Origin of the sequence: Methylobacterium sp. WSM2598 (assembly GCF_000379105.1) — a bacterium.
GTDB lineage: Bacteria > Pseudomonadota > Alphaproteobacteria > Rhizobiales > Beijerinckiaceae > Methylobacterium.
This window is the reverse complement of the sequence record NZ_KB900609.1, coordinates 7,240,939-7,353,502: the sequence shown is the minus strand read 5'-3', so window position 1 is coordinate 7,353,502 and position 112,564 is coordinate 7,240,939. Positions and strand designations below refer to the sequence as shown.

The 112,564-nt window shown below is 73.3% G+C and carries 96 protein-coding genes and 1 pseudogene (1 of these 97 cut by a window edge); 47 read left to right on the top strand and 50 right to left on the bottom strand.

Translation table 11 applies throughout. The features are described from left to right. On the top strand, window positions 1-924 hold the final stretch of the coding sequence (locus MET2598_RS0134230) for an alkyl/aryl-sulfatase (protein WP_018263882.1). It extends 1,191 nt beyond the left edge of the window; only the last 924 of its 2,115 coding nucleotides appear in the window; the start codon falls outside the window, past its left edge; the stop codon is at window positions 922-924. Between the two features lie 114 nt (window positions 925-1,038). Here the strand turns inward: MET2598_RS0134230 and MET2598_RS0134225 are convergent, their stop codons facing one another. The 10 genes from MET2598_RS0134225 to MET2598_RS0134175 form a co-directional block, all read right to left on the bottom strand. Beyond that, window positions 1,039-1,353 (bottom strand): Rieske (2Fe-2S) protein, encoded by a 315-nt coding sequence (locus tag MET2598_RS0134225; RefSeq protein ID WP_018263881.1) that lies wholly within the window; start codon window positions 1,351-1,353, stop codon window positions 1,039-1,041. A gap of 174 nt (window positions 1,354-1,527) precedes the next feature. Further along, window positions 1,528-2,232, bottom strand: a complete 705-nt coding sequence (locus tag MET2598_RS0134215; protein WP_018263879.1) for an ABC transporter ATP-binding protein — start codon at window positions 2,230-2,232, stop codon at window positions 1,528-1,530. Next, a complete protein-coding gene (locus MET2598_RS0134210) occupies window positions 2,225-3,040 on the bottom strand; it encodes an ABC transporter ATP-binding protein (RefSeq protein WP_018263878.1) in 816 nt (271 codons plus the stop codon). The genes MET2598_RS0134215 and MET2598_RS0134210 overlap by 8 nt, the downstream gene beginning before the upstream one ends. Next, the gene (locus tag MET2598_RS0134205) at window positions 3,037-4,083 is read right to left on the bottom strand and encodes a branched-chain amino acid ABC transporter permease (protein WP_018263877.1); all 1,047 of its coding nucleotides are present in this window, start codon (window positions 4,081-4,083) and stop codon (window positions 3,037-3,039) included. The genes MET2598_RS0134210 and MET2598_RS0134205 overlap by 4 nt, the downstream gene beginning before the upstream one ends. Continuing rightward, window positions 4,080-4,952 carry a branched-chain amino acid ABC transporter permease gene (locus tag MET2598_RS0134200; protein WP_018263876.1) on the bottom strand — a complete coding sequence of 291 codons (873 nt, stop codon included), beginning with the start codon at window positions 4,950-4,952 and terminating at the stop codon, window positions 4,080-4,082. Before MET2598_RS0134200 ends, MET2598_RS0134205 begins: the two co-directional genes overlap by 4 nt. A gap of 66 nt (window positions 4,953-5,018) precedes the next feature. Next, window positions 5,019-6,167 carry an ABC transporter substrate-binding protein gene (locus MET2598_RS0134195; RefSeq protein WP_012335365.1) on the bottom strand — a complete coding sequence of 383 codons (1,149 nt, stop codon included), beginning with the start codon at window positions 6,165-6,167 and terminating at the stop codon, window positions 5,019-5,021. A 29-nt stretch (window positions 6,168-6,196) separates the two neighbouring features. Next, window positions 6,197-7,399 carry a xanthine dehydrogenase family Fe-S subunit gene (locus MET2598_RS0134190; protein WP_018263875.1) on the bottom strand — a complete coding sequence of 401 codons (1,203 nt, stop codon included), beginning with the start codon at window positions 7,397-7,399 and terminating at the stop codon, window positions 6,197-6,199. After that, window positions 7,396-8,262, bottom strand: a complete 867-nt coding sequence (locus MET2598_RS0134185) for an FAD binding domain-containing protein (protein ID WP_012335367.1) — start codon at window positions 8,260-8,262, stop codon at window positions 7,396-7,398. Before MET2598_RS0134185 ends, MET2598_RS0134190 begins: the two co-directional genes overlap by 4 nt. Then, on the bottom strand, window positions 8,259-10,559 hold the full coding sequence (locus MET2598_RS0134180) for a xanthine dehydrogenase family protein molybdopterin-binding subunit (protein ID WP_051086619.1): 2,301 nt from the start codon (window positions 10,557-10,559) through the stop codon (window positions 8,259-8,261). The genes MET2598_RS0134185 and MET2598_RS0134180 overlap by 4 nt, the downstream gene beginning before the upstream one ends. 119 nt (window positions 10,560-10,678) lie before the next feature. After that, entirely contained in the window at window positions 10,679-11,953 is a 1,275-nt protein-coding gene (locus MET2598_RS0134175) for an amidohydrolase/deacetylase family metallohydrolase (protein ID WP_018263873.1), read from the bottom strand. Window positions 11,954-12,089: 136 nt separating this feature from the next. Between MET2598_RS0134175 and MET2598_RS0134170 the strand changes: the two genes are divergently transcribed. After that, window positions 12,090-12,644: a MarR family winged helix-turn-helix transcriptional regulator gene (locus MET2598_RS0134170; protein ID WP_018263872.1), complete on the top strand. Its 555-nt coding sequence runs from the start codon at window positions 12,090-12,092 to the stop codon at window positions 12,642-12,644. Window positions 12,645-12,972: 328 nt separating this feature from the next. On the opposite strand, the gene MET2598_RS0134165 is transcribed toward MET2598_RS0134170, so the two are convergent. The 9 genes from MET2598_RS0134165 to MET2598_RS0134125 all read right to left on the bottom strand — a co-directional run bounded on the left by MET2598_RS0134165 (window position 12,973) and on the right by MET2598_RS0134125 (window position 23,876). Beyond that, a complete protein-coding gene (locus MET2598_RS0134165; protein WP_018263871.1) occupies window positions 12,973-14,001 on the bottom strand; it encodes an alpha/beta fold hydrolase in 1,029 nt (342 codons plus the stop codon). Between the two features lie 223 nt (window positions 14,002-14,224). After that, complete coding sequence (locus MET2598_RS0134160; protein ID WP_012331800.1) at window positions 14,225-15,580, bottom strand: MFS transporter; 1,356 nt, start codon at window positions 15,578-15,580, stop codon at window positions 14,225-14,227. A 42-nt stretch (window positions 15,581-15,622) separates the two neighbouring features. Beyond that, entirely contained in the window at window positions 15,623-15,997 is a 375-nt protein-coding gene (locus MET2598_RS43240; RefSeq protein WP_018263870.1) for a hypothetical protein, read from the bottom strand. 29 nt (window positions 15,998-16,026) lie between these two features. Continuing rightward, window positions 16,027-18,006 carry an aconitate hydratase gene (locus tag MET2598_RS0134150; protein WP_018263869.1) on the bottom strand — a complete coding sequence of 660 codons (1,980 nt, stop codon included), beginning with the start codon at window positions 18,004-18,006 and terminating at the stop codon, window positions 16,027-16,029. Window positions 18,007-18,531: 525 nt separating this feature from the next. Continuing rightward, window positions 18,532-19,836 carry an extracellular catalytic domain type 1 short-chain-length polyhydroxyalkanoate depolymerase gene (locus tag MET2598_RS0134145; protein ID WP_018263868.1) on the bottom strand — a complete coding sequence of 435 codons (1,305 nt, stop codon included), beginning with the start codon at window positions 19,834-19,836 and terminating at the stop codon, window positions 18,532-18,534. A 58-nt stretch (window positions 19,837-19,894) separates the two neighbouring features. Further along, window positions 19,895-20,314, bottom strand: a complete 420-nt coding sequence (locus tag MET2598_RS0134140) for a CopG family transcriptional regulator (protein WP_012335375.1) — start codon at window positions 20,312-20,314, stop codon at window positions 19,895-19,897. 778 nt (window positions 20,315-21,092) lie between these two features. Beyond that, on the bottom strand, window positions 21,093-22,007 hold the full coding sequence (locus tag MET2598_RS0134135; protein WP_018263867.1) for a hypothetical protein: 915 nt from the start codon (window positions 22,005-22,007) through the stop codon (window positions 21,093-21,095). Continuing rightward, on the bottom strand, window positions 22,004-23,149 hold the full coding sequence (locus MET2598_RS0134130; protein ID WP_084673981.1) for a TAXI family TRAP transporter solute-binding subunit: 1,146 nt from the start codon (window positions 23,147-23,149) through the stop codon (window positions 22,004-22,006). The genes MET2598_RS0134135 and MET2598_RS0134130 overlap by 4 nt, the downstream gene beginning before the upstream one ends. A gap of 349 nt (window positions 23,150-23,498) precedes the next feature. Continuing rightward, window positions 23,499-23,876, bottom strand: a complete 378-nt coding sequence (locus tag MET2598_RS0134125) for a hypothetical protein (RefSeq protein ID WP_012335378.1) — start codon at window positions 23,874-23,876, stop codon at window positions 23,499-23,501. A gap of 401 nt (window positions 23,877-24,277) precedes the next feature. Between MET2598_RS0134125 and MET2598_RS0134120 the strand changes: the two genes are divergently transcribed. From MET2598_RS0134120 to MET2598_RS0134105, 4 genes are all read left to right on the top strand, one after another. Continuing rightward, a complete protein-coding gene (locus tag MET2598_RS0134120; protein ID WP_012335379.1) occupies window positions 24,278-25,057 on the top strand; it encodes a hemerythrin domain-containing protein in 780 nt (259 codons plus the stop codon). Between the two features lie 162 nt (window positions 25,058-25,219). After that, window positions 25,220-25,468, top strand: a complete 249-nt coding sequence (locus MET2598_RS0134115; protein ID WP_018263865.1) for a cation:proton antiporter domain-containing protein — start codon at window positions 25,220-25,222, stop codon at window positions 25,466-25,468. Further along, the gene (locus MET2598_RS41820; RefSeq protein WP_018263864.1) at window positions 25,465-25,611 is read left to right on the top strand and encodes a hypothetical protein; all 147 of its coding nucleotides are present in this window, start codon (window positions 25,465-25,467) and stop codon (window positions 25,609-25,611) included. The genes MET2598_RS0134115 and MET2598_RS41820 overlap by 4 nt, the downstream gene beginning before the upstream one ends. Window positions 25,612-25,857: 246 nt before the next feature. After that, window positions 25,858-27,042 (top strand): sugar nucleotide-binding protein, encoded by a 1,185-nt coding sequence (locus MET2598_RS0134105; RefSeq protein ID WP_018263863.1) that lies wholly within the window; start codon window positions 25,858-25,860, stop codon window positions 27,040-27,042. Between the two features lie 110 nt (window positions 27,043-27,152). Here MET2598_RS0134105 and MET2598_RS0134100 read toward each other — a convergent pair whose 3' ends face one another. Together MET2598_RS0134100 and MET2598_RS41815 are read right to left on the bottom strand one after the other, a co-directional pair. Continuing rightward, window positions 27,153-27,503 carry a hypothetical protein gene (locus MET2598_RS0134100; RefSeq protein ID WP_012335382.1) on the bottom strand — a complete coding sequence of 117 codons (351 nt, stop codon included), beginning with the start codon at window positions 27,501-27,503 and terminating at the stop codon, window positions 27,153-27,155. Between the two features lie 180 nt (window positions 27,504-27,683). Beyond that, window positions 27,684-27,857, bottom strand: coding sequence for a hypothetical protein (locus MET2598_RS41815; protein ID WP_018263862.1), 174 nt, complete (start codon window positions 27,855-27,857; stop codon window positions 27,684-27,686). Between the two features lie 257 nt (window positions 27,858-28,114). Between MET2598_RS41815 and MET2598_RS0134090 the strand changes: the two genes are divergently transcribed. Together MET2598_RS0134090 and MET2598_RS0134085 are read left to right on the top strand one after the other, a co-directional pair. Next, complete coding sequence (locus MET2598_RS0134090; protein WP_018263861.1) at window positions 28,115-30,217, top strand: sensor histidine kinase; 2,103 nt, start codon at window positions 28,115-28,117, stop codon at window positions 30,215-30,217. Continuing rightward, window positions 30,199-30,858 carry a response regulator gene (locus MET2598_RS0134085; protein WP_018263860.1) on the top strand — a complete coding sequence of 220 codons (660 nt, stop codon included), beginning with the start codon at window positions 30,199-30,201 and terminating at the stop codon, window positions 30,856-30,858. Before MET2598_RS0134090 ends, MET2598_RS0134085 begins: the two co-directional genes overlap by 19 nt. Window positions 30,859-31,038: 180 nt before the next feature. Here the strand turns inward: MET2598_RS0134085 and MET2598_RS0134080 are convergent, their stop codons facing one another. Further along, window positions 31,039-31,764, bottom strand: coding sequence for a PRC-barrel domain-containing protein (locus MET2598_RS0134080; RefSeq protein WP_018263859.1), 726 nt, complete (start codon window positions 31,762-31,764; stop codon window positions 31,039-31,041). A 273-nt stretch (window positions 31,765-32,037) separates the two neighbouring features. On the opposite strand from MET2598_RS0134080, the gene MET2598_RS0134075 reads away from it, so the two are divergent. Continuing rightward, window positions 32,038-32,796: a ZIP family metal transporter gene (locus MET2598_RS0134075; protein WP_018263858.1), complete on the top strand. Its 759-nt coding sequence runs from the start codon at window positions 32,038-32,040 to the stop codon at window positions 32,794-32,796. A 49-nt stretch (window positions 32,797-32,845) separates the two neighbouring features. Here the strand turns inward: MET2598_RS0134075 and MET2598_RS0134070 are convergent, their stop codons facing one another. Continuing rightward, entirely contained in the window at window positions 32,846-33,601 is a 756-nt protein-coding gene (locus MET2598_RS0134070; protein WP_018263857.1) for a Crp/Fnr family transcriptional regulator, read from the bottom strand. A 403-nt stretch (window positions 33,602-34,004) separates the two neighbouring features. On the opposite strand from MET2598_RS0134070, the gene MET2598_RS0134065 reads away from it, so the two are divergent. Next, entirely contained in the window at window positions 34,005-34,709 is a 705-nt protein-coding gene (locus MET2598_RS0134065) for a haloacid dehalogenase type II (protein WP_012335388.1), read from the top strand. A gap of 581 nt (window positions 34,710-35,290) precedes the next feature. On the opposite strand, the gene MET2598_RS43495 is transcribed toward MET2598_RS0134065, so the two are convergent. Then, the gene (locus MET2598_RS43495) at window positions 35,291-39,082 is read right to left on the bottom strand and encodes a glycosyltransferase (RefSeq protein ID WP_018263856.1); all 3,792 of its coding nucleotides are present in this window, start codon (window positions 39,080-39,082) and stop codon (window positions 35,291-35,293) included. A gap of 379 nt (window positions 39,083-39,461) precedes the next feature. Here MET2598_RS43495 and MET2598_RS0134055 point away from each other — a divergent pair, with 379 nt between their 5' ends. Then, window positions 39,462-40,253, top strand: coding sequence for an FkbM family methyltransferase (locus MET2598_RS0134055; RefSeq protein WP_236728872.1), 792 nt, complete (start codon window positions 39,462-39,464; stop codon window positions 40,251-40,253). A gap of 582 nt (window positions 40,254-40,835) precedes the next feature. Continuing rightward, window positions 40,836-41,162, top strand: coding sequence for a phasin family protein (locus tag MET2598_RS0134050; RefSeq protein ID WP_018263854.1), 327 nt, complete (start codon window positions 40,836-40,838; stop codon window positions 41,160-41,162). A 216-nt stretch (window positions 41,163-41,378) separates the two neighbouring features. Here the strand turns inward: MET2598_RS0134050 and MET2598_RS0134045 are convergent, their stop codons facing one another. Then, window positions 41,379-42,683 carry a hemolysin family protein gene (locus MET2598_RS0134045; RefSeq protein WP_018263853.1) on the bottom strand — a complete coding sequence of 435 codons (1,305 nt, stop codon included), beginning with the start codon at window positions 42,681-42,683 and terminating at the stop codon, window positions 41,379-41,381. A gap of 243 nt (window positions 42,684-42,926) precedes the next feature. Here MET2598_RS0134045 and MET2598_RS0134040 point away from each other — a divergent pair, with 243 nt between their 5' ends. Continuing rightward, a complete protein-coding gene (locus MET2598_RS0134040) occupies window positions 42,927-44,006 on the top strand; it encodes an SPL family radical SAM protein (RefSeq protein WP_018263852.1) in 1,080 nt (359 codons plus the stop codon). 35 nt (window positions 44,007-44,041) lie between these two features. Here MET2598_RS0134040 and MET2598_RS0134035 read toward each other — a convergent pair whose 3' ends face one another. Next, a complete protein-coding gene (locus tag MET2598_RS0134035) occupies window positions 44,042-44,956 on the bottom strand; it encodes a manganese catalase family protein (RefSeq protein ID WP_012335394.1) in 915 nt (304 codons plus the stop codon). 245 nt (window positions 44,957-45,201) lie between these two features. Here MET2598_RS0134035 and MET2598_RS0134030 point away from each other — a divergent pair, with 245 nt between their 5' ends. The 3 genes from MET2598_RS0134030 (at window position 45,202) to MET2598_RS41805 (ending at window position 48,592) form a co-directional block, all read left to right on the top strand. Beyond that, window positions 45,202-46,674, top strand: coding sequence for an outer membrane protein (locus tag MET2598_RS0134030; RefSeq protein ID WP_018263851.1), 1,473 nt, complete (start codon window positions 45,202-45,204; stop codon window positions 46,672-46,674). Window positions 46,675-47,194: 520 nt separating this feature from the next. Then, window positions 47,195-47,716: a hypothetical protein gene (locus MET2598_RS41810; protein ID WP_012335396.1), complete on the top strand. Its 522-nt coding sequence runs from the start codon at window positions 47,195-47,197 to the stop codon at window positions 47,714-47,716. A gap of 138 nt (window positions 47,717-47,854) precedes the next feature. Next, a complete protein-coding gene (locus tag MET2598_RS41805; RefSeq protein ID WP_026191083.1) occupies window positions 47,855-48,592 on the top strand; it encodes a hypothetical protein in 738 nt (245 codons plus the stop codon). A gap of 200 nt (window positions 48,593-48,792) precedes the next feature. Here the strand turns inward: MET2598_RS41805 and MET2598_RS0134015 are convergent, their stop codons facing one another. The 6 genes from MET2598_RS0134015 to MET2598_RS0133990 all read right to left on the bottom strand — a co-directional run bounded on the left by MET2598_RS0134015 (window position 48,793) and on the right by MET2598_RS0133990 (window position 55,319). Continuing rightward, window positions 48,793-49,626, bottom strand: coding sequence for an SURF1 family protein (locus MET2598_RS0134015; RefSeq protein WP_236728871.1), 834 nt, complete (start codon window positions 49,624-49,626; stop codon window positions 48,793-48,795). Then, window positions 49,557-49,979: a cytochrome o ubiquinol oxidase subunit IV gene (cyoD, locus tag MET2598_RS0134010; RefSeq protein WP_012335399.1), complete on the bottom strand. Its 423-nt coding sequence runs from the start codon at window positions 49,977-49,979 to the stop codon at window positions 49,557-49,559. Before cyoD ends, MET2598_RS0134015 begins: the two co-directional genes overlap by 70 nt. Then, window positions 49,976-50,602 (bottom strand): cytochrome o ubiquinol oxidase subunit III, encoded by a 627-nt coding sequence (gene cyoC / locus MET2598_RS0134005; protein WP_012335400.1) that lies wholly within the window; start codon window positions 50,600-50,602, stop codon window positions 49,976-49,978. The genes cyoD and cyoC overlap by 4 nt, the downstream gene beginning before the upstream one ends. Before the next feature lie 2 nt (window positions 50,603-50,604). Continuing rightward, window positions 50,605-52,608, bottom strand: a complete 2,004-nt coding sequence (gene cyoB / locus MET2598_RS0134000) for a cytochrome o ubiquinol oxidase subunit I (protein WP_018263848.1) — start codon at window positions 52,606-52,608, stop codon at window positions 50,605-50,607. A 17-nt stretch (window positions 52,609-52,625) separates the two neighbouring features. Beyond that, entirely contained in the window at window positions 52,626-53,906 is a 1,281-nt protein-coding gene (cyoA, locus tag MET2598_RS0133995; protein WP_018263847.1) for a ubiquinol oxidase subunit II, read from the bottom strand. Window positions 53,907-53,975: 69 nt separating this feature from the next. Next, window positions 53,976-55,319, bottom strand: a complete 1,344-nt coding sequence (locus MET2598_RS0133990) for an MFS transporter (RefSeq protein WP_012335403.1) — start codon at window positions 55,317-55,319, stop codon at window positions 53,976-53,978. Between the two features lie 699 nt (window positions 55,320-56,018). Here MET2598_RS0133990 and MET2598_RS0133985 point away from each other — a divergent pair. Together MET2598_RS0133985 and MET2598_RS0133980 are read left to right on the top strand one after the other, a co-directional pair. Beyond that, window positions 56,019-56,432 (top strand): PaaI family thioesterase, encoded by a 414-nt coding sequence (locus MET2598_RS0133985; protein WP_018263846.1) that lies wholly within the window; start codon window positions 56,019-56,021, stop codon window positions 56,430-56,432. Window positions 56,433-56,576: 144 nt separating this feature from the next. Next, window positions 56,577-56,984 (top strand): hypothetical protein, encoded by a 408-nt coding sequence (locus tag MET2598_RS0133980; RefSeq protein ID WP_012335405.1) that lies wholly within the window; start codon window positions 56,577-56,579, stop codon window positions 56,982-56,984. Between the two features lie 10 nt (window positions 56,985-56,994). On the opposite strand, the gene MET2598_RS0133975 is transcribed toward MET2598_RS0133980, so the two are convergent. The 6 genes and pseudogenes from MET2598_RS0133975 to MET2598_RS0133945 form a co-directional block, all read right to left on the bottom strand. Then, a complete protein-coding gene (locus tag MET2598_RS0133975) occupies window positions 56,995-57,240 on the bottom strand; it encodes a hypothetical protein (RefSeq protein WP_012335406.1) in 246 nt (81 codons plus the stop codon). 150 nt (window positions 57,241-57,390) lie between these two features. After that, on the bottom strand, window positions 57,391-58,005 hold the full coding sequence (locus tag MET2598_RS0133970; protein ID WP_026191082.1) for a hypothetical protein: 615 nt from the start codon (window positions 58,003-58,005) through the stop codon (window positions 57,391-57,393). A 121-nt stretch (window positions 58,006-58,126) separates the two neighbouring features. Further along, window positions 58,127-58,477, bottom strand: a complete 351-nt coding sequence (locus MET2598_RS0133965) for a phasin (RefSeq protein WP_012335408.1) — start codon at window positions 58,475-58,477, stop codon at window positions 58,127-58,129. 179 nt (window positions 58,478-58,656) lie between these two features. Further along, window positions 58,657-59,791: pseudogene (locus tag MET2598_RS0133955) on the bottom strand (TIGR00366 family protein). 76 nt (window positions 59,792-59,867) lie between these two features. Further along, window positions 59,868-60,932, bottom strand: a complete 1,065-nt coding sequence (locus MET2598_RS0133950; protein ID WP_012335409.1) for a ketopantoate reductase family protein — start codon at window positions 60,930-60,932, stop codon at window positions 59,868-59,870. 544 nt (window positions 60,933-61,476) lie between these two features. After that, window positions 61,477-63,249 (bottom strand): ATP-binding protein, encoded by a 1,773-nt coding sequence (locus MET2598_RS0133945; protein ID WP_012335410.1) that lies wholly within the window; start codon window positions 63,247-63,249, stop codon window positions 61,477-61,479. A gap of 518 nt (window positions 63,250-63,767) precedes the next feature. Between MET2598_RS0133945 and MET2598_RS0133940 the strand changes: the two genes are divergently transcribed. Together MET2598_RS0133940 and MET2598_RS0133935 are read left to right on the top strand one after the other, a co-directional pair. Further along, a complete protein-coding gene (locus tag MET2598_RS0133940; RefSeq protein ID WP_012335411.1) occupies window positions 63,768-64,100 on the top strand; it encodes a hypothetical protein in 333 nt (110 codons plus the stop codon). A 95-nt stretch (window positions 64,101-64,195) separates the two neighbouring features. Continuing rightward, window positions 64,196-64,417 (top strand): hypothetical protein, encoded by a 222-nt coding sequence (locus MET2598_RS0133935; protein WP_018263844.1) that lies wholly within the window; start codon window positions 64,196-64,198, stop codon window positions 64,415-64,417. Window positions 64,418-64,508: 91 nt separating this feature from the next. Here MET2598_RS0133935 and MET2598_RS0133930 read toward each other — a convergent pair whose 3' ends face one another. Next, the gene (locus MET2598_RS0133930) at window positions 64,509-64,886 is read right to left on the bottom strand and encodes a 4a-hydroxytetrahydrobiopterin dehydratase (protein ID WP_012335413.1); all 378 of its coding nucleotides are present in this window, start codon (window positions 64,884-64,886) and stop codon (window positions 64,509-64,511) included. 198 nt (window positions 64,887-65,084) lie between these two features. Between MET2598_RS0133930 and MET2598_RS0133925 the strand changes: the two genes are divergently transcribed. The 8 genes from MET2598_RS0133925 to MET2598_RS0133890 all read left to right on the top strand — a co-directional run bounded on the left by MET2598_RS0133925 (window position 65,085) and on the right by MET2598_RS0133890 (window position 73,025). Further along, window positions 65,085-66,059 (top strand): ABC transporter substrate-binding protein, encoded by a 975-nt coding sequence (locus tag MET2598_RS0133925; protein WP_012335414.1) that lies wholly within the window; start codon window positions 65,085-65,087, stop codon window positions 66,057-66,059. A gap of 61 nt (window positions 66,060-66,120) precedes the next feature. Next, window positions 66,121-66,855 (top strand): ABC transporter permease, encoded by a 735-nt coding sequence (locus MET2598_RS0133920; RefSeq protein WP_012335415.1) that lies wholly within the window; start codon window positions 66,121-66,123, stop codon window positions 66,853-66,855. Between the two features lie 4 nt (window positions 66,856-66,859). Next, window positions 66,860-67,600: an ABC transporter ATP-binding protein gene (locus MET2598_RS0133915; RefSeq protein WP_012335416.1), complete on the top strand. Its 741-nt coding sequence runs from the start codon at window positions 66,860-66,862 to the stop codon at window positions 67,598-67,600. A 16-nt stretch (window positions 67,601-67,616) separates the two neighbouring features. Continuing rightward, window positions 67,617-68,582 (top strand): quinoprotein relay system zinc metallohydrolase 2, encoded by a 966-nt coding sequence (locus tag MET2598_RS0133910; RefSeq protein WP_018263843.1) that lies wholly within the window; start codon window positions 67,617-67,619, stop codon window positions 68,580-68,582. A gap of 452 nt (window positions 68,583-69,034) precedes the next feature. Next, on the top strand, window positions 69,035-70,834 hold the full coding sequence (xoxF5, locus tag MET2598_RS0133905) for a lanthanide-dependent methanol dehydrogenase XoxF5 (RefSeq protein ID WP_026191080.1): 1,800 nt from the start codon (window positions 69,035-69,037) through the stop codon (window positions 70,832-70,834). A gap of 138 nt (window positions 70,835-70,972) precedes the next feature. Then, entirely contained in the window at window positions 70,973-71,584 is a 612-nt protein-coding gene (locus MET2598_RS0133900) for a c-type cytochrome, methanol metabolism-related (protein WP_026191079.1), read from the top strand. Continuing rightward, complete coding sequence (locus MET2598_RS0133895) at window positions 71,584-72,495, top strand: substrate-binding domain-containing protein (RefSeq protein WP_018263840.1); 912 nt, start codon at window positions 71,584-71,586, stop codon at window positions 72,493-72,495. The genes MET2598_RS0133900 and MET2598_RS0133895 overlap by 1 nt, the downstream gene beginning before the upstream one ends. Further along, window positions 72,492-73,025, top strand: a complete 534-nt coding sequence (locus MET2598_RS0133890; RefSeq protein ID WP_018263839.1) for a PQQ-dependent catabolism-associated CXXCW motif protein — start codon at window positions 72,492-72,494, stop codon at window positions 73,023-73,025. Before MET2598_RS0133895 ends, MET2598_RS0133890 begins: the two co-directional genes overlap by 4 nt. A gap of 54 nt (window positions 73,026-73,079) precedes the next feature. Here the strand turns inward: MET2598_RS0133890 and folK are convergent, their stop codons facing one another. Genes folK through folP form a run of 3 tightly spaced genes read right to left on the bottom strand, consistent with a single transcriptional unit; the run spans window position 73,080 to window position 74,852 of the window. Next, window positions 73,080-73,556 carry a 2-amino-4-hydroxy-6-hydroxymethyldihydropteridine diphosphokinase gene (folK, locus tag MET2598_RS0133885; protein ID WP_012335422.1) on the bottom strand — a complete coding sequence of 159 codons (477 nt, stop codon included), beginning with the start codon at window positions 73,554-73,556 and terminating at the stop codon, window positions 73,080-73,082. Between the two features lie 28 nt (window positions 73,557-73,584). Next, on the bottom strand, window positions 73,585-73,965 hold the full coding sequence (gene folB / locus MET2598_RS0133880; RefSeq protein ID WP_018263838.1) for a dihydroneopterin aldolase: 381 nt from the start codon (window positions 73,963-73,965) through the stop codon (window positions 73,585-73,587). After that, complete coding sequence (folP, locus tag MET2598_RS0133875) at window positions 73,965-74,852, bottom strand: dihydropteroate synthase (protein WP_012335424.1); 888 nt, start codon at window positions 74,850-74,852, stop codon at window positions 73,965-73,967. The genes folB and folP overlap by 1 nt, the downstream gene beginning before the upstream one ends. A 2,248-nt stretch (window positions 74,853-77,100) precedes the next feature. Here folP and MET2598_RS0133870 point away from each other — a divergent pair. Next, a complete protein-coding gene (locus MET2598_RS0133870) occupies window positions 77,101-77,910 on the top strand; it encodes a quinoprotein dehydrogenase-associated SoxYZ-like carrier (RefSeq protein ID WP_018263837.1) in 810 nt (269 codons plus the stop codon). Window positions 77,911-77,916: 6 nt separating this feature from the next. On the opposite strand, the gene MET2598_RS0133865 is transcribed toward MET2598_RS0133870, so the two are convergent. Next, window positions 77,917-78,849, bottom strand: a complete 933-nt coding sequence (locus MET2598_RS0133865; protein WP_018263836.1) for a cyclase family protein — start codon at window positions 78,847-78,849, stop codon at window positions 77,917-77,919. Window positions 78,850-78,994: 145 nt separating this feature from the next. On the opposite strand from MET2598_RS0133865, the gene MET2598_RS0133860 reads away from it, so the two are divergent. From MET2598_RS0133860 to MET2598_RS0133815, 10 genes are all read left to right on the top strand, one after another. Continuing rightward, on the top strand, window positions 78,995-80,575 hold the full coding sequence (locus MET2598_RS0133860) for a sensor histidine kinase (protein ID WP_012335427.1): 1,581 nt from the start codon (window positions 78,995-78,997) through the stop codon (window positions 80,573-80,575). A 43-nt stretch (window positions 80,576-80,618) separates the two neighbouring features. Continuing rightward, window positions 80,619-81,323: a response regulator transcription factor gene (locus tag MET2598_RS0133855; protein WP_012335428.1), complete on the top strand. Its 705-nt coding sequence runs from the start codon at window positions 80,619-80,621 to the stop codon at window positions 81,321-81,323. 241 nt (window positions 81,324-81,564) lie between these two features. After that, window positions 81,565-81,654 (top strand): pyrroloquinoline quinone precursor peptide PqqA, encoded by a 90-nt coding sequence (pqqA, locus tag MET2598_RS37855; RefSeq protein WP_012335429.1) that lies wholly within the window; start codon window positions 81,565-81,567, stop codon window positions 81,652-81,654. 75 nt (window positions 81,655-81,729) lie between these two features. Further along, window positions 81,730-81,819, top strand: a complete 90-nt coding sequence (gene pqqA / locus MET2598_RS37850) for a pyrroloquinoline quinone precursor peptide PqqA (protein WP_012335430.1) — start codon at window positions 81,730-81,732, stop codon at window positions 81,817-81,819. A 48-nt stretch (window positions 81,820-81,867) separates the two neighbouring features. Then, entirely contained in the window at window positions 81,868-82,767 is a 900-nt protein-coding gene (pqqB, locus tag MET2598_RS0133840) for a pyrroloquinoline quinone biosynthesis protein PqqB (RefSeq protein WP_018263835.1), read from the top strand. 368 nt (window positions 82,768-83,135) lie between these two features. Then, on the top strand, window positions 83,136-83,936 hold the full coding sequence (gene pqqC / locus MET2598_RS0133835) for a pyrroloquinoline-quinone synthase PqqC (protein ID WP_051086552.1): 801 nt from the start codon (window positions 83,136-83,138) through the stop codon (window positions 83,934-83,936). Further along, the gene (pqqD, locus tag MET2598_RS0133830; RefSeq protein WP_012335433.1) at window positions 83,933-84,220 is read left to right on the top strand and encodes a pyrroloquinoline quinone biosynthesis peptide chaperone PqqD; all 288 of its coding nucleotides are present in this window, start codon (window positions 83,933-83,935) and stop codon (window positions 84,218-84,220) included. The genes pqqC and pqqD overlap by 4 nt, the downstream gene beginning before the upstream one ends. A gap of 113 nt (window positions 84,221-84,333) precedes the next feature. Next, window positions 84,334-85,473 carry a pyrroloquinoline quinone biosynthesis protein PqqE gene (gene pqqE, locus MET2598_RS0133825; protein ID WP_012335434.1) on the top strand — a complete coding sequence of 380 codons (1,140 nt, stop codon included), beginning with the start codon at window positions 84,334-84,336 and terminating at the stop codon, window positions 85,471-85,473. After that, on the top strand, window positions 85,470-86,171 hold the full coding sequence (locus tag MET2598_RS0133820; RefSeq protein ID WP_012335435.1) for a hypothetical protein: 702 nt from the start codon (window positions 85,470-85,472) through the stop codon (window positions 86,169-86,171). The genes pqqE and MET2598_RS0133820 overlap by 4 nt, the downstream gene beginning before the upstream one ends. Then, complete coding sequence (locus tag MET2598_RS0133815) at window positions 86,152-86,517, top strand: hypothetical protein (RefSeq protein ID WP_012335436.1); 366 nt, start codon at window positions 86,152-86,154, stop codon at window positions 86,515-86,517. The genes MET2598_RS0133820 and MET2598_RS0133815 overlap by 20 nt, the downstream gene beginning before the upstream one ends. 42 nt (window positions 86,518-86,559) lie before the next feature. On the opposite strand, the gene MET2598_RS37845 is transcribed toward MET2598_RS0133815, so the two are convergent. Beyond that, the gene (locus tag MET2598_RS37845) at window positions 86,560-87,576 is read right to left on the bottom strand and encodes an NAD-dependent epimerase/dehydratase family protein (protein ID WP_036271105.1); all 1,017 of its coding nucleotides are present in this window, start codon (window positions 87,574-87,576) and stop codon (window positions 86,560-86,562) included. Window positions 87,577-87,667: 91 nt separating this feature from the next. On the opposite strand from MET2598_RS37845, the gene MET2598_RS0133805 reads away from it, so the two are divergent. Continuing rightward, the gene (locus MET2598_RS0133805; RefSeq protein ID WP_018263833.1) at window positions 87,668-88,561 is read left to right on the top strand and encodes a LysR family transcriptional regulator; all 894 of its coding nucleotides are present in this window, start codon (window positions 87,668-87,670) and stop codon (window positions 88,559-88,561) included. A 20-nt stretch (window positions 88,562-88,581) separates the two neighbouring features. On the opposite strand, the gene MET2598_RS0133800 is transcribed toward MET2598_RS0133805, so the two are convergent. Genes MET2598_RS0133800 through MET2598_RS0133785 form a run of 4 tightly spaced genes read right to left on the bottom strand, consistent with a single transcriptional unit; the run spans window position 88,582 to window position 93,009 of the window. Next, entirely contained in the window at window positions 88,582-89,379 is a 798-nt protein-coding gene (locus MET2598_RS0133800) for a formylmethanofuran dehydrogenase subunit C (RefSeq protein WP_012335439.1), read from the bottom strand. Further along, window positions 89,376-90,308 carry a formylmethanofuran--tetrahydromethanopterin N-formyltransferase gene (gene fhcD / locus MET2598_RS0133795; RefSeq protein WP_012335440.1) on the bottom strand — a complete coding sequence of 311 codons (933 nt, stop codon included), beginning with the start codon at window positions 90,306-90,308 and terminating at the stop codon, window positions 89,376-89,378. Before fhcD ends, MET2598_RS0133800 begins: the two co-directional genes overlap by 4 nt. Before the next feature lie 2 nt (window positions 90,309-90,310). Further along, window positions 90,311-91,942, bottom strand: coding sequence for a formylmethanofuran dehydrogenase subunit A (locus MET2598_RS0133790; RefSeq protein WP_018263832.1), 1,632 nt, complete (start codon window positions 91,940-91,942; stop codon window positions 90,311-90,313). Beyond that, complete coding sequence (locus MET2598_RS0133785) at window positions 91,936-93,009, bottom strand: tungsten-containing formylmethanofuran dehydrogenase subunit B (RefSeq protein WP_018263831.1); 1,074 nt, start codon at window positions 93,007-93,009, stop codon at window positions 91,936-91,938. Before MET2598_RS0133785 ends, MET2598_RS0133790 begins: the two co-directional genes overlap by 7 nt. Window positions 93,010-93,371: 362 nt before the next feature. On the opposite strand from MET2598_RS0133785, the gene MET2598_RS0133775 reads away from it, so the two are divergent. The 7 genes from MET2598_RS0133775 to fae all read left to right on the top strand — a co-directional run bounded on the left by MET2598_RS0133775 (window position 93,372) and on the right by fae (window position 100,590). Then, on the top strand, window positions 93,372-94,343 hold the full coding sequence (locus MET2598_RS0133775; RefSeq protein ID WP_018263830.1) for a beta-ribofuranosylaminobenzene 5'-phosphate synthase family protein: 972 nt from the start codon (window positions 93,372-93,374) through the stop codon (window positions 94,341-94,343). Between the two features lie 197 nt (window positions 94,344-94,540). Further along, on the top strand, window positions 94,541-95,434 hold the full coding sequence (locus MET2598_RS0133770) for an NAD(P)-dependent methylenetetrahydromethanopterin dehydrogenase (protein WP_018263829.1): 894 nt from the start codon (window positions 94,541-94,543) through the stop codon (window positions 95,432-95,434). 216 nt (window positions 95,435-95,650) lie between these two features. Next, window positions 95,651-96,805, top strand: a complete 1,155-nt coding sequence (locus MET2598_RS0133765; protein ID WP_012335445.1) for an ATP-grasp domain-containing protein — start codon at window positions 95,651-95,653, stop codon at window positions 96,803-96,805. Further along, the gene (gene mch, locus MET2598_RS0133760; protein ID WP_012335446.1) at window positions 96,802-97,776 is read left to right on the top strand and encodes a methenyltetrahydromethanopterin cyclohydrolase; all 975 of its coding nucleotides are present in this window, start codon (window positions 96,802-96,804) and stop codon (window positions 97,774-97,776) included. The genes MET2598_RS0133765 and mch overlap by 4 nt, the downstream gene beginning before the upstream one ends. A gap of 273 nt (window positions 97,777-98,049) precedes the next feature. Next, window positions 98,050-98,967: an ATP-grasp domain-containing protein gene (locus MET2598_RS0133755; protein ID WP_018263828.1), complete on the top strand. Its 918-nt coding sequence runs from the start codon at window positions 98,050-98,052 to the stop codon at window positions 98,965-98,967. Next, window positions 98,967-99,827 carry a triphosphoribosyl-dephospho-CoA synthase gene (locus MET2598_RS0133750; protein ID WP_018263827.1) on the top strand — a complete coding sequence of 287 codons (861 nt, stop codon included), beginning with the start codon at window positions 98,967-98,969 and terminating at the stop codon, window positions 99,825-99,827. Before MET2598_RS0133755 ends, MET2598_RS0133750 begins: the two co-directional genes overlap by 1 nt. 247 nt (window positions 99,828-100,074) lie before the next feature. Continuing rightward, window positions 100,075-100,590, top strand: coding sequence for a formaldehyde-activating enzyme (fae, locus tag MET2598_RS0133745; RefSeq protein WP_012335449.1), 516 nt, complete (start codon window positions 100,075-100,077; stop codon window positions 100,588-100,590). Window positions 100,591-100,921: 331 nt separating this feature from the next. On the opposite strand, the gene MET2598_RS0133740 is transcribed toward fae, so the two are convergent. Both MET2598_RS0133740 and MET2598_RS0133735 read right to left on the bottom strand, forming a co-directional pair. Next, complete coding sequence (locus MET2598_RS0133740; RefSeq protein WP_018263826.1) at window positions 100,922-101,539, bottom strand: invasion associated locus B family protein; 618 nt, start codon at window positions 101,537-101,539, stop codon at window positions 100,922-100,924. 213 nt (window positions 101,540-101,752) lie between these two features. Further along, window positions 101,753-112,513: a YDG domain-containing protein gene (locus MET2598_RS0133735; protein WP_157182314.1), complete on the bottom strand. Its 10,761-nt coding sequence runs from the start codon at window positions 112,511-112,513 to the stop codon at window positions 101,753-101,755. Window positions 112,514-112,564: the final 51 nt, after the last annotated feature.

Sequence of the window (112,564 nt, the reverse complement as noted above, 5' to 3'; positions counted from 1 at the left end):
AACCAGGTGCTTCACCTCGCCAACCAGGGCGTGACGATCAACGAGATCCACACCGTCTACGAGGTGCCGCGGAACCTGCAGCAGAAGTGGCATTGCCGCGGCTATCACGGCTCTCCGGAGCACAACAGCCGGGGCGTCGTCCAGCGCTACCTCGGCTTCTGGGACTGCAACCCGGCGACGCTGATCCCGCTCGCCCCCTCCGAGAGCGCGCCCCTCTACGTCGAGATGATGGGCGGCGCGGAGGCGATCCTCGCCCGCGGCCGCCGCCTGCACGACGAGGGGAAGTACCTGCTGGCCCAGGAGATCGTGAACAAGCTCGTCCAGGCGGAGCCGCGCAACCGGGCCGCCAAGGAGCTCTTGGCCGACATTTTCGAGCAGATCGGCTACCAGCAGGAGAATCCCGGCCTGCGCAACAGCTTCCTGGCCGGGGCGTACGAGCTTCGGACCGGCATTCCGGAGGGCGAGACGGCGAGTTCGAGCAGCCCCGACGTGGTGCGGGCGATGACGACCGAGCTGTTCCTGAACTTCCTCGCCATCCGCATGGACAGCCGCAAGGCGGAGGGGATGCGCTTCACCATCAACCTGGTCACGCCGGACAATGGCGAGCGGTTCGTCATCGAGCTGGAGAACGCGACGCTGACCAACATCGCGGGGTTCCAGGCCGAGAAGCCGGACCTGACCCTGACCATCAACCGCTCGGATCTCGAGCGGACGATGATCGGAGCCAAGACCCTGGAGGCGCAGATCGCCGACGGAACCGCGACGGTTCAGGGCGACGCGGGCGTTCTGGCCCAGCTGGCCGCGACGATGGTGGATTTCGACCCGCGCTTCGAGATCATGCCGGGCACCAAAGGGACGGCCGCCCCGGAGCAGGTCCATGCCGAGGCGTATCGGGCCGAGCCCAGCCGGACGATCGCCGAGTAGCCGGGGCCGGTCCTCCGGCAGGCTCGGCATCATTCGCCGAAATGGTCACCGGTTCGGCGGCCAAAAATGATGCGGCACCAGGAGACCAAGCAGAACTGCCCGATGCCGTTCTGCTCAGCCCTGGACGAGGTCCGAAGCGTCGACGAAGACTTCGGCATGCCGGATCTCGACCGGGTAGAGGCGGAGCGGCCGCGTCGGCCATCCGGCGGAGACTTGCCCGTCGCGCAGGTCGAACGACGCCCGGTGGTGCGGGCAGAGCAGCCGCCCGTTCGCGCACCGGCCGCGCGCGAGGTCCGCGCCCTCGTGCGGGCAGGCGCGCTCGGCCGCGACGATCGTCGCGCCGTCGCGCACGAGGACGAGGTGACGTCCGCCCACGAGGACCGGGACGATGCGCCCCGCCTCCGCCTCGTCGAGGCGGCACGCGCGCACCCAACGCTGCGCCCCCGCTCCAGCCTCACCGGGTCTCGAGGGCATCGCGCGTCTCGTCCGCCGTCCGGACGATCACGTCCGGACGGCGGACGACCAGCCGGCGCGGCGCTTGAGCGAAGCCGACATCCGCATGGCCGAAAGGGGAGATGGCGAAGCAATCCATCGGATTTCGTCTCAGCCGCCCAGATAGGCTTCGCGGATGTGCGCATCCGCGATCAGGGCGGAGCCCGTTCCCGAGCGGACGATGCGGCCCGTCTCGAGGAGGTAGGCGTGGTCGCAGAGTTCGAGGGCCGCGAAGGCGTTCTGCTCGACGAGCAGCACCGTGGTGCCGGCGGTGCAGATCGCCCGGATGACCGCGAACATGCGCTCGACGATGTTGGGGGCGAGCCCCAGCGAGGGCTCATCGAAGAGCACGAGCTTGGGGCGCGCCATCAGGGCGCGCCCGATCGCCAGCATCTGCTGCTCGCCGCCCGACAGGGTGCCGGCCGCCTGATGCCGCCGCTCCGCGAGCCGCGGGAACTCGCCGTAGATGCGGTCGAGGTCGGCGGCGACGCCCGCGCGGTCGCGGCGGAGATACGCGCCCATCGCGAGGTTCTCGGCCACGCTCATCTGCGGGAAGACGCGCCGCCCCTCCGGGCAATGGGCGATGCCGTGGGCGAGGATGCGGCGCGGCTCGGAGCCGGTAATGTCGCGCCCGTTGAACGAGATCGCGCCGGAGCGCGGCGGCACGAGCCCGGAGATCGCCCGCAGCGTCGTCGACTTGCCGGCGCCGTTCGCCCCGACGAGGGCGACGAGCTGCCCCTCCCTCACGGCGATGCTCAGTCCCTTGAGGGCCGTGACGTGGCCGTAGCCGCAGACGAGGTCGCGGATCTCAAGCATGGGCGGCCTCCCGCGCCTCCGCGGCGGCCCGGCGCGCGGCACTGCCCTGGCCCAGATAGGCCTCGATCACGGCCGGGTCGGCGCGGATCGCCTCGGGCGGTCCCTCGGCGATCAGGCGGCCGTAGTTCAGGACGACGATGCGGTCGGAGACCTCCATCACCATCGGCATGTCGTGCTCGACCAGCAGGATGGTGACGCCGCGCGCGCGGATCTGGCGGATCAGCCGCACGAAGACCCGGGTCTCCGAAGCGTTCATGCCGGAGACCGGCTCGTCGAGGAGGAGCATCGCGGGCTCGGTCGCGAGCGCGAGCGCCACGCCGACGAGGCGCTGCTCGCCGTAGGCCAGCGCCCCGGCCTTCTCCCGCGCGCGCGCCGCGAGGCCGACCCAGTCGAGGAGCGCCTCGGCGCGCTCGCGCAGCGCCCGCTCTCTCGCGCGGCTCCGGCCCGGCAGCGCGTCGAGGAGGGGCGCCCGGCGCGCGCCGCCGTGCCCGTGCAGGCCGATCATCACGTTCTCGAGCACCGTGTCGTCCGGGAACACGCTGGTGCGCTGGAAGGTGCGGGCGAGGCCGAGCCGGGTGATCTCGTGCGGCTGGAGGCCCGTCAGGCGCGTGCCGCGGAAGCGCACCTCGCCCTGGCTGGGCTTGAGGAAGCCCGTCATCACGTTGAAGGCGGTGGTCTTGCCGGCGCCGTTGGGGCCGATCAGGCTGACGATCTCGCCCTGCGCCACCTCGAAGTGCAGGTCGGCGATGGCGACGAGGCCGCCGAAGCGCACGCCGACGTGCTCGACCGAGAGGATCGCCGCGCTCATCGCTGCACCGCCGGGTTGGACTTCAGGATCGGCGCGGACGCGTCCGCGGCCGTTCCGCGGCCGCGCGCCAGGAGCCCGGCGGCCCCCGGGACGATGCCGCGGGGCATCAGGAACAGGATCAGGATCAGCACGATCCCGTAGACGATCCACTGCGCCTCCGGGGCCATGACGGGGCGCAGGGCCACCGGCAGCAGGCCGAAGATCAGGCCTCCGGCCACCGGGCCCATCAGCGTGCCCTTGCCGCCGCCCACCACCATGATGACCATCGTCACCGTGGTGGCGAACAAGAACACGTCGGGGTCGATGATCCGCAGGTAATGGGCGTAGAGGCTGCCCGCGGCCCCCGCCATGGCGGCCGAGACGACGGCCGCAACGGTCAAGGTGCGGGTGGCATTGATGCCGACCGAGAGCGCGAGCGGCTCGTTCTCCTTGAGCCCGCGCATGGCGCGGCCGAAGCGCGCGCGCACCATCCGGGCGATGATCGCGTAGCAGAGCGCGCCGACGCCGAGGACGAGGTAGTAGTTCTGGAGCTTGGTCCGCAGCGTCCAGGCGCCGAGGCCCGGCACCCCGAGGGTGAAGGCCGGGATGCCGGTGAGCGCCAGCGGCCCCTGCGTCAGCTCCACCCAGTTGAGCGCCACGAGCCTCACCACCTCGGCGAAGGAGATGGTCACGATCACGAAGTAGGCGCCGCGCACCCGGAACGAGAGCCGCCCGATCAGGTAGCCGCAGGCCCCCGCCGCCGCGACCGCCACGAGGAAGCCGGCGGCGGCTGGCCAGGGCTCGTGCACCACCCGGTAGCCGAAGCCGACCTCGACGTCGAAGCCGAGGCTGGTCAGCGCGCTCACGTAGGCGCCGATGCCGAAGAAGGCGATGTGGCCGAGGCTCAGCTGCCCGGTGTAGCCGAGGAGCAGGTTCAGGCTCATCGCCCCGATGGTCAGGATGCCCGTCGTGATCAGCGCGTTGAGGAGGTAGGGGTCGGCGCCGAGCGCGAGCGGCAGCGCGGCAAGCGCCGCCAGGAGAGCCAAGGGGAGGAGGCGGGTCATCCGATGCGCTCCGCTTTCGCGAACAGCCCGGTCGGCCGCCAGAGCAGGACCGCGATGATGATCAGGAAGCCCATCGCGTCGCGGTAGCCCGACGAGACGTAGCCGGCCCCGAGCTCCTCCGCGAGCGCCAGGATGACGCCGCCGATCGCCGCCCCCGTGACGTTGCCGAGCCCGCCCAGGATCACGATCGCGAAGGCCTTCAGCTCGGCGAGCTGCCCCATCTGCGGGAACACCACGTAGACCGGGCCGAGCAGCGCCCCGGCGGCGGCGGCGAGCGAGGAGCCGAGCGCGAAGGTCGCGGTGTAGATCCCCCGCACGTCGACGCCCATCAGCGCCGCCGTGTCGGAATCCTGGAAGGCGGCGCGCATGGCGAGGCCGAGCCTCGTGCGGTTGATCAGCGCGTAGGTGAGCCCGATCAGGAGCAGCGCGCCGCCGAGCACGAACAGGCTCAGCCACGAGACCGAGACCGGCCCGAGCCGCAGCGGCGCCTCGGGGAAGGGCGAGGGCACCGCCTTGGCGACGCCGCCGAAGGTCCAGAGGGTGCCCGATTGCAGCACGATGCCGGCCCCGATCATCACCAGCATGGTCGTGTCGATGTCCTGGCCCCGCAGCGGCCGGAGCAGCAGGAGCTCGATCACGGCGCCGAGCGCGAGGCCGCCGAGGATGGCCGCCGGCAGCGCCAGGAAGAAGTTGAGCCCGAGCGCCGCGACCGCGAGGTACATCAGGTACGCGCCGACGGTGTAGAGCGCGCCGTGCGTGAAGTTCACGACGTTCATGATCCCGAAGATCAGCGTGAGCCCGACGCCGAGCAGCGCGTAGGTCCCGCCCAGGATCAGGGTGTTGACGAGGTGCTGGAGCAGCTGGTCCATGCGGGTCCCGTGGGGCTCCCTCGGCGGGCGGCGTGCCCGGCCGGCCCGGGGGCCGGCCGGACCGCGTCAGAGGGTCGGCTGGACGACGCGGCCGTCCTTGATCTCGATGATGTAGACGTCGGGCTTGCTCTGGCCGCTCTCCTTGCCGGCAGGACCCGATTTCGCGAAGCGGATCGGGCCGTTCAGGCCGGTGAGGTCGACCGACCAGAACGCCTTGGTGATCGCGGCCGGCTCGGCCGAGCCGGCCTTCTCGATGGCCTGCGCGATGGCGCGGATGCCGTCGTACCCGCGGAAGCTCTCGGTGACGCCCGCGAACGCGAAGCCGCGCTTCTTCCACTCGCCGATGAAGTACGCGGTCGCCTTGGGATTCGGGGTCTTCTCCGGCAGCCAGGGCAGGAACGTCGTCAGGTGCATGGTGCCGTCGGCGGCGGCCCCGGCCTGAGCGATGATCTGGTCGGGGTTCTGCGAGCCGCCCGTGGTGATGACGCGCTTCTTGAGGCCGAGCGCCGCCATCTGCTTGAACAGCAGCACGAGCTGGTCGACGGCGCTCGTGATCATGATCGTGTCGCTGTCGGAGGCCTTCAGCTTGGCGAGCTGGGCGCTCATGTCCTGCGCGGCCTGGTCCATGGTCTCGACGAGGCCGATCTGGACGCCCTTCTCCTTCAGCATCTTGCCGAAATCGGTCGCCGCGCCGCGGCCGAAATCGTTGTTGATGACCAGGAAGTCGACCTTCTTGATGCCGAGGCGCGACACCATGGGCGCGAAGTTCTCGGCCTCCAGCGCCGAGGGCGGCGAGATGCGGAAAACGAACGGGTTGCCGGAGGTGGTGATCTTCCCCGAGGAGGAGGTCTCGACCAGCATCGGGACCTCGTAGTCGATGAGCTTCGGCATCACCGCGAGCGTCAGGCTCGACCCCCAGGCCCCCATCATCACCGGCGTCTTGTCGCTGGTGATGAGCTTCTCGGCCACGGCGGCGGCCTCGGTCGGGTTGCTCTTGTTGTCCTCGATCACGAGTTCGAGCGTCTTGCCGAGCACGCCGCCCTTGGCGTTGATCTCGTCGGCGGCGATCTTGGCGCCGTTCACCACGTAGGTGCCCGAGGCCGCGAAGGCCCCCGTGAGCGGCTCGTTGACGCCGATGCGGATCGAGTCCGCGAGGGCGCCGGTCGCCGCGAGGGCCATCAGCATCGCCGTGGTGAGGGTGAACCTGCTCGACATGGAGGTCTCCGGTGGGGGCGGGAACGGGGTCAGGCGCGGGCGAGCCACGCCGCGAGGCGCGCGCGGATCAGGCCGAGGAGCAGGCGGACGGGGTTGAGGGCGGCGGGGGCGGGGGGCGCGGCCCCGGAGAGCTGCGCGTCGAGGTTGCGGGCGAACGCGGCCGCGATGCGGCCGGCGAGGTCGCGCACGAGGCCGGGCCGGCCGAACTGCGCCAGCGGCCCGGTCAGGCTGTAGCCGACCTCGAGGGCGACCCGCGCGGTGCCGGGCTCCGCGCCGGGCTCGACCCGGTAGCGGATCTCGCCCTCGGTGGCGGAGCGCCCGCCCGCGTCGCTGCCCGCGCCGCGCACGCGGCCGGTGCGGGCGGCCACGTCCCGCTCGATGAGGGCGCGGCCCCGGAACGTGGCGGCGATCGGCCCGATCCGCACCTGGAGGCCGCCCTCCACCGCGTCGGGGGCCGGCCGGCCGGTGAGCACGGCGCCGGGCAGGCAGGCGGCGACCGCCGCGATGTCGCCGAGGAGCGCGAAGACCGCCTCCGGCGGATGGGCGAGGTCGATCGTCTGCGTGAAGCGATGCGCCGGACGGAAGGTCCCGGCGAGCGTCGGCGCGGCGCCCGGGGCGGCCGCGGCCGCGGTCGCCGGGGGGCGCGGGGCCGCTGCGAGGCCCTCGCCGGCCCGCGCGCCGACCGGACCGAGCGGGCGCGGCGCGGGCCCGCTCGGTCCGATGCCGCGGGCGCGGCGGTCGGCGATGACGCTCGCCACCGCCCGCACGATGCCGGCGTAGCCGGTGCAGCGGCAGAGATTGCCCGAGAGGCCGACCCGGATGCGCTGCGCGTCCGCCTCCGGCAGCCGCAGCACGAGGTCGCGCGCGCTGACCAGCATGCCGGGCGTGCAGTAGCCGCACTGGAGCGCGTGCTCGCGGTTGAAGGCTGCGCGCAATTCCGCCGCGACCGGATCGTCGTCGAGGCCCTCGATGGTGGTGACCTCGGCGCCCGCGCAGGCTCCCGCGAAGGTGAGGCAGGCGCGCGCCGGCTCGCCGTCGATCAGCACCGTGCAGGCGCCGCAGACGCCGTGCTCGCAGCCGAGATGCGTGCCCGTGAGGGTCAGGTCCTCGCGCAGCACGTCGCCGAGGTGGCTGCGCGGCTCGGCCTCCACCCGGACGGGCCGGCCGTTCACCGTCAGCCCCAGCGCCACGCGCCCCGCTGCCGCGGGCGCCTCCGCCAGTCCGGCGCTCATGCGACCTCCGTGAGGGGCATCGGGGTGGGCCGCGCGGCCTGCGCCACCGCGCGGGCGAGCACCGTGACGTGGACGTGTCGCTCGACCGCGTCCGACATGCCGGCGGCGGCGAGGGCGCGCTCCGCGGCGGCGGCGTCGAAGTGCCGGGCGAAATCGGGGCCGATCCGGCCGCCGAAGAGCGGGCGCGCGTCGGCGAAGAGGAGGGGCGGCCCCTCGATGGCCCCGATCACCGCGCGGCCCCGGCCGGCGGCGGGATCGAGCCGCACGGCCCCGATGGCGTGCGCGAACTCGCCGATCTTGGCACAATGCTTGACGTAGCCCCAGGCCACGCTCTCGGGCCGGGCCGGCACCCGAACGGCGACCAGGACCTCGCCCGGTTCGAGCGCGGTCTCCAGCGCCCCGGTGACCAAGCGCTCCACCGGCAGCCGCCGACGCCGGCGGGGCCCGGCGATCTCGACCTCGGCGCCGAGCGCCGTCAGGGCCGTGACCCAGTCCGCCGCGGGATCGGCGTGGACGAGGCTGCCGCCCACCGTGCCGCGGTTGCGCACGGGCCGGTAGGCGATGGCCGCGGCCACCCGCCGGAGCGCGCCCCCGGTCACGTCGGGCACCCGCCCGTCCTCGATGTCGGCGTGGGTGACGCACGCGCCGAGGACGAGCGTGTCGCCCTCGACCGCCGCCCGCCGGAGTTCCTGCAGGCCGGTGATGTCGAGGATCAGGTCCGGCGCGACGAGGCGCAGGTTGAGCATCGGGCCGAGCGACTGGCCGCCCGCCATCAGCTTCACGGAGCCTCGCGCCTCGCCGAGCCGGGCCAGGAGGGCGGCGAGGTCGCGCGGCCGCTCGTAGGCGAAGGGCGCGGGCTTCATGCGGCGGCCCTCGCGCGCCGCGGCGCGCCGCGCGCGGCGAGGACCGCCTCGACGATCCGCCGCGGGGTGACGGGGGCGTGCAGCAGCTCGACCCCGAGCGGGCGCAGCGCGTCGTTGATCGCGTTCGCGAGCGCCGCGGGCGGCGCGATGGCCCCGCCCTCGCCGATGCCCTTCTGGCCGAAGCGCGTGTACGGGGAGGGGGTCTCCATGTGCGCGATGCGCGCGGCCGGCACCTCCGCCGGGCCAGGCAGGAGGTAGTCGGCGAAGGTCGAGGCGAGCGGCTGACCGCGGCCGTCGAAGCGCACCTCCTCGTAGAGCGCCGTGCCGATGCCCTGCGCGAGGCCGCCGTAGATCTGGCCGTCGACGACGAGCGGGTTCACCAGCGTGCCGCCATCCTCGACCACCACGTAGTCGAGGATCTCGACGGCGCCGAGGTCGGGATCGACCGCCACGACCGCCGCGTGCGCGGCGTAGGAGAACGTGCCGGAATCCCGCACCGGCTTGTAGCCGGCCGTGACTTCGAGACCGCCCGGATCGGTGGCGGGCGCGAGGTCCTGCGGGCGCCGGTACCACGTGCGGGCGATCGCCTCGACCGGCACGTCGCCCGATGGGCCGATCACCCGGCCGGCCTCGTAGCGGCAGGCTTCCGGCTCGGCCTGGAGCAGGTGCGCGCCGATCCGCACGGCCCGCTCGCGCAGGGCCTCGCAGGCCGCCGCGACCGCGCCGCCGACCATCACCATCATGCGCGAGCCCCAGGCGCCGGTGGAGTAGGGCGTGGCGGCGGTGTCCCCGTGCACCAGCCGCGTGCGCGCCACCGGCACGCCCAGGATCTCGTGCGCGACCTGCGCCAGGGTCGTCTCCAGTCCCTGGCCGTGCGAGTGGGCGCCGACGCGCAGCTCCAGCCCCCCGTCCGGGGTGAGCCGGGCGCTCGCCTGCTCGTGGCCCGGCACCATCGGGATGCCCCACCCCGCGTAGACGGAGGTGCCGTGCGCCGCCTGCTCGCAGTAGATCGCGAGCCCGAGCCCGATGCGCCGTCCGTCGGGCTCGCCCGCGCGCTGGCGCGCCCGCACCCCCTCGGCACCGATGGCGGTGAGCGCCCGGGCCAATGCCTGCGGGTAGTCGCCGCTGTCGAAGTGCTTGTTGGTGATGTTGTCGAACGGCATCTGCTCGGGCCGCACGAGGTTCCTCTCGCGCACGACCTCCGGGGCGAGGCCCGCTTCCGCCGCCACCGCGTCGAGGATCAGCTCCATCGCGAAGCACACGCCCGTGCGGGCGACGCCGCGGTAGGGCAGGATCGGGCACTTGTTGGTCGCCACCGACCAGGTGCGGCAGCGATAGGCCGGGAAGTCGTAGGGGCCGGGCAGGATGCTCGCCACCTGCGCGGCCTCCAGGCAGGCCGAGAACGGGTAGGCCGAGTAGGCGCCGGAATCGACGGTGGCCTCGCAGTCGATGCCGCGCAGGGTGCCGTCGGGCTCGGCATAGGCGGTGATGCGGTAATGGTGCTCGCGGCAATTCGCGTTCGCGGTGAGATGCTCGCGCCGGTCCTCCAGCCAGCGCACGGGATGGCCGCACCGGAGCGCCAGCCAGCCCAGGCAGATCTCCTCCGCGAGCAGGATCGCCTTGTAGCCGAAGCCCCCGCCCACGTCCGGCGAGACGACGCGGACGCGCTCCTGCTCGATCCGCAGACACTCGGCGAGGCCGTTGCGCACGATGTGCGGCATCTGGCTCGCGGTGTGGACGACGAGCTGATCCAGGCGGTGGTCGTAGTGGGCGACCACGCCGCGCCCCTCGATCGGCGCCATGCACTGGCGCGCCGTGGAGATGGTGCGGGAGACCTTGATCGGCGCGTCGAGGGCCGAGGCGATGTCCACGTCGACGAGCGTCTCCAGGAAGACGTTGTCGCCCCAGTGCTCGTGCACGAGGGCGGCGCCGGGCTCGCGGGCGGCGAGCATGTCGTGGACCGCCGGCAGCTCCTCGAGGTCGAGGACGACCGAGGCGGCGATGTCCTCCGCCTCCGCGCGGGTCGGCGCGACGCAGAAGGCGACGAGTTCCCCGACCTGCCGCACTTTGCCGACCGCGAGCGGCGGCTGCTCGGACACCTTGAACCCGGGCAGGCCCGACACGGCGCGGATCGGCGCGACGCCGTCGAGGTCGGCGGCCGTGAACACCCGGCCGCGAGACTCCTCCGGCACGTGGATCGCGCGGATGCGGGCATGGGCCAGGGGGCTGCGCACGAAGGCCACGTCCTGCATGCGCGGCAGCCGGACGTCGCCGACGTACTGGCCGCGCCCGCGCATCAGACGCTCGTCCTCCTTGCGGGGGAGCGGCGCGCCCACGCCCTCCCGGGCGCCCGCGGCGGAGGGGGAGGCGCCCGCGGCAGAGGGGGAGGCGCCCGCGGCAGAGGGGGAGGCGCCCATCAGGCCGCGATCGCCCGCGGCAGGATCGGCGAATCGGCGTCGAAGCGCTTGCCCGCCCGCAGGCAGAAGGCCGGGCGCAGCAGCCGGTCGACGACCACCCGCGTGTCCTCGTTGTCGCGCAGCAGGAAGGACCCACGGTCGTCGTGCAGCACGGACACGTCCGCCTCGAAGCCGGGGGTGAGCGCCCCGATCCTGTCGGAGAGGCCCAGCATCTGCGCCGGATGCGAGGTCACCATCGGCACCACCTCCTCGAGCGGGATGCCGAGCGCCATCATCGAGGACATCGCCTGGGTCAGGCTGAACCGTGCCTGGCCCAGGAAGGGGTGGTTCTCGTCATCGTGGTGGGCGTCGGGCGTGCCCGCGGGCCGCGGCACCTCCGTGTTGTAGCCGTGCATGTCGGCGCCGAGCGTGTAGGGCACCACGCCGGCGGGGATCGCCGCCCGGGCCACCCGGTAGGAGAAGTGACTGCCGTGGCCGACATCGACCTTGAGGCCGGCGTCGAGCGCGGCCTTGATGACGGAATGCACCTCGCCCTGCTCGTTGATGAACCCGCCGGGGTGGCGGGTGAAGGGATGGGCGAGCACGTCGCCGGGGCGCAGGAGCGGGATCACCCGCTCCATGATCGTGTCGGCGTCCTCGCCATTGGCGCCGGATTCCGGCAGGCCCCAGAGCTGGCCGAAATGGACGTAGAGCGGCAGGTCGGCGCGCCGGCTGATCTCGGCGGCCATCTCCATCACCTTGATGCCCCAGCGGGCGAAGCCGCCGATCTCGGCATGGCCCTTGATACCGCGCACGAGGTCGCGGTTCTCCACCGCGGCCTTGACGGTGGCGTCGATGTCGACGCCGTCCGGGCTGTAGAGGTTGGGATAGAAGTGCCCTTCGAGACCTCCGACGAGGTAGGCGGACAGGAAGGCGAGCACCCGCGTGTCGGAGGTTTCTGCAATATAATGCCGGAATCCCGGCAGGGTCATGCACGACGGACCGCCCTGGTCGACGACGGTGGTGACTCCCGAGCGCACGCCCACCATGTCGGGGTTGAGACCGAAGCGGCCGGTGACATACTGGTAGACGTGGGCATGCGTGTCGATCAGCCCCGGCAGCACCAGCTTTCCGGAGACGTCGATCACCTCCGCGGCGCTCGATGGCAGGATGGTCTCGGCGATGTTCGCGATGCGACCGCCGCGCACTGCGACGTCACGGATGCCGTCGATGCCGTTCTTTGGGCAGATCACGCGCCCGCCGCGCAGCAGCAGGTCGTACCGGGTGCCATCCATCGCTCTACCTTACCTGTTGGTTCGCCGCGCCCCAGTGAGCCCATGCAGGATAATGCGAAAAAAGAAGCATGCTTCGCAATTCGTTGGTAGCAGGATGCGTGCCAGGTTGGAGCGATGAGCAACGGAGGGCTCAGCGATGGAGGACGGTGCCGGAGATCTGGCCAAGGAGGCAGCACTGCCCGTTGCGCGCGCAGATTCGCGCGGGCCCGAGGCGGCGGGAGGGATCTGGCCGCTGATCGACCGTCCGGGCTTCCTCGTCCGGCGACTCTATCAGATCCACGTCAGCCTCTTCTCTGAGCGCTGCGCCGCTTTCCGCGTCACGCCGCTGCAGTACAGCCTGTTGTCGGAACTGATGGTGCGGGGCGAGGCCGATCAGACGACCCTGGCGCACGCCGTCGCGCTGGACAGGACCACGACGACGGGCGCGCTGCGGCGCCTCGAAGCGCGCGGGTTCGTCAGCCGGACGATCTCCCCCGTCGATCGCCGCTCGCAGCAGTGCCGCCTGACCGACGAGGGCCGGGAGATCCACGCCGCGATGGCGGACGCGGTTCGGCAGGCCCACGCGGACACGATCGCCACCCTCTCTCCGGCGGAGCGGAAGCTCTTCATCGACCTGATGAGGAAGATCGCCGCGGCGCACGGCCAAGCGGCGCACGGCCAAGCGCCCGGCATGGCCGAGTTGCAGACCTGATGCGGGATCCGCGTGATCGACGCGGATCCCGGATCACGAGCCCGCGCGGCGCCTGAGCGCCGCGCCTGAGCGAAGCCGACATCCGCATGGCCGAAATCGGAGATGGCGGAGCCATCAACCGGATGACGTATGACAAGCCCGCGCGGCGCCTGAGCGAAGACGACATCCGCATGGCCGAAATGGGAGATGGCGAAGCCATCAACCGGATGGCGGATGAGGCAGGTCTCGGGCGCCGGCAGCGATCGGCCCGGAGCATCCGCGGCCGCCCCGGTCACCGCCGTCGAGGCGGCCAGGCCCGATCCGGCGAGGCGCCCCGCGGGGGGCCTCGCTACGCCGACGCGACCTCGGTGACCGCGGCCCCGAAACCGTCGAGGGCCCGCGTGACGGTGGCGAGATCCTCGAAATGCGGGAAGGCGCCCGTCGGCAGCCGCATCACGGTCCAATTCCGCCGCCCGGCGAATCGAGGAAGGTCGCGGTAGTCGACGAAGTCGCCGCGCGTGCCGTGGATCACCAGGACGGGCAGGTCGAGCGCCTCGTAGAGCGCGGTGGCATCCGTCGGAAACAGGTGGCCGGCGATGAAGCAGAAGGGTGCATGCTGGGCTCCCGGCCGGTGCGCCGACGCGTACCCGTAGGCGAGCAGGCCCTCGTCGATATCCGGCGAGCCCCAGGTCTTCTCCAGGAAGAAGCGCATGCTCGGGCGGCTGACCAGGGCATCGAACAAGGCACGGCCCCAGGGGGGCGCGTCGAGGGTCGCGCGCAGCCGCTCCCTGCCGCGGTGGCCGCCGCGCGGAGAGCGGCCGGAGAGCCGGGCATCGAACCCGGTCGGGCTGATCAGGGCGAGTCCGCGGTAGTCTCGCGGGCGTTCGAGGGCCGCGCGGGCGAGATACTCGGCCGAGAGGGAGAGGGCGAGGGCGTTGAGGGCGGCCCCGTCGTGCCGCCGCCGGATCTCGCCGGCGGCCGCGTGGATCGCCTCGACCATCAGGTCGGGCGTGTAGCGGCGGCGGGCGCGCTCCGAGAGGCCGAACCCGGGCAGGTCCAGGGCGTAGACGGGGCACCGCCCGTCGTAGTGGAGGTAGAGCGGGCGGACCTCGTAGGCGCTCGCGGCCGCGTTGATCGAGTGGATGAGGAGCAGGGGAGGGCCGCTCCCGCCGGCGCTGCCGTACAGGGCGACGGCGCCGGCCCGCGTGTCCAGTGCGTCGAGACGGCCCGGAAGGGCTCTCGGCAGCGGCCGGCGGTGATCGACGGCGAACCGGCTGTAGGCGAGCCACGCGCCGCTGCCGCCGAGGGCCGCGAGGCCGAGGACCTTGGCGGCCTGCCGCGCCAGGAGCGGCAGGACGGAATGGGGCCGACGGGCCATGTGCACCTCGCGAGCGTCGTGCGAGCACAACGTCGTGCGCGGTTCACCGTTGCGGCGCCCACCGAAGCTCGCGCGCGTCGGCCCGCCGCGCCCGGGCGGAGCCTTTGGGAATCGAGCTCGCGCACGACGCAGGATCGCGCGGCGAGGCGTCGAGAACGGGACCGGCGGTCGTGGAACATGACCGCTGGCAGGAGGACCGGGCATCGGCGGTCCGCCCGCGCCTCTATTCCGGCAGCGGCCTGCCGGTGGTCTCGGGCATGAACCAGGGCACGATCAGCCCGAGCACGTAGACGCTGCTCATGATCAGCGCCGCCCGCGCCACGCCGCCGAACGAGGTGACGATCTGGCCGGCGATGATCGGGAAGATCCAGGCGATCAGGCGGGCGCCGTTGAACACGAAGCTCGCGGCGGTCGCCCGCACGGCCGGCGTGAACAGCTCCACGAGGTAGATCGCCATCCAGCTGAACGAGAAGCCGAGCGTGAAGACCCCGTTCAGGAAGGCGATGACCATGAAGGTGGTCAGACCGCCGGTCCACACATAGGCGAGCACCGAGGTCGCGAGGCAGCCCGCATAGGTCAGGATCAGGAATTTGCGCCGCCCGATCGCGTCGGCGAGGAAGCCCGAGACCAGGTAGGCGGCGATCGCCCCGATGTTGTAGATGATGCCCATGCGCGGGCCCCAGACGTTGGCGGGCTCGCCCGCCGCCTTGGCCAGCGCCTCGGTGTAGGCCGGCAGCCAGGACGACACCGCCCACCAGCCCACCGTCGTGGCGAAGGACATCACGGTGGCCAGCAGCACGCGCCGCCGGCTCTCCGGCTCGCGGAAGATCTCGGTGAGCGTGAAGGGGCGCTGCGCTGTCTTGTGCACGCGGCCGCTCTGCGCGTCCTCCGTCGTGGCGGCCCAGCGCTGCTCCTTGAGCGCCGTCATCCAGCGCTCGGATTCCTCCAGCGCGCGGCGCAGGTAGAGGCAGACGAAGGCCGGCAGCGCGCCGAGCGCGAACATGATGCGCCAGCTCTCGGAGCCGAGCGGGTTGGTCGCCGCCAGCACCGCCCAGACGATCGCCGCCAGCACCGCGCCGCCGCCGAAGCCCGATTGCAGGAAGCCGCAGCCCTTCGGCCGCGCCCGGTTCGGCCAGGTCTCGGCGACGAGCGCGATGCCGGTGCTCCATTCCGAGCCGATCGCCAGGCCGGTGATGAAGCGCAGGAGCGCGAGCTGCGCGAAGCTCCCGGCGAAGGCGGTCAGCCCCGTGAAGATGGCGTAGCCGAGGATGGAGAGCATCATCATGCGCTTGCGGCCGATGTAATCCGCCGCGATGCCGCCCAGCATGCCGCCGATCCCCCAGCCGAGCAGCGTGATGCCGATCGCCGCGCCGACGTAGAAGGCGGGCGCCTGCGCCTGCTCGGGCGTGAGAATGGAGTTCAGCGCCGGGCGGAGCGCGTAGACCAGCGCCACCGCCTCATAGCCGTCGAAGATCCAGCCGAGGTAGCTGCCCCAGAGGATGCGCCAATGTCGCGCCGTCAGGCCCGCGTACCAGGGAGCGGAGGCGTCCTCGCGCAGGACCGCATCGCCGGCTGCCATATGTTCCTCCCTCGTCTCGCTGCGCTGCGCCCCCGTCTCGCCTCAGGTGACAGCCTGCGCGAGGCAGGCCGTGCCGGCGCCGTAGGCGTCGCGCACCCGCCCGCCGGCGAGGCCGCCCGGCAGTGCCGCACCCTCTCGCGCGATCAACGCGCCGAGGTCGGTGCCGGCCGCGACGCGCATCCGCGCGGCCCTCCCGGCGAGATCCTCGGCCGCGACGGTGTCGGCGGCCCCGGGCGCGAAGGGGCGGCCGCCGAGGCCCGCGCAGGAGGCCTCGATCCCCCGCACGCCCCCGCCGGCAGGCCGCGCCGGGGCGGCGCGACGCCGCGCTTCGAACGGGGCGGCGACGCGGGGCCCGGGGCCGAGGACGCGCGGGCCCGTCAGGGGGCCGCTGGACGGGGCGGGAGCGGGTGTCGGCATCGCGGTCTCGGCCGGTTCGGAGCGGGAGGTCAGGCGACGTGCTGCGCGGATCCCCCGTCGCCCCGGGCCGCCAGCCGCTCGCGCAGCCAGTTGATGACCCCGCCCCCGAGCAGCAGCGCGATCTGGCGCGGCGAGAGGTCGTGGCGCAGGGTGATCCGCCTCCCGCCGACGCGGGCGACGATCTCGTGGCCCGCCTGCAGCGCGGCGGCGATCCCGTCGATCTCGATCAGGTCGCCGCATGCGAGGCCCTCGTAATCCGCCGGGTCCGCGAAGGTGAGCGGCAGCACGCCGAAATTCACCAGGTTCTGCCAGTGGATGCGCGCGAAGCTCTTGGCCAGCACGGTCTCCAGCCCGAGATAGCGCGGCGCGAGCGCGGCGTTCTCCCGGCTCGACCCCTGGCCGTAATTCGAGCCGGCCACGATGGCGTGGCCCGCCCGCTCCCGGCCGGCCTGCCGCGCGCGGTCCGGATAGGTCGCGTCGATCGGCCCGAAGGTGAACTCGCTCGTCTTCGGGATGTTCGACCAGTAGGGCATCACGCGCGCGCCCGCCGGCATGATGTCATCGGTCGAGATGTCATCCCCGACCTTGAGCAGCACCGGCACGCGGATGCTGTCCGACAGCCGGCCGAGTTCGGGCAGGGTGGTGATGTTCGGGGTCTTCTCCAGCCGCACCGCGCGCGCCGCCTCGGCGTCGAGCGGGGGCACGAGCATCGCGAGCGTGGCCGGATAGGTGTCGGGCGGCGCGATCCGCGGGCAGGGGAGGCCGAGGCCGCGCGGGTCGGTGATGACGCCGGTCAGCGCGGAGGCCGCGGCGGTCTCCGGGCTGCACAGGTACACGCTGTCCTCGCGCGTGCCGGATCGGCCGGGGAAGTTGCGCGGCACCGTGCGCAGCGAGTTGCGCCCCGAGGCCGGCGCCTGCCCCATGCCGATGCAGCCGTTGCAGCCGGCCTGGTGCACGCGCCCCCCCGCCCGGACGAGGTCGGCGAGTTCGCCGGTCGCGATCAGCGTCTCCAGCACCTGCCGCGAACTCGGATTGACGTCGAAGGAAACGCGGTCGTGGACCTGGCGCCCCCTCACCATCGCGGCCGCGACCGCGAAGTCCCGGTAGCCCGGATTGGCCGAGGAGCCGATGTAGGCTTGGTAGATCTCCTCGCCCGCCACCTCGCGCACCGGCACGACGTTGCCGGGGCTGGAGGGCTTGGCGATCAGCGGCTCGAGGGCGGAGAGGTCGATCTCCTCGTGCAGGTCGTAGGCCGCGCCCTCGTCGGCGGCGAGCGGGATCCAGTCCGCCTCGCGCCCCTGGCTGCGCAGGAAGCCGCGCGTCGCCTCGTCGGAGGGGAACACGCTCGTGGTGGCGCCGAGTTCGGCGCCCATGTTGGCGATGACGTGCCGGTCCATGGCCGAGAGCCCGTCGAGGCCCGGCCCGTAATACTCGACGATGCGGCCGAACCCGCCCTCGACGCCGTGGCGGCGCAGCATCTCCAGGATCACGTCCTTGGCGCTCACGAAATCCGGCAGGGTCCCGGCGAGGCGCACGCCCCAGATCTGCGGCATGCGCAGGTGAAGCGGCTCGCCCGCCATGGCGAGCGCGACCTCGACCCCGCCCGCCCCGAAGGCCAGCATGCCGAGGGAGCCGGCCGCGGGCGTGTGGCTGTCGGAGCCCACCAGCGTGCGCCCGGGCTTGCCGAAATGCTGCATGTGGACGGGATGGCTGATGCCGTTGCCCGGCCGGCTGTACCAGACGCCGAAGCGGCGGCAGGCGGAGCGCAGGAACAGGTGCTCGTCGGCGTTGAGGTGATCGTTCTGGACGAGGTTGTGATCGACGTACTGCGCGGCGAGCTCGACCTTGACCCGCTCGACGCCCATCGCCTCCAGTTCGAGCATGACGAGGCTGCCGAGGACGTCCTGCAGCAGCGCCTGGTCGATCCTGAGGGCGATCTCCTGCCCCGGCTCCGGGGTGCCCTCGACGAGGTGCGAGCGGACGAGCTTCTGCGTGAGGTTCAGTGGCATCGACGCACCTCCCTGATTCCGTGCCGATGCTCCCGCCCGCCAAGGACAGCCCGGGTGCGCGCGCGTCGGCACAGCTTGAGCCGCGGCTCAAGCGCTCGATTGCGACCAGAAAATCAGAGAAGAGGATGTATCACAAGTCAATTTAGGGCAATCCGTCACAATAAACGCTTGGCCGGATCCGCCCTCAATTGCGCAGCTTGAGCTGCATATCCGTGTTCCGTCGGGCGGTTTAGGCCGAAAATCTGCCCATGTTCGGAAATCCGAGCGTGGGGAGTCGGATCTTTGGACGGGTCCGTCCCTCTCCCGGCCGCGGCGCGCCGCCCATCTCCGAACCAGGCCGGCCGCGTCGACGGACCTCGCGGCGCCCGTCGCGCCGGCGGGAAGCCCCGCAAGCCGGAGCGTGCCGCCGCGACGGATCCCGTGCCCGCGCCGGGATGGGCCTCCCGGGGCGGCACGCGGGGGGCGCCCGGCACCGCCCCCGCGGCACGCGGGCGGTCCGGGCATCGGCTCTCGGTCCCGTCGCGCTCAGTGCCGGGATGGGCTCGGCGCGCGCGCGTGTGCCAGGAAGAAGCGCATCAGCTCCCGGCTGGCATCGGGGCCGCGCGGATCGGTGTAGGAGCCGTCCGCGCTGCCGCCCGACCAGGCATGGCCGGCGCCGTGCAGCAGCCACTGCTCCAGGACCGCCCGCCCGGTCTCGTCGGCGTGGACCGTGCGCGTGTAGGCGATCCCACCCGGGGACTCGCCGCGGGTCACGGCCGCGACCAGCGTCCCGGCGGGCTTGGCCTGCGCGATGACCTGATCCCCGTTGACGGGATTGACCGTCCGGTCGCCGTCGCCGTGGAAGACGATGGTCGGCACGGCCGGCCCGCCCCGCCTCGGCTGGACCGCCGCCCCTCCGTTCATGGCGGCGAAGGCCGACGGCATGTCCCGGGCGGCGCCGCAGGCCAGCCCCGAATGCACGCCCACGGCGGCGAACAGATCCGGATAGGTCGCCGCCATGATCGCCGCGGCCGCGCCGCCCGCGGACAGGCCGGCCACGTAGACCCGGGACGGATCGGCCGAGAACTCCTCCACGACGGCGGTCGCGATGCCGGCGATCAGGGCGGGCTCCCCGCCGTCGCGCGCCTGATCGGCGGCGTTGAACCAGTTCCAGCACTTCTGCATGTTCGCGGATTGGGGCTGGCGCGGGTAGGCGACCAGGAAGGTGTGTTCCTCGGCGAGGTCGTTCATCCGCGTGCCGAGGGCGAAATCATCCGGGTTCTGCGTGCAGCCGTGCAGCATCACCACCACGGGGAGCGGCTGACCGGAATAGCCGCTCGGGACGAAGACCTTGTAGGTCCGGCTGCCCGCCGCGTTCGCGAAGCTGCGCTCCTCGAACCGGGCGCCCTCCGGCACCGGGACCGCGCGTGGACGGACGGCCCCGAGCCCCTCTGCCGGGCCGAAGGCGCCGGGCTGGCCGAGCCGATCGCGAACCGCCCGCATCGCCTCGGACAGGTCCGGAAAGCGCGCCGGCCGGTCGCCGCCCGCGGGCGCGTCGGCATTGCGCTCCTCGGCCTCGCGCGGGGCCGTCCAGGCCCCCTCCGGTCCCGCCGGAGGCACCATGTCGATGGTCGGCCAAAGGGTCCGGGACGAGGTGCGGGAAGAGGTCGGGGACGAGGTCGGGGATGGGCGCTCGCTGCTCCAGGCCGGCCGCCCCGGCCCCTGCGCCGGGGCGTCGTTCGCGGTGCGCGGCACCGACCGGCCCTGGAGCATCGCCACGGCCTCCGCGAGCTTGCCGGCCCGGGTGAGGCGGGTCACCTCGGCCATGTCGATCGTGCTGAATTGGGTCATGTCATGGTCCTTCGATGCCCGGAGCGGGCGGGAGCGCCGGGCTGGTGGCGGGGGGCGGTCAGGTGGTCCGGTCGGCGAGTGCGGCCTTGACGGCGGCGCTCGCGTGGAAGGCGCCGAGCACCTGGACCGAGGCGATGGCCGCGCGGGCGAGGTCGGGCGTGACGTCGTCGGCGATGCTGGCGAGGCCGAGAACCTGGATGTGGAGGGGGCGCCCGCTGTCCCGCGCCGCCTCCAGGTCCCGCCGGGAGAAGTGCGCCAGGCCCAGGCTGAGCTGCCTGCGCGCCACGGAGGTGCGGATCGCCTCCTCCTGCCGGTCGAGCTGGTTGCGCACCGCCGTGCGGATGAAGTCGGCGCGGTTGGCGTAGAAGCCGTCGCGCACCATCAGGTCGACGCGCCCGAGATCCACGAAGCCGAGATTGACCGTGATCTTCTCGCTGTCGGGCGTCCTGGTCCGCGGGTCGTGCAGGTTGCCCGTCATGTGCGCCATCTCCTGACCATCCAACCGGATGGTCAGGAGATGGGGTTGCGCCGCCTGGGCGGCAAGGGGGGTGCCCTTCGCGGGTCCGCCCCTCCTCGCCCGCGGGATCCCTCTCCGGGCGATGACGCCGACGCTCCCGCGGCGGGCGTCGCTCGGCGCGCACAGCGGAGGCCGAGACACCGAGGCGGGGAAGAGCCGAACACCCTCGCGGCCGCCCGAGCACCGCGGGCCGGGCCGCCGCAACTCTCCGCGTCCGGTGCCGAGCGCCAGGGTCCGTCAGGAGCGTCCAGGCGCCCGTGACGGGCGCGAGGGATCGGCGTCCGCAGCGGTCCGCGGGTCCCGGGCTGGGCCGGGACGGATGGCGGCCCGGGAGGTCCGGCGGTGCTTCCCGCGGGCGAACCTGTGCGATGGCGCAGGCGATGCGGGCCCTGCCCCGGCAGGCCTCAGGCCGCCGCGCCGACGCGCCGCAGCGCGGGCGGAGTCCGGCGCCTTCCATCGCAGGAGGGCGTCCCCGCCCGGGTCGAGGCGCGGCGAGACCGCGCCGGCCCATCCACCGGACGGCGCGGGTTCGCGACCGGCGAACCCCCGTGCCTCCTGACAGGTGCGGCGACCGGAATGGGCGCGGAGGCCCGCGCATGCGAGCGGGGCGACGCGGCCGGGGCGCGGCCGCCCCGGTCATTCCATCGGCGGGCCGGGACTTCGCGGCCCGGCGGGCTCGCCGGACAGGCGGGTTCCTCCGGGAGGAGCCGGCCGGCACCCTGGCGGGCCGTCCACCGGATCAGCGCTGGGCCGCCCCGCCATCGGCCCGTTCGAGGCTCGTCAGCCGCGCGGCCGCGCTCGCGGAGCCGGCGCTGGCGGCGCTCCGGTACAGGGTCAGGGCCCGCGCCACGTCGGCCTTGACGCCCTTGACCCGCCACGCGGACAGCCGGGACGGGTCGTAGGTCTCGGCCAGCGCCTCGAGGACGAGCGGGTGGTTGTCCGCCGCCGCGTGTTCCAGGAGCCGGCGCGCCGCGGCGATGTCCCCCAGCTTGACCGCGCCGCGGGCCCGCGCCAGCAGCGCCGCGCCCTGCGGGGTCAACTCGCCGCCGGCGGCCCTGGGCGGGACCGGGGCCGCGGCGGGGATGAGCGCGGCGGGGACGATGTCCGCGGAGGCGACCTCGACGACCGGGCCCCGCGCCTCCGACGCGGCGCGGGCGGGATCGGCCGCGACGGCCGGCACCGCCGGGGGGATGGCCGCGACGGTCGCGACGGTCGGGACGGTCACGGCGGCCGAAGCGGGCGGGGATGCCGCTTGGCTCGGCTCGCCCCCCGTGCGCCGCAACTCGTCGCGCAGGACCTCCACCGCCGCGCGCAGGTCCGGGGCGGGCGGGGCCGAGGGCGTCGGCGCGCCGCGATGCGCGCGCGGCGCGGGGGCGTCCGGCCCGCTCGACGGCTCGCCCCGCACCGGCAGGCCGCCGCGCACCGCGATCAGCGCGGTGACGGACCCGACCGAGAGGAGGGCGAGGACGAGCACGCCGGCCGCCACGGCGAGGCTCCGGCGGACGCCGCGGCGCGGCCCCGCGCCGTGACCGGCCTCGGTCAGGCGGGGAAGAGGGTGGCAGAACTCGCCCGCCGGATCCTCGGCATCGGGGGCGGCCTCGTCGCCCTCGATCAGCCTGAGCACCGCGGGATCGGATCTCGGCACCGCACTCATCGCTCACGTCCCTCGTCCTTGGCGCCCTGCGCTCGCCGCTGCCACCGCACGAAGTCGCGGAACAGCGCCTCGCGGTCCTCCGCGGCGGCGTCCGCCCGGCCCCTCGCGTCGAGAAACCTGTTGAACGAGGCCCGGCTCTCGGCGTCGGGGCCGGCGGCCTCGCTCGGCCTGTTCCTGTCGAGCCATTGCTGGGCCGCCTTGAACCGCGTCCACCCGGGAATCTCCGCCGCGAGATTGACCTCGGCCCATTTGGGATGACGCGCCGGCTGCTGGAACGCCGCGATCTTGGAGAAGAACGCCTCGGTGAACCGCGCGATCTTCTGGTACCGGTCGCTCTTCTCCGGCCAGTTGTAGGCGGCGAGGATCGAGCTGACCGTGACCGTCTTGACCGGCCCGCCGGGAACGAGGTTCGGGTAATCCTCGTGCGTGAACTCGCCCGGGAGGTAGAGTTCCGCGATCTTCTGGTCGAACGGGACCTCCAGCAGGTGGAACCGGTTCGCGGCGTCGAGCTTCGCGACGGCCGGGATGGGCTTGCCGGACATCTGGAACGTCGCCGCGATCTCGCCGCTCTTCAGCATCTCGTAGGAGGTCAGCTGGTCGTAGTTGGTCGCCACCACCGGAATGCCGAGCAGCTCGAAGATCAGGCGGCCCGTATAGTTGGCGCCGCTGCCCTGAAGGTCGAAGTTCACCATCTTGCCGGCGAGCTGACGGATGTTGGTGATGTCCGGCCCGGCGATGAGGTGGGCCTCGTCGGTGAACAGGCGCGCGATGTAGGTCAGCGACTTGGCCGCGCCGCCGAGTTGCGCATCCCGGCGAAGGGCCTCCAGGCCGTCCGAGCGCACGATCCCGAGGTCGATCCCCCGGAGCATGAGGATGTCGCGAAGGTTCTGGTCCGCCCCCTTGCCGATGACCGGGAGGATGCGCAGCGCGTCGCCGTCGTCGAGGACGAACGAGAGGTCGTTCGCGATCTGGATGAAGGTCCCGGACACGGTGCCGGAGATGACCGTGACGACGCCGGAATTGGCGCGCTCGCTGCGGGCGGCGAAGCTCTCCGCCGGCCGCCCCTTCCGGCCGGACGGGGCCTCGGCCCGGCCACTCGGCACGGCCGCGATGAGCGCGGCCACGGCCACCACGACGGACACGATCGCGCGCCGAGCTCGACTGTACGAGGAGGGTTGCCGGCCCATGAGAGGAAACGTCACACGTTTAATGAGTGACGCCGTTTTGCACTGAGGACTGAGGCCTTTCTAGGGCTGGAAGTGGGCCGAAGATGAGGGCGTGCGCTCAGTATTGAAGAATACAGGAGGAACGGCTCCGCCCGAAAGCTTGACCGTGGGACGCCGCAACCCGCGCGGCGCCCGGCGGGGCGGCGGCCCATCCGGAGGCCGGGGCCGCTCGGGCGCCGTCCGCCGGCACGGACGTGTCCGGGCGACCGGCTGGGGCGACCCGGCGGCCGGCTCCCACCCGAGGAGCCGGCCGGAGCGGGGCCTGCTACCAATCGGCCGGATCGTCGGCGGGGCCGAATCCGACCGGGCCCGGCCCGAACCGGCGCGGCCCGTAGGCGCCGTACCGCTCCACGACCACCTCGTCGACGACGGGCCGCGGCCTGTACACGACGGGACGCTCCACCACGACCTCGCGCAGGACGGGGCGCGGGCGGATCACCGGGCGCTCGACCACGACCTCGCGCACCACCCGCGGCGGCGGCGCGATCACCCGCCTCTCCACGATGGTGCGGCGCGTCACCACCGTCCGGGGGACGTCGAACGCGTCGTAGCCGTCTCCCATGGCCCGGGCGGAGGAGGAGCCCAGCAGGGCTCCGGCGCCGAGCGCGAGAGCCCCGAGGCTCGTCAGAACAAGCGTCTTCATACTCACACTCCCTCACACGCGAGGGCAGCCACCCAGTGCGGCTGCGCGGGAGGTAACGCCGAGAGGCGGGGTTTGGCCGAACCCGCGGCGTTCGCGCGCGCGGCGCCTGGGAGCGGCCGCGATGGTCGCGGACGGGACCGGCGCCCTGCCGGTGACCCGGGCCGAACGCGGCGCCGCGCTCGGCACCTCGACGGTTCACGTCACCCGCAGGCTCCCGGAATTCCGGCTCCAGGAACTCCGGCTCCAGGAACTCCGGCTCCAGGAACTCGGCTCCAGGAACTCGGCTCCAGGACCTCCGGGGGGAGGGACCGATCACGCCGTGCGCCGGCCTTCCGCCGGCCGATGCGGGAACACCCCGAATCGGCGCGAGTTTGGAAGGCGCCATCGACGGAGCGCGACTCATGGACATCTGGCAACTGACCGCACGCGATCACGCCAACATCACCGCGCTCGTCCGCGAGATCCCCTACGCGCTGAACGGACCGGGCGTGGTGCGCAGCCGCGAGCGGCTGCTGGCCGACCTCATGGACGAGCTGGAGGGCCACGCGGAGGCCCTCGAGGCGAGCCTGTTCGACGCGCTCGGCGCGCATGGCCGGGCCGGCGGGCTGCTCGACGACTTGCGGCGGGAGCGCGGGCAGGTGATGCGGCAGCTCGATCAGCTGGCCCGCCGCCACCGCCGCGGCAGCGAGGGCTGGCTCAGCACCTTCGAGGACGTGACCTACCTGGTGGACCAGCACCTCTACCGGCACACCCACGAGCTGCTGCCCCTGGCGCGCGAAACCCTCTCGCCCGCGGAGGTGCAGGAGGTCACCCGGACCTTCGCGCGCGCGAAGATGCGCGGCCTGCGGCAGGGAGCGCGGCGGCGTCCCCCGCTGGCGCCGTCGAGCGGCCTGTTCGGCCCGCTCGCGCTCGGGCTCGCCGCCGCGGCCGTGGCCGCAATGATGTGGCGGTCCGGCATCCTGCGGGGCGGACCGGGCGGTGCCCCCCGGCGCGGGCGGCCGGACCGGCCGGAGGGGATCAGCCGGGGCAAGTCGCGCGCCGACCTGGCCGCCGCCGCCGCGCCCGGCAACCGCGTCCCCGGGGAGGATCTCCGGAACCGGCAGGACCGCCTCCTGGACGAGGCCCTGGAGGAGACCTTCCCGAGCAGCGACCCGATCTCCCCGCACCAGATCACGCGGTAGCGGGACGGCGGCCGGGGCCGCCGCGGCCGCGCCCCGACGCCGCAGGACGGCCCGCCGCGATCCGGCCCCCTCGCGGCGCGTTGTCGTCCGCCGCACCGGCGCGGCGGACGGGCATGGAGCAGGGCGTAGCGACCGCGGTGCTGTGCATGGTGGCGGGGCGGGGTGGCCGCGCAGTGCCTCGCGGCCCGCCTGCGCGTCCCGGCCACCATGATGCTGCTGGCGCTCGGCGTCCTGGTCGGCCCCGTGCTCGGCCTGCTGCGCCCCTGCGCCGCTCTCGGGCCGAGCCTGCGTCCCCTGGTCGGGCTGGCGGTGGCGATCGTGGTGTTCGAGGGCGGCCTCGCCCTCGATGTCCGCGAGCTGCGCGCCGCCGGGGAGAGGGGCCGGCTCAGGACGGGACCTGCCTCCTCGTGATCCGGGCGGACGGCTCCCTCGACCTTCCCTCGCCCGACCGCGCCCTCGACGCGCCCGGGGAGGGCGCCCGGCCGGTCCTGCTCGCCCGGCCGCCGACCCGGGCGCGGACCCGTCCGGATCCGGCCGCGGCGGGCGCCGGCTGAGCGGTTCGACCGCCGGGCTCCCGATGCCCGCCTCCACGCTCGATCAGCGCTGTTCGTCCGCCCGGCGCGCCCTGATCATAAGTTAATCAGCGAAACAGGACCTCGTCGCCGCGCAACGTCCCGCACAATCTGCTTAACACAGGTTGCTCCGGCGCGGTTGGATACAGAACAAGATCTGGAACGTTTGGCGAAGCGATGGCTTGAAAGCGGCGCGCATTTGTCATGGACCGAGCGGGATTCGACGTGATGCTTGAGGCATGGGGTGGGATCGCGTGCGGCATCGGTCGCTTCGCGGACGCCTTCCGGGAGCCGCTCGCGCGGACCGGCCGGGAGCCGCTCGCGCGGACCGGCCGGGAGCCGCTCGCGCGGACCGGCCGGGAGCCGCTCGCGCGGACCGGCCGCGGGAACCGGCGCGCGGACCGCGACGCGCTCGCGGCGCCGGGCATCGCGGCCCTTCGGGCCGCTTTCCCGCGGAAGGCCGTCGCGCCCGACGATCCGGACCGCCGCGACGGGTCCCGGCACGATGACCGGCCGGCCCGCGGCACGAGGCCCGGCCGCGCCGCGGCCGGCCCTCCCGGGGCGGAGCCCGGAGATCCGGCGCCGCCGCCCGAGGCGGCCCGCCTCGTCGTCCTCGGGCGGGCGGGAGCCTACGGGGCGGCCATCGCGCGGCTCTGCGAGGCCCGTGGCCTGTCCGCGGCCGTGGTGGATCCGGAGGCGCTGCCGGATGACCTGGCCGCGCAGCCGGCCTGGGCCGTGATCGACCCGACTGGCCTTCCGCTCGCCGCCGCTGCCAAGCGCTATCCGGGCGGCTCGTTCCGCGCCGACATCCGCCGGGGCGAGCGGGTGGCCGGGCTCTGCGCCGGGGTGGGCGCGCGGCTCCTCGCCTTCTCCTCGGACCTCGTCTTCGACGGCCGCACCGGGAGCGCCGCCGTGGAGAGCGATCCGGTCCGGCCGTCGGGCGCCTACGGGGCCAGCGAGGCCGCGCGGGAGGCGGGCATCCTCGGCGCCCATCCGGGGGCGCTCGTGGCGCGCACCAGCGTGGTCTTCGGCCTCCCCGACGCCAGCGACGAGGCCGGCCTGCTCCTCGCCGGCCTCGGGTCCGGCAGCCTCCGGCGCTTCCTGCGGCCCGAGATCGTCTCGCCCACCTACCTGCCGGACCTGGTCCACGCCGCCCTCGGCCTGCTCGCCGCGGGCGAGGCGGGCCTCTGGCACCTCGTCAACGCGGGCGAGACGACCTGGGCGGGCTTCGCGACGCGGCTGACCCTGGCCGCCGGCCTGCCCCGCCCCGCTCCGGGCTTCCGCGCACCGGCCGACCACCGCAACACCGCTCTGGCGAGCGAGCGCGGGCGGCCGCTGCCGCCCCTCGCCGGCGCCGTCGCGCGCTACGCGGCGGAGAGGCGGCGCGCGCCCGCGCGGCTCGCGGCGGAGTGAGCCGCACCCGGGACGCGGGAGCGGCGGCGAACCGGATCGGGCGGGACGGGTTCGTCCCGCGGCGGAGCCGGGGCCGGCGGGGGCCGCTTCACCCCCGCCGGCCCGCCGGCTCACCGCGTCGGGGCCTTGCCGCCCCGGTCGGCGGCCGGCTTGTCCCGGAGGCTGCCGGTGGCCAGGTCCTCGCCCGCGGGATGCAGCAGGCCGTCCTGCCGGATCACCCAGCGGTCACCGGTCTCGGCGGCGCTGTCGTAGCCGGCCGTGCGGGTGCGCAGGCTGCAGCCGTCCGGACAATCGACCCGCAGGGAGGCGCCGGGCGCGATCGTCGCGTCCTTCTCCTCCGCGCCGCGGTCGATGGTGAGCGTGTGCTCCCGCTTGTCCTGATTGGTCACGGTGATGGCCAGGGCGGGGCTGACCGACAGAACGAGGAGGCCGAGAACCGGGGCAACAGATCGGATCGACATGGGACTTTGCTCCTGAACCCGAGAGATCATCAGCGACGCGCGCCGGGCCGCCAATCCGCATCCCGATCCGGTGCAGAAGCATCGCGGCGCCCGCACGCGTCGATCTGATATCTAAACTTACGAGTTCAAGCAAGATTACGGCAATTTAATATTATTGTACTTCACGTATTTCGATGAACTTTAATCCTGGAACGCGCGAATGGTGAGAATGAACACTTCGTGTCCCGCCCGCGCGGCCGGATCGACGCCGATCCGCGAGATCTGCCCGTCGAGGAGCGCGATGTCCTGCGTGCAGGGTCCGGCCAGCACCGCGACGGACAGGGCGGCGGCGATTCCGATCGAGATGGTCCTCATGGTGTGGGTCTCCCGGGTGGTCTGCCGGACCGCGCGGGACCGGTCGCGCCCGACGCGGGGCTGATCCTGAGGGGAGGCCGCCCGGGACGGCCGCCGGTCGGGAGATGCGGCGACCCTGTCCGTGGCCTCCCGGACGGGGCCGGGAGGCGCGGGGCCGCGCGGCGAACCCCGCGGGAGCATCCCGGGCGCGGCGACGTTGCCGCCACGACGGGGGCGGCGGCCCCGCTCTCCCGGCGCGACGCGTGGATGAGGCGCGCATGCTCGACCCCGAGACACCGGCATGCACGACCGCCCCGCCCCGGCCCGTCGCGCGCGGTCCGCTGATCTCGCTCCTCCTCGCCACCACGATCCCGATCGTCCTGTTCGGGGCCGGGGCCGCCTACCTGGCCGCCACCCAGACCCGGGCCGGGGTCCGGCGGGCCGCCGCCGAGACCGTGACGCAGGTGGCCGAGCGGGTGACGAGCGCGGTCGGCGAGGAACTCGCGGTGCTGACGACGCTCGCCCTGTCGCCGGCGCTCGACGCGCCGAACCTCGCCGCCTTCTACGACGAGGCGCAGCGCATCACCCGCGCGCGACCGCTCTGGGAGACCGTCTCGCTCGTCGGCGCGGATGGCCGGCAGATCCTCAACCTGCTGCGCCCGCTCGGCAGCGCGCTCGGGCCGGCGGCCGACCTGCCGACGATCGAGGCGGTGCGGCGCACGCGCGCGCCCGCGATCGGGGGCGTCGGGCCCGTCGGACCGATCAGCGGCAAGCGCCTCGTCTCCGTCTGCGCGCCCGTCGCGCGGGATCAGGCGCTGCGCGACGTGCTCTGCGTCGGCCTCAGCCCCGAGGGCATCCGCGCCATCCTGGCCCAGGCCGGCGCGCCGGCGGGGTGGATCGGCACCATCGTCGACCGGGAGGGGCGGCTCATCGCCCGCAGCGTGCCGGGCGACGAGCGGGTCGGCCGGCCCCCGGACGCGGCGATGCGGGAGGCGGTGGCGCGCGCCCCGCAGGGCCTCTACCGCAGCGAGGCGCAGGACGGGGTCGAGGTCGACACCGTCTACCAGACGCTCGCCGGGACCGGCGGCTGGTCGGTCCACTTCGCGATCCCGAGCGACGCCCTCGACCAGCCGGTCGCCCGGTCGCTGATCCTGCTGGTGGCCGGCCTCGCGGCCGCCCTGGCCCTGGCGGCGGGCCTCGCGGTCCGGACCGGCCGCGAGATCGCGGAGCGGCGGCGGGGCGAGCAGCTTCGCGCCGCGCTGGCGCTCGCGACGAGCGAGGAGCGGGCCGCGGTCGCGATCGCCGCCGCGGAGCTCGGGACCTGGCGCTGGGACCGGGGCGGCGGCCGCATCGTCGGCTCCGCCCGGACGCGCGACCTCCTCGGCCTGCCCGCGACGGCGGCGGCGCCGGACGCCTTCGGGTGGCCCGACCGGGCCGTCCTCGCCGTCGTCGCGCCGGAGGACCGCGACCGCCTGGTCGCGGCGGTCGAGGAGGCCCTGCGCCGGGGCGCGGGGCTCGACATCGAGTTCCGGGTGACCCCGGCCGGGCAGCAGGCGCGCTGGCGGCGCCTGATGGGCCGCGAGGAGCGCCCGGACCTGCCGCGGGCGGGAGGGGGCCGCGGAGAGGGCGCGGTGCTGCACGGCGTGATCGCCGACATCGAGCCGCGCAAGCGCGCCGAGGCGGCGCATCACGACCTGCTGCGCCGCCTCGCCCAGGCCCAGGAGGACGAGCAGCGGCGCATCGCCCGCGAGCTGCACGACCAGGTCGGGCAGACGGTCACCGGCCTCTCCCTCGGCCTGAAGGGACTCGAGGATCTCCTCGCCCGCGGGCCGAGCCCGCCGCGGGCCCGCGACCAGGTCCGCTGGCTGCAGGGCCTCGCGGGCGAGATCGGGCGCGACATCCACCGCACCGCCTCCGACCTGCGCCCGAGCGCCCTCGACGATCTCGGCCTCGTCAACGCGCTCGCGGCGCTCGGCGCCGATTGGACCGCCCGCTACGGGCTCGGCGTTGACGTCCAGGCATTCGGGTTGTCCGCGCGCCTGCCGCTCGAGGTGGAGACCGCCATGTACCGCGTCGCGCAGGAGGCCCTCACGAACGTGCTCAAGCACGCCCGCGCGACCCATGTCAGCGTCGTGCTGGAGCGCCGCGGCGAGCGCCTCGGCGTGGTGATCGAGGACGACGGCACCGGCTTCGACCCGGAGGCCTGCGCCCCGCCGGCGGAGGGGCGGCCGCGGCGCCTCGGCCTCTCCAGCATCCGCGAGCGCCTGAGCCTGATCGGCGGGACCCTGCGCGTCGAATCCGCGCCGGGCTCGGGCACGACCCTGTTCATCGACGTCCCCCTCGCACCGATGCCGGAGGCCCGATGGCCGAGATCCGCGTGACCCTGGCCGACGACCACCCGATCGTGGTCACCGGCATCAAGGCGCTGCTGGCGAGCGCGCCGGACCTGCACCTCGTGGGCGAGGCCGCCACCGGCTCGCAGGCGCTCGAGGTCATCTGCGCGACCGAGCCGGACGTCGCGATCATCGACATGTCGCTGCCGGACCTCAACGGACTCGACCTCGCGCGCCGCCTCGCCGAGCGATGCCCGCAGGTGAAGCTCCTGGCCCTGACCGTGCACGAGAGCCGGGCCTACGTGCAGCCGATGCTGCAGGCCGGGGCGCGCGGCTACCTCAAGCGCTCGGCCGCCGACGAGCTGCTGCGGGCGATCCGGGCGGTGGCGGCGGGCGGGCTCTACCTCGACCCGGCCGTGGCCGACAAGGCGCTCCCCGGGGCGCCCGCCGCCCGGTCCGCGGAACCCGGCGGCGCGGATCTCAGCCCGCGGGAGACGGAGGTGCTCCGGCACACGGCCCAGGGCTTCAGCAACACGGAGATCGCGCTGCGGCTCGACGTCAGCGTCAAGACCGTCGAGACCTACAAGGCGCGCGCGGCCGAGAAGCTGCACCTGCGCACGCGCGCCGACATCGTGCGCTTCGGCGCGGCCCGCGGCTGGCTCGATCGGCTGCGCGAGACCCCGCCGTGACCGGCCCCGCCGTCACGGATCCGCGCGGGAGAGCGGGACGGCGGGGCCGGTCGCGCGGCGGGACGGGGCGATCCCGGCGCTGGTCCGGGGCAGGGGGCGCGGGCGCCCCGGGGAGAGCGGGCGCCCCGGCAGGATGCCGCGTCGCCCGCTCGGTTCTCCGGCCCGCCGCGGCGAGGGGGCTCAGCCGCTGGTGGCGACGCTGACGGATTGGTCGGCGTTGACCGGGGTGCCGCTGCCCTTGGTCCAGGCCGGCATCGCCTTGATCTGGTCGTCGGTGATCCCGCGGGCGACCAGCCGGTCGCCGTTCATCGACACCTTGTCGAGCGGGACCGCGACCTGCTTCTCGCCGAGACCGAGCACGCCGCCGTGCCCGATCACGATGCTGGCATGCCCGTCGCCGCCGCGCACGACCTGCTCGACGTCGCCGAGCACCTCGCCCTTGGCGTTGTAGAGGTTCATGTCGGTGAGCCGCGAGACCTTGATCGCTCTCGTCCCGGCCGCGTTGGTCGAGCCGGTCTTGTCCGCACCCTTGAGGTCGTTGCTGCCGAGCGTCTCGAAGATCGACATGCCGTGCGGCCCGACCGTCATCAGGACCGGGTCGCCGTCCTTCGACTTGGCCTGGATGACGAAGGATTCCGCCACCACCTTGACGTCGCTGAAGCCGGCATTCTGCAGGTCCTGACGGATCTTGTTGGCCGTCACGAGGCTCGCGTGCTGCTGGCTCCCGGGCTGGCCGGCCTGCGCGGCGGAGGGGCTGGTCTGCGTCTGCGCGCCGTTGCCCTGTGCGAGGGCGGGACCGGCGAGGGCGGGACCGGCGAGGGCGGGACCGGCGAGGGCGGGACCGGCGAGGGCGGGACCGGCGAGGGCGACCAGGAGAGCGGTCGCCGCACCTGTGATCTTGGTCATGTGCCTTCCTCAGCTTGGCTTCGTGGGATGAGGCGCCCCGGCCCGCGGCCGCGGCGCCCGCTCCTGCCAGATGGAGGCCGTGATCCGCCCGCGTCAGTCGGGGAAAACCGTGCCCGGCGCCGTGCCTGTCGGGAAATCCCCCGACTTGATCGGCGCGGGATGCAGCCCGACGTCGAGTCGCAGGGGCGCCGAGGCGCGCCGGACCTGCGGATTGCGCCGGACCGGGCCGGTCCCGCCTCCGCTTCGACCTCTCCGATCGGAGGATGATCCGACATGCCCGTCTCGCTTCAGGCCGGCCTGTGGGGCCTGTTCAGCGGCTCGGCCCTGGTGCTCGGGGCCGCCCTCGCGTGGTTCCTGCGCATCCCGCAGCGGCTCATCGCGGCCGTGATGGCGTTCGGATCGGGCGTGCTGATCTCCGCCCTCTCGTTCGAGCTGATGGACGAGGCCTACCGGACCGGCGGCTTCGACGCGACCTCGCTCGGCTTCCTCGGCGGCGCCGCGGTGTACACGGGCGCCAACGTCTACCTCTCCCGCCGGGGCGCCCGGCACCGCAAGCGGTCGGGCGGGACCGAGGACGGCCGGCAGCCCGGGGATGCCGGCAGCGGTCTCGCGATCGCGGTCGGGGCGCTCCTCGACGGCATCCCGGAATCCATCGTCATCGGCGTGACCATGATCGGGGGCGGGGCGGTGAGCTGGGTGGCGGTGGTCGCCATCTTCCTGTCGAACGTGCCCGAGGGCCTCTCCAGCGCGGCGGGCATGCGCCGCGCCGGGCGCTCGGCCCTCTTCGTGTTCGGGCTCTGGACCGGCATCGCGGCGATCTCGGGCCTCGCCTCGCTGGCGGGCTACGCGGTCTTCTCGGGCTTCTCGCCCGCGGTGATCGCCGCCACCGAGGCCGTCGCGGCCGGCGCCATCCTGGCGATGATCTCCGACACGATGATCCCGGAGGCCTTCGCGATCGCGCACGATTACGCGGGCCTGATCACCGTGGCGGGCTTCCTGGCGGCCTTCGTCCTGTCCAAGCTGAGCGGCTGAGGGCCGGGCGGCCTCCCGCGGGGATCCGCCGGCGGCGCGGGGCGCGGCGCTACCGGTCCTCGGCCGCCCGCTCCGCCCCGAGGAGGTTCAGCCGCCTGTACTCCGCGCGCACGAGGCGGTGACACTCGCAGCAATCCGCTTCGAGGGCGGCCCGGTCGCGCAGCGTGATGCAGGCCCGCCTCTGGCTGACGATGCCCTCGCTCTCCAGGCACTCGATCTGCTCGCTGACGCTGGCGCGCCGCACCCCGAGCAGGTCGGCGATCAGCTGGTGGCTGACGCAGACCTCGTCCTCGCCGAGCCAGTCCCGCGCCAGGAGCAGCCAGCGCCGGACGCGGTGCTTCATCGGGTGGCGCGCGTTGCACAGGCTGAGCTGGGCCGACTGGGTCATCAGCGCCTGGATGTAGCTGAGACCGGTCCGGCGCAGGGTGGCGCTCGCCTCCATGAGCCGCGCCGCCTCCTCGGCGCCCAGGCGCAGCGCCGAGCCCGGAACCTGGACCGAGACGCGCAGCGTGGCGCGCCGGGTCCCGAGCAGGATGCCGAGCCCGGTCATGCCGAAGCGGCCGACGAGGCCGACCCCGTGCGCACCGTCGGCCTGGGTCCTGGCCTGCACGGAGGCGAGACCCCGCTCGATGAAGTAGACGTGCTGGATCTCCGTCCGCGGCTCCTCCAGCACCTGCTTGCGGCGCAGGGGAACCCGCTGGAGGTGGGGACGGATGAGGGCCCACTCGGCCTCGGGCAGGGCCGCCAGCAGCAGGTTCGGCGTGGTGAGCGCCTCGGGACGCGCCTCTGCCCCCTCGTCAGTCACGCGGCACGCCCACGCGCTCTCTCGCCAGACATCCATCGCGCGAGCATATCCGAACGAAACTCGACGGTCGGTCCCGAGCCGAGGCCCCTCGGCGTCAATGCAGCATCGCCGCCGCGCGGTCGATAAGACATCCTGCGCAGATGATTTTCAACCGACGAGCGGGGTCGGCGCCGTCACGATGACGAGATGTCGACTCTCTTCCTGGTTCGATCATCCGCCCGATCTGCGTGGGATGCCTCTCTGCCGATCGCGGCGGGATCCGACCGGACGGCCCGCGGCCGCGCCGGCGGCCCCGATCCCGCCGCCGGCCGAGCGATCCGCTCCCCCGCGCGTTGGCAGGGGAGCGGGCCCGTCCGGTCCGCGCAGGGCGGGCGGGATCGCGCGCCGGACAGGAGACGCGCCGATGATGCCCCGGCCCAAGCTGATCGCCTGCGACGTCATCGGCACGCTGGTCTCGCTGGAGCGCATGCGCCCGCTCCTGACCGGCCTCGGCCTGCCGCCGGCGGCCCTGGAGATCTGGTTCGCCTCGGCCCTGCGGGACGCCTTCGCGCTGGCGATCACCGACCGGTTCGCCCCCTTCCGCCTCGTGCTGCGGGGGGAACTCGCCTCCCTGCTCTCCGCGCACGGCCTCCCGGTCCGCATGGAGCGTCTCGACGCCGTCCTCGACGGCATGGCCGAGCTCGATCCCCAGCCGGATGCCGCGGAGGCGCTCGCCCTCCTGACCGAGGCCGGCTTCCGCGTGGCGGCGCTGAGCAACGGGTCGGCCGAGGCGACCGAGCAGCTGCTCCGTCGCGGCGGCCTGCACCGCCACGTCGAGATGGTGCTGTCGATCGACCAGGTGCAGCGCTCGAAGCCCCGGGCCGAGGTCTACCTCTCGGCCGCGCAGGCCGCCGGCGTCGCGCCCGGCGAGGCGGCCCTCGTGGCCGCCCATGCCTGGGACACGCACGGCGCCAAGGTGGCGGGCCTCGGGGCGGCCTTCGTGGCGCGCGGCCAGATCTACCCCCGCGTGCTGGTGCAGCCCGATCTGCAGGGCGAGGCGCTGCGCGACGTGGCGCTCGCCCTGGCCGCGCTGGATCCCGCGCCGGCGGGCGCTCGCGCCGGCGGCTGACGGCCTCCGGCGCGCGGGCAGGTCTCGCGCGAGCCGCTCGCGGCGGTCGCCGTGCAGCCGTCTCTCGACCCCTTCCGCACCCCGCGCGGCGATATGATCGAGCCAATCGCCAGTGTCGTGCCGCCGACCTCGGCTCGGAGGACGACGGCTCTCCTGGGTCAACCCGGTCTTCCGCGGCATCGCCGCGCCGCGATTCCATCGCGGCGACGCGCCCTCGATCGACGCCAGCGCCGGGGCGATGAAGTCCCCGGTATCGCGCCCGAACTCGGTGTCGCGGAACGGCTCCGACATCGTCCGCATCCGATCAGGCCGCGATCGGCCGGGTCCCGTCGAATGGTCGACGGTGCGGCGGTGATTCGCCGTGCCGGGCCCGCGAGATCTCGCGAGGGTTTCGGTCCGGCGAGGATTTCGCCTGCCGCACGATTCGGCACGATATGGAGGGGCACCGGCCCGGCGCCATATGCCCGGCGGATCATGCACCACATGAACGCGAACATGATGCCGGAGGGCATGGCCATGCCGCAGGCCGGGCCGGCCCCGCACTGATCGGGCGGCCGGGCCCGGAGGCCCCCGCTCCCGGATCACGATCCCGGGCCGCGCGCGGACCCCGCCCGGAACGTCCCTTCACCCCGGTGGTCGGCGAGGCCCGCGACCTCCGGCGGGAGCCCGTCGGGCTCCTGCGGGAGCCGGTCGGAGGCGGATCCGTGCGGCCGCCGCGAGCGGGCACCGGCAGCCCTCGCGGCGCCGCGGCCCAGGATCTCGTCGTAGAGCCGCAGCAGGTCGTCGCCCTGGTCGGCCGCACGGCGCAGCGGCGGGCCGGGCGGCGGCGGCGCCTGGAACCGCGCCGGATCCGCGTCGATCGCCCCCAGCACCTCCCGCAGCGGGCCCGGCGTCGAGACGTCGATCACGAACCCGTCCACCCCCGGCCGCACCTCCTCCCCCACCGCGCCCCGGTCGCTCGCCACGACCCACAGACCGAACGCCCGCGCCTCCCGCGACACGAGACCGAAGCTCTCCGGCCACAGCGACGGCACCAGCAGCACGTCAAGCTCCCCGTACAACCCCCCGATCTCCTCCTGCGCCACGGGGCCCACGATCCGCACCGGCGTCGTCCCCCACACCTCCTCGCTCGCGGAGCCCGGCTCCCGCGACAGGTCGACCAGCGTCAGGCCCAGGCACCGGAACGGCGTCGTGCGCAGCACCACCTCGAGCAGCGGCGCCCCCTTGTGCGCCTCCAGACCCCCCACGTGGCCCAGCCGCACCCGCGGACCCCGCCCCGCCCGCCGCGCCGGCACCCGCCCCAGCGACAGGCCGTTCGGCACGCTGCGCACCTCCGGGAACCCCGCCGCCCGGTACAGGCCCGCGAAGCTCTCCGACACCGCCAGCACCCGGTCCGCCCCACACAGAAGCCGCCCCAGCCGCCGCCGCCGCAGGAGCTGCGCCCCCGCCCCGTGCGGCGCGTCCGAGGCCGCCTCCAGCAGGTCCGGCGAGGGACGCACCACCTGCCCGTCCCGGTCGAGCAGGAACTGGTGGTCCGAGATCCACCAGCCGTCGTGCACCGTCACCACGTGCCGCAGGCCCCGCGCCTGCGCCGCCTCCACCACCGACCCGCTCAGCCGCTGCACGCAGTGGAAGTGCACCAGGTCCGGGCACAGCCGGTCCAGGAACTCCCCGAACAGCGCCCCCAGCGCCGGGTTGAACGGGCGCCAGTCCATCCCGGGCTCCAGCGGCGTCGACAGCCGCAGCACCGGAACCCCCCGGTAGCCGTCCAGCCGCGCCCGGCCCGCCGGCTGCACCCCCTCGTCGCTCGCCGCCACCGCGAAGGCGTAGCGCTCCCCCGCCGCCGCCAGGAAGTGGTCGAGGTTGTCGCGCACCACCCGCGTCGCCCCGCCGATCGTCTGGGGCGGGAAGAACACGTTCACCAGCAGGATCCGCGGCCGCGCCGCCGCCACGGCGGGCGCCGCCGGCCGCGCCAGCACGGACGCCACCCGCCCCGCCCCCGCCGCCAGCCCGTAATCCCGCCGCGCCTTGCGCCGCGCCGCCAGGCCGATCCGCCGCCGCAGCCCGGCATCCCCCCCCAGCCGCTCCAGCGCCGAGGCCCACTCCTCGGGCGTGTCGGCAAACAGCACGTCCTCGCCCTCGACCAGGATCTCCCGGTAGGTGCGCGTCCCGCTCACCACCGAGGGCACCCCGGCCACCGCCGCCTCCAGCCACTTGATCTCGCTCTTGGCGTCCGCCGCCGCGCCGGGGGCGAGCACCGCCAGGTTCACGTCGACCCCCGACAGGATCTCCCAGTAATCCTCCACCTGCGCGGTGAAGCCGAGGCGGCGGATCCGGTCCCGGTGGGCCGCGAAGGCGGGATCGAGGGTGAGGTGGCCGGCGATCAGCAGGCGCAGCTGCGGGTGGCGCTCCAGCAGGCGCAGCAGGGCCGGGCCGGCCAGGGCGTTGAAGTCGCGGTTATGCGCCTTGGTGCCCGAGCCGTAGAACAGCGTCACGGGCGCCTCCGGGCGGGCGGGGGCGGGGTCCGGCCGGTCGAGGAAGGGGGCGTTGCGCTGGTCGAGGCCGTTGCGCAGGACGTGGCAGCGGCCCGTGCGCAGGAGCGGGCGCATGGCCTCGGCGAGGGCCGGGGTGGAGGCGAGGCCCTCGTCGCACTGGGCGAGGGCGAAGCGGAACAGGGGCACGCCGAACTGCAGCCCGACGTAGTCCTCGGGGGAGATCTGGCCCTCGAAGCTGTCGAAGGGGTCGGGGTAGCAGCGCGCGTCGAAGATGAGGTCGTCGACGTCGTAGAAGGTGGGCAGGCCGAGGGCGCGGGCGTAGAGGATGCTGTGGAGGATGTCGGGGAAGGCGGGGAGGCGGTAGAAGAGGGCGGCGCGGGCGGCGTGCAGGGCCTGGCGGAAGGCCCGGGCCTGGTCGGGGGGGAAGACGCGGACGGTCCATCCGGCGTGCTCGAGCTGGCGGCGGCGCTGCTCGACGCGGTAGTGGACGCACTGGGGCAGATCGAGGTTGGCCAGGATGGCGACGGTCGGCCGCGGCGAGGGGATGGGCAAGGGGACGGGCAAGGGGGCGGCGAGGGGGAGGTCGGCGGCGAGCCGGTTCAGGGCCTCGTCCAGGAGGGCGTCGGCCTCGGCGCGGCGGCCCTGGCGGTACTCCGCGCGGGCGGCCTCGCAGGCGGCGTCGAAGGCCCGGCCGAGGATGCCGAGCCCCGCCTCGCGCCAGCGCGCGTCCTTGATCCAGCGCGGCGACGAGGCCCGGATCTGCGCGCAGGCGGCCGGCAGATCTCCGGTGGCGGCCAGGCACTCGGCGGCGTGGATGTGGCTCCAGAGGCTCGACCGCGGGTCGGCCGCGGCGGCCGCGTAATCGGCGGCCGCGGCGGCGAGGTCGCCCAGGGCCCGCGCGGCCTCGCCGCGGCCGTGCAGCCGGCGGGCGGTCGGGCCGCCGCGCGCGATCGCCTCGTCGTAGGCCCGGCGGGCGAGCGCGAAGCGCTGGCGCAGCAATTCCCGCATCCCGACGAGGCCGAGGAACGCGGCCTCGTCGGGGCCGGACACCACGTCGAGACGACCCGCCGGGAACCCGAAATCGAGCCAGTGCTCCAGCACCTGCGTGCGCGGCAGGGCGGCGCCCCGGGGCAGCGCGGCCCGGTAGCCCGCGAGATCGAAGCAGCGCGGGAAGACCGTCTCGCCGATCAGGGCGGCGAGGTGGGCGGACTCGTTCGGCGCGAAGCCCCGCTCGATGCCGGTGCACAGCCAGTGCCGATAGAGCGACGCGTCGTCGGGGAGGTCCTCGACCGGGTACACGGCGCGGTAGAAGGCGGGATCGAACATCGCCTCGGCGTGGATCGGGGCCAGGCGCGCGATGCCCCGCTCCACGAAGAGACGAAGTCCCTCCGCCCGCACCCGCGGCGGGGGGCCGATCCAATCGGCATTCAGCTGGACGAACTGGGCGAGGTCGAACCGAAGCAGCCAGGATCCCGGCACCAGGCCGTGCTGCCGCAGGAAGGCCGCGAAGGCATCGGCGGCCTCGGGGTCACCGTCCCGCACCGCGACGCGCGCGAAGGCGTCGGCGTCCGACGCAATGTCGAGGGCGTAGGGCCGCTTCTCCTCGCGCCCGTGCCGCAGATAATGGGCGATGAACTGCCAGTCCTCCGTGAACCGCGACGCAAGGTCAGGGTTGAGATCGCGGTAGAGGCTCGGGCGGAAATCCTTCGGCAGCGGGCCGTGCTCGGCGCTGAGATCGGCCAGATAGCCCTCGACGCTGCTCTGCCGCCCCTCCCGGCGGCCGTGCCGGAGATAATGTTCGAGCAGCTCGCCCCGGCCGGTGAGGTGATGAAGGTCGGGGTAGAGCGTATAGTAAAAATTTTCATCAAAGTCGCTCACCCCGTCCTTCGCCGAAGGACGCCGTATTTTCCCGAGCGCAAGTCGTAAACTGCTGAAAATTCGCCTCATCTGAACGATTTGGAATACTCCAGGCCGGACAGGCATAGCACGACACGGCGGTGAAATACCCGATCGAATGGCACGCGGTTGTAACTCATGTGAATTTCGGCCGGCCCGCAGGCCGGTGATCATCGCGCCGGCCGCGCGACCGGATGACGTCCCGTGCCCGCGACGGGGACGCGGGGGAGCGGGATGGTCGCTCGCGCCCGTCCCTCCGCCCGTCCCGGTCCGGGCGCGCCGAACCGGCCGGCACCGGCCGGGAGCCGGTCGACGCGTCCGCGCGACCGCCTCGCTCACGCAGAGGAAGACCAGGATGGGCATGACGAAGGTCGATTTCGCCGGAAAGCACTTCTACCTCGATGCGGCGGGCGGCATGGACCTCGTTGGACATCAGGTCAGCGCCGGCGCGTACGAACCGCCGCTTCCGTTCCTGATGATGGCGACGTACCTGCGCAGCGAGGGGATATTCGTCGATGTCGGCGCGAATACCGGGGTCTATTCCGTGATGGCCGGCATCCTGGCGGAGGACCGCACGGTCCTCGCGTTCGAGCCGCTCGCGGCCCTGGTCGCGGTGCTGAGACGCAATCTGGCGGCGAACGGGCTCACCGACCGGGTCACCGTCCACGAGTTCGCCCTCAGCGACGTGTCGGGGGAGGCGACGCTCCACCTCCCCGATCCGAGCCACGGCCTGCTGGAGACGAGCGCGTCCCTGGAGCACGACTTCAAGGCCGTCCACGGGACGGTCCGGGTCGCGGTCAGGACGCTCGACGAACTCGACATCCGCGAGCGGATCGCCGTCATCAAGGTCGATATCGAGGGGCACGAGCACGCCTTCCTCGGCGGCGCGCGCGAGACGATCAGGCGGGATCGGCCCTTCGTCTTCGCCGAAGTGGTCGGGCCCGCCAAGCGGGGGGCCCTGAGGGCCTTCCTGGCGGACGTGAACTACCTCGACTTCAGATTGCGGCCCGACCTGGCGATCCACGATGGCGAGGTCGTGTTCGACGAGCTGGCCTGGAACCACGCCTTCGTCCCGGCCGAGCGCCTGGAGAAGTTCAAGGAGGCCTGCGACTCCTGCGGAGTGGTCATGGTCCGCAGGTTTCGCCTGACATAGGAATATAGTCTCTTCCACGCCCGCCTGGCGCAGGGCCGGCGCCCAAGCCGCCCGTCCCCTGAACGGCCTCGATCGTCCCGGTGCCGCCCACGCCGCTCGCCGGCACCGCGCCGGAGGGGCGCGGGCCGTCGCGGCCCGCCCCGGGGCCGCGTGGGGCGCCGGGCCCCGGGAGGGCGCGCGCCGCGGTCATTCGATTTTCATCTGACCACCATCGGAACTATGCGTTCCTTTTCTGCGCTGCCGCGGCCCAGCATCCGCACCGAGAGCCGCGCGCCGGGAGGCGCCGACAGGACCGGCTCGCGGAGTCCCGAACGACGCGTCCGACAGCCCGGTTTCCCGTCCGGCCGCCCTCGGCCCGGCTCGCTCCGGCGCTCCTCGCCCTCCTGCCCGGCGGCTGCGTCGCGGCCGCGCGGCGAGGGGCCTATGCGGCGCCGCGCGCGGGCGCGCCGCCGTCGCGGGTCGGCTGGGCGATCGCGCCCGCCAGGGTCGCGGACCGGCCCGAAGCGCACGGTCGGGTTGATCTGGGTCAAGGCCCGGCCCGTCCGCCGTGTCACCACTCACCTGCGAAGACGGGAGGACACCATGGCGAGCGAGACCAACAGGGGCGAGACCTCACGCGCGTTCGGGGCCGGCGATCCCTGGTCCGGCCTGATCCCGGACGCCGCCCTCTGGACGTCGTTCGGCGTCGACCTGCCGTTCCGGCTGAGCGCGGAGATCCTGAGCTTCGCCGCCCGGCGGCTGCAGGCGCAGTCGGAGCACGTCGCGGCGATCGGCCGGTGCAAGTCGCCGGTCGAGGCGCTCAAGCTCCAGCTCGCCTTCGTCACCCGCGCCATGTCGGAGTATCAGCGCGAGGCGGGGACGCTCTCGCAGGACGTGGCGGATTCCGCGCGCCCGGCCAGGGCGGCCTGAGCGCCGCCGGGGATTCTCCGAACCGATCGTCCGGAACATCGGCTCACCCGCTCGTGTGCCCGGCCCCGTGGCGGCCGCGCGCGCTCGCGGCGTCGCGCACGCGCGCATCCGCCGGGCCGCGGCCTCGCCGCCCTCCGGGATCGCCGTCAGGATCTCGCCGTGCTCCGCGTGCGGGCGGTGGATGCGGGCCCTCCGGTTCGGCCCGTGCGGGGGCGGTCAGGCCAGGTCCGGCTCCGGCTTGGCCGCGGCCTTGGCGGTGGCCAGGACCTTGTCGACGCGCCGCCCGTCCATGTCGACCACCTCGAAGCGCCAGCCGGCCACGTCGATGGCCTCGCCGGCGCGGGGCAGCCGCTGCAGGTGCGCGATGACGAGGCCCGCCACCGTCTCGTAGTCGCGCCGCTCGGGCAGGGGGACGCGCAGCTGCTCGGCCATCTCGTCCACCGGCATGCTCCCGGCCAGCAGCCAGGACCCGTCCTCCCGCCGCACCGCCTCCGGGTCGGGATCGTCCGTGTCGGCCCGGAAGGCGCCCGCGATGGCGTCCAGGATGTCGGCCGGGGTGACCACCCCGTCGAAATGGCCGTACTCGTCGTGCACGAGGGCGATGGGCACCTCGGCTCGGCGCAGGGCCGCGAGGGCGTCGAGGGCGCCGAGCCGGTCGGGCACGACCGGCGCCGCCCGGATATGCGCCCGCAGGTCGAGGGGCCGACCCTGGAGGAGGTCCGGCAGCAGGTCGCGCACCTGGACGATGCCCAGGATCTCGTCCTGGCGGCCCTCCCCGACCGGGAGGCGGGCATGGGAGGTGCGCAGGAGGGTGTCGCGGATCGCCGCCTCGCTGTCGGTGAGGTCGAGGCGCGTCACCTCGGTGCGCGGGGTCATCACGCCGCGCACGGTGCGGTCGGCGAGGCGCAGCACGCCCGCGATCATCCGGTGCGCGTCGGTCTCGATCACGCCGGCCGTCTCGGCCTCGGCCACGACGGCGCGGACCTCCTCCTCGGTCACCGCCTCGGCCGGCTCGGCCGCCGCGCCGAACAGCCCGAAGATCAGCCGGGTCGAGGCGTCGAGCAGCCAGACCACCGGGCCGGCGGCGCGCGACACCGCGGCCATCGGGCCGGCGACGAGGCAGGCGATCCGCTCGGGATGGCGCAGGGCGAGGCTCTTCGGCACGAGTTCGCCCACCACCACGGAGAGGTAGGTGATCAGGCCGATCACCACCCCGTAGCCGGCGGGCTGGGCCAGGCCCGGCGACAGGCCGGCCCCCTGCAGGAGCTCGGCGAGATGCTGGCCGAGCGCCGCGCCCGAGAAGGCGCCGGCGAGCACGCCGATCAGGGTGATGCCGATCTGCACCGTGGAGAGGAAGCGCCCCGGCTCCTCCGCCAGGGCGAGCGCCGCCCGCGCCCCCGCCCGGCGCTGCTCGGCCATGACCTGCAGCCGCGCCTTGCGGGCCGACACCACGGCGAGTTCCGAGAGGGAGAAGACGCCGTTGAGGAGGATGAGCAGGAGCGCGACGGCGAGTTCGAGCACGGTCCCTCGGGGCGACGGGGGCGGGGCGGCACCTTAGCAGACTTGCACGGGGCCATTCTGCTCGGTCTCCTGGTGTCGCATCAGGTTTCGCCGACGCGGTGCTTCGGTTCGCCGCCGAACCGCTGACCCCTTCGGCACCGACAGGCGGAACGACGCTTGGGTGGGGCGGCGCATCCCGGTCGATCGCCGGGCGCCGCGACCGGGACGCCGGGATCCCGGCCCGCCCGGCCGGCGTTCGCCCGCATGACCATCCGGCTTCCGCCCCGCGCCCGGCTCTGGCGCCCGCAGAGGGTGCTCGTCACGCCCGCCGCCCTCGATCACGCCCACGGCCGCCAGATGGTCGCGCGGCTCGAGGCGCTCGGCCTGCCGGTCGAGCGCCTGCGCAGCAACCGCCTCACCGGCCTCGGCGCGGAGGATCCGCGGCGGGCCTACCGGGAGGCCAAGAACACCCTGGCGGTCGTCGCCGCGCCGCCCTCCAGGCTGGCCCTGCAGCCGATCCCGCCCAGCGCCGATTGGCGCCTCGACCTCGCCGAGGGCTGCCCGGCCCATTGCCAGTACTGCTACCTCGCGGGCTCGCTCCAGGGCCCCCCGGTGACGCGCGCCTACGCCAATCTCGACGAGATCCTGGCCGTCCTGCCGCGCTACGCGGGGGCCGGCGGCGTCACCTCCGCGAGCGAGGCGCGGGCCGCCGAGGGCACGACCTTCGAGGCCTCCTGCTACACCGACCCGCTCGCGATCGAGCACCTGACCGGCTCGCTCTCCGCGACGATCCGGCATTTCGGCGCCTGGGACGCCCCGGTGCAGCTGCGCTTCACCACCAAGTTCGCCGCGGTCGCGCCATTGCTCGGCCTCGCGCATGCGCGGCGCACCCGCATCCGCTTCTCCCTCAACGCCGCGCCGGCGGCGCGCTACGAGGGCGGCACCGATCCGCTGCCGGCCCGCCTCGCCGCGATGCGGGAGGCGGCCCTGGCCGGCTACCCGGTCGGCCTGACCCTCGCGCCGATCCTGCCGCTGCCCGGCTGGCGCGACGCCTACGGCGCGCTCCTCGCCGAGATCGGCGCGGCGCTGGCCGGGGTGCCGGACCTCGACCTCACGGCGGAGTGCATCACCCACCGCTTCACCCCGGGCTCCAAGACCGTGCTGGAGGGCTGGTATCCGGGCTCCGACCTGCCGATGCGCGAGGAGGAGCGCAGCCGCAAGCTGACCAAGTTCGGGTCGGTGAAGTACGTCCTCCCAAAGCCGCAGATGGCCGAATTGCGCGCCGAGATCGGCGCGCTCCTCGCCGCGCGGCTGCCGCAGGCGCGGCTCCTCTACTGGACCTGACGGGCGCGGCGGGACGAGGGGCCCGCCGCGGCGGATCACCGGCTCTTCTGGTAGAGCTTGCTGGCGATCTCGAAAATCTCCTGCGGCGCGTAATCCGGCGCGAAGGCCCCGTAATTGCCGTCGAGCTCCGGGATCTTGCCGCCCTGCGGCGGTCCGTCGACGATCTCCAGCGGCCCGGGCGGGTCGCCCGGCAGTGCCACCTCGTCGTTCGACCACACCCCCGCCATCTCCGGGTAATCCGGCGAGCCGAACGTGTAGAGGCGCCGGTGGGAGCCCTCCTGCAGGTATTTCTGGCACTCGGGGACGCGGCCGAGATCGATGTTGGGCGTCGGCAGCATCTTCTCGATCTCGACCCCGGTCAGCTTCTTCAGGGCGAGCGCGTAGGCGTGGGCGTGGACGGAGCCGCGCACCAGCAGGTAGCCGCAGACCTCGCGGCCCGTCGGGTCGGACAGCGTCTCGTAGACCCGCAGCTTGTGGAGCCGCGCGCCGCATTCGAGATGGAAGTTGTGCAGGAGGTCGATGATCAGGTTCCCGGTCGTCGTCACCATGTCCATGTTCCAGGACGCGGCGTTGGCGTTCATCGGCATGGCGCCGCCCGCATTCGACAGGAATGAGCCGGCCAGACGCGCGTCCTTCATGTCCTCGAACGGGGCCTTGCTGATATCGACCTGCTCGGTCTGGTCACCGGGGCCGTTGTTGAGCAGGGCGACGCCGGTCGAGACCAGCTCGACATGGCCGAGTTCTTCGGTGAAAATGCTCGACACCAGGCTGTAGAACGGTCTCAGCTTCGATTTGTTGCGGAAATTGAAGCTCTGAAACATGTAGTTTCCGAGCGTCGACATCTCGCCGTACTTGCCGCCGAGCAGCTCCTGCAGGGCGGCGGCGGCGTTCGGATCGGGCCTCTTGGGCTGGGGCAGTTCGGCCTGCAGGCGATCGAGCCTCATGAACATCGTTCGCGTCTCCGGTCGTGCGCGCGTGCGCCGGGGAGAAGCTGACGCTGCGTCGAGATGTTCCTTCGCGCATGCGCTTTTCGGGCACCGCCGATCTCCCGCCCTCGGGATCGTGGCTCCCGGGACGCAGCCGCGGACAAAGATGCCGGCAAATCCCGACGCCTGTTCCCTGCCGGGACGGGGTCGGAGACACTGTCCCGGGAGTTCTCGGTGGGGCGCGACGGGCGATGACGACTTGTATTCGGGTGGCCGCACTGGCCGGCGCAGCGCTCGCCTGCGGGCAGGCGGCCCGCGCCGCCGACCTCGCGCCCCGCCCGGTGCCGCCCGCTCCCGCCATCGCCCTCGACTGGTCCGGCTTCTATCTCGGCGCGCAGACGGGCGGGTTCGCGACCGGCCAGGGCCGGCGCACCTTCGTCAGCGGCGACGGCGGCGGCCTCACCCCGACCGTGTTCGGGGGGCGCGGCGGGCGGACCGGGATCGTCGCCGGGACCGTCGAGGGGCGCACGATCTTCGAGGGCGTCCATGCCGGCTACAACTGGCAGCGGGGCGACCTCGTCGGCGGAGTGGAGGGCGACCTCAGCGCCGCCGGGCCGCTCGACGACGTGCTGGCCAGCCTCCGGGGGCGCGTCGGCGTCGCGACGGGGCGCGCGCTCGTCTACGGCACGGCCGGCCTCGGGATCCTCTCCGCGCCGGGGGGACGGCTCGGCGTCTTCGTCGGCGGCAACGGCGGCAACGGCGGCAATGCCGGGCCGGGGGGCGCGGGCGGCGCGGGCGGCAACGGCTTCGGGACGCTCACCATCTCCCAGCCGGGCGCGACGCGCCTCGGCTTCGCCGGCGGCGCCGGGCTGGAGGTCAGGCTGACCCCGCGGGTCGGGGCGGGGGTCGAGGCCCTCTACTTCCTGTTCGACAAGGGCAGTCCCGGGATCCCGCGCGAGGCGCTCACCCTGCGCGGGCGCCTGACCTACCATTTCGGGGCCGAGGACCCGGCGGAGGGGCCGGGCGCCGCGCCCGCCTTCGGCGCCGCGCCTTCCTGGGCCGGTTTCTATCTCGGGGCGCAGTTCGGCGCCCTCTACAGCCCCTCGGGAACCCGCCTCGCCGCGGCGGCCCTGGCGAACGGCGAGGCCGGCGGGGCCGGTACCCGCGGCATCGACGGCGGCGGCGGGGGCGGCGGCGCCGTGGCCTTCGCGGCCCTGCAGCGGGGCGCCTCGGCGCTCGGCGGGCTGCATCTCGGCGCGAACGCGCAGAGCGCCCGCCTCGTCTACGGCGCCGAGGCCGACATCGATGCCGGCACCGACGCCAACCATCGCGTCCTCGCCAGCCTGCGCGGGCGCCTCGGCTGGGTGCTGGACCGCGACCTCCTGCTCTACGGCACGGCCGGCCTCGGGCTGGCGCGGGACGAGGGGGTTCGGCTGGTCTTCGCCGGCAATGGCGGCCCGGGCGGCAATGGCGGCCCGCTCGTCGCCGGGCCCGGGGGCGCCGGCGGCGCGGGGGGGCAGGCCCTCGCCCTGCGCGCGGCGGACACCCAGGTCGGCTTCGTCGCGGGGGCCGGCCTGCAGGCGCGCCTCACCGACCGTCTGACGGCGGGGGTCGAGGGGCTCTACTACGGTTTCCGGGCGAGCGGCGCCGCGCTCCCCGGCGCGGGCCGCGCCGTCGCGGCCGGGCGGGACAACGACGCCGTCGTGCTGCGCACCCGTCTCTCGTTCAGCCTGCAGCCCTGAGGGCGCGCGCCCGGCCCCGGTGCCGCGTGCGGGCCGGCACACACGGGGCCGCGCGAAGGTCCTACAGCTGTGGTGCCGACGGTCTCCCGCAGGCGAACCCGGACCGGGTCGAACAGGGGGCAACCTTCGGGTGGACCGCTCACGACGACCAGCACGCAGAAGGATTCGGCCGGCGCAAAGCGCGCCGGTCACGGTGCCCGGCCCCGCCGGGCACTTCCGGATCCCGCTCGGACACAGTACCGACAAGCAGACGCGATCTCTGAACTGAATAAATAAACAGCGTTCAGTCTTCATTCAGTCAGAATAGAGCATGGTTAACACAACAAAGCAGATCATGCAGCCATCTCGGAACTAACCCCATCGCAGTGGGGCGCCGGTGGCAAGAACAGGTCAGCGTCTGGATTGAACGACGGGGCGAGAGCGCTCGTCCCGAATGCTGAAACGCGGCCGAAATCCGGGATTTCGGAGCGCACCCCCTCGATCGGACAACCCATCACACGCGACACGACAGGAGAGCACCATGAAGAAGACGATGATCACCATCATGTCGGCGGTCGGCATGTTCGCGCTCTCGCACCAGGCCTTCGCCTTCGGGCAGGGCGGCAGCGGCGGGGCCGGCGGCGGCGCCTATTACGGCGGCTACGGCGGCATGGGCGGCGGCGGCGGCGACGGCATCCACGGCGGGCGCGGCGGCAATGGCGGGCGCGGCGGCACCGGGGCCTATGGCGGGGCCGGCGGCGGCGGCGGCTGGGGCGGCTCGGGCTCCTACGGCGGGCGCGGCGGCGGTGGCGGGGCCGGCGGCGGCGGCTACTACGGCGGGGCCGGCGGCGGCGGCGGCGGCGGCGGCTCGGGCGCCTACGGGGGCCAGGGCGGCAATGGCGGGCGCGGCGGCATGGGCAGCCATGGCGGCGTCGGCGGCTCGGGCGGCGGCGGCGGCTCGGCCGCGGGCTACGGCAACCGGGGCGGCAGCGGCGGGGCCGGCGGCAACGGCAGCTACGGCGGCGTCGGCGGGGCCGGCGGCCAGGGCGGCAACTCCTACTGAGCCCTGCCGATATCCTCGGCACAGGCCGCGGCGGCGTCCGACGCCGCCGCGGCCGAGCGAATCCGGGTCCGCGAGCGGACGCGATGACCGCCTCGCGGGCCCGATCACGGGCCTCGTCATCGCACGGGAGGCACACCGATGAGGATGATCTCTGCCCTGACCGCGACGCTCGGAGCCGTCGGGCTCGCCGGCCTCCTCGGGGCGGCCGCGCTGGCCCAGGCCGCGCCGGTCTCCTCGCCGCCGCGCGAGCCCGCCGCGACGCCGGCCGGATCGAGCGACGGTGCCGGCCTCCCCGGGCTGCCGGGCGGCCGCGGCGGCGCGCCGGGCCGGATCGGCGCGCCGGGCCGGGATGCGGGCGAGCCCGAGCGTCTCGCCCTGCGGCGCTACTGCGCGGCGCTGCTCACCGGGCAGCCGACCGAGGCGCGCTCGCCGCACCGGCCCGAGGAATGCGCCGTGCTGTTCGGCACCGCGGCCGAGCCCGGCCAGCCGGGGCGGGGCGGCAACGGTGCCGGCTTCCCGGGCCTGCCCGGCGGCCGCGGCGGCCAGAGCGGCGCGGTCGCGCCCTCGGACTTGGCGGAGTCGCCGGCGGGATCCTGCCGGGACCTGCTCCCGCCGCCCGAGGAGGGCCTGCCCCCGGACGAGGGAATGCCGGCCGAGTGCCGGGACGACCTCGCCCCGCCCGACGGGAGCGGCTCCCGGCGCGACGGGTCCGCGAGCCGGCGGGCGGGCGCCGACGGGCCGAGCCGCTCGGGTGGGATCGGCGGCCGCGGCGGGGCGGCCGGGGCCGGACCGGGCGGCGGAGCCGGCGGGGCCGGGGGTGCGGGCATCGGCGGCGGCGTCGGCGGGCGCGGCGGGGCGGGCGGCGCGGGCTACTGAGCCCCGTCGCCGAGGGCGTCGCCGGTCCGGCGCAGCGACGTGGCCGGGGTGCCGGCCCCAAGCCGAACCGCCGCACCCGGGTCCGCTCGGGCGACTGATCCCACATCCGCTCGATCCCTTCGGGTTGGCGGATGTGGGCGTCGCTCAGGCGCCGCGCGGGCTCGCGATCCGGGATCCGCGTTGATCGACCGGATCCCGGATCAGCTCTCCCGCAGGCCGAGCCGCCGCGGGAGCAGGCCGGGCCGCAGGACGTCGAGGGTCACGGTGAGCGCCCCGGCCGCGGCCATCAGCGCGAGGGCGCCCCAGGTGATCGCGTAGACCAGGTGGTTGTTGGGGAAGGCGATCACCGTCAGCCCGCCGACCGGCAGCCCGGTCTCGCCCGGCGCGCGCGCCGCGTCGACGAAGTAGGGGGCGACCCGCGACAGGCCGCGCGCCGCCGCGATGGCGGCGACGTCCCGGGACACCCAGCGCCCGGCGGCCGGGTCGTTCGCCTGCAGGAAGGCGCCGTGCGGCTCGGAGAGGCGCAGCAGCCCCTCGACCGTGACGGGGCCGGGCGCGAGGGGCCGCCAGCCGGCCGGGTCGCGCCGGTCCGCCGGGACGAAGCCGCGGTTGACGAGGATCACCGTCCCGTCGTCGCGCGCGAGCGGCGCGAGGACCCAGGCGCCGCCGCCGAGCTCCGTCACGGCCTGGACCAGCGTCGCGCGGTCCGGCAGCCACCGGCCCGTCACGGCGACGCGGCGGTACTCGTCCGAGGCGGCCGTGACCTGCGCCCAGCGCGCCGGACCGGGCGCCGGGACCGGGGGCGCGCGGACCCGCGCCTCCACGCGGGCGATCAGGTCGAGCTTCCAGGCGCGGCGATGGACCTGCCAGGCCGCGAGGGCGACGAGCCCGGCCACGACGAGGAGCGCCGCCGCGTCGAAGGCGAGCAGGGCGGCGATCCGCCGCCCCGTCGGGCGCCGGCCGGTCAGGGCCGCTGCAGCGCCTCGTGCGGCGACATCGGCATCATGTTCTGGTCCATGTGGTACATCACCCATATCGACCCGGCCAGCGTGATCACGACCAGCGTGAGCGTGAAGACCAGCGCCATGAAGGTCCAGCCGCCCTCCGACTTCGTGTTCATGTGCAGGAAGTAGATCATGTGGACCACGATCTGCACCGCCGCGAGCGCCATGATCACGATGCTGGTGACCAGCGTGTCGTCGAGGGTGTTGGCCATCACCAGCCAGAACGGGATGGCGGTGAGGATCACCGACAGCACGAAGCCGGTCACGTAGCCGCGGAAGCTGCCATGCGCCCCCCCGGGATGGTGGGCGCTCCCGTGCGCGCCGTCCCCGGCCCCCGCGTCGTGGGCCTTGCGCGGAAGGTCCGCCTGCGCCACCGCGCTCATCGCATGGCTCCCATCAGGTACACGAAGGTGAAGACGCCGATCCAGACCACGTCGAGGAAGTGCCAGAACATCGACAGGCAGAGGAGCCCGCGCCGGGTCTCGGCGACCAGCCCGTAGCGCCGCAGCTGCGCCAGCAGGGTGAGGAGCCAGACGATGCCGAAGGTCACGTGCAGCCCGTGCGTCCCGACCAGCGTGAAGAAGGCGGACAGGAAGGCGCTGCGCTGGGGCGTGGCGCCCTCGTGGATCAGGTGGCCGAACTCGTAGAGCTCGATCATCAGGAAGCCCGCCCCGAACAGGCCGGTGATGATCAGCCAGCGCCGGGTCATGTCGAGCCGGTCCTTGTCCATCTCCAGCATGGCGAAGCCGTAGGTGATGGAGGACAGCAGCAGCAGGCTGGTGTTCAGCGCGACCAGCCGCAGGTCGAACAGGTCGGCCCCGGACGGGCCCGCCGCGTAGTTGCGGCCCAGCACGCCGAAGGTGGCGAACAGGACCGCGAAGATGAGGCAATCCCCCATCAGGTAGACCCAGAAGCCGAGCAGCGTGCCGCCGTCGCCGTGGGCGTGCTCCTCGGTCTCGTAGAAGACCGGCGCGGTGGCGCCGGGCGGAGCGGTGGTCTCGTGCATGGTCACGCCCCCTCGGCCAGCTGCGCCGGCCGGCTGCTCTCGAGCCGGACGACGTCCTCGGCCGGGATGTAGAAGTCCCGGTCGCGGTCGAACGTGTGCCGGATCGCGGTGGCGATCAGCGCCACGAACGACAAGGCCGCCAGCCACCAGATGTACCAGATCAGCGCGAAGCCCAGCACCGTGCTCAGGCCGGCCAGGACCACGCCGGCCGCCGTGTTCCTGGGCATGTGGATGGGCCGGAAGCCCTGCATGGGCCGGTCGTGGCCGCGCCGCTTCATGTCCCACCAGGCGTCGTGGTCGTGGATGATGGGCGTGAAGGCGAAGTTGTAGGGCGGCGGCGGCGAGGTGGTCGACCATTCGAGCGTCCGCCCGCCCCAGGGATCGCCGGTGAGGTCGCGCAGCTGCTCGCGCCGGAGGTAGCTGACCACGATCTGGACCACGAAGGCCAGGATCCCGGCCAGGATGATGAAGACCCCGACCGCCGCCACGGTCAGGTAGGGCTGCACGGCCGGGTCCTCGAAGTGCTGGGTGCGGCGCGTCACGCCCATCAGGCCGAGCGCGTAGATCGGCGCGAAGACCGTCCAGAAGCCGATGAGCCAGCACCAGAACGAGACCTTGCCCCAGAACGGATCGAGCTTGTAGCCGAAGGCCTTGGGATGCCAGTAGTTCACCCCGGCGAGCAGCCCGAACACCACGCCCCCGATGATCACGTTGTGGAAGTGGGCGACCAGGAACAGGCTGTTGTGCAGCACGAAGTCCGCCGGCGGCACCGCCAGGAGCACGCCGGTCAGCCCGCCGAGCACGAAGGTCGGGATGAAGCCGATCACCCAGATCATCGGCGTCTCGAACCGGATCCGCCCGCGATACATGGTGAACAGCCAGTTGAACACCTTCGCGCCGGTCGGGATCGAGATGATCATGGTGGTGATGCCGAAGAAGGCATTGACGTTGGCGCCCGACCCCATGGTGAAGAAGTGGTGCAGCCAGACCAGCCAGGACACCAGCGCGATCACCATCGTGGCGTAGACCATCGAGGTGTAGCCGAACAGCCGCTTGCCGCAGAAGGTCGAGACCACCTCCGAGAAGATCCCGAAGGCCGGCAGGACCAGCACGTACACCTCCGGATGCCCCCAGATCCAGATCAGGTTCATGTAGAGCATCGAGTTGCCGCCGAAATCGTTCGTGAAGAAGTGCGTTCCCACGTAACGATCGAGGGCGAGCAGGGCCAGGGTCGCGGTCAGGACCGGGAAGATCGTGACGATGATGGCGTTGCTGGCGAGCGTCGTCCAGCAGAAGACCGGCATCTTCATCATGCTCATGCCGGGCGCCCGCATCTTCACGATCGTGACGATGAGGTTGATCCCCGACAGGGTGGTGCCGACGCCCGCGACCTGCAGGCCCCAGATGTAGTAGTCGACCCCGACCCCGGGCGAGTAGGCGGCGCCGGAGAGCGGCGGGTAGGCGAGCCACCCGGTGCGGGCGAACTCGCCGACGAACAGGGACAGCATCGTGAGCGCGGCGCCGCCGGCCGTCATCCAGAAGCTGAAATTGTTGAGGAACGGGAAGGCGACGTCGCGCGCCCCGATCTGCAGCGGCATCACGTAGTTCATGATGCCGGTGACGAACGGCATCGCCATGAAGAAGATCATGATCATGCCGTGGGCGGTGAAGACCTGGTCGTAATGGTGCGGCGGCAGGTAGCCCTCGGAGGCGCCGACCGAGAGCGCCTTCTGGGTGACCATCATCAGCGCGTCCGCGAAGCCGCGCAGCAGCATGACGATGGCGAGCACGACGTACATGATGCCGATCTTCTTGTGATCGACGCTGGTGAACCATTCCCGCCAGAGGTAGCCCCACTGGCCGAGCCAGGTGATGGCGCCGAGCAGCAGCACGCCGCCGGCCGCCACCGCCAGGAAGGTCCCGACCAGGATCGGCTCGTGGTACGGGATCGCGTCGAGCGTCAGGCGCCCGAAGATCAGCTGCTGGAGATCGAGGTTCGAGACCATGCGGACGCTCGTCGGAATCAGTGCTGGTGGGGTTGGGCGGGCCGGTCGTTCAGCTGGGCCGGTGCCGGCTCCCCGCTGCCGGGCGGGGCGACGCCGCCGCCCGGTCCGGGCTCGCCCCGGGGTGGGTTGATGCCGCCGCGGCTGAGCTCCTGGTCGCGGGGCTTCATGCCCTCGGGCTGGACGGAGCCGAGCGGCGGGCGCCCGGAGGCGGGCGCCGTGGCCCCGGGCGGCTCGTGGCCGCTCTCGAGCCGGCGGTTGTCGTAGTCGAGCCTGTCGCGGTTCGCCTCGCTGTCGCGGCCGGCGCCGCCCGCCTTGTCGATGTGGTGCATCTCGGCGACGCACATCCGGCCGGGCTCGACGCAGAGCCCCAGGATCGCGTCGTAGAGGCCGCTCTCGACGCGGCCGTAATAGCGGACCGGATCCGCCTCGCTCGGCTTCTCCAGCGCCAGGTAGGCGGCGCGGTCGAGCGCCGTCCCGGACGCCTTCACCTTCGCCACCCAGGCGTCGAAGCCCTGCTGGCTCAGGCTGCGGAAGTCGAAGTTCATCCGCGAGAACCCGGACCCGCTGTAATGCGCCGACTGGCCGCGGAAGTCGCCCTCGTGGTTCATCACCGCGTGCAGGTTCGTCTGCATGCCCGGCATGGCGTAGATCATCCCGGCCAGCGCCGGGACGTAGAAGGTGTTCCAGACCGACGAGGAGGTGATCTTGAAGGCGATCGGCACGTTCGCGGGCGCCGCCATCTCGTTGACCGTGGCGATGCCGAGGTCCGGGTAGAGGAACAGCCACTTCCAGTCGAGGGCGATGACCTGGACGTTGAGGTGGTCGGTGCCGGGCGGGACGGGCTTGTTGGGCCCGATCCGGGCCAGCGGCCGGTAGGGATCCAGGGTGTGCGTGCTCACCCAGGTCATGGCGCCGAGCGCGATGATGATCAGGAGCGGCACGGTCCAGATCACCACTTCGAGCTGGGTCGAGTGGTGCCAGTCCGGATCGTAGGGCGCGTCGTGGTTCGAGGCGCGGTAGCGCCACGCGAACACGAAGGTGAGCGCGATCACCGGCACGATGACGAGCAGCATCAGCGCGGTGGAGGCCAGGATGAGGTTGCGCTGCTGGATCGCCACGTCGCCGGACGGATTCATGACGACGAGGTTGCAGCCCGCGAGCGATCCCGCGACGGCGAGGAGCGCGCCCGCGCGCAGCCCCGCGCGCAGGGCCGCGCCCAGCCCGGCGGGCGGGGCCGCGCGGGCGGCGGGGGAGGGGGCGGCGGGAGCGGGGACGGACGGCATGGCGAGGGCGGTCACTCCATTCTCCGTCGCCGCCCGAGGCGGCGAACCGGCACCGGATGGGTGGGGGCTGTCGGCATCCGCGGCTCAGACCTGCCGGATCTCCGACCGGGAGAGGGTGAGCACCAGCAGGGTGGTGACCGCCCCCGACAGGAGGTAGAGGCCGACGCAGGCGAGCCCGTAGCGCGCCGACAGGAACAGGACGATCAGCGGCGCGAAGCCGGCCCCGAGCAGCCAGGCGAGGTCGTTGGTGAGCGCCGCGCCCGTGTAGCGGTAGCGCTGCTCCAGCCGCGCGGTCACGGCGCCGGAGGATTGCCCGTAGGACAGGCCGAGCAGGGCGAAGCCGGCATTCACGTAGATGGTCTGGCCGATCGCGTTCTCCTCGACGAGCAGGGGCGCGATGGTGCTGCCGATGGCGAAGATCGCGATCAGGCCGGCCGAGAGGATCAGGAGCCTGCGCCGGCCGATCTGGTCGGCGATCAGGCCCGAGGCCAGCACCGCGCCGGCGCAGATGAAGGCGCCCGAGCACTGCACCATCAGGAACTCGCCCGCCGAGCGCTGGGTGAACAGCGTGATCCAGCTGATCGGAAAGACCGTGACGAGGTGGAACAGCGCGAAGCTCGCGAGCGGGATCAGCGCGCCGATGAGCAATTCGCGCGCGTGGCTGCGGATCAGCGGGAGGATCGGCGAGGGTTCGAGCCTGCGCCGCTCCAACAGGTTCGCGAATTCCTCGGTCGCCACCAGCCGCAGCCGCGAGAACAGCGCCACCACGTTGATGGCGAAGGCGCAGAAGAACGGGTAGCGCCAGCCCCAGTCGATGAAGTCGCCCTCCGAGAGGTTGAGCAGGAAGAAGGCGAACAGCACGCTCGCCACGATGAAGCCGATCGGCGCGCCGAGCTGGGGCAGCGCCGCGTAGAAGCCGCGGCGCTCGATCGGGGCGTTGAGGGCGAGGAGCGAGGCGAGCCCGTCCCAGGCGCCGCCGAGGGCGAGGCCCTGCCCGAACCGCAGGATCCCGAGGAGGTAGAGGGACCAGGGGCCGATCTGCTCGTAGCTCGGCAGGAACGAGATCGCCATCGTGGAGAAGCCGAGCAGGAACAGCGCGGCCGTCAGCTTGACGCCGCGGCCGTGGCGCCGGTCGATGGCGGTGAAGATCACCGAGCCGATCGGTCGCGCGATGAAGGCCAGCGAGAACATCGCGAAGGCGTAGAGCGTCGCCGTCAGCGGCTCCGCGAAGGGGAAGAAGACCTTGGGGAAGACCACCACCGAGGCGATCGCGAACACGAAGAAATCGAAATACTCGGCGGCCCGGCCGATGATGACGCCGATCGCGATCTCGTTCGGCGAGACCTTGTGGTCGCTGGACACCAGGCGGGCGTCGCGCTCGAGCGGCCCGGAGGAGGGCGGCGCACCCTGAACCTGATCTATTGCCATCTGGGCGGTCCCCCTTCCCGTCAGAACAGTCCGGCGGCGCCATAAAAGGCCAATCGTGGCACCGTCGCAAGGTCGAAAGGAGGCATGGCCGGCAATGAAATCTGTGTTATTGTCGAGCTTGCCGATCAACCAACGGGCGAGCGTACCTTAAAGACAGACGGGATACAGGAGAGCAGAGGCGGAGTTCTGGCAAGCAGAGTGCCCCGCCGCGCGCCGGATGAGCGCGAGCGGTCGGCAGACGAGCGCGAGATTCGGCCAGTTCCGCCAGGATTGCGACGGGCCGCCGCAATGAAGCGGGGGAGTGGATCCGGCGGAGCGGCGCCCCCGGCGGTCCGATCCGGCCGTGAATGGGCGACCGTCACCGTGTGCGGCCGGTGGAGCGCGGTTCCGGGCGGCCGGCGCGGCCGCGCCCAACCATCGAGCCGAGTCCTGTGCGCGCCGTGAGCTGCCCTCATCCTGCCCGGCCGGCCGCTTCTTCGCGCGGATGCGGCCGGTTCCCGGCGCCGAGGCCGGCGCTTGCTTGGCGGCCCGGGGGCGCGACGGGGCGGCGGCGGCGCGTTGCCGGCCCCCTCGCGCGGCGCGTCGCCCGCCCGCCGCCGGCGCACACGCGGTCGTGATCGGCGCGCCCGCATCCCCGGGCCCTGGCGGGCCGGTCCGGGCGATGAGACAAGGGGCCGGGACGTTCAGGGAGGAGACGCGGTGGCAGCCCCGTTCGATCCGGCCGCGGCCGGCTGGGAGCGAGTCGACCTGTCCGAGTTCATGGACCTGATCGGGCCGATCTGGCAGCGGCCCGGCGGGACGGGCCTCCTCTACGGCCTGCTCACCGCGGAGAAGCACCGCAACCGCAACGGGGTCGTGCACGGCGGCGTGATGGCGACGCTCCTCGACATGGCCCTCGGCCGCACCTCCGCGCAGGCCCAGGGCGGCCGCAAGCAGGCCACGATCAATCTCGACGTGCAGTTCCTCGCTCCCGTCCGAGCGGGCGAGTTCCTGGTGGCCGAGTGCCGCGTCGTGCGGGCCACCCGCGCGATCATGTTCATGCACGGGAGCCTGAGCGTGGAGGACCGGGTCTGCGCGGTCGCGCAGGGCACCTGGAAAATCCTGGGGGCCTGAGCCGAGTCCCCCTCTGGCCGAGTCCCCCTCTCGCCGAGTCCCCCTGGCCGGGCCGTCCGGCGCGCCGCGACGGCGGCGCGGAACGACCGGCGGCGACGATTCGTTAACCGCCATCTTCAACGGCCCGCTCGGGAGGCCCACGCGATGGGATTCGGTTTCCTCCTCTTCCTGGTGATCGCCTGCGGGCTGCCGCTCCTGGCGCTGTTCGTCCTCGGCCCGCGCGTGCCGGATCACGCCTGGGCCGCCCTCGGGTCCGGGGCGCAGCGGGCCGCGCAGGCCCGCCCGGCGGCGGGGGGTCACGCCGCGACCGTGCCCTCCCAGGCGACGGCGGCCGGCGCCCACGAGCAGCGGGAGCGGCTCACCTCCGTCCAGGGCGCGGATCTCGAGCACGGCCTCGTCAGCAACACGGCCCGGGTCGGGGACGGCACCGACCGGCGGATGGACGGCACCACTCCGATCGGGAGCGGGGCCGAGCGGGACGGCGGGAGCCAGGCCGAGACGATGAAGCCCGGTGCGGAGGATGCGCGGGCCGCGCCCGACCGCCTCGCCTGAGGCGGGCGGCTCACGCCGCGAGCCGGCGCCGGTTGTCGGCGACCTGCTCGCGGTATCGCACGATGACGTCGCCGCAGCTGCCGCCCGCCATCAGCGTGCCGGCGGCTTCGAGCGCCGCGTTCACCTTCTCGCTCACCATCAGCTGCGCTTCGAGGCAGCCGTCGAGGCCGCCCAGGACCAGCCTCATCAGCCGCAGCTCGACGACGCTCTGGGCCTCCACGAGGAGCAGGGCGGCGTCGAGGCAGGACTTGATCACGGCAGGTCCTCGGAGCGGATCGGGGGATCGGAGCGGCGCGGGTCTGTCACCACGTCCGCCTGATCCCTTCGGGATGGCGGATGGGGGCTTCGCTCACGCGCCGCGCGGGCGCGTGATCCGGGATCCGCTTGGGATCAACCGGATCCCGGATCAGGCGGCTCGCAGGCCGCCGGTCACGAGGGCGCCGAACAGCCTGCTCGCCGCCGTCAGGGCGCGGATGGCCTCGGCGTTGCTGGCCAGGACGACGTCGACCGGGGTCCGCGCCTTCGCCAGGACGCGGCCATAGGTCAGCTTCGCCTTCAGTTCGGCCTCGACGTAGGAGAGCCAGAGGCCGTTCTGCGCGGCCAGCTTGCCGAGGAGATCGGAGGCGGCCGGAGCGGGATCGCCGCCGGAATCGGGGGCGGCCGCGTCGGAGCGGACGGGCTCGCTCGCGACCGGCGCGGCGACCTCGCCCTGAATCTCGGGCCCGGCCTGGTCGGCCTGGACCGCGACCGGCTCGGCATCGCTCGCGGGCGCGACCGTCTCGGAAGGCACCGCGTCCTGGAAGGACGCCTCCTGGAAGGGCACCTCCTGGAAGGAGGCCGCGTCCGCGAAGGGCGCCGCCTCCGGCGCGAGGACCTGGGGCGCCTCCTGGCCGTCATAGCCCGCGGACCCGTCGGCGGCGAAGGTGTCGAGGGCGGCCTGCTGATCGCCGGAGGGCGACCACGCGGCCTGCTGCTCGCCCGCCTCGGTGGTCTGGTCGCCGGATATCACTGCCTCGTTCATCGCACTCCCCCTCTGGGCCGATGGTGAACGCCTACCGCGTCTCGCCGCCATGGCGCCGCTCCTTCACGTCGGAGGCTGGCCCGCGCGTCCGAAGAGGCGTGGGCTCGCCTTGCGGATCGCGTTACGCGGCCTTGGCGACCGAGTAGATCTCCTTGGCCTGGGCCTGGAGCGCGTCGAACTGGGCGCGGATGTACTCCGCCTGGATCTGGCCGGCTTCCTGGAGGTCGCGGGCGCGGATGATCTTGTGGGCGACGTCGAAGGCCGCGTTGGCGTTCTGCTCGGCGAAGGCGAGGCCGCGGGTGTAGGCGGCGCCGGCCGGAAGCGGGTACGCCTTCAGCGAGGACTGCATGGTCTCGTTGATCTTGCGGGCGTTGCCGAAGAACGCGGTCACGGCCTTGTGGGCCTGCTCGACGCTCTTCTCGGCGAAGTCGCGCAGCTCGGCGGGGACTTCGAAGGGGTTCTGAACGGTCATGGGCGTCTCTCGGCGTTTGGATCGCACCGCTTTTGTGCGGCGCACCACATTTGCTGCAACGCAGCAAAAGCCGCAACCCCGCCGGCTGGCTTAAGCCGTTCGGTCGAGGCACGATGACGCGGGGTCGGGCGCGCCGCGCCTCGGCGGCGCGGCCCCGCCCGCGCCGAGGTCGCGGGCGGTCAGGGCATGACGGGCGGATGATAGGTCAGGGTGAAGGCCAGGCCCAGAGCAGGAACAGCACGACGGGCAGGTGGACCAGAAGCTGCAGGAAGCTGGACCCGACGATGTCGCGCGCCTTGAGCCCCAGGATGCCGACGAGGGGCAGCATCCAGAACGGGTTGATCAGATTCGGCAGGCCTCGGCCGCGTTGTAGACCGTCACGGCCCCGCCCAGATGGACCTTCAGCTCGTTGGCGGCCTGCATCACGTTGGGTGCCTCCAGCAGCCACTTGCCGCCGGAGGGCACGAAGAAGCCGAGCACGGCCGAGTCGACGCCCATCGCGCGGGGAAAGCTGCCGGTGGTGTTCACGCTCACGAAGGCGGGGGTGATCGCGTCCGAGGCGCTCGCCCCGGCGGGGTTCTTGGGCAGGGTCAGCATGGCGCTGATCGCCGCGTACAGCGGGTGCTGGATCAGGATGCCGGCGGTCGCCGGCAACCGCGCGGGCCACCGCGACGAGGAAGCGCTTGGGCCGCCGGTGCAGCAGCAGACCCAGGGTGAGGAGCAGCCGGTTGTAGGTGTCGAGGTTCGAGATCGCCACCATCCAGGATTGGCGGGCGAATTCCTGCACGATCCGGCCGCCGGCCAGCAGCACCAGGAGCAGGGTGAGGATCGGCGAGTGCTCCAGCCACTCGCCCGGCTGGCGGGCGGGCGCGAGGTCCTGGCCGTCGGGCGAGACGTCGATGCCGAGATCCGCCGCCAGGACGACGGCATGGTGGCGGCCGCCACGAAGCCGACCGCACCGCGGCCGGTCCGCGGCAGCCGGGCGAGGCGGTCGATCAGGGCCTGCACCGGGGGCGAGGTGGCCACGACGTAGCCGCCGATGGTCACGAGGGCCATCTGCATGGTGAAGGGGATCAGGCTCCAGAAGCCGTCGCCGAAGCTCCTGGCGACGGCCTCCGCCGGGGCGCCGTGCGCCATCGCCCCGAGCGCCACGCTCACGACCGCGATGGCCACGAAGATGAAGGCGTCCGGGAACCAGCGCTCGGCCCAGTTGGTGAAGCGGATGCCGAGGCGGGCGAGCGCGCCCTCGCGGCGCGCCTCCCCGACCGGGGATTGCGTGGCGGGTTCGCGGCTGCGGAGGGTGCGGGTGGCCATGAGCGCGTCTCCCTTGCCGGCCGTTGCGATCGGCCTTCGCCAACAAGGGATGAGGGGGGGCGGATGGTTGCCGGACTCAGCCGGCGTCGGATCCGCCGACGATGACCCGCTCGTCGAGCTTGCGGTCGACGGTCTGGACCGTGCGGTCGATCTCCTCGTTCGGCGCGCCGAGCTGGTGCGAGATCAGCTTGACCAGGAGGTCGACCCGCTCGATGGAGGGCGCCCCCTTCGCCACCGCCCGGGCGGCCGAGGAGGGGTTGAGCAGGCTCTCCGCCGCCTTGGCGTATTTCTCGAACGGCACCTGATCCTGCGGGTCGGCGCCCAGCCGCCGGGCCACGGCGTCGACGTGCTCGTAGATCATCCGCGAGCGGGCGAGGTCGCCGTGCACGGCGTCGCGGATCGATTGCGGCTCCGTCGGCGTGATGCAGCGGTAATTGCCGGTCAGCAGCATCGACCACTTCGCCAGCGGGACGAACAGCGAGTCGAACACCTTGAGCTTCACCGGGACGTCCTGGCCGTCGAGCCGCACGGCGTCGATATCCGCCTCCAGCTCCCGGAGCAGCCCGGTATGGGCCTCGTCCTCGAAGGGCGCCGCCTTGAAATTGGTCGGCAGCCCGACGTGGAGCACGTTCGCGCCCTCGTCCGGCGGGCGGTAGGCCTGCGGATCGGGCGAGCAGAGCGACACGAGGCCCGGCACGAACCGGTCCCACACCCCGGCATTGGTGTAGGCCTGTTCCAGGTCCATGTCCGCCAGCGCCGGGATCCGCTTGAGGTAGGGCAGGGGCGGCATGTTCATGATCGAGAGGCAGGGCAACCTCGCCTCGGCGATCTTGATCATCAGGACGCGGATCGTGTGGTTGTTGTATTGCGGCTCCTGCATGGCGAGCCCGACCAGGTCGTAGCCCGACACGTCCACCTCCTCGGGCAGCCGCGCGTCCAGGCGCCCGGGCAGGTCGCGCGAGCGGATCGCCCGGTGGCTCGGCTCGTCGCGCAGCTTGATGCGGACCTCGGTACCCTCGCGGTTGATCAGGTCGGCGGTGTTCCGGCGGCAGACCAGGGTCACGTTGTGGCCCGCCATCAGGAGCTTGGTGGCGAGCAGGGAGCCGTAGGAGGCGCCCAGGATCAGGATGTTGCGCGGCATGCGTCTCTCCCAGGGATGAACTTGCTGGTCTTCAGTCGCGAAGGCGAAGCGGGAACCGGGTGGCGGGGTCGCGGCCGGCGATCATGGCGGCCGACGCCCGCGTGGCGGAAGCGGGAATGTCGGTGATCCGAGGGCCGCGCGTCCGCAGGGGCGCGGGCGCGCCGGATCCGGGGGCGCCCGGGCGCCGCGGACTCGGACGTGGTCGCGCGGGCTCAGATGTGATGGTGCTCGGCCGCCTCCGTTGCACGGTGGTCGACAGTGAACCAGAAACCAGACGGCAAGCCAACAGCGCCGGCCCGGTCCGCGCCCTGGCCTAAAGGGGCAGGCGCGCCCCGGCCGGCCGCCGCGGCGCCGAGCATCGGTCGCCGCAGCGCCGGCCGCTTCGGCGGCGAGAATGGCGCGAGAGCGAGAGGCCGAGCAGAATCGCGCGCCGCGATCCTGCCCGGAGCCTGCTCCGACGAAGCGGATGCCGGTGCGTCGCGGACGATGCGGCGAAATCCGCGACCGAGGGCGGCGCCCGATCGCACCGTGATCGGGCGCCGCTCTAGCGCAGCCCGAAACGCGGCTGCGCCTGCGCGAGCCGCACCGGCGGGTAGGGGGTGGGCGCCTGCGGGGCGGCCTGGGGCGGGGAGGTGATCGGCGAGGCCGCGAGGGGCCCGTCATCCGCGAGGGCGAAAGCGGGTCCGGGGCCGCGCCAGCGCTCGACGATCGAGGCCACGTAGCCGCGATCCGTCGCGGCGGCCCGGAAGGCGGCGGGACCGGCCGCCTCGCTGCGCGGGAGCCGGTGAGGCGGCAATTCGGAGAAGCGGATCCGGGTCGGGAGCGGCGTGCCCTCCCCGAAGGCGAGGGCCTCGCGGGTGCCGAGCGACGGGACGAAGCCCAGGAGGCTGGAGGCGCCGTCCGAGACCGCGGCGCGCAGGATCGCCTGGTCGCGGTCGTTGGTCATCCGCATCGCGAACACGGTGCTGCACTGGGAGATGATGGTCGAATCGAGCTCCGCCGCCCGCTGCGTCACGATCCCCAGGTAGATCCCGTATTTCCGCCCCTCCTTGGCGATCCGCGACAGCGCCTTGCGGGTCGGGCCGAAGCCCATGCTGCGGTCGGCCGGCGCGTAGCGGTGCGCCTCCTCGCAGACCAGCAGCAGCGGCAGGGTGCCGTCGCTCCACAGCCCGATCTCGAAGGCCATCCGGCAGACCACGGAGACGAGGGAATCGACCACCTCGGCCGGGAAGCCGGCCAGCTGCAGCACCGTCACGGTCCGGCCGTTCCCCGGATACTTGAACAGGTCGCTGATGACCTCGACCATCGGGTCGCCGCCGAGGGTCGCGTTCTCGAACATGAAGGCGTAGCGCGGGTCCGCCCGCACCGCCTCGATGCGGCCGAGCAGCCGCGTGTAATTGAACACCAGCGCCCGGTTCTCCAGCTTGCCGCGGCGCTCCTCGATCAGGGCAATCAGGTCGGGGAGGCGGTAGGGCACCGGCGCGTCGGCGCTGAAGCCCGCCCCGCGCGCCTCCGCCCGCTTCAGCAGCGACCGGTCCGCGCCATGCCGCCCGCCCGCGTACATCGCCTTGGCGAGGGGGATCAGCTCCGCCAGGATGCCGACCTCCTCCTCGACGCCCGGCCGCCCGCGGAACAGGACGTCGACGAATTCCTCGAAGTTGAACAGCCAGAACGGCAGCCGGAGGGACTTCGGCCGCACCACGTCCGCGTGCGGCCCGAAGCAGGATCCGTACTCGTTGTGCGGATCGATGAACAGGATCCGCAGGTCGGGCTTGCGCTCGATGATCGCGCCGACCAGGACCGACACGCCGCTCGACTTGCCGACCCCGGTCGAGCCGAGGACCGCGAAGTGCTTGGTGAGCAGGTCGTCGACCTTGACGTTGGCAGGGATCCCCCTGTTCTGCCGCAACTCGCCGATGCTGACCGCCTCCTCGCCCGGCAGGCTGAAGATGACGTCGAGATCCCGCGGGGTCAGCAGCACGACCGGGTCGCCGATCTCCGGATAGGCGGTGACGCCGCGGCGGTAGCGCGGGGCGCCGCGCCCGCCCGGGCCGATCTCGCCGAGCAGGTCGATGGTCGCCGTGATGCCCTGCGCCGTGCTGCCCTGCGCCGCGACGCCCTGCGCCGCGGGCCCGGCCCCGCCGGCCGAGGTCATCACGCCGATCACCAGGGCTTCGGGCGTGCGCAGGCCGATCAGGTTGCCGACCGTGGTCGCCTGGGCGTGGTGCGCGGCGGGCGCGAGCCGGATCCCGGCCTGCGCGCCGCCGACCTGGTGCACCTGTCCGACCACCGGATTGCCGCCGAAATCGATGTCCACCCGGTGACTCCTCCCGAGACCGCCACGCCCCGCAGACATACCGGCCAGCCGTAAAGAACAAGCGTCGGCGGCAAGGCTCAGGCGCCCGCATCGTGGAAAGCCGGGCGGTGGTTAATCGATTTCCCGCCGGCCGCTTCCGGCATTCCCGCGCACCATGATGCGCTGTCCGGACGTGATCGTCCGGACAGCGGATGCCAAGCCCGCGCGGCGCTTGAGCGAAGCCCCAATCCGCCATCCCGAAGGGATCGAGCGGATTGGGTATGCCAAGCCCGCGCGGCGCTTGAGCGAAGCCGAAATCCGCATTGCCGAAATGGGAGATGGCGACGCAATCCGTCGGATTTCGTACGACTTGTCGATCGGGCCGGGTGGGCGGCGCGATCCTCGATACGGACGAGGGAAGTGGGATGATATGCCGCGCCCGGCGCAGCTCTTCATGGCGCGTGCGCGCGCGCACCTTGGTGCGGCGGCGGGCTCACCACATCCGCCGGGTGACCGAGCATGGTCCAGGCCTTCGCCCCATGAGCACCGAATTTCCCCGCACCCGCGACTGGTCCGTCACCGAATTGGGCCGGCGCGGCGACGGTGCGGTTCCCTGCCTGAAGATCGCCGGCCTCGTCGAAGTCGAGGGCGGGTGCGCCGCGCCCTATCTCGACCAGGTCTGCACCGCCGATTGCGGCGCGGCGACGCTCGTCCTCACCCTGAGGGACGCCGCGCCCCCGCGGGGCGGGCGGGCGCCGGAGCTGCGCCCGCTCGCCTTCAAGAAGGTCGAATCCTACGCCACCTACGACCGCGTCCTGATCCTCTGGAAGGGGGCGACGCTGCGCAGCCTGGAGGTCGCGCGGCCGGGCTGAGGCCGGCGCGGCGACCCCGGACCAAGGTCGGAGCGAGGCTTGGCGGCGTCCCGCGGCGCCCCATCCTGTTCGGAGGGATCGATGGAGCGCCCGCGATGAACGGCTTCCTGGCAGTCGTGCTGATCTGCGCCAGCGCGGTCGCGGTGCAGGATTGCGAGGAGGCGACCGCCACCGACGTCTTCAAGACCCGGGTCGCCAACGAGATGGGCTGCGCCACCGGCTGGCAGGAGATCATCGCGCGCTCGGACGTGCGGGAGGGCATCGGCCAGACCGCCTACCTGAAGACGCAGTGCCGGCGCCTGCGCGCCGGGGGCTGAGGCCCCGCGCCCGGCCGGCGGAGCGGGATCGCGCCGCGGATCCCGATCCCGCCTCGTCCGCCGAACCGGCGGCCGTGGCGGCGAGCGGGGCTCAGCGCTCGTGCTTGACGTAGGCGAAGCGCGGGTCGGCGGGGGTGCCTTCGAGGGCGCCGCCCTCCAGGCCCGGCTGCCAGCCCACCACCTCCTCGATCTTGCGCGCCAGGGCGAGGTCCTTCTCGGTGACGCCCTTCGCCGAGTGGGTGGTGAGCCGCACCTCGACCCAGGCGTAGGAGGCGGTGAGGTCCGGATGGTGCCAGGCGGCCTCCGCGAGGTGGCCGACCGTGTTGATCACCATCAGGGTGCCCTTCCAGGAATGCGTCTTGTAGGTCCGCTTGATCCAGCCGTCCTCGTAGCGCCACGCGGGCAGGTCGCGGGCGAGGCGTTCGGTGACGGCGGCGGCCTCCAGCACGGTGTCGCGGGTCACGGCCATGGGGGTCTCCTCATCCGGTTGACGAAAGTCCAGGTGACCGGGGGACCGGCGCCGTCCCAAGGTCGGCGGGGCGATGGCGAAAAGGTGAACCGCGCCGCGCCCCGGCGCAAGCGCGCGCGGTGGACGGGGACGGCCCGCATCCTTACCAGTGCGCCGACGCGGCGGCCGGGCCGGCCGGACGGAGAGGGGAGGAGCGGGATGCTCTCACGGCGCGGGTTCCTGGCGGCGGCCGCCCTCTGGCCGCTGCCGCTCGGCGCGGCGGAGGAGAGCGCGCTCCGGGTCGGGGTTTTGCCCTTCGGCACCGTCTCCTGGGAAGCGGCCGTCATCAAGGAGCGCCGGCTCGACGCCGCCCTGGGCTTCTCCCTCGAGAGCCTGAAACTCGCCGGCAACGACGCCGCCCGCATCGCCTTCCAGGGCGACCAGGTCGACACGATCGTGTCGGACCTGCTCTGGGCGGCGCGCCTGCGCGCCGAGGGCAAGCCGGTGAAGTTCCTGCCCTATTCCTCCACCGAGGGCGCCCTGATGGTGCCGGCCGGAAGCCCGATCCGCGCGGTCGCGGACCTCGCCGGCAAGCGGATCGGCGTGGCGGGCGGCGCCCTCGACAAGAACTGGCTCCTCCTCAAGGCCCGCGCGCAGGAGAAGGACGGGATCGACCTGGAGCGGGCGGCCCGGCCCGCCTTCGGGGCGCCGCCGCTCCTGATGCAGAAGCTCGAAGCGGGCGAGCTCGACGCCGCGCTCCTCTACTGGACCTTCTGCGCGCGGCTGGAGGCCAGGGGCTTCCGGCGGCTGATCGGCGCGGACGAGATCGCCCGCGCCTTCGGGATCGAGGGGCCGATCGCGCTCCTCGGCTACGTCTTCGACGAGGGGCTGCTCCGGCGCAAGCCCGCGGCGCTGGCCGCCTTCGCCCGGGCCTCGCGCGAGGCCAAGCAGGCCCTCGCCGCGGACGACTCCGCCTGGGCCAGCGTCCGCCCGCTGATGGCGGCGGAGGACGAGGCGACCTTCGGGGCGCTGCGGCGCGACTTCCTGGCCGGCATCCCGCGGCGCCCGGTCGCCGCCGAGCGCGCCGATGCCGAGCGCCTCTACGCGGTGCTGGCGCGGCTCGGCGGCGAGCGCCTGGTCGGCAGCGCCACCACCCTGCCCGAGGGCCTCTACTGGGACGCCCCGCATGGCTGAGCCCGGCCGGGCGCCCCGGCCGGGCGCGGCGGCCGCTCCCCCCGCGGCCGGGTGAGGCGGCATGGCCCTCGCGACGCGCCTCGCCTCGGCGCTGCTCCTCCTGATCGCGTGGTTCCTGGCGAGCCGCTTCACCGACCTGCGCACGCTGCCCTCGCCGGAGGCGGTGACGGCCTTCGTGTGGCGCGAGGCGCAGGGCGGCGACCTGCCGCGCAACGTCGGCATCACGCTGCTGCGGGTGGCGGCGTCCTTCCTCCTCGCCATGACGACCGGGGCGGTGCTCGGCATCCTGCTCGGGCGCTCCCGGGCCGCCGACCGGCTGCTCGACACGCCCCTCATCGTCCTCCTCAACACCCCGGCCCTGGTGATCACCGTACTCGCCTATATCTGGCTCGGCCTCACCGAGACGGCGGCGATCCTGGCGGTGGCGCTCAACAAGATGCCGAACGTCGCCGTGATCATGCGCGAGGGGGCGCGGGGCCTCGATCCCGGCCTGCAGGAGATGGCGCAGGCCTTCCGCTTCGACCGCCGCACCTGGATCCGCCACGTGCTGCTGCCGCAGCTCGAACCCTTCGCGGTCGCGGCCGCCCGCTCGGGGCTCTCGCTGGCCTGGAAGATCGTGCTGGTGGTGGAACTGCTCGGGCGGCCGAACGGCGTCGGCTACGCCATCTCCTACTATTTCCAGCTCTTCGACGTGGCGGCCCTGATCGGCTACAGCCTCGTCTTCAGCGCGGTCATGCTCGCGGTCGACCTCCTGCTGCTCCAGCCCCTCGATGCCCATGTCCGCCGCTGGCGCTGAGCCCATGTCCGCCGCTGGCGCTGACCCGGCCCTCTCCGTCGCGATCCGCCGCAAGACCTACGCGGCCCGCGGCGAGCGCGTCGAGGCGGTGCGCGACCTCGCCTTCGCGGTCGAGCCCGGCGAGACGCTCTGCCTGATCGGCCCCTCGGGCGCGGGCAAGACCACCACGCTGCGCATCCTGCTCGGCCTCGACCGGGATTTCGAGGGACGCGTCAGCCCCGATCCCGCCACCCTGCGCATCGGCATCGTGTTCCAGGAGCCGCGGCTGCTGCCCTGGCGCAGCGTCGAGCAGAATGTCCGCCTCGCCCTGCCGCGGGCGGAGCGGGGGCGCCCGCTCGACGGGCTGTTCGAGGAGCTCGGCCTGACGCCGTGGCGGGACCGGTTCCCGGGCGAGCTCTCCCTCGGCATGGCGCGGCGCGTCGCCCTCGCGCGGGCGCTGGCCCTGGAGCCGCGCCTCCTCGTCCTCGACGAGCCCTTCGTGTCCCTCGACGACGCGGCCGCCGCCGCCCTGCGCGCGGCCGTGTTCGGCGCCGCGCGGCGCCGCCGCGCCGCCGTGCTGATGGTGACCCACAACGTGCCCGAGGCGCTGGAGGTGGCCGACCGGCTCCTCCTGCTCACGCCCCGGCCGGCGCGGCTCGCCGCGACGATTCCCCTGACCACGCCGCGGGCGGAGCGCGGCCGCGCCTGGCAGGAGGCGACCCGCCGCGACCTCGCGGCCCGCTACCCGGAGGCGGTGGCGGCCTGATCCCGGAGGATTCTCGATGCGCGCGATCCCGCGCTGGCTCCTCGCCGCCACCCTCTCGGCGACCGCCGCCCTGCCGACGCCCCCCGCCGCGCGCGCCGAGGCGCCGGCCCCGCCCGGCCCCGCCGGGGCCGCGCCGCTGCCGATGCGGGAGGTGGCGCCGGGGATCCTCGTCTACGCCGCGCCCTACGCGCTCGCCTCCCGCGACAATGAAGGGGCGATCGCCAATGTCGGCTTCGTGGTCGGGCGCGACGCGGTGGCGGTGATCGACACCGGCGGCAGCCTGCTCGCCGGCCGCCGGCTCCTCGCCGCCGTGCGGGCCCGGACGGCGCTGCCGATCCGCTACGTGATCAACACCCACGTCCACCCGGACCACGTGCTGGGCAACGCCGCCTTCGCGGGCGAGGGCGCCACCTTCGTCGGACACCGCAACCTGCCCGAGGCGCTCGCCGCCCGGGCCGGGAGCTACCTGCAATCCAACGCCGACCTCGTCGGCCCGGGCTTCGCGGGCACCCGCATCGTGCCCCCGACCCTCCTGGTGGAGGAGCGCCGCGAGCTCGACCTCGGCGGGCGGGTGCTGCGCCTCGATGCCTGGCCCACCGCCCACACCAACAGCGACCTCACCGTGCGCGACCTCGCGACCGACACGTGGTTCCTCGGCGACCTCCTGTTCGTCGGCCACGTGCCGGCCCTGGACGGGCGGCTGGAGGGATGGATCGCGGTGCTGCGGCGCCTGCGGGCCGAGCCCGCCGCCCGCGTGGTGCCCGGCCACGGCCCGGCCTCGGTGTCCTGGCCGGCCGCGTCCGGGCCGATCGAGCGCTACCTGACCACCCTCGAGACCGAGGTGCGGGCCATGGTCCGGGACGGCCGCCCGATCGGGGAGGCCGGCACCGCCGCCGCCGGCGAGGCGTCGGAGTGGTCACTCTTTCGTGATTTCAACGCCCGTAATGCCACCACCGCCTACCAGGAACTCGAATGGGACTGATCGTCATTATCCACAAGCGGCCGGTCGACTGACAGGTGAGCCGGCTCATCCATCGCGCCGCAGCCCCGCGAGGCCGCTCCTGCCCTACACAAGTAGTTGATGCTGCGCTGCGGTAGCGCCGTTGTGCAATGCAGCGCACAGGGGAAATCGTACTTAAGTCACCTGATTGGGCGCCGAAACGCGCCCCGCCGGGCGCCGATCGTTGTTGACGCCGCCCATTTTTCTCTTAGAGTTCGTTCAGCTTCGGTTTCCAACGGCGCCGCCAGGGGAGGGTGGTGTTCGGTTCGCAAACACGGCGTGCCCTAACGGCAAAATAAGCCCGGGCAAGCAATCAAGCCTGTTGTGACACGCTGCCGGAGCTCAACGACGTCCCCATGCGCAAACAGCAGGTCAGTGCTGCCGGCCCCTCGTTCCGAGGGCGGGACGCACGCAAGCACCTGTCGGAGGAATCCATGAGAGCGGTCCATCTCCTAGCGTTGAGCGCGGGTATCCTGGGCGTGACGCCCGCCCTGGCCGATGATCTCCAGAAGGAGATCAACAACCCGGCGCAGCAGGTTCTGCAAACCGTCGACTACGCCAACACCCGGTTCTCGAAGCTCGACCAGATCAACACCGGCAACGTCAACAAGCTGCAGGTGGCCTGGACGTTCTCGACCGGCGTGCTGCGCGGTCACGAGGGCGCGCCGCTGGTCGTCGGCGACACGATGTACGTGCACACGCCGTTCCCGAACATCGTGTACGCGCTCGACCTGAACCAGGACGGCAAGATCGTCTGGAAGTACGAGCCGAAGCAGGATCCGAACGTGATCCCGGTGATGTGCTGCGACACGGTCAACCGTGGCCTGGCCTACGCCGACGGCAAGATCATCCTGCACCAGGCCGACACGACGGTCGTCGCCCTCGACGCCAAGACCGGCAAGGTCGCGTGGTCGGTCGTCAACGGCGACCCCAAGAAGGGCGAGACCAACACGGCGACCGTTCTCCCGGTCAAGGACAAGGTCATCGTCGGCATCTCGGGCGGTGAGTACGGCGTGCGCTGCCACGTGACGGCCTACAGCCTGAAGGACGGCAAGAAGATCTGGCGCGGCTACTCGATGGGCCCGGATGACGAGATGCTCGTCAACCCGGAGAAGACCACCTCCCTCGGCAAGCCGGTCGGCAAGGACTCTTCGCTGAAGACCTGGGAAGGCGATCAGTGGAAGCAGGGCGGCGGCTGCACCTGGGGCTGGTACTCCTACGACCCCAAGCTGAACCTGATGTATTACGGTTCGGGCAATCCCTCGACCTGGAACCCGAAGCAGCGCCCCGGCGACAACAAGTGGTCGATGACCGTTTGGGCGCGTGACGTCGACAGCGGCGAGGCCAAGTGGGTCTACCAGATGACCCCCCACGACGAGTGGGACTACGACGGCATCAACGAGATGATCCTCACGGATCAGAAGGTTGGTGACAAGGAGCGTCCGCTCCTGACCCACTTCGACCGCAACGGCTTCGGCTACACCCTCGACCGCGCGACCGGCGAGCTGCTCGTCGCCGAGAAGTACGATCCGGTGGTGAACTGGGCCTCCAAGGTCGACATGGACAAGTCGTCCAAGACCTACGGCCGTCCGCTGGTGCAGGCCAAGTACTCGACCGAGCAGAACGGCGAGGACGTGAACTCGAAGGGCATCTGCCCGGCGGCTCTGGGCTCCAAGGACCAGCAGCCGGCGGCCTACTCGCCCAAGACCAACCTGTTCTACGTGCCGACCAACCACGTCTGCATGGACTACGAGCCGTTCCGGGTGAGCTACACCCCGGGCCAGCCCTATGTCGGTGCGACCCTGTCGATGTACCCGGCCCCGAACAGCCACGGCGGCATGGGCAACTTCATCGCCTGGGACGGCGTCAACGGCAAGATCAAGTGGTCGGTCCCCGAGCAGTTCTCGGTGTGGTCGGGCGCTCTCGCCACCGCCGGCGACGTGGTGTTCTACGGCACCCTCGAGGGCTACCTGAAGGCCGTCGATGCCAAGTCGGGTAAGGAACTCTACAAGTTCAAGACCCCGTCGGGCATCATCGGCAACGTGATGACCTACGAGCACAAGGGCAAGCAGAACGTCGCGGTCCTGTCGGGCGTCGGCGGCTGGGCGGGCATCGGCCTCGCGGCCGGCCTGACCGACCCGAATGCCGGCCTCGGCGCGGTGGGCGGCTACGCGGCCCTCTCGAACTATACCAACCTGGGCGGCCAGCTCACCGTCTTCACGCTGCCGAACTAATCGGTCGCAGCTTGAACCGTACTTAAGTCAGGCCGGCGCGGGTTTCCGCGCCGGCTTCCTTATGATCAAGTGGCCCTCGGAGAGAACCGGCCACCCGCAAGGCCCGGGTCTCTGACCGGATACAGGGAGAAACGTCCGTTGCGTCACCTCAGCACGACCGCTCTGCGGCCCGTTCTGGCCGGCCTCGCCCTAGCAACCGTTTCCGTGGTTGCCGTATATGCTGAGGAAGCGAAATCCGCCGACCCGGCCCTCGCCAATTCGCTCAACCCGAACGACAAGACCGCCGAGGTCGACCAGCCGGTGCTCGACAAGGCCAAGGCCGTGAAGGTCGAGGACGGCAAGTACCTCGATGCCGACGGGCATCCGACCTTCCACGTCACCGACAACGGCAAGAAATTCGACTGGTACTCCTATTCGGGCTACCGGCGCTACCACGCCGAGTGTCACGTCTGCCACGGCCCCGACGGGATGGGCTCGACCTACGCCCCGGCCCTCAAGGATTCGCTGAAGAACCTCTCCTACGAGGAGTTCATCGGCATCCTGGTGGGCGGCAAGCAGGACGTGAACGCCGCCCAGCAGAAGGTGATGCCGGCCTTCGGCGACAACAAGAACGTGATGTGCTACGCGGACGACCTCTACGTCTACCTGCGGGCGCGGGCCGCGGGCGCCATGGGCCGGGTGCGCCCGGGCGACAAGGAGGAGAAGCCCGAGGCCGCCAAGAAGGCCGAGAAGGAGTGCCTGGGCGGCTGATGGCGCGGGCAAGGCTCTCGTCCGCGGGCGGCCTCCTGGCCGGCTTTCGCCCGGCCGGCTGGCTCGCGGCAGGCAGGCTCCCGGCAGGTTTGGCGGCCCTGCTGCTCGCGGCGGGGCCCGGCCCGGCGGGCGCGCAGCAGCTCCCGGACCTCGTCACCACGGACGCGCTGCGGGTCTGCGGCGATCCGGCCAACATGCCCTTCTCCGACCGCAAGGGGGAAGGCTTCGAGAACAGGATCGCGGCGATCCTGGCCGACGAGCTGAAGGTCAAGCTGCGGACCTACTGGCTCACGCAGGGGCCGGGCTTCGTGCGCAACACGCTCGGATCCGGGCTCTGCGACGTGATCGTCGGCTCGGCGCTCGGGACCGACCTCGTCCAGAACACCAACCCGTATTACCGCTCGGCCTACGTGCTGGTGTCGCGCCGGGGCGACCTGTCGGGCGTGGCGGCGCTCGACGATCCCCGGCTCAAGGGCAAGGTGATCGGGGTCGTGGCGGGCACCCCGCCGGTGAACCGGATGGGGGAGGTGGGGCTGGTCTCGTCGATGCGGCCCTATCCGCCCTACCAGTTCGACCCCTCGAACGCGCACCAGACCGTCTCGGCCCAGATCGTCGCCGACCTCGCCGAGAAGCGGCTCGACGCCGCCATCCTGTGGGGTCCGGCGGCGGGCTGGCTCGCCCGCCAGAGCGGGGTGCCGATGGAGGTGGTCCCGCTCCTCAAGGAGCCGGACCGGCCGGCGCTGACCTACCGCATCGCCATGGGGGTGCGGCTCAACGAGAACGACTGGAAGCGCACGCTCAACACGGCCCTGCGCAAGCGCCGGGCCGAGATCGAGCAGGTGCTGCGCGACTACGCGGTGCCGCTCCTCGACGAGGAGGAGAACCGGCTCCTCGACCCCAGGGCGCCGTGAGGGCGCTCCTCGTCCTCGCCCTGCTCGCGGCGGCGGGGCCGGCGGGGGCGGCGCCGGTGCCCGAGCCGCCGGGCTACCGGGAGGACGCGTTCCGCACGCCGACCCCCGCCACGCTCCGGGGCGCGCGGGTGGTGACGACCGAGGAGGCGGAGGCCCTGTGGCGGGCGGGCGTGCCCTTCGTGGACGTGATGCCCCAGCCGCCGCGGCCGGCCGCTTTGCCGCCGGGCACGATCTGGCGGGACCCGCCCCACGAGAGCATCCCGGGCGCGCACTGGCTCGCCAATACGGGGTTCGGGGCGCTGGCGCCCGAGACCGAGGCCTATTTCCGGCGCGAGCTCGACCGCCTCACCGGGGGCGACCGCGGGAAGCCGCTGGTCTTCTTCTGCCTGCGGAATTGCTGGATGTCGTGGAACGCGGCCAAGCGCGCCCTGTCCTACGGCTACGGCCAGGTGATCTGGTTCCCGGACGGGACCGACGGCTGGAGCGACGCGGCCCTGCCGCTGGAGCGGCTGCAGCCGGTCACGCCCTGACGGGGAACGACGGGCGCTCGCGCGCCTCTGGCGCGGGGGACTCGCGCGCCCCGCTCATTCCACCGGCTCGATCCCGGTGCGGTCGAGCTTGGCCAGCGCCGCGGTCACGGTCTCGCCGCCGATCACGAGGTCGGGGGCGATCTCCGCGAGGGGCACCAGAACGAAGGCGCGCGCGCGCACGAAGCGGTGGGGCAGGACCAGCCGCTCGTCCTCGACCGCGGCGCCGGCATAGTGCAGCACGTCGATGTCGATGACGCGGGGCCCCCAGCGCCGCGCGCGCACGCGGCCGAGCCGCGCCTCGAGGGCGAGGCAGGCGTCGAGCAGCGCGTGCGGGGTCAGGTCGGTCGCCACCGCGACGGCGGCGTTCAGGAACCAGTCCTGGTCGGTGTCGCCCCAGGGGGGCGTGCGGTAGAAGCGCGAGCGGGCGGTGACGCGCAGGCCCGGCGCGGCGTCGAGGCCGGCGATGGCCGCCTCCAGCATGGCGGCCTTGTCGCCGAGGTTGCTGCCGAGACCCAGATAGGCGTCAGTCATGAGGGGCTTCGGTCATGAGGGGCTTCGGTCATGATGGGCTTCGGTCCTGGCGGGTTCTCGTGACCTCGACCGCGACGCCGTCGAGGATCGCCGGGACGGGCGCCCCCGGCTTGTCGACCCGCACGGTGATCGCCGTCAGGGCGGGGAAGCGGGCGAGGCAGGCGGCGGCCACGGCCTCGGCGAGGGCCTCGATCAGGCGGAAGCGCCGGGTCGTGGCGATCTCGCCGGCGATGGCGGCGAGGTCGGCGTAGCTCACCGAGGCGGCGATGTCGTCCCGGCGCCCGGCCTCGCGCAGGTCGAGGTGCGCGTCGAGGGAGAGATAGAAGCGCTGGCCGAGCCGGTTCTCCTCCTCCAGCACCCCGTGATGGGCGAAGACGGCGAGCCGGTGGACGAGGATGCGGTCGGCCATCAGGGGGCTCCGGCCGCCGCGTCGCGGCGCGGATCGCCGTCGCGGCGCACGCCGCCGTCGCGGCGCATGAGGGCGTCGACGACCTGGCAGGCCTCGACGTGGGGGCGCACGTCGTGGGCGCGCACGATGTCGGCGCCCAGGGTGGCGGCGACGACGTGGGCGGCGATGGAGCCGAACAGCCGGTCGGCCGGGGCGGTGCCGGTGTTGTGGATGCGCCCGAGCAGGGACTTGCGCGAGATGCCGACCAGGAGCGGGAAGCCGAGCGCGCGCAGCTCGGGCAGGCGCCGGACGGCGTCGAGGTGCTGCTCCCAGCTCTTGCCGAAGCCGATTCCGGGATCGAGCACGATGTCGCGCTCGGGGATGCCGGCCTTGGCGGCGATGGCGAGGGAGCGGTCGAAGAAGCGCTTCATCTCCTCGACGATGTCGAGGCTCGGATCCGGGCTCTCGCGGTTGTGCATCACGATCACCGGGGCGCCGTGGGCGGCGGCGACGCGGGCGATGTCGGGCTCGCGCTGGAGGCCCCAGACGTCGTTGACGATGCGGGCGCCGGCCTTGAGGGCGACCTCGGCGGTGGAGGCCTTGTAGGTGTCGATGGAGATCGGCACCGGGCAGGCGGGCGCGACGGCGGCGAGCACCGGGAGGATCCTGGCCTGCTCCTCCTCGGCCGAGACCGGGACGTGGCCGGGCCGGGTCGATTCGCCGCCGATGTCGAGGATGGCGGCGCCCTCCTGGACGAGGCTGGCGGCCTGGCGCTCGGCGGCCTCGCGGGCCTGGAACCGCCCGCCGTCCGAGAAGGAATCCGGCGTGACGTTGAGGATGCCCATCACGAGGGTGCGCCGGCCGAGATCCGGCAGCAGGGCGGCGAGGGCGGAAGGCGACGCGGTCACGGGCACCTCGGCGGCGGGGGAGGGGAGCGTGTCGCGGTTATGCCGGATCGGGGCGTGGTTTCAATCCGGACCTCCGGGAGGGGGTGAACTCGGCGCCGGCCTTGCCGTCCTTTAGAGCCTGACAGTTTCAATCCGCACCCCCCGTGAGGGGGTGAACCTGAGCCGTGATGTCGGGGTGCCGCGCGCGCCGGAGTTTCAATCCGCACCCCCGTGAGGGGGTGAACCCCGGTCGTCAACTCGCGATTGCAGCCGTCAGAGCCGTTTCAATCCGCACCCCCGTGAGGGGGTGAACCTCGGCAGCGTCTTGCAATCTGGCTCGGCGAACTCGTTTCAATCCGCACCCCCGTGAGGGGGTGAACGCGGTCGGGTCCCCGAACAGATCCGCCTCGACCAGGTTTCAATCCGCACCCCCGTGAGGGGGTGAACGGGGATGGCCCCTCGGCCAGCACGCGTCGCAGGAGTTTCAATCCGCACCCCCGTGAGGGGGTGAACTCGCGTCCTTCGCGGTGTCGACGCCGATCGCGAAGTTTCAATCCGCACCCCCGTGAGGGGGTGAACCCGGACGGTGACGGTGCCCGCACCCATCTCGTTAGGGTTTCAATCCGCACCCCCGTGAGGGGGTGAACCAGGACGGCCAGGGCGGCGCGCTGCTCTTCCTCAAGTTTCAATCCGCACCCTCGTGAGGGGGTGAACCCCCGGTAGCAGTGCTCTTTCAGCTCATCGATCACGTTTCAATCCGCACCCCCGTGAGGGGGGTGAACCGCCCGCCGCTCGTCTACGTGGTGGCCGCGGTGGAGTTTCAATCCGCACCCCCGTGAGGGGGGTGAACACGGGGCCGGGCTCTCCCGGGACACCGCCAACCTGTTTCAATCCGCACCCCCGTGAGGGGGGGTGAACCGGGCCGAGCCGCTCGGTGTACTTGATGATGTTCATGTTTCAATTCGCACCCCCGTGAGGGGGGTGAACCACTGCGGTGCACGGTCTCGGTCTTGTGCTCCAGTTTCAATCCGCACCCCCGTGAGGGGGGTGAACGCGCCCTGCCGCCCGGCTGGCGCGCCCTGACCGAGGTTTCAATCCGCACCCCCGTGAAGGGGGTGAACCCTGCAGCAGCAGCAGCGACGCCATGTGCGTGTTGTTTCAATCCGCACCCCCGTGAGGGGGGTGAACCCGCCCGCGCCCGTCGCGCGCCACGCGGTGTCGGCGTTTCAATCCGCACCCCCGTGAGGAGGTGAACTAGGCGAACTCGATCAATGCCGACCGCCTGCTCGCGTTTCAATCCGCACCCCCGTGAGGAGGTGAACCCGTCCGTGCGCGTCATCAGGCCGTTCGAGTTCGGGTTTCAATCCGCACCCCCGTGAGGAGGTGAACATCGGGCTCTCGCCGTAGCGCACGACGACGTTCTTGTTTCAATCCGCACCCCCGTGAGGAGGTGAACCTCCTCGGGCCGGCTGATGTCGGTGAGCTCGTCGACGTTTCAATCCGCACCCCCGTGAGGAGGTGAACGGACCCGAGGCGCTCCAGCGCTCGCCCTCGGGCAGGTTTCAATCCGCACCCCCGTGAGGAGGTGAACCATGTCAGCAAGCGTCTGACGGAGTAGGCAGTAGGTTTCAATCCGCACCCCCGTGAGGAGGTGAACCAGCGGAGCTGGACGTCCGCGAAGCGCCCACCGTTGTTTCAATCCGCACCCCCGTGAGGAGGTGAACGCCCTCCAGCGGCGGCAAGATGTTCCTCTACGTGGAGTTTCAATCCGCACCCCCGTGAGGAGGTGAACCTCCGCGTTCTGCGCCACGTTGTGGTGCGTGTAGGTGTTTCAATCCGCACCCCCGTGAGGAGGTGAACGGCCGGTCGAGGCCGTGCGCACGGCGGCCGGAGACGTTTCAATCCGCACCCCCGTGAGGAGGTGAACCCCGCCACGATAACCCCCGGCCCCGGCGGGCAAAACGACGGCGCGTGCGCGAACCCCGCTCATCCGCGCCCGCCCGCATGCGGCGCCTTGCCGCATACCTTCCAAATCATCAGCTCGTTCAAAAGGTTGCGCCCGCGCGAACCTGTGCCGGCAGGGCTGGGCGCTCGGGGTTCGCGCGCCGCGGCCCGACCGTGAGTCAGGCCACCGCCCCGGACCGCGATGGCTCGCCCGAAGCGGGGCGTGGCACGGGGGCATGGCACGAGACCTGATCCGTCACTACATTGATCGGCAAACAGCAAAGCGCGGGCGCGCCGCCGCGGGGGAGACGATGAGGAGCACCCGATGATCCGTGCGTTCTGGAGACCGGCGCTCGCCGGCGCGGCCCTGTCGGTCCTGGCGGCGACGGCCGTCGCGGCCCAGCCCGCCGCCCAGGAGGACGCCAGGGCCGAGGCGGCCTGGACGGAGCTGCGCCCCAACGTCACCGGCGACCGGCCGATCCAGGACGGGGCCGGCGTGCTGAGCCTCGACACCCCCAGGCGCGCCGAGGATGCCGCCATCGTGCCGGTGGGCATCCGCATCGCGCTGCCCGAGGGCGACGGGCGGGCGGTCAAGCGGCTCACCCTGGTGGTGGACGAGAACCCCTCGCCGGTCGTCGGCACCTTCACCTTCCCGACCCCCCAGCACCGCTTCGAGCTCTCCACCCGCATCCGGGTGAATTCCTACTCCTACGTCCGCGCCATCGCCGAGACCGAGGACGGCGCCCTCTACATGACCAAGGCCTACGTCAAGGCCGCGGGCGGCTGCTCGGCCCCCGCCGTCAAGGACCCGGCCGAGGCCAAGGCCAATCTCGGCAAGATGCGCTTCCGCGCCTTCGCGGAGCGCGGCGAGGCCCAGGTCCAGGTCCGGCACCCGAACTATTCGGGCCTGCAGATGGACCAGGTCACCCGCCTCTACACGCCCGCGTGGTTCGTCGAATCCCTGAGCGTGCGCCAGGGCGAGACGCCGCTCTTCACCCTGACCGGCGGCATCTCGGTGAGCGAGGACCCGACCTTCCGGTTCACCTTCGCGGGCAACGGCGAGCCCGTGACGGTGGTGGCCAAGGACACGGAGGGCCGCACCTTCACGCAGAGCTTCCCGGCCTCGGGCTCCTGAGCCGCGTCACGGCGGAGTCGGGCGCATCACCCCGTCCGGCCCGCGCACGAGCGGGGCGGGCTGGGTCGGCAGCGGCGCGCCCGGCGCCTCCTCGACGCTGACCCCCTCGGGCCAGCCGGGCGGGGCGATCGCCACGTAGCGGGCGAAGCCCCCGGTGCCGCCGAGCGGCTTGGCGAAGCCGATGGCGACGAGCGCGCCCGCCTCCGGCACCTTGTCGAGATTCGCCACCCCCTCGGCCTGGGCGAAGTTGTGGTGCATCAGCCACGCCTCGCCCTCCAGGTTCGGCGTCGTGTCGGTGTCGAGGGGCTCGTGGCCGTGGAACAGGATCCGGCGCTCCAGGTGCAGGACCTGCAGCGCCGCGAGGCTCACGCCCGGGAAGGGCTTGGCGCGGAAGCGCTCGGTCTCGGCCCAGCGCTTCGACCAGTCGGAGCGGACCATCACCACGGCGCCCTCGGGGATGCGGCCGTGCCGCGCCTCCCAGGCGGCGATGTCGGCGACCTGCAGGTGGTAGCCCTCGTCCCGGGCGACCTGCGGGGAGATGTCGATCACCACCAGGGGGCGCAGCGCGTAGGTGGCCGGCAGGTCGCTGATCGTGGCGCCGAGGGGGTTCCAGTGGGCCGGCGGGTCGAGCTGGGTGCCGTACTGGTCGGTGGGAAGGTCGTAGGCCGTCGCCACGAAGCCGTGCCGGGCGTAGGTGAAGGCCTCGCCCTTCTCGACGAAGCCCTCGATGGTCCGCCCCGCCCGCGCGGCCCGGACGGTCGCGGCGGCGAAGCCCGGCCAGACCGGCTGGGTCGGCGCGAACGCGTGGGTGAGGTCGATGTACTTGGCGCGCTTGAGGGTCTGCTCGTAGAGCCTCCACAGGGAGGTGTCCTCGGCACGGGCCGGGGCCGCGAGCGCGAGGGCGAGCGCTGCGGCCCAGAGACGTCCTGTCATCGTCATGCCTCCGGCGGTATCGGCGCGAGAGTGGCGTCGGGGCAACCGCGGGGCAACCGGCGCGGGCCCTCGCCCCGGCGCCGGGCGCCGGGCGCCGGCATCTGTGGCACACTCGGCGGGCGGGGAGGTTCGGCGGGCGGGGAGGTGCGGCATGGGCTCGTTGCGGGTGCGGTTCGGGTTGCTGGTCGGGAGCGCGGCGGCGCTGGTGCTGCTGGCCGCGGGCGGGCTGTTCTGGTCGCTCGCCGCGGCCGAACGCACCCTCGACAGCACCCTGGAGGCCCAGGTGCGGCTCGAACTCATCGCCGAGCTCTCCGGGCGCCTCACCGAGTACGGCCTCGCCGCGGTCGAGGCGGTGGGCGAGACGCCGAGCCGGCCGGAGCGCCTCGCCACGGCCCGCGACGAGGTCGACCGGGCCCTCAACGCCGTCGACGAGGGCCTCAACCGGGCCATCGCCCGCAGCGACGCCATCGTGGACCGCACCCAGTACGCGGCCCGCTCGCGGCCCCTGGCGCGGCTGCGCGCCGCCCGCGTCATGCTCGACCGGCAGGTGGCCCAGATCCAGCGCGAGCCCGACCCGGTGAAGCGCTCGGACGCGATCCGCGGCGCCCTCAACGCCTTCGGGGCGGTGACCGGCCCGCCGCTCACCTTCCTGGTCGAGGCCGAGCGCCGCGGCGTCGAGAGCGCGGCGGGCGAGGTGCGCGCCCTCGCGGTGCGGCTGCGCGCCCTCGCCCTCGCGGTGGCGGGGCTCGCCGTGGTGGTGCTGCTCCTCGTCCACCGCACCCTGACGCGGCCGCTCCTGCGGCGCATCGACGACATCCGGGCCGGCGCCGCCGCCATCGGCCGGGGCGAGCTCGACACCCGCCTGCCCGTCGCGGCCCACGACGAGCTCGGCCTGCTGGTCGCGAGCTTCAACCGCATGGCGGCCCGGCTCAAGCGCCGCGAGAGCCGCGTCGCCGCCGCCCGCGCCGCCCTCGAGGAGACGGTCGCGCAGGCCACCGCGGAGCTGCGCGCCGCCAACACCCGCCTGGAGGAGATCGACCGCTCCCGCCGCCGCTTCTTCGCCGATGTCAGCCACGAGCTGCGCACGCCCCTCACGGTCATCCTGGGGGAATGCGACCTCGCCGCCCGCTCGCCCGACACGCCCGAGGCCTTCCGCCCGGTCATCGCGACGATCCGCAAGCGGGCGCTGCGCCTGCACCGCCGCGTCGGCGACATGCTGCGGATCGCCCGCTCGGAATCCGGCCAGATCGAGCTGGAGCGCAAGCCTGTCAGCCTCGCCGCCGTCCTCACCGAGGCGGTGGAGAACTGCGCCTCGGAGGCCCGGCGCCGCCGCATCGCCCTCGCCTTCGAGCCGAGCGAGACCGACGTGGAGATCCAGGCCGACCCCGAGTGGCTGCGCCAGATCGTCGAGGGCCTGATCGACAACGCCCTGCGCCACGCCGCCGGGGCGACCCGGGTCTGGGTCGTGCTGCGGGCGCGCCGCGACGGGGCCGAGGTGACGGTGGCGGATGACGGGCCGGGCTTCCCCGCCGAGGCCGAGACCCTGTTCGAGCGCTTCCGCCGCGGCGGGAACTCCTCGCCCGCGCAGGGGTTCGGCATCGGATTGGCCCTGGCGCGCTGGGTCGTCGAACGCCATGATGGCGTGATCCGCCTCGGTTCGGGCGGGGACGAGGCGCGCGGCGCACGGGTCACCCTGGTGCTGCCCGCCGATGCCAGGGAGGACGCGGCGTGAGCGGGCGCCGGGATCCGGCCCGCGCCGCGAGGATGGGGCCCCGATGACGAGCGTGCTGGTGGTGGAGGACGACGGCGACATCCGCGGGATGCTCGCCCGCGGCCTCAGCGCGGAGGGCTTCTCGGTCAACCTCGCCGGCAGCGTCGACGAGGCCCTGGCCGCCGCCCGCGAGCGGGTGCCCGAGGCGGTGCTCCTCGACATCATGCTGCCGGACGGCTCGGGCCACGAGGTCTGCCGCTCCCTGCGCGAGGGCGGCTATCCGGGGGCGATCCTGTTCCTCAGCGCCAAGGACGAGGTCAGCGACCGCGTCGACGGCCTCGCGGTCGGGGCCGACGACTACATCGTCAAGCCCTTCGCCTTCGACGAATTGCTCGCGCGCCTGCGCACCCACCTGCAGCGCCGCCGCGCGGCGGGCGAGCCGCGCACCCTGCTCAGCGCCGGGCGCCTCTCCCTCGACCTCGCCACCCGCCAGGTCCGCTTCGGCGAGACCACCGCGCGCCTCACCCAGCGCGAGGCCGAACTCCTCACCGTGCTGATGGAGCACGCCAACCGGCCGGTGACCCGGGGCGACATCTTCGACCGGCTCTGGGCCAACCAGGGCGGCCTCTCCCTCAACGTGGTGGACGTCTATGTCGGGTACCTGCGCACCAAGCTCGGCGACGTCGCCCGGGCCGGGGGCCCCGCCATCGTGACCGTGCGGGGCAAGGGCTTCATGCTCGACCTGCACGAGCCGAGCTTCCGCCAGTAACCTTCGGTTTGCCGCTCACGAAATTTTTTAGGGCACGAGGGGTCTCCGCTAAACCCTCGCGGGACCGGCACAATAAGACCGGTTTGAGAGCACCCAGCCCTTTTGGGGGGCGGTGGACCGGAAAAATACCTCTTGCGCTCCCGGTCGGGATTGCCGATATATCCCGCGTGACAGAAAACACTGTCATCTCAACATCTTAGGATCCTCTTATGAGGATCCGGGAAGTCTCAGGAGACGCATCATGAAGTGGGCTCTGCCGGTTGTCGCCGAAGTCTGCGTCGGCATGGAAGTCACCAGCTACGAGTCGGCCGAGATCGATCCCTTCAACTGAGGGCTCGGACTCCGCCTCCGGCGGTCCCGCCGCCGGGGGCCTTGACCATCACCGATCATCGAGAGGAAACGCACCATGAAGTGGGCTCTGCCGGTCGTCGCCGAGATCTGCGTCGGCATGGAAGTCACCAGCTACGAATCGGCCGAGATCGATCCCTTCAACTGAGGCGGTCTCTCGGCCCGGAGGGTGTCTGCGCGCCGACGTGAGAGGATCATGCAGGCGATCATCCTCGGTTCCGCGGCCGGTGGCGGGGTTCCGCAGTGGAACTGCCGCTGCCCCCACTGCACGATGGCCTGGGCGGGCGATGCCCGGGTCAAGCCCCGCACCCAGTCGAGCCTCGCGGTCTCCTCGGACGGGGAGACGTGGCTCCTGGTGAACGCCTCGCCGGACATCCGCCAGCAGCTCTTCGCGACGCCCGCCCTGCACCCGGCCCACGGCCTGCGGCACTCGCCGATCGCGGCGGTGCTGCTGACCAACGGCGACGTGGACCACGTGGCGGGGCTGCTGACCCTGCGCGAGAGCCAGCCCTTCCGGCTCCACGCCACCCGCAACATCCTCGATTCGGTCTCGGCGAACCGCGTCTTCGACGTGCTGGCGCCCGAGCACGTGGCGCGGCGCGAGGTGGCGCTGGACGAGTCCTTCGCGCCGGTGCCGGGCCTCGCGGTCACGCTCTTCGCCGTGCCCGGCAAGGTGCCGCTCTGGCTGGAGGAGGGCACGCCCGAGATCGGCGAGGAGACCGAGACCACGGTCGGCGCCCTGATCGAGGCGGGGGGCAAGCGGCTCGCCTACGTGCCGGGCTGCGCCCGCGTCACCGACGACCTGCGGCGGCGCCTGTCGGGCGTGGACGTCCTGCTCTTCGACGGCACGGTCTACCTCGACGACGACATGATCCGGGCCGGGGTCGGCACCAAGACCGGCTGGCGCATGGGCCACGTGCCGATGACCGGGGAGGGGGGCGCGATCGCGGCCCTGGCCGAGGTGCCGATCGGCCGACGGATCTTCGTGCACATCAACAACACCAACCCGGTCCTGGTGGAGGAGTCCGAGGCCCGCCGCGCCGTCGAGGCGGAGGGCTGGACGGTGGCGCATGACGGGCTGACGCTGACCCTCTAGCGCAAGTCCCGCTGAAGCGGATGCCGGTTCAGCGTCGGACATGCGGCACGATCAAGGACCTGGAGCAGCGCCCGATGACACCGTGCCGGGTCGAGTCATCTTTAAGTCAAACATAAGTATATTCCAGACATCGATGTGCATCGATACGGCTCTTTGATCCATCTCAAAGAAATTCGGCGCCTCCTGATGCGACGAGCGCTGATCCGGCGCGGAGGATCAGCCGATCCGACACCCAGAAGGCAGGCCGGATTGCCAGGAATGTGAAGGGCACGACCCTTGACCGCAGCGGCCCGAGCCGCCACCTCGGCTCCGGGAGGAACGGAGCCAGCAGCGCCCCGAACGACCAACCGAAGGCCCACGATCACGCCATGACCGCAGCCCTGTCCCTCACCCTCCCGGCCGCGCCCGCCGCGAACGACGCGAGCCTGCTCTCGCCCGCCGCGCTCGAAGCGGCCCTGCGCGACATCGGCGCCCGCCGCTACCACAACCTGCACCCCTTCCACCGCCTCCTGCACGACGGGAAGCTCGACAAGGATCAGGTGCGGGCCTGGGCGCTCAACCGCTACTATTATCAGGCGATGATCCCGGTGAAGGATTCCGCCATCCTGGCGCGGATGCCCGACGCCAATCTCCGCCGGATCTGGCGCCAGCGCATCGTCGACCACGACGGCGACCGCGAGGGCGACGGCGGCATCGAGCGCTGGCTGAAGCTCGCCGAGGGCGTCGGCTTCGACCGCGCCTACGTGCTCTCGACGCGCGGCATCCTGCCGACCACCCGCTTCGCGGTCGAGGCCTACGTCCACTTCGTGGCCGAGCGCTCGCTCCTGGAGGCGATCGCCTCCTCGCTCACCGAGATGTTCTCGCCGACCATCATCTCCGAGCGCGTCGCCGGCATGCTCAAGAACTACGACTTCATCACCAAGGAGACGCTGGCCTATTTCGACAAGCGCCTCACCCAGGCGCCGCGCGACGCCGACTTCGCCCTGGCCTACGTCAAGGAGCACGCGACCACGCCGGCCCTGCAGCGGCAGGCGCTCGACGCGCTCACCTTCAAGTGCAACGTGCTGTGGTCGCAGCTCGACGCCCTGTACTTCGCCTACGTGGCGCCGGGCATGATCCCGCCGGACGCGTGGCGCCCGGGCGAGGGTCTGGTGGAGGGGCGCGCGTGAGCCTGACCCCCGGCGACGTGCCGCGCCTGCCGCGCGGCGTGCGGATGCGCTTCGACGGCGTGCGCGGCGCCCACGTGCTGCTCGCGCCCGAGCGCACCTTCGACCTCGACCAGAACGCCGTGGCGGTGCTGTCGCTGGTCGACGGGGAGCGCAGCATCCGGGCCATCGCGGAGGCGCTCTCGGCGCAGTACGACGCGCCGGTCGGCGTGATCGAGCCCGACGTCATCACCATGCTCAACGGCCTCGCGGAGAAGCGCGTGCTGGAAGCCAAGCCCGCCGCCTGAGGCGGCCCCAAGCCCGCCGCTGAGGCGGCCCCAAGCCCGCCGCTGAGGCGGCCCCAAGCCTGCCGCTGAGGCGGCCCAAAGCCCGCCGCCCGAGGGCGGCCGAGGACGAGACCATGACCGCCGTCACCCCCACCCTGCCGGCCCCGATCGGGCTCCTCGCGGAGCTCACCCATCGCTGCCCGCTGCGCTGCCCCTACTGCTCGAACCCGCTCGAGCTCGACAAGCGCTCGGCGGAGCTCGACACGGCGACGTGGCAGCGGGTGCTGGGGGAGGCGGCGGCGCTCGGCGTCCTGCACGTCCACCTGTCGGGCGGCGAGCCCACCGCCCGGCAGGACATCGTCGAGATCACCGGGGCCTGCGCCGATCTCGGCCTCTACTCGAACCTGATCACCTCCGGGGTGGGCGGCGCGCTCGCCAAGCTCGACGCGCTCTCCGAGGCCGGCCTCGACCACGTGCAGCTCTCGATCCAGGCCGCCGAGGCCGGCAACGCGGAGCGGATCGGCGGGCTGCGGAACGCCCAGCCGCAGAAATTCGCCTTCGCCGAGCGGGTCGTGGCCTTGGGCCTGCCGCTCACGCTCAACGCGGTGATCCACCGCGGCAACATCGACGAGGTGCCGGCCCTGATCGACCTCGCGGTCAGGCTCGGCGCCAAGCGGCTCGAAGTCGCCCACACCCAGTATTACGGCTGGGCCTACGTCAACCGCGCCGCCCTGATGCCGGCCAAGCCCGACGTCGACCGCTCGATCCGGGTGGTCGAGGAGGCGCGCGAGCGCCTCAAGGGCCGGCTCGTGATCGACCTCGTGGTGCCGGACTACTACGCCAAGTACCCGAAGGCCTGCGCGGGCGGCTGGGGCCGGCGGCTGATGAACGTCACGCCGAGCGGCAAGGTGCTGCCCTGCCACGCCGCCGAGACGATCCCGGGCCTCGCATTCTGGAACGTGCAGGAGCGCGCGCTCGGCGACATCTGGGCGAATTCCCCCGCCTTCCAGGCCTATCGGGGCACGTCCTGGATGAAGGAGCCCTGCCGCTCCTGCGACCGGCGGGAGAAGGATTGGGGCGGCTGCCGCTGCCAGGCCCTGGCGCTGGCGGGCGACGCCGCCGCGACCGACCCGGCCTGCTCGCTCTCGCCGCTCCACGCCAAGGTCCAGGCCCTCGCGGTCGCCGAATCGGCCCTGGAGACCGCGCCCGACTACCAGTACCGCACGATCGGCGGCGCGCCCGTCGTGCCCCAACCCGAGGGAGTGTCCGCGTGAGACCCGCTTTCCTCTGCGGCCTGCTCCTGGCCGCGACGCCCGCGCTGGCGCAGCCGGCGCCGCCGCCCGCAGCGGCCGCGGCGGCGCGGGAGGCCGCGCCGAGCGCCGTCGACCTGCTGTTCGAGGGCAAGCACTTCGCCGCCGCGCCGGCGGGCAGCCGCATCACCTACCGCTACACCCGCTTCAGCGGCATCAAGGACGGCCCCTTCGGCGCGCCGATCGAGGACCGGATCGTCGAGACGGTGGCGGCCGGGTCGGGGCCCGACAGCCGCAACCTGACCATCGAGGCCTTCACGGGCGAGCGCCGGCTGCCGACCGCCCATTACGAGAACATGACCGGGAACCCGCTCCTGGCGCAGTTCCTCGAATACCACGTCCTCGACATCGCCAAGGCGCTGCAGGGCAATCCCCGCTACCTGAAGAACGGGCTGCGCAAGGCGATGCGCGAGGGCGGCCCGGCGACCCCGACCGAGGTCGAGGTCGGGGGCGAGAAGCGGCCCGGCTGGCGGGTGGTGCTGCGGCCCTTCGTGAACGACCCCGTGAAGGACAAGCTGCGCGGCTTCGATAGCCTCACCTACACGTTCGTGCTGTCGCCCGCGGTGCCGGGCGAGATCGTCTCGATCGACGTCGAGGCGCCGGGCCCGGAGGGCGGCAAGCTCCTGCAGGAGACGGTGACGTATGAACCGAGCGTGGGTTAAGGGGGCGCTCGGCGCGGGCGCCCTGCTGGCGGGGCTGGTGCCGGCCCTGGCCGACGACAACGATTACCCGACCGAGGCGCGGGCCGATTACGTCTTCGGCTGCATGGCGGCGAACGGGCAGACCCGCGACGCGCTGCAGAAATGCGCCTGCTCGATCGACGCGATCGCCGCCATCCTGCCCTACGACAAGTACGTGCAGGCCTCGACGATCCTGTCGATGCGCCAGGGCATCGGCCAGCGCGCCAACGAGTTCCGCTCGACCAAGCTGTTCGACGACAAGGTCGCGGAGCTGCGCCGCGCCCAGGCCGAGGCCGAGATCCGCTGCTACCGGGCCAGCGTGAACTGAGGGACGGGTCCGGGGTCCCCGCCGTCCCGGACGGGCGGAGCCTCAGCGCAAGGGCATCCGGGAGACGGGGAGCGGACGGGTCGGTTTCAGACCCTGCCCGGCGCCCGCGGCGCCGAGATCCGCGAGCGTCGCCGCCACGGCCCGGTCGAGCGGCGTGTGCGGCTCCGCCCCGAGCGCCGCCACCAAGCGGGCATTGTCGAGCCGCAGGGGCGCGTTCCAGAGATACAGCATCTCCCGCACCTCCCGCAGGAAGGGCACGAAGGGCGCGGCGGGACGGGTGAGCGCCCAGGGCACCCGGTGGACCGGCAGCCGCTCGCGCCCGAGCGCGCGGGCGATCGCCGCCGCCATCCGGGTGCCGTCCGCGTCCCAATGCCCCCGCGTGTGGAAGCGCGCGAAGGCGGGCAGGTCCGCCTCCCGCTCGGCCAGCCGCACCATGGTCTCGGCGAGGTCGGGCAGGTAGGCCCATTGGTGGCCGATGCCGCCCGGGCCGGGATACCACAGCCGCCGCACCGGCCGGCCCCGCTGCGCGAACAGCGCGAACCAGGAATTGCCGGTCATGCCGGGGCCGAACACGTCGCCCGCCCGCACGACGAGGCTGCGCACCCCCGCCGCCGCCGCCTCGGCGAGCCGGCGCTCCATCGCGACCCGGATCGCGCCCTTGCGGGTGAGCGGGTGCTGGGGCGCGTCCTCGTCCGGGTGCGGGAAGGCGTCGGGGCCGTAATTGTAGACGTTGCCCGGAAGCAGCAGGCGCGCGCCCGCCGCCCGGGTGGCCACGAGGCTCGCCTCCAGCATCGGCAAAACGAGCCGGTCCCAGTCGCGGTAGCCGGGCGGGTTCACCGCGTGGACGACGAGGGCGGTGCCGCGCGCCGCCTCGGTCACGCGCGCGGCGTCGCGGGCATCGCCCGGGATCCAGGCGAGGCCGTCGCCCGCGCGCCGCACCCGCTCCGGGTCCCGGTGCAGGGCCCGCACCCGCCAGCCGCCGGCCAGGAGCCGCCGCGCCACCGCCCCGCCGACGCCGCCGGTCGCCCCCAGCACCAGGGCTTCCCTCGTCCCGCCCATCATCCGCTCCTCATCGCTGACGGGGGCACGATCGCAGAGCCGGACGCATCCGGGAATTGCGGAAAGGCGGCGGGCCGCTATACGAAATCGTATGGCGGAGCCGAGCTGGGACCATTGCCGCGCGGCGCTGGCGGTGCTGGAAGAGGGCTCCCTCTCGGGCGCGGCCCGGGCGCTCGGCCTGACGCAGCCGACGGTCGGCCGGCAGATCGCGGCCCTGGAGGCGGCGCTCGGCGTGGTGCTGTTCACCCGCTCGCCGGCGGGGCTGCTCCCGACCGAGGCGGGGCTGGCCCTGCGCCCGCACGCCCAGGCCCTGCGGGCCGCGGCGGCCGCCCTGGCGCGCACCGTGACGGCGGCGGGGGAGGGGGTGGCCGGGACGGTGCGGATCACCGCCTCCGAGGTGGTGGGCGGGGCGGTGCTGCCGCCGATCCTCGCCCGCCTGCACGAGGCGCACCCCGCGCTCATCCTCGAACTCGTCCTGTCCGACCGGGTGCAGGATCTCCTGCGCCGCGACGCCGACATCGCCGTGCGGATGACCCCGCCGGCGCAGGGGGCGCTGCTCGCCCGGAAGGTCGGGACCGTGCGCCTCGGCCTCCACGCCCATCGCCGCTACCTGGCGCGGCGGGGCGCGCCCGCCTCCGTCGCCGCCCTCGCGGGCCACAGCCTGATCGGCTTCGACGCCGAGACCGCCTTCCTGCGCGACGTCCGGATCGGGGGAGTGCCCCTCGACCGGAGCCGGTTCGCGTGGCGCAGCGACAGCGCGCTCGCGCAGCTCGCGGCGGTCCGGGCCGGGTTCGGCATCGGGGTCTGCCAGGCGGGGCTCGCCGCCCGCGAGCCCGATCTCGTCCCGGTCCTGCCGGAGATCGGCTGGGATCTGCCGACCTTCGTGGTCATGCACGAGGACCTGCGCGCCCTCCGGCGCTACCGCGTCGCCTTCGACGCGCTGGCCGAGGGGCTGGAGGCCTATTGCGCCGGGGAGGCGCCTTAGCCGCGCGGGCCCGGCGCGCGTCACCCGAGCGGCGTCAGCAACTCGCCCTTGCCGAGCGTCGCGAGGTCCCCGGCGCGCCGCCCGAGCCGCGCGCGGGCGAGGGCCGCGAAGCGCGCCGAGACCGGCTCCAGCGCCCGGGCGAGCAGCCGCACGAAGACGAGGTCCTGGGCGCCCGTGTCGACGAAGGTCGGCAGCAGGGCGCCGTGGCGCTCGACCAGGAGCGTGCCCCGGCGCATGCCGTAGCCCGGATGGTCGCCGATCGCGCCCGCCACGATCGTGCCGGCGATCATCCGCGACCCCGCCAGCGCTCCGGCGGACTCGGCCACGATCAGCCCGGCCCGCATCCGGTCGCCGAGGCGGTCGCCCGCCCGGCCGCCGATCACCAGGGTCGCCCCGTCGAGGCCGCCCATCGCCCCGTGCAGGGCGCCGCCCGCGCTCTCGCCCGCGTCGCCCGCGATCGTGATCGTGCCGCCCCTGGCGCCCGTCCCGGCGAAGGGACCCGCCGAACCGGAGACCCGGATCGCGCCGCCGGTCATGCCGGCGCCGAGGCGCTGCCCGACATCGCCCTCGACCTCGATCGCGCCCGCGCTCAGGCCGGCGCCGACCTGGTCGAGCCGCTCCGAGCCGCCGACGATCCGCAGCGTGTCGGTCCCGTCGAGGGCGAGCGCGAAGCAGTCGCCGAGGCTGAGGCCGAGCCGGCTCGTGCCGATCGGCAGCCGCGCCGCCTCGGCCTCGCCGAGGCCCGCGAGGCGGGCGGGCGTGAGGCCCGAGAGGTCGAGCCGCTCCGGCGGCGCCTGGCGGAGGGTGAGGACGCTCATGCCGCCGCCTCGAGAAGGTCCCGGAGATGGAAGTGGTGGCGGCCGAGATTGCCGCCGTAATTGCCCGCCGTGACCGCCACGAGGCCGAGGTCGCGGCCCGCCGCCGTCGCCGCGTGGAGCGCGGCCCGCATCGCGCGCGCGATCGCCCCCGCCGAGAGCCCGTCGATCACGATCTCCAGCACCACGTTGACCTCGGGCGGCAGGGCCGAGCCCGCGCGCCCCTTCAGGGTCGGGCAATAGGCGTCGTTGGTGGAGGCCATCATGCCCTTGGTGCGCGCGCCGACCTTGGAGCCCGAGCGCACGATGCCGCCCGGGAAGGGCAGGATCACGTCCGGGACGCCGCGCGCCGCCGCCACCGCGATCTCCGCCACCCTCAGCGTGTCCGCGTGGGCGCGGCCGAGGAACAGCAGGTTGCCGCCGCCGACCGCCCCCTCGATGGTCGGGACGGAGTGCTCGCAGAGGAACTCGCCGTCCATCACCGGCGTGCGCCAGAAGCGCCGGCCGCCGACGCGCTTGGCGACCGAGAAGCCGTCGCCGAACATCTGGATCGCGCCGCCGAGCTTGATCGCCTTGCCCCGGTGCGGATCGTCCCAGGCGATCCCCGCATAGGCCGCGCTGCCCGGCGAGGTCAGCACGCATTGCCCGACCCGCTTGAGGAGCTGGCTCTTCAGGCCCCCCGCGTCGAAGCCGAAGAGCAGCACCCGCACGCCGGGCCGCCCGTCGGGCGTCGCCTCGGGGGCGAGCACCGCGTCGATCCCGGCCTCGGCCCCGCAGCCGATCACCGAGGTGGCGAAGCCCGTCATGGTGGTGGCGGCGATCATCGCCCATTCGGGCGTGTCGGCGGTGAGCACGAGGGCCGTGCCCGCCATGTCGAACGCCTCCGCGAAGGTGTCCTCGACCCGGATGCCGTGGAGTGTGAGGTCCGCCATGGTCAGCCCCGCAGCCCCACGCTCTCGAAGGTCTCGCGCGCCGCGAAGGCCTCGTCCGGCACCGAGAAGCTGTCGAGCCCGGCGCCGAACCGCCCCTGCAGGTAGGCGTCGGTCCGCCGCGCCATGCCGGGATCCGCCTCGACCGCGACGCTGAGCGTGCGGCCCGCGCGCGCCGCCACCACGGCCCCGTCCTCCACGATCACCACCCCGTCCTTGAACACCCGGTGGGCCCTGCCGAACATCGCCGTCCGGTCGCGCCCGTCGCGGTAGACCGCGATGTCGGCCCGCGCGCCGGGGCGCAGGTGGCCGCGGTCGGTGAGGCCGAGGAGCTTGGCGGGCCCCGAGCGGGTGAGCTTGGCCACGTCGAGGAGGTCGTACTCGCGCGTGAGCGCGTGCAGGCCCGAGCGCTCCGCCGCGACCTTGGGGTGGCTCGCCAGCTCGCGGTCGCGCTCCTCCTTGTCCATCAGCAGGTGGAGGATGCGCGGATAGGCCGTGAAGGGCCCGCCATTCGGGTGATCGGTGGTCAGGATCGTGCGCTCGGGATCGGGCGAGAGCAGCATCAGTTCGAGCCCGATGGCAAATTGCAGCGAGGAGGTCGGGCCGCGGTCGCGGTAGCGGAACGGGATGATGCCGCCGCCCTCCGCGTCGCCCGCGGTGACGATCCACTTCCTCGGGCTCGCGCCCTTGCGGCCCGCGAACTGGCGCAGGATGTCGAGGGAGATCGTGCAGGTCTGCCCGAACACCACCTGGCCGACGTCCAGCGTGGCGTTGGGGTGGCGGACCATCGCCTCGGCGAGGCGCGGCGCCGCCGAGGTGAAGCCGCCCCCGAGGGGGTTCTGGGGATCGACCGCCGCGTAGGCGTAGAACTGGGCGTGCGCGAAGTGGATGCGCCGCCCCTCGGCGGCCGCGAGGGTCTCGACGAAGCTGTCGTCGGCACCCGGCAGGCCGAGATTGCTGCAATGGACGTGGAGCGGGTGCGGCACCCCGATCGCCTCGACCGCGTCGAGGAGCCCGGTCAGGATCCGCCGCGAGGTCAGTCCGTAGGCCGGCACCTCGTCGTCGAGGCCGAAGCGCACGGCGCCGTCCTTGAAGGCGTCGGCCCCGCCCGCATTGATCACCTTCACGCCGAGCGCCCGCGTCGTGGCGAGGTTGAGCGCCACGAGGTCGCGCACCGCCTGCGGCCCGGCCCCGTCGCGCAGGAGCTGGAGCAGGTGGTCGTCGTTGCCCATCACGCAGAGCCCGCCCCGGTCGAGGAGCGGGATGTCGGCGAGTTCGAGCTGGGTCGCGAGGGCGTTGACGGGCGGCATCGCCGGCTCGACGGCGGTGGTGTAGCCCATCCGGGCGTACAGGGCGCCGATCTCCGATCCCGAGCCGTGCGGGCTCCCGGCCCCGCCGGCCTCGGCGACGCCGAGTTCCGGCAGCAGCAGGCGGGAGAGCACCACGTTGCCGCCCGCGATGTGCGAGTGCACCTCGATGCCGCCGGCCATCACCACGCAGCCGGAGGCGTCGAGGATCTCGTCGGGGGCGCGGTCGGGCGCCTCGACGATGCGGCCGTCCTCGATCCAGACGTCGCCGACGGCGTCGCGCCCGGCGGTCGGATCGACGACCCGGCCGCCACTGATACGGGTCAGCATGAGGCGGAGCGCTCCAGGGTGACGGGCGGTGGGGCGGGCGCGAGGCGGTCGTGCAGGGCGCCGATCACCGCGGCGGCGGAGGGCGCCGGACCGGGCGCGGCGGCGGGGTGCCAGGCGATCGCCGCCCGGCGCGGGTGCCAGAGGGCGCCGCCGTGGCTCTGCCCGGGCACGCCCACCGCGAGCACGATCTCGGCCTCGTCGCCGCGCGGGGCGCCGAGCAGGGCCACGGTCGGCACCGCGGCGGTCCAGGCGGGCCGGGGAGCCGGCAGGGCGGCGAGCCAGAGGGCCGCGTCGATCTCGCCGGAGCGGGCCTGCCGGGCGGCGTCGAAGCGCCAGGGATCGTGCTCGGGGCGGGCGCGGCCGAAGCCGACCCGCGGCCCCTGCGCGGTGGTCCAGGCGGCGACCTGCGTCACCGCGCGGCCCTGATCCGCGCCCGCGACGGGCAGGGCGAAGGCCCGGGTCGCCTCGTTGAGGTCCTTGGCGAGGCCGCTCAGCATCTCGGACCCGAGTGCCCCGACCTCGCCGGGATCGTAGAGGAGCACGGCGTAGCGGGCGCCGCGCAGGCGGGCGGCGAGGTCGGCGAGGGGCGCCGCGCCGCCGATCCGCCCGGCCACCAGGGCGCGCAGCAGGCCGATCGCGGCGGGCAGCCCCGCCGCGCCGGACGCGAAGTCGGCCCCCTGGCCGGAGGCGAGCGAGACGATGCTGCGGCCCGCCCCCGCGGCCCGGCCGCGGCTGGGGCCGGAGGCGGCGAGGTCGGCGAGGAGCGGCGCCTCCGCGGCCCGGTCGCCGACCACCAGCACGAGGTCGGCCCGCGCCACCGCCTCGGCGGGCGTGGTCGCCATGGTGCCGGCGGCGGCCAGCGCCCCGAGATCGGCGTAGAGGTCGTCCGAGGCCGCCGGATCCAGGGAGGCGCCGAGGACTCGCGCGAGACGGAACGCCGCCTGCACCGCCGCCACGTCGGCCGCGAGGCCCGCCACCACGGGCGCCCGGGCGCCTCTCAGCAGATCGGCCGCCGCGGCGAGCGCCGCGTCGGGATCCGTCGCTTGCCCTTTCACCCAGGCCGTCATCCGCCCTCGCCCGATTGGCCGGCCTCGCGCCGGCTCTGCAGGGATCCGCGGCGGCGTCGGTCGCCGCCCCGCGCGGTCGCCGCCTCGCGCGGATGCCGCGGCACGGTCTGCCCCGCGCCGCGGCCGACGTTTGCATCCCGCCCTCGGCGCAGGCAAGACCCCCCGAAAGTCCGGGCGGCGCGGCCGCCGAATTTCACATGCGCAGCTGCGTTGCCCTCCGGGGGCGCGGTATGGGACACTGCGCTGCAGAGTCCCGGATTCGCCCTCGCGCGCGCCGGCCCTTCGCGGGACCGGCCGGTTCGGCGGGCTGCGGGATCAGGCAGGGGTTCGGGTTGGCGGATCGGGCGGGCACAGGGCGGGAGATGGTGCGGGTGCACGCGCCGGCCCGGCTGCATTTCGGCTTCCTTGATCTCCACGGCGGCCTCGGCCGGCGCTTCGGCAGCATCGGCGTCGCCGTGGACGCGCCGTCCATCGACCTGACCGTCGCCGCCGCGCCCGACCTCGCGGTCGAGGCCGACGGGGCCGCCCTCGCCCCGGAGCGCGAGCGCATCCGCCGCTACGCCGAGGCGGCGGCCCGGCAGATCGGCGTGCCGGCGGCGGGCGCCTTCCGGCTCCGCGCGGGCATCCCGGCCCATGCGGGCTTCGGCTCGGGCACCCAGCTCGCGCTCAGCGTCGCGGCCGGCCTCGCCGCCCTGCACGGGGCGCCCTTCGCGCCGGCCGCGTTCGCCGACGCGCTCGACCGGGGCAACCGCTCGGGCGTGGGCCTCGCGGCCTTCGTCACCGGCGGGCTGATCGTGGATGGCGGGCGCGACGCGGGCGGCGCCCCGCCGCCGATCGTGGCGCGCCTGCCCTACCCGGAGGCGTGGCGGATCCTGCTCCTGCTCGATCCGGCCGAGACCGGGGTGCACGGGGCGCAGGAGCGGCACGCGTTCCAGGCCCTGCCGCGCTTCCCGGCCGGGGAGGCGGCCGAGATCTGCCGCATCGTGCTGATGCAGGTGCTGCCCGCCGCCGTCGCCGGCACGATCGAGCCCTTCGGCCGCGGCATCACCGAGATCCAGCGGCGCATCGGCGACTACTTCGCCCCCCATCAGGGCGGGCGCTTCGCCAGCCGCGCGGTCGCCGCCGCCCTCGCGGAGATCGAGGCGCTCGGCATCGCCGGCTTCGGCCAGAGCTCCTGGGGGCCGACCGGCTTCGCCCTCCTGGGCTCGGCCGCCGAGGCGGAGGCGCTGGCCGCCCGGCTGCGGCGGAGCCACCCGGGCCTGACGCTGCTCGTCGCGCGCGGACGCAACCGCGGCGCCGCGGTCACGCGGGAGCCGGCCCCCGCGCAGGCGTGAGCGCCGGACCGATGAGGGCGGACGATGGTCGGGGTCCGCTCCGGTCAGAAAAGGTCTATCAACGGGGGGCGGGGCAAACTAGCAGTCGTTCCCGGCACGGGGGCGGCACAGGCCCCGGCAGAGGCCGTCGTGGCCGGCTCGGCCTGTTGGGAATGGCCGAGACGACCCTAGGACAGACCACGGAGGAGATCCGCGCCATGGCCCGTTCGATCCTTCACATGCTGACGCCGCTGAAGCACATGAGCCCGTTCGACGTGAACATGGCGGTCGATGCGGGGTTCGAGGTGGTGACGGCCTACACGGGCGTGACGCTGACCGAGGTCGGGCCGCTGGTGCAGGATTCGATCTTCTCGCGGGCGCCGCAGGACGGGGCGCGCACCGGCCTCTTCATCGCCGGCAAGAACGCCGAGGACGCCCTCGACATGGTCGACCGGGCCCGCAAGGCCTTCGTGCCGCCCTTCGTCAACCACGTCTTCGCGGATCCGGCCGGCTCCTTCACCACGGGCGCCGCGATGGTGGCGCAGGTGAACAAGGCCCTGCGCGACCGGTTCGGCGAGGGCCTGCCGGGCCAGCGCATCGTGATCTTCGGCGGGGCCGGCGTGGTGGCCTACGTGGCGGCGGTGATCGGCGCCATCGAGGGCGCCCGCCCGGTCCTGGTCGGCCATGACGGGCAGGAGCGGGTGAGCAAGATCGCCGCGACCATGAAGTGGCGCTTCGACATCGACGTCGAGGCGGTGGACGGGGCCGGCGGCGAGGCCCGCCGCGCCGCCATCGCGCAGGCCGACGTGATCCTCTCGGCGGGGCCGGCCGGCGTCGCGATCCTGTCGGCGGAGGATCTGGACCACGCCCCGAAGCTGAAAGTCGCCTCCGACGTGAACGCCGTGCCGCCCGCCGGCATCGCCGGCATCGACGTCAACGCCGCCTGCGCGCCGCTCCCCTCCGGGCGGGGCGTCGGGATCGGGGCGCTCGCGGTCGGGGACGTGAAGTACAGGACCCAGGCCGGCCTGTTCCGCCGCATGCTGGCCTCCTCCGAGCCGCTCTGCCTCGATTTCCGCGACGCGTACCGGCTGGCGGTGGAGATCGCCGGCTGAGGGACGCTCCCGCGCGCCGGGGACTGGCAGTCTCGACCGCCTCGTGCTGAGCTCGGCGCCCTGGCGAGGCTCGAACACGCCGAACGGGGATCCGCGGCGTCGGTCGCCCGGACCGGGCGGAGTGCTGCGAGCGTCGCCGGCGCGCCCACCACGGCCCGCGGGGTGGGGCTTCCAGAGAACCCCCGTTTCCTTGCCCCGTTTTATTGCCCCGTTTCCTTGCCCACCGATCCCGCTCCCCCTCTTCCCCGCGCCGGCGGCGCGATCCTGATCGCCGCCCAGTCCGGCCGGGCGCTCGCGGCGGCGGCGCGGCGGGCCGGGCTGCTTCCCTACGTGGCCGACCTGTTCGGGGACGCGGACACGCGCGACCTCGCCGCCGGCTACCGGCGCGTCCCCGGCCGGTTCGGCACGGGTCCGCGCGGCGCCGCCCTCGTCGAGGCCCTCGCGGCCCTCGCGGCCGAGGCCGGCGATCCCCTCGGCCTCGTCCTCGGCAGCGGCTTCGAGGGCTCGCCCGCCCTGATGCGCGACCTCGCCTTGCGCCACCGCCTGATCGGCGCCGCGCCCGACACCGTCGCGGCCCTCAAGCACCCGGCGCGGCTCGCCGCCCTCTGCGCCCGCTGCGGCATCCCGCACCCGGAGATCGCCCTCGCGCCGGTGGACGACCCGCGCGGCTGGCTGCTCAAGCGCCGCGGCGCCTCGGGCGGCGGCCACGTCCGCCCGGCGCCGGCCGGCCCCCTGCCGCGGGGCGCCTACCTGCAGCGCCTCGTGCCCGGCACGGCGCGCTCCCTGACCGTGCTGGCCGACGGGCGCGACCTGCGCGTCGTCGCCGACACCGCCCAATGGGCCGACCCGACGCCCGCGCGCCCGTTCCGCTACGCGGGCGCCGTCGATCCGGGCGGCATGCCGGCGGGCGTGCGCGAGGCGGCCGCGGCGGCGCTCGCGGCGCTCGTGGCCGAGACGGGCCTGCGCGGCCTCGCCAGCGCCGACCTGGTGGTGGAGGGGTCCGACTGGTGGCTGGTCGAGGTGAATCCGCGCCCGGGCGCCACCCTCGACATCCTCGACCGGCGGGAGGAGCCGCTCCTCGCCCGGCACGTCGAGGCCTGGGCGGGCCGCCTCGGCGGGACCCTGGCCCTTCCGGTAGATGCGGCCGCCACGCAGATCTGTTACGCCCCATGGCCGATCCCGCTGGTGCCGTCCGTGGCCTGGCCGGATTTCGTGATGGACCGGCCGCCGGCCGGCAGCCGGATCCCCGCCGGGGCGCCGATCTGCACGGTGCGGGCCGAGGGGGCCGACGCCCGGGCGGCCCTGAGCGAGGTCCGATTCCGAGCCGATGCCGTGCGGGCGCTCATCGCCCCCGAGGGAGATCGTTCATGAGTTCCACCACCGTCCGCCCGAGCGTGAACGCCCTGGCGACGCCGCTCGTCGAGGCCCTGGTCGCCGACGCCGCCAAGCTGCGCCTGTCCGTCTCGGCGAAGAGCGGCGAGGCCCGCCTCGTCGACGCGGGCGCGCAGGCGCGCGGCTCGATCGAGGCCGGCCGGCGCATCGCCGAGATCTGCCTCGGGGGTCTCGGCACGGTGACGATCGCGCCCGCCGGCCCGGTCGCGGCCTGGCCCGTCACGGTCACGGTGCACAGCGCCGATCCGGTCCTCGCCTGCCTCGGCAGCCAATATGCAGGCTGGAGCCTCGCGGACGAGGGCGGCTCCTCGGGCTTCTTCGCACTCGGCTCCGGGCCCGGCCGGGCCGCGGCGGCGGCGGAGCACCTGTTCGAGGAGCTGCACTACAGGGACCACGCCGCGCAGATCGCCCTCGTGCTCGAATCGGCGAGCGCGCCGCCCGCCTCCGTGGTCGCCAAGGTGGCCGAGGCCGCGGGCGTGACGCCGGACGCCGTGACCTTCATCTACGCGCCGACCCAGAGCCTCGCGGGCGCCACCCAGGTCGTCGCCCGGGTGCTCGAGGTCGCCCTGCACAAGGCGCATTCGGTGGGGTTCGACCTCGCGAAGGTCGTCGACGGCATCGGGGCCGCGCCCCTGAGCCCGCCCCACCCGGACTTCATCCAGGCGATGGGCCGCACCAACGACGCCATCATCTATGGCGGCCGGGTGCAGCTCTTCGTCGAGGCCGACGACGCCGAGGCCAGGGGCCTCGCCGAGGCCCTGCCGAGCACCACCTCGCGCGACCACGGCGCGCCCTTCGCGGAGATCTTCGCGCGCTTCAACGGCGACTTCTACGCGATCGACAAGCACCTGTTCAGCCCGGCCGAGGTGGTGGTGACCTCGCTCCTCAGCGGCACCAGCCACCGCGCCGGGAGGCTGGTGCCGGAGCTGGTGGAGCGGTCCTTCGCCTGAGGCGGCCCTCGCCCTGCACGGCCCGGGCGCCTCAGACGCTGTCCGGACGATCACGCCCGGACAGCGTCCGACACGCCCGCGCGGCGCTTGAGCGAAGCCCAAAGCCGCCATCCCGATGGAATCGAGCGGATTTGGCGAGCGGATTTGGTACGACACGCGCGGCGCGTGAGCGAAGTCGACATCCGCATGGCGCAGCAATCCGCCGGATGTCGGATCGAGCGGGCCGCCGGGTCGGGCGCCGGTCCCGGCCCCGTCAACCTGGAGACGTCTCGGATGCGCATCGGGCTCGCGGCCGATAACGGCGCTTGGCACAAGGGGCGCCTGCTGGCGGCGCTGACGCGGCTCGGCGCCGAGCCGGTGCTGTTCTCCCTCGCCGACGTCACCGTGGAGACGGGTCGTCCCGAGCCCCTGCGCGTGCCGGGCTTCGGCGACCGCCTCCCGGACGGGGTCCTGCTGCGCACCATCGCGGGGGGCACCTTCGAGGCCACCACGATGCGCCTCGGCGCGCTCCACGCCCTCGTCGCCGCCGGGACCGTGGTCTGGAACAGCCCCGCCGCCATCGAGCGCTCCGTCGACAAGGCGATGACGAGCCTGCTGCTCGCCCGCCACGGCGTGCCGACGCCCGAGACCTTCGTGCTGTCGCGCCGCGAGGCCGCCGCCGCCCTCGTCGCCCGCGAGGCCGGCCCCGGCCGCCCCCTCGTGCTCAAGCCCCTGTTCGGCTCGCAGGGCGAGGGCCTGCAGCTGATCGCCGCCCCGGACGAGCTGCCCCCCGAGGAGCTGGTCGGGCGCGTCTACTACCTGCAGCGCTACATCGCCCGGCGGGACGGGGCGTGGCAGGATTACCGGGTCTTCGTCTGCGACGGACGCGCCGTCGCGGGCATGATCCGGCAGGGCGACGGCTGGATCACCAACGTCCACCGGGGCGGGCGGCCGCTGCCCTGGACCGTCCCGCCCCGCGCCGCGGAGCTGGCGGAGGCCGCCGCCGGCGCGGTCGGCGTGGCCTATACGGGCGTCGACCTGGTCGAGGACGGGGAGGGCGGCTTCCTGGTGCTGGAGGTCAACAGCATGCCGGCCTGGTCGGGGCTGCAGCAGGTCACCGGGATCGACATCGCCGAGACGGTCGCGCGCGGCTTCCTGGCGGCCGTGCGGGCGCGGACCGCCCCGCCGCCGCGCCTGGTGGCGCAGGGCTGATGGAGCCGGCCCTGCAGCCGGATGCGATCGCCGCCGCCTATCGCGGCGCCTGCCGGGCGGAGCTCGCGGCGCTGAAGCCCGGCAACGTCCACGTCTTCGCCGAGGGCCACCGCATGACGCTGGCCGATTTCGAGCGCAGCGCCGCCTTCTCCGCCGGCCCCCTCGCGGCGCCCGGCCGGCGGGTCGGGGAGCGGGTCGAGGCGGCGGTCGCGGCGACGGTCGCGGCGGTCGGCCAGAACACCAACCTGGGCATCGTCCTGCTCTGCGCGCCCCTCGCCGCCGCGGCCGAGCGGACCGGCCCGCTGCGCGACGCCCTCGCGGCGGTGCTGGCGGAGCTCGACGGGCGCGACGCGGCGGGCGTCTTCGCGGCGATCCGGCGCGCCAATCCGGGCGGCCTCGGGCGCGCTGCCCGCCACGACGTCGCGGGCGGGGGCGATCCGCCGCCGCTCCTCGCCGCCATGGCAGAGGCGGCGGGGCGCGACCGCATCGCCCGCGCCTACGTGACGGGGTTCGAGGACCTGTTCGGGACGGGGCTCCCGGCCCTCGCCCGCGCGCGCGCGGAGAGCCTCGCCCCGCCCTGGACCGCCACGGCCGTCCACCTCGCCTTCCTGACGGGCTTTCCCGACAGCCACATCGCCCGCAAGTTCGGGCCGGAGCGCGCCGAGCGCGTGCGGCGGGAGGCGCAGGCCGCCCTCGGAACCGTCATCCTCGGAGAATCCGCCGTCCCGGTGCTCCTCGCCCATGATCGGCGCCTGAAGCAGGATGGTCTCAACCCGGGCACGAGCGCCGACCTGACAGTCGCGACCCTGTTCCTTGATGCGCTGATGCAGCTCAGAGGCGACCAAGTTTCGGCAGGTTGACCGCAGGGGAAGGCAACCTGCCAAAAAGTCGAAAGCCCTTACCTGCCAATGCCTTTTTTATCGTCGAAAATGGCCGCACCCGGCGAGGTTGGCGGCTTGTTCGCGATCCGGCACCGCTGTAGGGTCCGCCCCGCTATCCGGGAACCGGTTCGGCCGCAGGGCCGGACGCCGTAACAAGGATGGCGCGCTTCCAGCCGCGCCTGTTTCGTGGGCGGCTCATCGTTTTGACTCCTGGGAGAAACCCCGCATGGCGACGATCAACAAGGTGCTGGTGGGCGAAGCCCTCGTCGGCGACGGCAACGAGGTCGCCCACATCGACCTCATCATCGGCCCGCGCGGCAGCGCCGCCGAGACGGCCTTCTGCAACAGCCTCACCAACAACAAGCACGGCTTCACCAGCCTGCTCGCGGTGGTGGCTCCGAACCTGCCGTGCAAGCCGAACACGCTGCTGTTCAACAAGGTGACGATCAACGACGCCCGCCAGGCGGTGCAGATGTTCGGCCCCGCGCAGCACGCGGTGGCCAAGGCCGTGCAGGATTGCGTGGCCGAGGGCATCATCCCGGCGAGCGAGGCCGACGACCTGTACATCCTGGTCGGCGTGTTCATCCACTGGGAAGCGGCGGACGACGCGAAGATCGAGAAGTACAACTACGAGGCCACGAAGCTGTCGATCCAGCGCGCCATCCAGGGCAAGCCGACGGCCGCCGAGGTCACGCAGCAGTACAAGACGGCGCAGCACCCCTTCGCCGCCAACGTTTCCTAGACAGGAAACCGTCCGGAGCAGCCAGCGGCACCTCCGCCGCCCCCACCGCCTCCGCCGAAGGGGCTGTTCCAGCGACTGGCCTCCATTTTCCTCGGACGCTGACACGATCGCGGGAGGGCTTCGGCCCTCCCGTTCCGTTTGGCGGGTCGCGTCCCCGGCCCGACGCACCCCCGCGCGAGGAGGGACGGGACGAGGCGGACCGCGTCCGGCTGCGGCCCGGTGCGAGCGGCCCGCTCGGCGCTCAGCAGAACTGCATGGCGCAATTCTGCTGAGATTCTTGTTTTCGCATGATTTTTGCCGCCGAACCGGTGACCGCTTCGGCGAATGATGCTCAGGAGCGCTCCTTGGCCAGCGCGTCGAGGGCCTGGCTCAGGCCGCGCAGGGAGATCGGCACCGCGACCTCCCGCCCGGCCGCATCCTTGAACGTCAGCCGGCTCGCCTCGATCGGCCCGCGCCACCGCTTCAGGACGTCGTCCTTGGCCGGCCCCTCCGCCGCGCAGGCGCCGGGCAGGCAGCGCCGCCAGGCCATGTCCAGCGCTCCCCCGTCCTTCCCGTCCTTGTCCTCCCCGGCCAGGCGGACTCCGGAGGCGAAGCTCGCATTGACCGGCAGCACGGCGGTCACGTGCAGGCCGTCCTCGCCGGGCACGCGGCCGATCGCCACCTGGGCGACCGGCGCGGCCTGGCCCTGGATCTGGACCGCTTGCGCGACCTCGCACAGCCGCGTCGTCTTCTCCCCGTCCACGAGGCGCTGGCAGCGCAGCACCCAGTCGGCGAAGGTGGCGGTGGTCAGGCCCGGCTCCTCCGGCACGGAGGCGGGCGCCGCTTGGGCCGGGGCGGCGGGCTTGCCTTGCGCCGGCTGCGCGGCGGCCCCGCCGGAGATCGGGCCGGAGGACAATGCGAGGGCCAGCAGAACCATGCCGCGCGACGGCAGGGAGGACAGGAACGACATCGGGCAATGCTCCAAGGGCGCAGGGAGCCGCCCCGCGCTCGGCGAGGCAACGCGATCGACCGCGTGGGCGACTCGTCGGCCGACGCGGTGAAGGATGACGGGAGCCCGCCCCCCGGAGCGGGGCAGGCTCACCGGCCGCTTCCTCCGTCGCGGAGGAGGCGCCAGGCCGCCGCACGCGCCGGCGGCCTCTCCGGGCCTAACTCCGCCGGATCCTCATCGGCCGGCGGAGGAGGAGCCGGTCTGGGGGGCCGCCGGGGTGATGTAGCAGGCGGCCTGGCTCAGGCAGGCGACGGGCGTGTCGAAGCGCGGATCGCTGAGCGGGCTTCCCTGGGAGCTGGTCAGGCCCGCCCCCTGGAAGACCGGCGGAGTGTAGGGCGTCAGGCTCTGATTGAGGGTCAGAACCTGGGTCACGGTGCTGGCGGTGACGGGCGAACCGACCGGCGGCGCGGACCCGGCCGCCGCGACCGCTTCCGTCACGGTCAGGGTGCCATTCAGGAAGGTGAGCGCGTAGTCGGGTGATGCGGCCAGCGTACCTTGGGTGATCGGATAGGAGCCGGGTGCGCTGTCCGGCGTCGCCGGGGTGGCGAGCTGGCCCGCCAGGCCATCGCCGCCCACCAGCCCGAGTCCCGACACCGCGTAGGTGAGGACGGGGTTGGGCTGGCCGGAGGCTCGGCTCTGGGCATCGGCGGCGACGGTCAGCGGCCGCGGCGCGACCGTGAGGATGCCCTCGACGAAGGTGATGCCATAGTTGCCGGAGGTGAGGCCGGCGGCCGTGATCGCGTAGCTGCCGGCATTCCGGGCGCCCTGGGCCGACCCGCCATAGGTCAGGCTGCCGCCGAGCACCGAGGCGTCCTCACCACCGACCAGGCCCGCGTACGACACGCCGTTCCCGCCCGAATAGGCCCGCCCGTCATAGGTCTTGGCGTCATTGCCGGCCGTCACCGTCAGCGGAGCCTTGGTCACCGTGAGGGTGCCGGGTGCGTAGCTGATGGCGTAGTTGCCGGAGGTCAGGCCGGCGGGCGTGATCGCGTAGGTGCCGGCGTTCCGCGCCCCCTGAGCCGACCCACCGTAGGTCAGGCTGCCGCCGAGCACGGAGGCCTCCTCGCCACCGACCAGGCCCGCGTACGACACGCCGTTCCCGCCCGAGAAGGCCTGCCCGTCGTAGGTCTTGCTCAGGCCGTTGGCCGTCACCGTCAGCGGGGTCTTGGTCACCGTGAGGGTGCCGGGTGCGTAGGTGATGGCGTAGTTGCCGGAGGTCAGGCCGGCGGGCGTGATCGCGTAGCTGCCGGCGTTCCGCGCCCCCTGGGCAGACCCGCCATAGGTCAGGCTGCCGGCGAGCACCGAGGCGTCCTCACCACCGATCAGGCCCGCGTAGGTTACGCCGTTCCCGCCCGAGTAGGCCTGCCCGTCGTAGGTCTTGCTCAGGCCGTTGGCCGTCACCGTCAGCGGAGCCTTGGTCACCGTGAGGGTGCCGGGTGCGTAGGTGATGGCATAGTTGCCGGAGGTCAGGCCGGCGGGCGTGATCGCGTAGCTGCCGGCGCTCCGCGCCCCCTGAGCCGGCCCGCCATAGGTCAGGCTGCCGCCGAGCACGGAGGCATCCTCGCCACCGACCAGGCCCGCGTACGACACGCCGTTCCCGCCCGAATAGACCCGCCCGTCGTAGGTCTTGGCGGCGTTGCCGGCCGTGACCGTCAACGGAGCGGGCAGGATCCTGCCGATCGCGGCCGACAGCGAGGTCTGCGCCAGGACGTAATTGCCCGCCGCCGAGCCCGCGAGCGCGATGCCGGACACGCTCACGGTCTTGCCCGTGCCGGCGTCCTTGGTGTCGTAAACACCGTTCGCCGGCCACACCAAGTTGACCTCGTCGGCCCCGACCACACCCCCCAGGGCATAATTGCCGGCGGCCAGGATCGCGGCGGTCGAGCCATCATAGGTCTTGCTCACGCTGCCCCGGAGGGAGGCCGTCAGCGTGGCCGGGTCGATCGTGCCGATCCCGCCGGACAGGGAGGTCCGCTCCAGGACGTAATTGCCCGCATCGGCGCCCGCGAGCGAGAGGCCGCTCGCGCGCACCAGCTTGTTCGTCCCGGCATTCCCGGTGTCGTAGGTGCCACCCGCGCCCGAGACCGTGACGGCATCGCCTGCGACGAGGCCCGCGAGCGCGAAGTTCCCGGCGCCCAGCATCGCGAGCGCGCTGCCGTCGTAGGTCTTGCGCACCGCGCCGGTGAGCGCGACCGCCAGCGTCGCCCTGTCGATGGTGCCGAGGGCCGCCGAGATCTCGGTCGCGGAGCCCAGCGTGTAGTTGCCCGCATCCGCGCCCGACAGGGTCAGGCCCGACGCCGTCACCAGCTTGCCCGTCCCGGCCTTGGCATCCGCGTAGACCGCGCTGCCCGCGACCGAGACCGCGTCGCCGGGGACGAGGCCGGTGAGCGCGTAGTTCGCGGCGCTCAGCGTCGCGGCCGTGCTGCCGTCGTAGGTCTTGCGGGCCGCGCCGGTCAGCGAGACCGCCAGCGTCGCCCTGTCGATGGTGCCGATCGCCGCCGAGACCGTGGGCGCGGCGAGCGTGTAGTTGTCCGCGTCCGCCCCCGACAGGGTCAGGCCCAACACCGTCACGGACTTGCCCGTCCCGGCCTTGGCATCCGCGTAGGAGGCGCTCGCCCCCGCGACCTGGACATCGTCCTGGCCGAGGCGGCTGCTGCCGAGGTCGAAGCCGAGCCCCGTCAGACCGGCGCTCGCGCGGCCATCGTAGGTCTTGCTGGCCGAGCCGGTCAGCGACACCGCCAGCGTCGCCTTGTCGATCGTGCCGACCGTACCCTGGACCTGGCTCGTGCTGCCCAGCGTGTAGTTGGCGGCATCCGCCCCCGACAGGGTCAGGCCCGACACCGTCACGGACTTGCCCGGCCCGGCCTTGGCATCCGCGTAGACCGCGCTCGCTCCCGCGACCTGGACATCGTCCTGGCCGAGGCGGCTGCTGCCGAGGTCGAAGCCGAGCCCCGTCAGGCCGGCGCTCGCGCTGCCGTCGTAGGTCTTGCGGGCCACGCCGGTCAGCGACACCGTCAGCATCGCCTTGTCGATCGTGCCGACCGACGCCGAGGCCGTGGGCGCGGCGAGCGTGTAGTTGTCCGCGTCCGCCCCCGACAGGGTCAGGCCCGACACCGTCACGGACTTGCCCGTCCCGGCCTTCGCGTCCGCGTAGACCGCGCGGCCCGACGCCTGCACGACGTCCTGGCCCACCACGCCGCCGAGGCTCAGCTGGCCCGGCGCCACCGTCGCCGCGACCGTCGCGTCATAGACCTTGCGCACCGCGCCGCCGAGCGAGACCGCCAGCGTCGCCCTGTCGATGGTGCCGATCGCCGCCGAGACCGTGGGCGCGGCGAGCGTGTAGTTGTCCGCGTCCGCCCCCGACAGGGTCAGGCCCGACACCGTCACCGTCTTGCCCGTCCCGGCCTTGGCATCCGCGTAGGAGGCGCTCGCCCCCGCGACCTGGACATCGTCCTGGCCGAGGCGGCCGCTGCCGAGGTCGAAGCCGAGCCCCGTCAGGCCGGCGCTCGCGCGGCCGTCGTAGGTCTTGCGCGCCACGCCGGTCAGCGACACCGCCAGCGTCGCCTTGTCGATCGTGCCGATCGCCGCCGAGACCGTGGGCGCGGCGAGCGTGTAGTTGTCCGCGTCCACCCCCGCCAGGGTCAGGCCCGACACCGTCACCGCCTTGCCGGTCCCGGCCTTGGCATCCGCGTAGACCGCGCTCGCCCCCGCGACCTGGACGTCGTCCTGGCCGATGCGGCCGCTGCCGAGGTCGAAGCCGAGCCCCGTCAGGCCGGCGCTCGCGCGGCCGTCGTAGGTCTTGCGCGCCACGCCGGTCAGCGACACCGTCAGCGTCGCCTTGTCGATCGTGCCGACCGTACCCTGGACCTGGCTCGTGCTGCCCAGGGTGTAGTTGGCGGCATCCGCCCCCGACAGGGTCAGGCCCGACACCGTCACGGACTTGCCCGGCCCGGCCTTGGCATCCGCGTAGACCGCGCTCGCCCCCGCGACCTGGACGTCGTCCTGGCCGAGGCGGCCGCTGACGATGTTGAGGCCGAGCCCCGTCAGGCCGGCGCTCGCGCTGCCGTCGTAGGTCTTGCGCGCCGAGCCGGTCAGCGACACCGCCAGCGTCGCCTTGTCGATCGTCCCGATCGCTGCCGAGACCGTGGGCGCGGCGAGCGTGTAGTTGGCGGCATCCGCCCCCGACAGGGTCAGGCCCGACACCGTCACGGACTTGCCCGTCCCGGCCTTGGCGTCCGCGTAGACCGCGCCCGCCCCCGCGACCTGGACGTCGTCCTGGCCGATGCGGCCGCTGCCGAGGTCGAAGCCGAGCCCCGTCAGGCCGGCGCTCGTGCGGCCGTCGTAGGTCTTGCGCGCCACGCCGGTCAGAGAGACCGCCAGCGTCGCCTTGTCGATCCTGCCGATCGACGCCGAGACCTGGTTCGTGGTGCCCAGCGTGTAATTGCCCGCCGCGGCCCCCGACAGGGTCAGGCCCGACACCGTCACCGCCTTGCCCGTCCCGGCCTTGGCATCCGCGTAGGAGGCGCTCGCCCCCGCGACCTGGACGTCGTCCTGGCCGATGCGGGTGCGGCCGAGGTCGAAGCCGAGCCCCGTCAGGCTGGCGCTCGCGCTCCCGTCGTAGGTCTTGGTGACGCTGCCGGTCAGGGACACCGTCAGCGTCTTGGGGTTCACCGTGACCGAGCCGGGCGAGACGAACCGGGTGGTCCGCCCGCCCCAGGAGATGCCGCTGCCCCCGGACTGGCCGATCGCGTAGGTTCCCGCATTGCTCTGCGCGGTCACGCTCGAGGTCAAGCTCGGGAGCGCGGACACGACGTTGCCGAAGACGCTCCCCGCCCCATACACGGTCGGCGCGACGGTCGGCGGCGTGTCGCCGTAGGTCATGCTGACCGAGGCATCGAGCGCCACCACGCCCGAGGTGGCGTAGAGTTCGGCGGTATGCGTCTTGCCGTCGCTCGACTGGGCCGCGGAGGCGTTCGGCCGCGCCCAGACGGTCGTGAAATCCCATCCGACCGCCGTGGCGGTGGCGGTGAACCCGCCGGCGGTGCCGGGGGTGTCGAGCATCTGCGCGGTGGTCAGGCCGGTGCCCATGCCCCCGGCGCTGGTCGCCTGGCCGGTGGCCTCCGTGTCCCAGTAGGAGGCGGTGACGGTGGCGCCGGATCGCAGGCTGCCGACCAGGCCGCCGAGCGTGCTGGATCCCGTCACGCGGCCGGTCGCGTAGGTCTGCCGGATGGCGCCGAAGTTGATGCCGACCAGGCCGCCGACGGGAGCGTCGAGAGGGGAGCCGCCGCTGACGTTCCCGGTCGCGTAGGCCTGCTGGATGGTGCCGGAGTTGGTGCCGACCAGACCGCCGGCGGCGAGCGCGGCGGTCACCGGACCGCTGGCGTAGGCCTGGACGACGAGCCCGGTATTGCTGCCGACCAAGCCGCCGATCATGTCGCTGCCGGACACGGCGCCGGTGGCGTAGACGGCGCGCAGCACCCCCGACTCATCGTTGAAACCGACCAGACCGCCCGCTCGGCCGCTGCTCGGTGCGCACGCATCGATGTCGGCGAAGACCTTGGTGACGAAGCCCTTGTTGGCTCCGGCCAAGCCCCCGGCATCGTTGGCCGCCCTGACACCGCCGCCGGCCAGCCCGACGCTGCGGACCTCGCCCGTGGGACCGATGATCCCGAACAGGCCCGCCGAGCTGGTCGAGGGCGCGTTGATCGTCAGGCCGGCGATGCGGTGGTCGCGGCCGTCGAAGCGCCCGGTGAACGGGCCCATGCCATTGCCGAGCGGCACGAAGCCGCCGCTGCCCCAGATGTCGGAGGTGGTCGCGCCCGCCGTGGCGCCCGCGTCGAGATCGCCGGCCAGGGCGTAGGACCCGGCGAGATTCACGTTGACGAGCTGGAGCTGGTGCAGGTTGGTGACGGTCGCGATGCCGTCCGCCCCCGGCCGCGCCGCCTCCCAGCGCCCGATCGGCCGCAGGTCGCCGGCCTGGTACCAGTCGCGCGTGAAGTTCCAGCCGGCGTAGCTGCCCTGGTCGCGCGCCTGCGCGGTGGTCAGACCGGTGCCTTCTCCGGCGCTGCTCGCCTGACCGGTGGTCTCCGTGTCCCAGAACGACGCGAGGACGGTGCCACTGCTGGACGCGACGAGGCCGCCGGAAAGGTTGTTGGCCGCCACGCGGCCGGTGGCATAGACTTGGGTGAGGGTGCTCCTGTTGCTTCCAGCGAAGCCGCCGACAGTGGTGTTGCCCGTCACGCTGGCGGTGGCGTAGGCCTGGGTGACGAGACCATTCCAGTTATTCCCGACGAAGCCGCCGACAGCGCTGCTGCCCGTCACGCTACCGGCGGCGTAGGCCTGAGCGATGGTGCCGGAATTGGTCCCGACGAAGCCGCCGACGGTGCGGCCGCCGGTTACGCTGGCGGTGACGTAGGCCTGGGTGATGCGGCCGGAATTGCCCCCGGCGAGGCCGCCGACAGTGTCGCCGCCCATTACGCTGCCGCCGACGAGACCGACATTGGAGACCGTCGCGCCGCTCTGCACAACACTGAACAGACCGACAGTCTCCATGGTCGGCCGGTTGATCGTGAGCCCGGCGATCACATGGCCGCGGCCGTCGAAGGTGCCGGCGAACCCGGTCGAGCCGCCCCCGATCGGCACGAAGCCCCCCCCGCCCCAGAGGTCGGCGGCGTTGGTGCTCGCGGTGGCGCGCGCGTCGAGGTCGGCGGCGAGCCGGTAGCGGCCGGCGAGATTCGTCGCAACCAGCTGCAACTGGTGCAGGGTGGCGATCGGGATCGCCCCGTCCGCGCCCGCCGGCACCGCCTCCCAGCGCCCGATCGGCCGCAGGTCCGCGGCCTGGTACCAATCCGTCGTGAAGTTCCAGCCCGCGTAGCTGCCCTGGTCGCGCGCCTGCGCGGTGGTCAGGCCGGTGCCTCCTCCGGCGCTGCTCGCCTGACCGGTGGTCTCCTTGTCCCAGAAGGACGACGAGACGCCGCCGGTGCCGGAGCCCAGCAGACCGCCCACGCTGGTTGCGCCGGTCACGCGGCCGCTGGCGTAGGTCTGCTGGATGCTGCCGCCAGCGCTGCCCCCGACGAGGCCGCCGACAGTGCTGTCGCCCGTCACGCTGCCGCTGGCGTAGGCCTGGGTGATCGAGCCGGCGCGAGAATTGTACCCGACGAGGCCGCCGACCTGGCTCGAGCCCGACACGCTGCCCGTCGCGGAGGCTTGGCTGATCGTCCCCAAGTTGGAACCCACGAGGCTGCCGACATTGCTCGCCCCAGACACGCTGCCCGTCGCGTAGGCTTGGCTGATCGTCCCCAAGTTGGAACCCACGAGGCTGCCGACATCGGAGCCGCCCGAGACGCTGCCGCCGAGCAGCCCGATCCGCGTGAGACCGCCCCCCGACGCGAGCTTGCCGATCAGGCCGACAGCATCCTGGCTCGGCCGGGCGATGGTCAGCCCGGTGACGACGTGGCCCGCACCGTCGAGGCTGCCGCTGAACGGCGCGGTGTCATCGCCCACCGGCACGAAGCCGCCGGGGCCGAACACCTCGCTCGCGTCGGCCCCCGCCGCCGCCCTCGTCGTCGCGCCGGCGTCGAGGTCGGCGGCGAGCCGGTAGCGGCCGGCGAGATTCGCCCCCATCAGCTGCAGCTGGTGCAGGGTGGCGATCGAGATCACCCCGTCCGCGCCCGCCGGCGCCGCCTCCCAGCGCCCGATCGGCCGCAGGTCGCCGGCCTGGTACCAATCCGTCGTGAAGCTCCAGCCCGCGTAGCTCCCTGCCTGGCGCGCCGACGCGGTGGTCAGGCCGGTGCCTCCTCCGGCACTGCTCGCCTGCAGGGTCGTGTTCGTGTCCCAATAGGAGGAGGTCACGCTGCCGGTCCCGGTCCCGACCAGGCCGCCGGCCTTGGACGGGTCCGCGAGCGCGACCACGAGCCCCGACGCGTAGGATTGGGCGATGCTGCCGGTGCGAAAATTGTAACCGACGAGGCCGCCGGCATAGACGCTGCCCGTCACGCGGCCAGTGGCATAGGCTTGGCTGATGCTGCCGGAACTGGTCCCGACGAGGCCGCCGACAGTGTTCGTGCCCGACACACTGCCGCTCGCGGAGGTCTGGGCGATGGTGCCGAAATTGGTCCCGACGAGGCCGCCGACATTGAACGAGCCCGTCACGCTGCCGGTGGCATAGGCCTGGGTGATGCTGCCGGAACTGTACCCGACGAGGCCGCCGACATTGCCCCTGCCCGTCACGCTGCCGCCGACGAGGCCGATGCCGCGCACCAGACTGCCCGCGCCGGTGACGCCGAACAGGCCGACGTTGTCGAGGGCGGGCCGGTTGATCGTCAGCCCCCGGATCACGCCGCCGCGGCCGTCGAACAGGCCCGTGAACCGCACCGACGAGTTCCCGATCGGCACGAAGCCGCCCGGGCCCCAGATGTCGGAGGCACCCGCGCCCGCGGTGGCGCCCGCGTCGAGATCGCCGCCGAGCGCGTAGGACCCGGCGAGGTTCGCGGCGACGAGCTGCAGCTGGTGCAGGGTGGTGATGAGGGCGGTGCCGTCCGCCCCCGGCTGCGCCGCCTCCCAGCGCCCGATCGGACGCAGGTCCGCGGTCTGGTACCAATCCGTCGTGAAGTTCCAGCCCGCGTAGCTCCCTGCCTGACGGGCCTGCGCGGTGGTCAGGCCGGTGCCTCCTCCGGCGCTGCTCGCCTGCAGGGTCGTGTTCGTGTCCCAATAGGAGGAGGTCACGCTGCCGGTGCCGGTCCCGACCAGGCCGCCGGCCTTGGACGGGTCCGCGAGCGCGACCACGGGCCCCGACGCGTAGGATTGGGCGATGCTGCCGCCGCTGCTGCCGACGAGCCCGCCGACATCGGCGCCGCCCGTGACCTCCCCGGTCGCGTAGGCTTGGCTGAGGGTGCCGGCGGTCACCGCGCCGACGAGCCCGCCGACGCTGCCGGCGCCCGAGACCGGCCCGGTCGCGGAGACCTGGGCGATGCGGCCGGAACTGCTGCCCACCAGCCCGCCGACGCCGGTGCCGCCCGAGACGCGGCCGGTTGCGGAGGCCTGGAGGATCGTCCCGTCGCTGGAGCCGGCGAGGGCGCCGACCTTGTCACGGCCGGTGATGCGGCTGCCGGCGAGGCCGATCCGGGCGACGCGGCCGGCCGCGCTCACCGCGCCGAACAGGCCGACGAAGTCCGAGGTCGGCGCGTTGATGGTCAGGCCGGAGATCACGTGCCCCCGGCCGTCGAAGGCGCCGCTGAACCGCAGCGCATCGGTCCCGAGCGGCACGAAGCCGCCCCCGCCCCAGATGTCGGCGGCACCCGCGCCCGCCGTGGCGCTCGCGTCGAGATCGGCGGCCAGGGCGTAGGACCCGGCGAGGTTCGCGATGACGAGCTGGAGCTGGTGCGGGTTGGTGATGAGGGCGGTGCCGTCCGCCCCCGGCTGCGCCGCCTCCCAGCGCCCGATCGGACGCAGATCCGCGATCTGGAACCAGTTACCCATGAAGTTCCAGCCGGTGTAGCTCCGTGCCTGGCGGGCCTGCGCGGTGGTCAGACCCGTCGCGCCGCTTCCTCCGGCGCTGATCGCCTGACCCGTGGTCTCCGTGTCCCAGAAGGAAGACGAGACGCTGCCGGTGCCGTTGCCCAGCAGACCGCCCACGCCGGTTGCGCCGGTCACCCGGCCGCTGGCGTAGGTCTGCTGGATGCTGCCGCCATTGATGTTCCCGACGAGGCCGCCGACAGTGCTGTCGCCCGTCACGCTGCCCGTCGCGTAGGCTTGGCTGATCGTCCCGGAATTGTCACCCGCGAGGCCGCCGACAGTGCTGTCGCCCGACACGCTGCCCGTCGCGTAGGCTTGGCTGATCGTGCCTTCGTTGTGACCGACCAGGCCACCGACCCTCTGGCCGTGGCCGGAGACGGACGCCGTGGAGTAGGTTTGGCTGAGCGTCCCGGCGTTGGAACCCACGAGGCTGCCGACCTTGTTGGAGCCCGAGACGCTGCCGCCGACCAGCCCGATCCGCGTGAGACCGCCGCCCGACGCGAGCGCGCCGATCAGGCCGACAGCATCCTGGCTCGGCCGGGCGATGGTCAGCCCGGTGACGACGTGGCCCGCGCCGTCGAGGCTGCCGCTGAACGGCGCGGTGTCATCGCCCACCGGCACGAAGCCGCCGGGGCCGAACACCCCGCTCGCGTCGGCCCCCGCCGCCGCCTTCGTCGCGCCGGCATCGATGTCGGCGGCGAGCCGGTAGCGGCCGGCGAGATTCGTCCCCATCAGCTGCAGCTGGTGCAGGTTGGTGATGATGGCGGTGCCGTCCGCGCCCGCCGGCGCCGCCTCCCAGCGCCCGATCGGACGCAGGTCCGCGGCCTGGTACCAATCCGTCGTGAAGCTCCAGCCCGCGTAGCTCCGTGCCTGGCGCGCCGACGCGGTGGTCAGGCCGGTGCCCATGCCCCCGGCGCTGGTCCCCTGGCCGGTGGTCTCCGTGTCCCAGAACGACGCGATGATGGGGGTATTGGCGGCCCCGACGAGGCCGCCGACATAGCTCGTGCCCGTCACGCGGCCGCTGGCGTAGGTCTGGGTGATGGTGCCGAGGCCGAAATGGGCCCCGACGAGGCCGCCGACATAGCTGGCGCCCGTCACGCCGCCGCTGGCATAGGCCTGGGTGATGATGCCGGAACTGAACCCGACGAGGCCGCCGATATTGCTCCCTCCCGTCACGCTGCCGCTGGCGTAGACCTGGGTAATGGTGCCGCGACTGGTGTTCCCGACGAGGCCGCCGACATTGCTCTTGCCCGTCACGCTGCCGCCGACGAGGCCGATGCCGCGCACGAGGCTGCCTGCGCCGGTGACGCCGAACAGGCCGACGTTGTCGAGGGCGGGCCGGTTGATCGTCAGCCCCCGGATCACGCCGCCGCGGCCGTCGAACAGGCCGGTGAACTGCGCCGACGAGCTCCCGATCGGCACGAAGCCGCCCGGGCCCCAGATGTCGGAGGCACCCGCGCCCGCCGTGGCACT

Coding starts and splice junctions, on each gene's coding strand:
- pqqB (WP_018263835.1), top strand. CDS start 81,868: ATGCAGGCGATCATCCTCGGTTCCGCGGCCGGTGGCGGGGTTCCGCAG.
- MET2598_RS0133950 (WP_012335409.1), bottom strand. CDS start 60,932: ATGCCGCGCAACATCCTGATCCTGGGCGCCTCCTACGGCTCCCTGCTC.
- MET2598_RS0133750 (WP_018263827.1), top strand. CDS start 98,967: ATGGAGCCGGCCCTGCAGCCGGATGCGATCGCCGCCGCCTATCGCGGC.
- MET2598_RS0134205 (WP_018263877.1), bottom strand. CDS start 4,083: ATGACCCGCCTCCTCCCCTTGGCTCTCCTGGCGGCGCTTGCCGCGCTG.
- MET2598_RS37845 (WP_036271105.1), bottom strand. CDS start 87,576: ATGGGCGGGACGAGGGAAGCCCTGGTGCTGGGGGCGACCGGCGGCGTC.
- MET2598_RS0134170 (WP_018263872.1), top strand. CDS start 12,090: ATGGAGGACGGTGCCGGAGATCTGGCCAAGGAGGCAGCACTGCCCGTT.
- MET2598_RS0134140 (WP_012335375.1), bottom strand. CDS start 20,314: ATGACGGGCAACCTGCACGACCCGCGGACCAGGACGCCCGACAGCGAG.
- MET2598_RS0133740 (WP_018263826.1), bottom strand. CDS start 101,539: ATGTCGTTCCTGTCCTCCCTGCCGTCGCGCGGCATGGTTCTGCTGGCC.
- MET2598_RS0134015 (WP_236728871.1), bottom strand. CDS start 49,626: ATGGGTGATGTACCACATGGACCAGAACATGATGCCGATGTCGCCGCA.
- MET2598_RS0133865 (WP_018263836.1), bottom strand. CDS start 78,849: ATGACGATGACAGGACGTCTCTGGGCCGCAGCGCTCGCCCTCGCGCTC.
- cyoC (WP_012335400.1), bottom strand. CDS start 50,602: ATGCACGAGACCACCGCTCCGCCCGGCGCCACCGCGCCGGTCTTCTAC.
- pqqC (WP_051086552.1), top strand. CDS start 83,136: ATGACCGCAGCCCTGTCCCTCACCCTCCCGGCCGCGCCCGCCGCGAAC.
- MET2598_RS0133775 (WP_018263830.1), top strand. CDS start 93,372: ATGGTGCGGGTGCACGCGCCGGCCCGGCTGCATTTCGGCTTCCTTGAT.
- MET2598_RS0133910 (WP_018263843.1), top strand. CDS start 67,617: ATGCGCGCGATCCCGCGCTGGCTCCTCGCCGCCACCCTCTCGGCGACC.
- cyoD (WP_012335399.1), bottom strand. CDS start 49,979: ATGAGCGCGGTGGCGCAGGCGGACCTTCCGCGCAAGGCCCACGACGCG.
- MET2598_RS0133940 (WP_012335411.1), top strand. CDS start 63,768: ATGAGCACCGAATTTCCCCGCACCCGCGACTGGTCCGTCACCGAATTG.
- MET2598_RS0134120 (WP_012335379.1), top strand. CDS start 24,278: ATGGACATCTGGCAACTGACCGCACGCGATCACGCCAACATCACCGCG.
- MET2598_RS0134065 (WP_012335388.1), top strand. CDS start 34,005: ATGATGCCCCGGCCCAAGCTGATCGCCTGCGACGTCATCGGCACGCTG.
- xoxF5 (WP_026191080.1), top strand. CDS start 69,035: ATGAGAGCGGTCCATCTCCTAGCGTTGAGCGCGGGTATCCTGGGCGTG.
- MET2598_RS0133755 (WP_018263828.1), top strand. CDS start 98,050: ATGCGCATCGGGCTCGCGGCCGATAACGGCGCTTGGCACAAGGGGCGC.
- MET2598_RS0134145 (WP_018263868.1), bottom strand. CDS start 19,836: ATGACCCAATTCAGCACGATCGACATGGCCGAGGTGACCCGCCTCACC.
- MET2598_RS0134215 (WP_018263879.1), bottom strand. CDS start 2,232: ATGCTTGAGATCCGCGACCTCGTCTGCGGCTACGGCCACGTCACGGCC.
- MET2598_RS0134050 (WP_018263854.1), top strand. CDS start 40,836: ATGGCGAGCGAGACCAACAGGGGCGAGACCTCACGCGCGTTCGGGGCC.
- MET2598_RS0133990 (WP_012335403.1), bottom strand. CDS start 55,319: ATGGCAATAGATCAGGTTCAGGGTGCGCCGCCCTCCTCCGGGCCGCTC.
- pqqE (WP_012335434.1), top strand. CDS start 84,334: ATGACCGCCGTCACCCCCACCCTGCCGGCCCCGATCGGGCTCCTCGCG.
- MET2598_RS0134085 (WP_018263860.1), top strand. CDS start 30,199: ATGGCCGAGATCCGCGTGACCCTGGCCGACGACCACCCGATCGTGGTC.
- MET2598_RS0133920 (WP_012335415.1), top strand. CDS start 66,121: ATGGCCCTCGCGACGCGCCTCGCCTCGGCGCTGCTCCTCCTGATCGCG.
- MET2598_RS0134200 (WP_018263876.1), bottom strand. CDS start 4,952: ATGGACCAGCTGCTCCAGCACCTCGTCAACACCCTGATCCTGGGCGGG.
- MET2598_RS0133970 (WP_026191082.1), bottom strand. CDS start 58,005: ATGAACGAGGCAGTGATATCCGGCGACCAGACCACCGAGGCGGGCGAG.
- MET2598_RS0134135 (WP_018263867.1), bottom strand. CDS start 22,007: ATGAGTGCGGTGCCGAGATCCGATCCCGCGGTGCTCAGGCTGATCGAG.
- MET2598_RS0134040 (WP_018263852.1), top strand. CDS start 42,927: ATGACCATCCGGCTTCCGCCCCGCGCCCGGCTCTGGCGCCCGCAGAGG.
- MET2598_RS0134080 (WP_018263859.1), bottom strand. CDS start 31,764: ATGACCAAGATCACAGGTGCGGCGACCGCTCTCCTGGTCGCCCTCGCC.
- MET2598_RS0133790 (WP_018263832.1), bottom strand. CDS start 91,942: ATGCTGACCCGTATCAGTGGCGGCCGGGTCGTCGATCCGACCGCCGGG.
- MET2598_RS0134210 (WP_018263878.1), bottom strand. CDS start 3,040: ATGAGCGCGGCGATCCTCTCGGTCGAGCACGTCGGCGTGCGCTTCGGC.
- folB (WP_018263838.1), bottom strand. CDS start 73,965: ATGGCCGACCGCATCCTCGTCCACCGGCTCGCCGTCTTCGCCCATCAC.
- fae (WP_012335449.1), top strand. CDS start 100,075: ATGGCGACGATCAACAAGGTGCTGGTGGGCGAAGCCCTCGTCGGCGAC.
- MET2598_RS0133980 (WP_012335405.1), top strand. CDS start 56,577: ATGGGATTCGGTTTCCTCCTCTTCCTGGTGATCGCCTGCGGGCTGCCG.
- pqqA (WP_012335429.1), top strand. CDS start 81,565: ATGAAGTGGGCTCTGCCGGTTGTCGCCGAAGTCTGCGTCGGCATGGAA.
- MET2598_RS0133965 (WP_012335408.1), bottom strand. CDS start 58,477: ATGACCGTTCAGAACCCCTTCGAAGTCCCCGCCGAGCTGCGCGACTTC.
- MET2598_RS0134090 (WP_018263861.1), top strand. CDS start 28,115: ATGCTCGACCCCGAGACACCGGCATGCACGACCGCCCCGCCCCGGCCC.
- MET2598_RS0133815 (WP_012335436.1), top strand. CDS start 86,152: ATGAACCGAGCGTGGGTTAAGGGGGCGCTCGGCGCGGGCGCCCTGCTG.
- MET2598_RS0134165 (WP_018263871.1), bottom strand. CDS start 14,001: ATGGCCCGTCGGCCCCATTCCGTCCTGCCGCTCCTGGCGCGGCAGGCC.
- folK (WP_012335422.1), bottom strand. CDS start 73,556: ATGACTGACGCCTATCTGGGTCTCGGCAGCAACCTCGGCGACAAGGCC.
- fhcD (WP_012335440.1), bottom strand. CDS start 90,308: ATGGCGGACCTCACACTCCACGGCATCCGGGTCGAGGACACCTTCGCG.
- mch (WP_012335446.1), top strand. CDS start 96,802: ATGAGTTCCACCACCGTCCGCCCGAGCGTGAACGCCCTGGCGACGCCG.
- MET2598_RS0134185 (WP_012335367.1), bottom strand. CDS start 8,262: ATGAAGCCCGCGCCCTTCGCCTACGAGCGGCCGCGCGACCTCGCCGCC.
- MET2598_RS0134180 (WP_051086619.1), bottom strand. CDS start 10,559: ATGCGCGGGCGCGGCCAGTACGTCGGCGACGTCCGGCTGCCGCGCATG.
- MET2598_RS0133770 (WP_018263829.1), top strand. CDS start 94,541: ATGGCCCGTTCGATCCTTCACATGCTGACGCCGCTGAAGCACATGAGC.
- MET2598_RS0133915 (WP_012335416.1), top strand. CDS start 66,860: ATGTCCGCCGCTGGCGCTGACCCGGCCCTCTCCGTCGCGATCCGCCGC.
- MET2598_RS0133805 (WP_018263833.1), top strand. CDS start 87,668: ATGGCGGAGCCGAGCTGGGACCATTGCCGCGCGGCGCTGGCGGTGCTG.
- MET2598_RS0134175 (WP_018263873.1), bottom strand. CDS start 11,953: ATGGATGGCACCCGGTACGACCTGCTGCTGCGCGGCGGGCGCGTGATC.
- MET2598_RS0133855 (WP_012335428.1), top strand. CDS start 80,619: ATGACGAGCGTGCTGGTGGTGGAGGACGACGGCGACATCCGCGGGATG.
- MET2598_RS41805 (WP_026191083.1), top strand. CDS start 47,855: ATGAGGATGATCTCTGCCCTGACCGCGACGCTCGGAGCCGTCGGGCTC.
- MET2598_RS0134105 (WP_018263863.1), top strand. CDS start 25,858: ATGCTTGAGGCATGGGGTGGGATCGCGTGCGGCATCGGTCGCTTCGCG.
- MET2598_RS0134125 (WP_012335378.1), bottom strand. CDS start 23,876: ATGAAGACGCTTGTTCTGACGAGCCTCGGGGCTCTCGCGCTCGGCGCC.
- MET2598_RS0133870 (WP_018263837.1), top strand. CDS start 77,101: ATGATCCGTGCGTTCTGGAGACCGGCGCTCGCCGGCGCGGCCCTGTCG.
- MET2598_RS0134195 (WP_012335365.1), bottom strand. CDS start 6,167: ATGTCGAGCAGGTTCACCCTCACCACGGCGATGCTGATGGCCCTCGCG.
- MET2598_RS0133930 (WP_012335413.1), bottom strand. CDS start 64,886: ATGGCCGTGACCCGCGACACCGTGCTGGAGGCCGCCGCCGTCACCGAA.
- MET2598_RS0134190 (WP_018263875.1), bottom strand. CDS start 7,399: ATGAGCGCCGGACTGGCGGAGGCGCCCGCGGCAGCGGGGCGCGTGGCG.
- MET2598_RS0134035 (WP_012335394.1), bottom strand. CDS start 44,956: ATGTTCATGAGGCTCGATCGCCTGCAGGCCGAACTGCCCCAGCCCAAG.
- pqqA (WP_012335430.1), top strand. CDS start 81,730: ATGAAGTGGGCTCTGCCGGTCGTCGCCGAGATCTGCGTCGGCATGGAA.
- MET2598_RS0133860 (WP_012335427.1), top strand. CDS start 78,995: ATGGGCTCGTTGCGGGTGCGGTTCGGGTTGCTGGTCGGGAGCGCGGCG.
- MET2598_RS0133895 (WP_018263840.1), top strand. CDS start 71,584: ATGGCGCGGGCAAGGCTCTCGTCCGCGGGCGGCCTCCTGGCCGGCTTT.
- MET2598_RS0134055 (WP_236728872.1), top strand. CDS start 39,462: ATGACGAAGGTCGATTTCGCCGGAAAGCACTTCTACCTCGATGCGGCG.
- MET2598_RS0133925 (WP_012335414.1), top strand. CDS start 65,085: ATGCTCTCACGGCGCGGGTTCCTGGCGGCGGCCGCCCTCTGGCCGCTG.
- MET2598_RS41810 (WP_012335396.1), top strand. CDS start 47,195: ATGAAGAAGACGATGATCACCATCATGTCGGCGGTCGGCATGTTCGCG.
- MET2598_RS0133800 (WP_012335439.1), bottom strand. CDS start 89,379: ATGAGCGTCCTCACCCTCCGCCAGGCGCCGCCGGAGCGGCTCGACCTC.
- MET2598_RS0133935 (WP_018263844.1), top strand. CDS start 64,196: ATGAACGGCTTCCTGGCAGTCGTGCTGATCTGCGCCAGCGCGGTCGCG.
- MET2598_RS0134100 (WP_012335382.1), bottom strand. CDS start 27,503: ATGTCGATCCGATCTGTTGCCCCGGTTCTCGGCCTCCTCGTTCTGTCG.
- MET2598_RS0134160 (WP_012331800.1), bottom strand. CDS start 15,580: ATGGCAGCCGGCGATGCGGTCCTGCGCGAGGACGCCTCCGCTCCCTGG.
- MET2598_RS41815 (WP_018263862.1), bottom strand. CDS start 27,857: ATGAGGACCATCTCGATCGGAATCGCCGCCGCCCTGTCCGTCGCGGTG.
- MET2598_RS0133785 (WP_018263831.1), bottom strand. CDS start 93,009: ATGACGGCCTGGGTGAAAGGGCAAGCGACGGATCCCGACGCGGCGCTC.
- MET2598_RS43240 (WP_018263870.1), bottom strand. CDS start 15,997: ATGCCGACACCCGCTCCCGCCCCGTCCAGCGGCCCCCTGACGGGCCCG.
- MET2598_RS0134150 (WP_018263869.1), bottom strand. CDS start 18,006: ATGCCACTGAACCTCACGCAGAAGCTCGTCCGCTCGCACCTCGTCGAG.
- MET2598_RS0134075 (WP_018263858.1), top strand. CDS start 32,038: ATGCCCGTCTCGCTTCAGGCCGGCCTGTGGGGCCTGTTCAGCGGCTCG.
- cyoB (WP_018263848.1), bottom strand. CDS start 52,608: ATGGTCTCGAACCTCGATCTCCAGCAGCTGATCTTCGGGCGCCTGACG.